107 protein-coding genes and 7 pseudogenes (1 of these 114 only partly in view) are annotated in these 113619 nt (G+C 50.7%); 39 read left to right on the forward strand and 75 right to left on the reverse strand.

The window, feature by feature from the left end; translation table 11 throughout:
* Positions 1-59: 59 nt before the first annotated feature.
* Positions 60-497, reverse strand: coding sequence for a hypothetical protein (locus RAHAQ2_RS24050; protein ID WP_049796170.1), 438 nt, complete (start codon positions 495-497; stop codon positions 60-62).
* An 86-nt stretch (positions 498-583) separates the two neighbouring features.
* A complete protein-coding gene (locus tag RAHAQ2_RS24055; RefSeq protein ID WP_014333816.1) occupies positions 584-1585 on the reverse strand; it encodes a type IV toxin-antitoxin system AbiEi family antitoxin in 1002 nt (333 codons plus the stop codon).
* Between the two features lie 47 nt (positions 1586-1632).
* On the opposite strand from RAHAQ2_RS24055, the gene RAHAQ2_RS25650 reads away from it, so the two are divergent.
* Positions 1633-1845: a hypothetical protein gene (locus RAHAQ2_RS25650; protein ID WP_148267179.1), complete on the forward strand. Its 213-nt coding sequence runs from the start codon at positions 1633-1635 to the stop codon at positions 1843-1845.
* A 618-nt stretch (positions 1846-2463) separates the two neighbouring features.
* Here the strand turns inward: RAHAQ2_RS25650 and RAHAQ2_RS24060 are convergent.
* Together RAHAQ2_RS24060 and RAHAQ2_RS24065 are read right to left on the reverse strand one after the other, a co-directional pair.
* Positions 2464-2739 (reverse strand): ribbon-helix-helix domain-containing protein, encoded by a 276-nt coding sequence (locus RAHAQ2_RS24060; protein ID WP_014333818.1) that lies wholly within the window; start codon positions 2737-2739, stop codon positions 2464-2466.
* Positions 2739-3374: an AAA family ATPase gene (locus RAHAQ2_RS24065; protein WP_014333819.1), complete on the reverse strand. Its 636-nt coding sequence runs from the start codon at positions 3372-3374 to the stop codon at positions 2739-2741. Before RAHAQ2_RS24065 ends, RAHAQ2_RS24060 begins: the two co-directional genes overlap by 1 nt.
* Positions 3375-3594: 220 nt before the next feature.
* Between RAHAQ2_RS24065 and RAHAQ2_RS26285 the strand changes: the two are divergent.
* Positions 3595-3970, forward strand: a pseudogene (locus tag RAHAQ2_RS26285) (hypothetical protein); the annotation flags it as partial.
* Between the two features lie 121 nt (positions 3971-4091).
* Here RAHAQ2_RS26285 and RAHAQ2_RS24075 read toward each other — a convergent pair.
* Entirely contained in the window at positions 4092-4499 is a 408-nt protein-coding gene (locus RAHAQ2_RS24075; protein WP_014333820.1) for a nuclear transport factor 2 family protein, read from the reverse strand.
* Between the two features lie 160 nt (positions 4500-4659).
* On the opposite strand from RAHAQ2_RS24075, the gene RAHAQ2_RS24080 reads away from it, so the two are divergent.
* Entirely contained in the window at positions 4660-5610 is a 951-nt protein-coding gene (locus RAHAQ2_RS24080) for a LysR family transcriptional regulator (protein WP_014333821.1), read from the forward strand.
* A 641-nt stretch (positions 5611-6251) separates the two neighbouring features.
* On the opposite strand, the gene RAHAQ2_RS24085 is transcribed toward RAHAQ2_RS24080, so the two are convergent.
* The 4 genes from RAHAQ2_RS24085 to RAHAQ2_RS24100 form a co-directional block, all read right to left on the reverse strand.
* Positions 6252-7301: a RepB family plasmid replication initiator protein gene (locus RAHAQ2_RS24085; RefSeq protein WP_014333822.1), complete on the reverse strand. Its 1050-nt coding sequence runs from the start codon at positions 7299-7301 to the stop codon at positions 6252-6254.
* A 793-nt stretch (positions 7302-8094) separates the two neighbouring features.
* Complete coding sequence (locus RAHAQ2_RS24090) at positions 8095-8802, reverse strand: GNAT family N-acetyltransferase (RefSeq protein ID WP_014333823.1); 708 nt, start codon at positions 8800-8802, stop codon at positions 8095-8097.
* Positions 8803-8876: 74 nt separating this feature from the next.
* Positions 8877-9251, reverse strand: a complete 375-nt coding sequence (locus tag RAHAQ2_RS24095; protein ID WP_014333824.1) for an MCP four helix bundle domain-containing protein — start codon at positions 9249-9251, stop codon at positions 8877-8879.
* Between the two features lie 1003 nt (positions 9252-10254).
* Positions 10255-11262 (reverse strand): LacI family DNA-binding transcriptional regulator, encoded by a 1008-nt coding sequence (locus RAHAQ2_RS24100; protein ID WP_014333825.1) that lies wholly within the window; start codon positions 11260-11262, stop codon positions 10255-10257.
* A 244-nt stretch (positions 11263-11506) separates the two neighbouring features.
* Between RAHAQ2_RS24100 and RAHAQ2_RS24105 the strand changes: the two genes are divergently transcribed.
* From RAHAQ2_RS24105 to maa, 4 genes are all read left to right on the forward strand, one after another.
* Positions 11507-12748 (forward strand): MFS transporter, encoded by a 1242-nt coding sequence (locus tag RAHAQ2_RS24105; RefSeq protein ID WP_014333826.1) that lies wholly within the window; start codon positions 11507-11509, stop codon positions 12746-12748.
* Between the two features lie 18 nt (positions 12749-12766).
* On the forward strand, positions 12767-14200 hold the full coding sequence (locus RAHAQ2_RS24110) for a glycoside hydrolase family 32 protein (RefSeq protein WP_014333827.1): 1434 nt from the start codon (positions 12767-12769) through the stop codon (positions 14198-14200).
* Positions 14201-14322: 122 nt separating this feature from the next.
* Entirely contained in the window at positions 14323-15675 is a 1353-nt protein-coding gene (locus RAHAQ2_RS24115) for a carbohydrate porin (protein WP_014333828.1), read from the forward strand.
* Positions 15676-15742: 67 nt separating this feature from the next.
* Complete coding sequence (gene maa, locus RAHAQ2_RS24120; RefSeq protein ID WP_014333829.1) at positions 15743-16300, forward strand: maltose O-acetyltransferase; 558 nt, start codon at positions 15743-15745, stop codon at positions 16298-16300.
* 41 nt (positions 16301-16341) lie between these two features.
* On the opposite strand, the gene RAHAQ2_RS24125 is transcribed toward maa, so the two are convergent.
* Positions 16342-16665, reverse strand: coding sequence for a hypothetical protein (locus tag RAHAQ2_RS24125; protein WP_014333830.1), 324 nt, complete (start codon positions 16663-16665; stop codon positions 16342-16344).
* Between the two features lie 314 nt (positions 16666-16979).
* Between RAHAQ2_RS24125 and RAHAQ2_RS24130 the strand changes: the two genes are divergently transcribed.
* The gene (locus RAHAQ2_RS24130) at positions 16980-17867 is read left to right on the forward strand and encodes an ATP-grasp fold amidoligase family protein (RefSeq protein WP_014333831.1); all 888 of its coding nucleotides are present in this window, start codon (positions 16980-16982) and stop codon (positions 17865-17867) included.
* Between the two features lie 264 nt (positions 17868-18131).
* Here RAHAQ2_RS24130 and RAHAQ2_RS24135 read toward each other — a convergent pair whose 3' ends face one another.
* A complete protein-coding gene (locus tag RAHAQ2_RS24135; protein WP_014333832.1) occupies positions 18132-18917 on the reverse strand; it encodes a MipA/OmpV family protein in 786 nt (261 codons plus the stop codon).
* A 319-nt stretch (positions 18918-19236) separates the two neighbouring features.
* Between RAHAQ2_RS24135 and RAHAQ2_RS24140 the strand changes: the two genes are divergently transcribed.
* The gene (locus RAHAQ2_RS24140) at positions 19237-20379 is read left to right on the forward strand and encodes an efflux RND transporter periplasmic adaptor subunit (RefSeq protein WP_014333833.1); all 1143 of its coding nucleotides are present in this window, start codon (positions 19237-19239) and stop codon (positions 20377-20379) included.
* Positions 20380-20438: 59 nt separating this feature from the next.
* Positions 20439-23450: an efflux RND transporter permease subunit gene (locus tag RAHAQ2_RS24145; RefSeq protein ID WP_238532111.1), complete on the forward strand. Its 3012-nt coding sequence runs from the start codon at positions 20439-20441 to the stop codon at positions 23448-23450.
* Between the two features lie 180 nt (positions 23451-23630).
* Here RAHAQ2_RS24145 and RAHAQ2_RS24150 read toward each other — a convergent pair whose 3' ends face one another.
* Entirely contained in the window at positions 23631-23798 is a 168-nt protein-coding gene (locus RAHAQ2_RS24150; RefSeq protein ID WP_014333835.1) for a con-10 family general stress protein, read from the reverse strand.
* 343 nt (positions 23799-24141) lie between these two features.
* Between RAHAQ2_RS24150 and RAHAQ2_RS24155 the strand changes: the two genes are divergently transcribed.
* Both RAHAQ2_RS24155 and RAHAQ2_RS24160 read left to right on the forward strand, forming a co-directional pair.
* Positions 24142-24630 carry a YciE/YciF ferroxidase family protein gene (locus RAHAQ2_RS24155; protein ID WP_014333836.1) on the forward strand — a complete coding sequence of 163 codons (489 nt, stop codon included), beginning with the start codon at positions 24142-24144 and terminating at the stop codon, positions 24628-24630.
* 62 nt (positions 24631-24692) lie between these two features.
* Entirely contained in the window at positions 24693-25208 is a 516-nt protein-coding gene (locus RAHAQ2_RS24160; protein ID WP_014333837.1) for a ferritin-like domain-containing protein, read from the forward strand.
* A 75-nt stretch (positions 25209-25283) separates the two neighbouring features.
* Here the strand turns inward: RAHAQ2_RS24160 and RAHAQ2_RS24165 are convergent, their stop codons facing one another.
* Positions 25284-25793 (reverse strand): CinA family protein, encoded by a 510-nt coding sequence (locus RAHAQ2_RS24165; protein ID WP_014333838.1) that lies wholly within the window; start codon positions 25791-25793, stop codon positions 25284-25286.
* Positions 25786-26034, reverse strand: coding sequence for a DUF1003 domain-containing protein (locus RAHAQ2_RS24170; protein WP_037041232.1), 249 nt, complete (start codon positions 26032-26034; stop codon positions 25786-25788). Before RAHAQ2_RS24170 ends, RAHAQ2_RS24165 begins: the two co-directional genes overlap by 8 nt.
* 303 nt (positions 26035-26337) lie before the next feature.
* On the opposite strand from RAHAQ2_RS24170, the gene RAHAQ2_RS24175 reads away from it, so the two are divergent.
* A complete protein-coding gene (locus RAHAQ2_RS24175) occupies positions 26338-26601 on the forward strand; it encodes a hypothetical protein (RefSeq protein ID WP_014333839.1) in 264 nt (87 codons plus the stop codon).
* A 16-nt stretch (positions 26602-26617) separates the two neighbouring features.
* Complete coding sequence (locus RAHAQ2_RS24180) at positions 26618-28246, forward strand: alpha-amylase family protein (RefSeq protein ID WP_014333840.1); 1629 nt, start codon at positions 26618-26620, stop codon at positions 28244-28246.
* A 22-nt stretch (positions 28247-28268) separates the two neighbouring features.
* On the opposite strand, the pseudogene RAHAQ2_RS24185 reads toward RAHAQ2_RS24180, so the two are convergent.
* From RAHAQ2_RS24185 to RAHAQ2_RS24200, 4 genes and pseudogenes are all read right to left on the reverse strand, one after another.
* A pseudogene (locus tag RAHAQ2_RS24185) lies at positions 28269-29247 on the reverse strand (SDR family oxidoreductase).
* A 72-nt stretch (positions 29248-29319) separates the two neighbouring features.
* Positions 29320-30225, reverse strand: a complete 906-nt coding sequence (locus RAHAQ2_RS24190) for a manganese catalase family protein (RefSeq protein ID WP_014333842.1) — start codon at positions 30223-30225, stop codon at positions 29320-29322.
* Between the two features lie 154 nt (positions 30226-30379).
* Positions 30380-30751: a type II toxin-antitoxin system death-on-curing family toxin gene (locus RAHAQ2_RS24195; RefSeq protein WP_014333843.1), complete on the reverse strand. Its 372-nt coding sequence runs from the start codon at positions 30749-30751 to the stop codon at positions 30380-30382.
* The gene (locus tag RAHAQ2_RS24200; RefSeq protein ID WP_014333844.1) at positions 30748-30969 is read right to left on the reverse strand and encodes a type II toxin-antitoxin system Phd/YefM family antitoxin; all 222 of its coding nucleotides are present in this window, start codon (positions 30967-30969) and stop codon (positions 30748-30750) included. The genes RAHAQ2_RS24195 and RAHAQ2_RS24200 overlap by 4 nt, the downstream gene beginning before the upstream one ends.
* Before the next feature lie 123 nt (positions 30970-31092).
* Here RAHAQ2_RS24200 and RAHAQ2_RS24205 point away from each other — a divergent pair, with 123 nt between their 5' ends.
* Entirely contained in the window at positions 31093-31761 is a 669-nt protein-coding gene (locus RAHAQ2_RS24205; protein ID WP_014333845.1) for a hypothetical protein, read from the forward strand.
* 247 nt (positions 31762-32008) lie between these two features.
* Here RAHAQ2_RS24205 and RAHAQ2_RS24210 read toward each other — a convergent pair whose 3' ends face one another.
* Both RAHAQ2_RS24210 and RAHAQ2_RS24215 read right to left on the reverse strand, forming a co-directional pair.
* Entirely contained in the window at positions 32009-33409 is a 1401-nt protein-coding gene (locus tag RAHAQ2_RS24210; RefSeq protein ID WP_014333846.1) for an APC family permease, read from the reverse strand.
* A 139-nt stretch (positions 33410-33548) separates the two neighbouring features.
* Entirely contained in the window at positions 33549-34364 is an 816-nt protein-coding gene (locus tag RAHAQ2_RS24215) for an AraC family transcriptional regulator (protein ID WP_014333847.1), read from the reverse strand.
* A gap of 178 nt (positions 34365-34542) precedes the next feature.
* On the opposite strand from RAHAQ2_RS24215, the gene RAHAQ2_RS24220 reads away from it, so the two are divergent.
* Genes RAHAQ2_RS24220 through RAHAQ2_RS24230 form a run of 3 tightly spaced genes read left to right on the forward strand, consistent with a single transcriptional unit; the run spans position 34543 to position 37504 of the window.
* Positions 34543-35682 (forward strand): ornithine cyclodeaminase family protein, encoded by a 1140-nt coding sequence (locus RAHAQ2_RS24220; protein WP_014333848.1) that lies wholly within the window; start codon positions 34543-34545, stop codon positions 35680-35682.
* Between the two features lie 53 nt (positions 35683-35735).
* Positions 35736-36158: a RidA family protein gene (locus RAHAQ2_RS24225; RefSeq protein ID WP_014333849.1), complete on the forward strand. Its 423-nt coding sequence runs from the start codon at positions 35736-35738 to the stop codon at positions 36156-36158.
* A 53-nt stretch (positions 36159-36211) separates the two neighbouring features.
* Entirely contained in the window at positions 36212-37504 is a 1293-nt protein-coding gene (locus RAHAQ2_RS24230; RefSeq protein ID WP_014333850.1) for an NAD(P)/FAD-dependent oxidoreductase, read from the forward strand.
* Between the two features lie 65 nt (positions 37505-37569).
* On the opposite strand, the gene RAHAQ2_RS24235 is transcribed toward RAHAQ2_RS24230, so the two are convergent.
* Both RAHAQ2_RS24235 and sacB read right to left on the reverse strand, forming a co-directional pair.
* Complete coding sequence (locus tag RAHAQ2_RS24235) at positions 37570-37860, reverse strand: phage holin, lambda family (protein WP_037041228.1); 291 nt, start codon at positions 37858-37860, stop codon at positions 37570-37572.
* Between the two features lie 133 nt (positions 37861-37993).
* Entirely contained in the window at positions 37994-39241 is a 1248-nt protein-coding gene (gene sacB / locus RAHAQ2_RS24240) for a levansucrase (protein WP_014333851.1), read from the reverse strand.
* A gap of 640 nt (positions 39242-39881) precedes the next feature.
* On the opposite strand from sacB, the gene RAHAQ2_RS25385 reads away from it, so the two are divergent.
* On the forward strand, positions 39882-40094 hold the full coding sequence (locus RAHAQ2_RS25385) for an ogr/Delta-like zinc finger family protein (protein ID WP_014333852.1): 213 nt from the start codon (positions 39882-39884) through the stop codon (positions 40092-40094).
* A gap of 518 nt (positions 40095-40612) precedes the next feature.
* On the opposite strand, the gene RAHAQ2_RS24245 is transcribed toward RAHAQ2_RS25385, so the two are convergent.
* On the reverse strand, positions 40613-41503 hold the full coding sequence (locus RAHAQ2_RS24245; RefSeq protein ID WP_014333853.1) for a LysR family transcriptional regulator: 891 nt from the start codon (positions 41501-41503) through the stop codon (positions 40613-40615).
* 104 nt (positions 41504-41607) lie between these two features.
* Between RAHAQ2_RS24245 and RAHAQ2_RS24250 the strand changes: the two genes are divergently transcribed.
* Complete coding sequence (locus RAHAQ2_RS24250) at positions 41608-42402, forward strand: SDR family NAD(P)-dependent oxidoreductase (protein WP_014333854.1); 795 nt, start codon at positions 41608-41610, stop codon at positions 42400-42402.
* 76 nt (positions 42403-42478) lie between these two features.
* On the opposite strand, the gene RAHAQ2_RS24255 is transcribed toward RAHAQ2_RS24250, so the two are convergent.
* From RAHAQ2_RS24255 to RAHAQ2_RS24270, 4 genes are all read right to left on the reverse strand, one after another.
* Complete coding sequence (locus RAHAQ2_RS24255; protein WP_014333855.1) at positions 42479-43588, reverse strand: epoxide hydrolase family protein; 1110 nt, start codon at positions 43586-43588, stop codon at positions 42479-42481.
* Between the two features lie 51 nt (positions 43589-43639).
* On the reverse strand, positions 43640-45202 hold the full coding sequence (locus RAHAQ2_RS24260; RefSeq protein ID WP_014333856.1) for a sensor domain-containing diguanylate cyclase: 1563 nt from the start codon (positions 45200-45202) through the stop codon (positions 43640-43642).
* Positions 45203-45417: 215 nt separating this feature from the next.
* On the reverse strand, positions 45418-45942 hold the full coding sequence (locus RAHAQ2_RS24265; RefSeq protein WP_014333857.1) for a GNAT family N-acetyltransferase: 525 nt from the start codon (positions 45940-45942) through the stop codon (positions 45418-45420).
* A gap of 3 nt (positions 45943-45945) precedes the next feature.
* Entirely contained in the window at positions 45946-46215 is a 270-nt protein-coding gene (locus RAHAQ2_RS24270) for a type II toxin-antitoxin system TacA family antitoxin (RefSeq protein WP_014333858.1), read from the reverse strand.
* 255 nt (positions 46216-46470) lie between these two features.
* Between RAHAQ2_RS24270 and RAHAQ2_RS24275 the strand changes: the two are divergent.
* Positions 46471-46737: pseudogene (locus tag RAHAQ2_RS24275) on the forward strand (transposase); the annotation flags it as partial.
* A gap of 92 nt (positions 46738-46829) precedes the next feature.
* Here the strand turns inward: RAHAQ2_RS24275 and RAHAQ2_RS24280 are convergent.
* The 3 genes from RAHAQ2_RS24280 to RAHAQ2_RS24285 form a co-directional block, all read right to left on the reverse strand.
* Positions 46830-47363 (reverse strand): thioredoxin fold domain-containing protein, encoded by a 534-nt coding sequence (locus tag RAHAQ2_RS24280; RefSeq protein ID WP_014333860.1) that lies wholly within the window; start codon positions 47361-47363, stop codon positions 46830-46832.
* A gap of 51 nt (positions 47364-47414) precedes the next feature.
* Complete coding sequence (locus tag RAHAQ2_RS25390) at positions 47415-47786, reverse strand: hypothetical protein (RefSeq protein WP_014333861.1); 372 nt, start codon at positions 47784-47786, stop codon at positions 47415-47417.
* A 149-nt stretch (positions 47787-47935) separates the two neighbouring features.
* Entirely contained in the window at positions 47936-48130 is a 195-nt protein-coding gene (locus RAHAQ2_RS24285; protein ID WP_037041254.1) for a hypothetical protein, read from the reverse strand.
* A gap of 82 nt (positions 48131-48212) precedes the next feature.
* On the opposite strand from RAHAQ2_RS24285, the pseudogene RAHAQ2_RS25660 reads away from it, so the two are divergent.
* Positions 48213-48385, forward strand: a pseudogene (locus tag RAHAQ2_RS25660) (transposase); the annotation flags it as partial.
* A gap of 86 nt (positions 48386-48471) precedes the next feature.
* Here RAHAQ2_RS25660 and RAHAQ2_RS24290 read toward each other — a convergent pair.
* The 3 genes from RAHAQ2_RS24290 to RAHAQ2_RS24300 are packed head-to-tail and all read right to left on the reverse strand — an operon-like array spanning position 48472 to position 51676.
* Complete coding sequence (locus RAHAQ2_RS24290; protein ID WP_014333862.1) at positions 48472-50007, reverse strand: DHA2 family efflux MFS transporter permease subunit; 1536 nt, start codon at positions 50005-50007, stop codon at positions 48472-48474.
* 10 nt (positions 50008-50017) lie between these two features.
* Positions 50018-51196, reverse strand: a complete 1179-nt coding sequence (locus RAHAQ2_RS24295) for an HlyD/EmrA/EmrK family protein (protein WP_014333863.1) — start codon at positions 51194-51196, stop codon at positions 50018-50020.
* A 24-nt stretch (positions 51197-51220) separates the two neighbouring features.
* The gene (locus RAHAQ2_RS24300) at positions 51221-51676 is read right to left on the reverse strand and encodes a MarR family transcriptional regulator (RefSeq protein WP_014333864.1); all 456 of its coding nucleotides are present in this window, start codon (positions 51674-51676) and stop codon (positions 51221-51223) included.
* Between the two features lie 927 nt (positions 51677-52603).
* Here RAHAQ2_RS24300 and RAHAQ2_RS24310 point away from each other — a divergent pair.
* Positions 52604-53653 carry a tyrosine-type recombinase/integrase gene (locus RAHAQ2_RS24310; RefSeq protein WP_014333865.1) on the forward strand — a complete coding sequence of 350 codons (1050 nt, stop codon included), beginning with the start codon at positions 52604-52606 and terminating at the stop codon, positions 53651-53653.
* Between the two features lie 89 nt (positions 53654-53742).
* Here the strand turns inward: RAHAQ2_RS24310 and RAHAQ2_RS25395 are convergent, their stop codons facing one another.
* The 12 genes and pseudogenes from RAHAQ2_RS25395 to RAHAQ2_RS24350 form a co-directional block, all read right to left on the reverse strand.
* Positions 53743-54222 (reverse strand): GNAT family N-acetyltransferase, encoded by a 480-nt coding sequence (locus RAHAQ2_RS25395; protein WP_014333866.1) that lies wholly within the window; start codon positions 54220-54222, stop codon positions 53743-53745.
* The gene (locus RAHAQ2_RS24315; protein WP_014333867.1) at positions 54219-54479 is read right to left on the reverse strand and encodes a type II toxin-antitoxin system TacA family antitoxin; all 261 of its coding nucleotides are present in this window, start codon (positions 54477-54479) and stop codon (positions 54219-54221) included. Before RAHAQ2_RS24315 ends, RAHAQ2_RS25395 begins: the two co-directional genes overlap by 4 nt.
* Positions 54480-54695: 216 nt before the next feature.
* Positions 54696-54836: pseudogene (locus RAHAQ2_RS26090) on the reverse strand (type 1 glutamine amidotransferase domain-containing protein); the annotation flags it as partial.
* A gap of 69 nt (positions 54837-54905) precedes the next feature.
* Complete coding sequence (locus tag RAHAQ2_RS24320) at positions 54906-55511, reverse strand: TetR/AcrR family transcriptional regulator (RefSeq protein ID WP_014333868.1); 606 nt, start codon at positions 55509-55511, stop codon at positions 54906-54908.
* 68 nt (positions 55512-55579) lie between these two features.
* Positions 55580-55666, reverse strand: a pseudogene (locus RAHAQ2_RS25405) (YdgH/BhsA/McbA-like domain containing protein); the annotation flags it as partial.
* Complete coding sequence (locus RAHAQ2_RS24325) at positions 55667-56488, reverse strand: alpha/beta fold hydrolase (protein ID WP_014333869.1); 822 nt, start codon at positions 56486-56488, stop codon at positions 55667-55669.
* A gap of 133 nt (positions 56489-56621) precedes the next feature.
* On the reverse strand, positions 56622-57377 hold the full coding sequence (locus RAHAQ2_RS24330) for an alpha/beta hydrolase (protein ID WP_014333870.1): 756 nt from the start codon (positions 57375-57377) through the stop codon (positions 56622-56624).
* A 155-nt stretch (positions 57378-57532) separates the two neighbouring features.
* Positions 57533-58213, reverse strand: coding sequence for a type 1 glutamine amidotransferase domain-containing protein (locus RAHAQ2_RS24335; protein WP_014333871.1), 681 nt, complete (start codon positions 58211-58213; stop codon positions 57533-57535).
* A gap of 328 nt (positions 58214-58541) precedes the next feature.
* Positions 58542-59957 (reverse strand): NAD-dependent succinate-semialdehyde dehydrogenase, encoded by a 1416-nt coding sequence (locus RAHAQ2_RS24340; protein WP_014333872.1) that lies wholly within the window; start codon positions 59955-59957, stop codon positions 58542-58544.
* Positions 59958-60056: 99 nt separating this feature from the next.
* Positions 60057-60869 carry a helix-turn-helix transcriptional regulator gene (locus tag RAHAQ2_RS24345; protein ID WP_014333873.1) on the reverse strand — a complete coding sequence of 271 codons (813 nt, stop codon included), beginning with the start codon at positions 60867-60869 and terminating at the stop codon, positions 60057-60059.
* A gap of 117 nt (positions 60870-60986) precedes the next feature.
* A pseudogene (locus RAHAQ2_RS25665) lies at positions 60987-61103 on the reverse strand (IS30 family transposase); the annotation flags it as partial.
* Between the two features lie 150 nt (positions 61104-61253).
* Positions 61254-62165, reverse strand: coding sequence for a LysR family transcriptional regulator (locus RAHAQ2_RS24350; RefSeq protein ID WP_037041252.1), 912 nt, complete (start codon positions 62163-62165; stop codon positions 61254-61256).
* Positions 62166-62330: 165 nt separating this feature from the next.
* On the opposite strand from RAHAQ2_RS24350, the gene RAHAQ2_RS24355 reads away from it, so the two are divergent.
* The gene (locus tag RAHAQ2_RS24355; protein ID WP_014333875.1) at positions 62331-63029 is read left to right on the forward strand and encodes a glutathione S-transferase family protein; all 699 of its coding nucleotides are present in this window, start codon (positions 62331-62333) and stop codon (positions 63027-63029) included.
* Positions 63030-63295: 266 nt separating this feature from the next.
* Here the strand turns inward: RAHAQ2_RS24355 and RAHAQ2_RS24360 are convergent, their stop codons facing one another.
* Positions 63296-66280, reverse strand: coding sequence for a Tn3 family transposase (locus tag RAHAQ2_RS24360; RefSeq protein ID WP_014333876.1), 2985 nt, complete (start codon positions 66278-66280; stop codon positions 63296-63298).
* 159 nt (positions 66281-66439) lie between these two features.
* Between RAHAQ2_RS24360 and RAHAQ2_RS24365 the strand changes: the two genes are divergently transcribed.
* Positions 66440-67024, forward strand: coding sequence for a recombinase family protein (locus tag RAHAQ2_RS24365; protein WP_014333877.1), 585 nt, complete (start codon positions 66440-66442; stop codon positions 67022-67024).
* A gap of 112 nt (positions 67025-67136) precedes the next feature.
* Here the strand turns inward: RAHAQ2_RS24365 and RAHAQ2_RS24370 are convergent, their stop codons facing one another.
* From RAHAQ2_RS24370 to RAHAQ2_RS24380, 3 genes are all read right to left on the reverse strand, one after another.
* The gene (locus tag RAHAQ2_RS24370; RefSeq protein WP_014333878.1) at positions 67137-67706 is read right to left on the reverse strand and encodes a TetR/AcrR family transcriptional regulator; all 570 of its coding nucleotides are present in this window, start codon (positions 67704-67706) and stop codon (positions 67137-67139) included.
* 105 nt (positions 67707-67811) lie between these two features.
* Positions 67812-68648, reverse strand: coding sequence for an enoyl-CoA hydratase/isomerase family protein (locus RAHAQ2_RS24375; RefSeq protein ID WP_014333879.1), 837 nt, complete (start codon positions 68646-68648; stop codon positions 67812-67814).
* A 751-nt stretch (positions 68649-69399) separates the two neighbouring features.
* On the reverse strand, positions 69400-69726 hold the full coding sequence (locus RAHAQ2_RS24380) for a four-helix bundle copper-binding protein (protein WP_014333880.1): 327 nt from the start codon (positions 69724-69726) through the stop codon (positions 69400-69402).
* Positions 69727-69969: 243 nt separating this feature from the next.
* Here RAHAQ2_RS24380 and RAHAQ2_RS25740 point away from each other — a divergent pair, with 243 nt between their 5' ends.
* From RAHAQ2_RS25740 to RAHAQ2_RS24410, 7 genes are all read left to right on the forward strand, one after another.
* Positions 69970-70122 (forward strand): hypothetical protein, encoded by a 153-nt coding sequence (locus tag RAHAQ2_RS25740; protein ID WP_014333881.1) that lies wholly within the window; start codon positions 69970-69972, stop codon positions 70120-70122.
* Positions 70123-70480: 358 nt separating this feature from the next.
* Complete coding sequence (fdhF, locus tag RAHAQ2_RS24385) at positions 70481-73453, forward strand: formate dehydrogenase subunit alpha (RefSeq protein ID WP_014333882.1); 2973 nt, start codon at positions 70481-70483, stop codon at positions 73451-73453.
* Positions 73453-73944, forward strand: a complete 492-nt coding sequence (locus RAHAQ2_RS24390) for a helical membrane plugin domain-containing protein (RefSeq protein WP_014333883.1) — start codon at positions 73453-73455, stop codon at positions 73942-73944. The genes fdhF and RAHAQ2_RS24390 overlap by 1 nt, the downstream gene beginning before the upstream one ends.
* The gene (locus tag RAHAQ2_RS24395; protein WP_014333884.1) at positions 73937-75304 is read left to right on the forward strand and encodes a cytochrome ubiquinol oxidase subunit I; all 1368 of its coding nucleotides are present in this window, start codon (positions 73937-73939) and stop codon (positions 75302-75304) included. The genes RAHAQ2_RS24390 and RAHAQ2_RS24395 overlap by 8 nt, the downstream gene beginning before the upstream one ends.
* A gap of 10 nt (positions 75305-75314) precedes the next feature.
* Positions 75315-76274, forward strand: a complete 960-nt coding sequence (locus RAHAQ2_RS24400) for a cytochrome d ubiquinol oxidase subunit II (RefSeq protein ID WP_014333885.1) — start codon at positions 75315-75317, stop codon at positions 76272-76274.
* 12 nt (positions 76275-76286) lie between these two features.
* Positions 76287-76592 (forward strand): hypothetical protein, encoded by a 306-nt coding sequence (locus RAHAQ2_RS24405; protein WP_037041246.1) that lies wholly within the window; start codon positions 76287-76289, stop codon positions 76590-76592.
* 277 nt (positions 76593-76869) lie between these two features.
* The gene (locus RAHAQ2_RS24410; RefSeq protein WP_014333887.1) at positions 76870-77037 is read left to right on the forward strand and encodes a con-10 family general stress protein; all 168 of its coding nucleotides are present in this window, start codon (positions 76870-76872) and stop codon (positions 77035-77037) included.
* A 242-nt stretch (positions 77038-77279) separates the two neighbouring features.
* On the opposite strand, the gene RAHAQ2_RS24415 is transcribed toward RAHAQ2_RS24410, so the two are convergent.
* The 4 genes from RAHAQ2_RS24415 to RAHAQ2_RS24430 all read right to left on the reverse strand — a co-directional run bounded on the left by RAHAQ2_RS24415 (position 77280) and on the right by RAHAQ2_RS24430 (position 81787).
* Positions 77280-78638, reverse strand: coding sequence for a NosD domain-containing protein (locus RAHAQ2_RS24415; protein ID WP_014333888.1), 1359 nt, complete (start codon positions 78636-78638; stop codon positions 77280-77282).
* Positions 78639-78721: 83 nt separating this feature from the next.
* Positions 78722-80143, reverse strand: coding sequence for a glycoside-pentoside-hexuronide (GPH):cation symporter (locus RAHAQ2_RS24420; RefSeq protein ID WP_014333889.1), 1422 nt, complete (start codon positions 80141-80143; stop codon positions 78722-78724).
* A gap of 126 nt (positions 80144-80269) precedes the next feature.
* A complete protein-coding gene (locus tag RAHAQ2_RS24425; protein ID WP_014333890.1) occupies positions 80270-81280 on the reverse strand; it encodes a LacI family DNA-binding transcriptional regulator in 1011 nt (336 codons plus the stop codon).
* Between the two features lie 165 nt (positions 81281-81445).
* Positions 81446-81787 carry a winged helix-turn-helix transcriptional regulator gene (locus RAHAQ2_RS24430; protein ID WP_014333891.1) on the reverse strand — a complete coding sequence of 114 codons (342 nt, stop codon included), beginning with the start codon at positions 81785-81787 and terminating at the stop codon, positions 81446-81448.
* Positions 81788-81936: 149 nt separating this feature from the next.
* On the opposite strand from RAHAQ2_RS24430, the gene RAHAQ2_RS24435 reads away from it, so the two are divergent.
* Positions 81937-82920 (forward strand): NADPH:quinone reductase, encoded by a 984-nt coding sequence (locus RAHAQ2_RS24435; protein WP_014333892.1) that lies wholly within the window; start codon positions 81937-81939, stop codon positions 82918-82920.
* Between the two features lie 100 nt (positions 82921-83020).
* Here RAHAQ2_RS24435 and RAHAQ2_RS24440 read toward each other — a convergent pair whose 3' ends face one another.
* On the reverse strand, positions 83021-83296 hold the full coding sequence (locus tag RAHAQ2_RS24440) for a hypothetical protein (protein ID WP_014333893.1): 276 nt from the start codon (positions 83294-83296) through the stop codon (positions 83021-83023).
* Between the two features lie 193 nt (positions 83297-83489).
* Positions 83490-84869 carry a MocR-like pyridoxine biosynthesis transcription factor PdxR gene (pdxR, locus tag RAHAQ2_RS24445; RefSeq protein ID WP_014333894.1) on the reverse strand — a complete coding sequence of 460 codons (1380 nt, stop codon included), beginning with the start codon at positions 84867-84869 and terminating at the stop codon, positions 83490-83492.
* A 145-nt stretch (positions 84870-85014) separates the two neighbouring features.
* Here pdxR and RAHAQ2_RS24450 point away from each other — a divergent pair, with 145 nt between their 5' ends.
* Positions 85015-85494, forward strand: coding sequence for a carboxymuconolactone decarboxylase family protein (locus tag RAHAQ2_RS24450; protein WP_014333895.1), 480 nt, complete (start codon positions 85015-85017; stop codon positions 85492-85494).
* 186 nt (positions 85495-85680) lie between these two features.
* Here RAHAQ2_RS24450 and RAHAQ2_RS24455 read toward each other — a convergent pair whose 3' ends face one another.
* Positions 85681-86772 (reverse strand): LysR family transcriptional regulator, encoded by a 1092-nt coding sequence (locus RAHAQ2_RS24455; protein ID WP_238532108.1) that lies wholly within the window; start codon positions 86770-86772, stop codon positions 85681-85683.
* A 48-nt stretch (positions 86773-86820) separates the two neighbouring features.
* Between RAHAQ2_RS24455 and RAHAQ2_RS24460 the strand changes: the two genes are divergently transcribed.
* Both RAHAQ2_RS24460 and RAHAQ2_RS24465 read left to right on the forward strand, forming a co-directional pair.
* Positions 86821-87561 carry an MBL fold metallo-hydrolase gene (locus RAHAQ2_RS24460; protein ID WP_238532109.1) on the forward strand — a complete coding sequence of 247 codons (741 nt, stop codon included), beginning with the start codon at positions 86821-86823 and terminating at the stop codon, positions 87559-87561.
* Positions 87561-88904, forward strand: coding sequence for an amidase (locus RAHAQ2_RS24465; protein ID WP_014333898.1), 1344 nt, complete (start codon positions 87561-87563; stop codon positions 88902-88904). The genes RAHAQ2_RS24460 and RAHAQ2_RS24465 overlap by 1 nt, the downstream gene beginning before the upstream one ends.
* 292 nt (positions 88905-89196) lie before the next feature.
* On the opposite strand, the gene RAHAQ2_RS24470 is transcribed toward RAHAQ2_RS24465, so the two are convergent.
* Positions 89197-89820, reverse strand: coding sequence for a pyridoxamine 5'-phosphate oxidase family protein (locus RAHAQ2_RS24470; RefSeq protein ID WP_014333899.1), 624 nt, complete (start codon positions 89818-89820; stop codon positions 89197-89199).
* A gap of 270 nt (positions 89821-90090) precedes the next feature.
* Here RAHAQ2_RS24470 and RAHAQ2_RS24475 point away from each other — a divergent pair, with 270 nt between their 5' ends.
* The 3 genes from RAHAQ2_RS24475 to RAHAQ2_RS24485 all read left to right on the forward strand — a co-directional run bounded on the left by RAHAQ2_RS24475 (position 90091) and on the right by RAHAQ2_RS24485 (position 95606).
* Positions 90091-90879: an alpha/beta fold hydrolase gene (locus tag RAHAQ2_RS24475; RefSeq protein WP_014333900.1), complete on the forward strand. Its 789-nt coding sequence runs from the start codon at positions 90091-90093 to the stop codon at positions 90877-90879.
* Positions 90880-91482: 603 nt separating this feature from the next.
* Positions 91483-95007 (forward strand): pyruvate:ferredoxin (flavodoxin) oxidoreductase, encoded by a 3525-nt coding sequence (gene nifJ, locus RAHAQ2_RS24480; RefSeq protein ID WP_014333901.1) that lies wholly within the window; start codon positions 91483-91485, stop codon positions 95005-95007.
* Between the two features lie 65 nt (positions 95008-95072).
* Entirely contained in the window at positions 95073-95606 is a 534-nt protein-coding gene (locus RAHAQ2_RS24485; RefSeq protein WP_014333902.1) for a flavodoxin, read from the forward strand.
* Between the two features lie 136 nt (positions 95607-95742).
* Here the strand turns inward: RAHAQ2_RS24485 and RAHAQ2_RS24490 are convergent, their stop codons facing one another.
* The 18 genes from RAHAQ2_RS24490 to nifD all read right to left on the reverse strand — a co-directional run.
* Positions 95743-96258: a nitrogen fixation protein NifQ gene (locus tag RAHAQ2_RS24490; protein ID WP_014333903.1), complete on the reverse strand. Its 516-nt coding sequence runs from the start codon at positions 96256-96258 to the stop codon at positions 95743-95745.
* On the reverse strand, positions 96258-97652 hold the full coding sequence (nifB, locus tag RAHAQ2_RS24495; RefSeq protein ID WP_014333904.1) for a nitrogenase cofactor biosynthesis protein NifB: 1395 nt from the start codon (positions 97650-97652) through the stop codon (positions 96258-96260). The genes RAHAQ2_RS24490 and nifB overlap by 1 nt, the downstream gene beginning before the upstream one ends.
* A 193-nt stretch (positions 97653-97845) precedes the next feature.
* Positions 97846-99402, reverse strand: a complete 1557-nt coding sequence (gene nifA / locus RAHAQ2_RS24500) for a nif-specific transcriptional activator NifA (RefSeq protein WP_014333905.1) — start codon at positions 99400-99402, stop codon at positions 97846-97848.
* Positions 99399-100886: a nitrogen fixation negative regulator NifL gene (gene nifL / locus RAHAQ2_RS24505; RefSeq protein ID WP_014333906.1), complete on the reverse strand. Its 1488-nt coding sequence runs from the start codon at positions 100884-100886 to the stop codon at positions 99399-99401. Before nifL ends, nifA begins: the two co-directional genes overlap by 4 nt.
* A 302-nt stretch (positions 100887-101188) precedes the next feature.
* Complete coding sequence (gene nifM / locus RAHAQ2_RS24510; RefSeq protein ID WP_014333907.1) at positions 101189-101983, reverse strand: nitrogen fixation protein NifM; 795 nt, start codon at positions 101981-101983, stop codon at positions 101189-101191.
* Positions 101980-102423 carry a nitrogen fixation protein NifZ gene (locus tag RAHAQ2_RS24515; protein ID WP_014333908.1) on the reverse strand — a complete coding sequence of 148 codons (444 nt, stop codon included), beginning with the start codon at positions 102421-102423 and terminating at the stop codon, positions 101980-101982. Before RAHAQ2_RS24515 ends, nifM begins: the two co-directional genes overlap by 4 nt.
* Positions 102420-102758, reverse strand: coding sequence for a nitrogenase-stabilizing/protective protein NifW (gene nifW / locus RAHAQ2_RS24520; RefSeq protein ID WP_014333909.1), 339 nt, complete (start codon positions 102756-102758; stop codon positions 102420-102422). Before nifW ends, RAHAQ2_RS24515 begins: the two co-directional genes overlap by 4 nt.
* A 1-nt stretch (position 102759) precedes the next feature.
* Positions 102760-103962 (reverse strand): homocitrate synthase, encoded by a 1203-nt coding sequence (gene nifV / locus RAHAQ2_RS24525; RefSeq protein WP_014333910.1) that lies wholly within the window; start codon positions 103960-103962, stop codon positions 102760-102762.
* Positions 103963-103977: 15 nt separating this feature from the next.
* Positions 103978-105183, reverse strand: coding sequence for a cysteine desulfurase NifS (gene nifS / locus RAHAQ2_RS24530; RefSeq protein WP_014333911.1), 1206 nt, complete (start codon positions 105181-105183; stop codon positions 103978-103980).
* 45 nt (positions 105184-105228) lie between these two features.
* On the reverse strand, positions 105229-106056 hold the full coding sequence (gene nifU / locus RAHAQ2_RS24535) for a Fe-S cluster assembly protein NifU (protein WP_014333912.1): 828 nt from the start codon (positions 106054-106056) through the stop codon (positions 105229-105231).
* A gap of 17 nt (positions 106057-106073) precedes the next feature.
* Positions 106074-106412 (reverse strand): hypothetical protein, encoded by a 339-nt coding sequence (locus tag RAHAQ2_RS24540; protein WP_014333913.1) that lies wholly within the window; start codon positions 106410-106412, stop codon positions 106074-106076.
* Between the two features lie 154 nt (positions 106413-106566).
* Entirely contained in the window at positions 106567-107031 is a 465-nt protein-coding gene (locus RAHAQ2_RS24545) for a NifB/NifX family molybdenum-iron cluster-binding protein (protein ID WP_014333914.1), read from the reverse strand.
* On the reverse strand, positions 107018-108403 hold the full coding sequence (gene nifN, locus RAHAQ2_RS24550) for a nitrogenase iron-molybdenum cofactor biosynthesis protein NifN (RefSeq protein ID WP_014333915.1): 1386 nt from the start codon (positions 108401-108403) through the stop codon (positions 107018-107020). Before nifN ends, RAHAQ2_RS24545 begins: the two co-directional genes overlap by 14 nt.
* A 49-nt stretch (positions 108404-108452) precedes the next feature.
* Complete coding sequence (gene nifE / locus RAHAQ2_RS24555; RefSeq protein WP_014333916.1) at positions 108453-109826, reverse strand: nitrogenase iron-molybdenum cofactor biosynthesis protein NifE; 1374 nt, start codon at positions 109824-109826, stop codon at positions 108453-108455.
* A gap of 171 nt (positions 109827-109997) precedes the next feature.
* A complete protein-coding gene (locus tag RAHAQ2_RS24560; RefSeq protein WP_014333917.1) occupies positions 109998-110672 on the reverse strand; it encodes a NifB/NifX family molybdenum-iron cluster-binding protein in 675 nt (224 codons plus the stop codon).
* Positions 110673-110686: 14 nt separating this feature from the next.
* Positions 110687-110902: a putative nitrogen fixation protein NifT gene (gene nifT / locus RAHAQ2_RS24565; protein ID WP_014333918.1), complete on the reverse strand. Its 216-nt coding sequence runs from the start codon at positions 110900-110902 to the stop codon at positions 110687-110689.
* A 75-nt stretch (positions 110903-110977) separates the two neighbouring features.
* A complete protein-coding gene (gene nifK, locus RAHAQ2_RS24570; protein ID WP_014333919.1) occupies positions 110978-112546 on the reverse strand; it encodes a nitrogenase molybdenum-iron protein subunit beta in 1569 nt (522 codons plus the stop codon).
* 56 nt (positions 112547-112602) lie between these two features.
* Positions 112603-113619: the 3' portion of a nitrogenase molybdenum-iron protein alpha chain gene (gene nifD / locus RAHAQ2_RS24575; protein ID WP_014333920.1), read on the reverse strand. It continues 432 nt past the right edge of the window; only the last 1017 of its 1449 coding nucleotides appear in the window; its start codon lies beyond the right edge, outside the window; its stop codon occupies positions 112603-112605.

The raw sequence follows: 113619 nt of genomic DNA on the forward strand, positions 1-113619 counted from the left end.
TTCGGTAAGACCCGCCATCGGCACCGGAGGGAACCAGGTGCTATGTCTGTAACGTAGGGTTATTCGCGGTGAAGTCCGGTCCAGAAATCGAAGCAAATTTGCTCTATCACTTCAGCACTTTCAGTGCTGGTCTGGCGTACGATTGCATCGGTGAGTTTATCTGCGTCGATTTTAAAAAGTTCGTCCATAGAATCGCGACTACTCATCATCGCTATATCATTCCCTAGCAGAAATGCCCCCATACGATCAATATCCCAGTCACGCTTGTCACACTCTGCGGGGTTTTCAAAAGCACGTTCATTCTCAATTTGCCCGTACTCGCTCATAATTTTATAAAGATCTGCCGCATCTTTTCCATTTGCCGCTCCACGATCGCGCCAGGCGAAAAGCTTAAGCAGCGCGAGACCAGGCACTGAGAAAAAAGGGATCTCTTCACCAGATTGCATTGTTATCAATACCGTATGCCTGAATGCTTCCTCAAAACCATCAACCGCCATTAAAACTTCCCGGTCTGGTGGCCAGGCAATTTTATTTGCCTCAGCAACGCCGCCAAAAGGAATGATGGATCCGCAGCAGCAAGGTTTCAGTCACTGAAGAGAGCGGAATCTTTAAGGTTAAGATATTGGTCATTGATGATCCTTGCGACTTCACGACTCCTGTCGTCGCCGCCGTCCAGCAAATCTCCAAGGCAAAGCATGGCTTTTGCCCGGGAATTAAGTGTCAGTGAGCCCCAGAAGCTGGCCATAATCTGTAAACCTGGTTCGCGCGCGGGTTTTAATGCCAGTTTATTCCGGCGCTCCAATAAAGAATATGGCGTATAGATTATACCTGTAGCCGGTGCCAGATAGCCGCCGCTGAGTAAGGCAGCTGCGAGTTCACCGCCCGCATATTCCCCTGGTTCCAGAGGCAGATGATCCCAGGATTTCGGGGCTTCCACAGTCAGCAGATCAAGCCGGGGTTTTAGCGAACGGGCGTAATCTTTAATCCACATAGCGCAAAGCCCATCAGTATCCATGAGACGTCTGCCGCTTTTGGCCTTGCGGTAATGCCGCCGTTGCTCTAAAACATCGAACGCTTTACTGACCATTCCTAATGATATACCCGACAGTTCTGCCAGCTGGCGATAGGTTTTATTGAGTGCATCAGGTTCGGAAAGCACAACAAACAGAAGTTTCATGACCCCAGCAGGGAATATCCCTCCTGCTGCAGTAACCTTTTTTTCTTCCTGTTTTCCCTGGATCATGATGCAAAGTCCCGGCACATCAATGCGCGCATTTCCGGCGCTGTCGATAAAGTTAATGCGGTTTTGCGAGCAGTAATCCACCAGCGCCGGGGAAAGCCGATTACAAATCAGCAACACCGGCAAATTATTGACTGGCGTGAGAGTCCGTCTTTCAACGCCAGAAAGGGTCTCCATTCGGTGGACCGTTTTTACTTCCAGAGTAAAATGTGTTTTCTGCCCATACGAGGTGGTCAGTGTGGCGCTTCCATCAGTACCGCCCTCCCCTTCAGTAAGTTCATAATCTAACCTGATGCCGTAGGGCATATTTTCGGCAGCTTTTGTGACAAGTCGTTGAGGCTTCATTTGTTCACGCCTGATGTTTGTTCACGAATCATGAACAAAAAAATATTATGAACAAAAAAGACTTCATGCACCTCTGTAATGGTGGGGTTCAGGCCCTGCTTACTGAAAAATGGAGCAGGATTTCGGGATGGGGTTATCAGGTTAAACAAAAAATTATTACCCATTTTTGTTCCAAAGCCTTACCCGCTGTTTCTGTGGATAAATCTGGGCACAGGTCAGCATTCATATTGGATGATTATGTGTTAAGTATGAATGGTTAAACATGAAGTATGACTTCACAATTAATAAATATTACTTATTATTCTTACTCCTTCCGTTCTACAACGACTGATAGTTCATTCCTGAACTACCCTCTAAATGTTCCTGAAATTTCTGTTAACTTAATTTTCATCAATAACACCTCATAATTAATATTTATGAATGCATAAGTATGAGGTATGAATTGCATTATCATACTTCATACATATTATTTAATAACTGAAATTACTTGAAGATTAAAGGAAACCTGGCTCTCTACAAATAACATACTTAACATTTCATACTTATTATTTATTGGCGTTAAAGCGGGTTACAACTTCAACAACAAACCGCAGTTTCGAAGAACCAAACGTCATAGGGTAATGAGCGATTGGAAACAGATTTTTGCATGGTTATTAAGTAATACTTATTACATCATAAGTAGGTTATTGAATGGCAGACCTTATGAAACAAATTTTAAAATAAAAACAGCGTGTTATCACAACGCTAAAGCTGTGTTGGTCGGTAACTTCAGGTGGGGGAGGGGAGTTGTAGAATGGTGGGAAGTTTTAAAAGAGCTAATTCTACCTGCAAACCTGACAGTGGCAGCATCATACATAACTGCCAATGCCATTAAGATATCAAACCTTTTTTAGGTAGGCTTCCAATGCGTCGCGAATGATTGCGCTGACGCTTTTTGGGGCAACACCGATACGCTTATTATGGAGAGCAAGATCTTCAATCTCGCGCAGCGTATTCTGAGGTATTGAGATGGTTGTCCTGGTCAGGATTTCCTGAGCCGGTTCTACAACTTTTTCGTCACCATAAGGGCGGTCAGCCAGTCTGTTGGCCAGCGCGTCAGCCTCAGCTTCCGTAACAACACGACGATTTGAAAAAGGGGGTTTTTTTAAGGCCATTAAAATACCTCATTCATCAATGCCAGCACTTCTGCCTTGGCTTTTTCATTGGTTGTTTCAAGTACAGATTTACCTTCGGACATCACATCGCGGTAAACCTTTCGGTAACATGCGGTGGCAGTCAAAGGAATGAGCCCTTCAAACTCGCGAACATATTCCAAAAACTCATGTCGTTCATTGCCCTGCAACAGCGGGTTAGTCGTTGCCATACTTTGATAGCAGTACGCCTTAAGCTCTGGATTGAGATCTCGCATACTTTCCAACTGCTGCTGCAATTCAACCATAGTATCAAGGTCTAACTGTGAGCATTGGTGTGGGGCGATAATCTGATGCGCTACCGTGCCTCCGGTGATTAGCTCACGGCTGTTGCGTCCAGCAACATCAACAATGACATGAGCAAACTTTTCATCCAGGCTCCGTAGCGTTTGAGAAATGTTATCTCGTTTTTCAATCAGGGTAATGGATGGGGTAATACCCGCCGCTTCACGTTCTGCATACCACCTTGAAGCCGAACGCTGGACGTCGGCATCGACGAGACAGACATCTTCGCCACGAAGTGCCAAACCTACAGCCAGATTGATAGCAGTAGTTGTTTTGGCTGCCCCACCTTTATTGCATCCAATAATCGTGATCATTTGTCACCTGTGATATCGAAAATAGCATTTCCTAAATAATAACTCACAAAGGCTAAATGTGAAGTAATATCGACTAATTAATATGTATGAAGTAATACTTATTAACCATGAAAATCCTGCCGCCATTATAAGTTACAGTGTAACCTAAAGTTAATTTAAAAATAATCACTTTAAAACAATAAATTATGAATAATTCGGTTGCCAATTATAGCAAGCGCCACACGGTGGCACCGATAAATCGTATGGGACAGCGATTATTGATGACAACACACCCGCACCGGAACACACCCTATTTAAGTGGTCCAGGTTGATGTGGATTGTCATTCCGGGGGGCGGTGCTGTGGATTATCCCAATGGGAACGCTCTATCTGACTCTGGGCTGGGAGCACCCGATGACGGCTATCACTGCAGTTGTTGTGGGTGTCATCCTTAATCTGGCCCTGTTTTTTGGCTATCATGTACTGTGGCCAAAGAGTTTTGACGGGGGAACAGACTGGGTTGCGACAGTAATTGCACTTGCCGCGGCGGTCGCCCTGTTCAGGTTTAAAATATACGTCGTTGCAGGCTGTGCCAGATATAGTCAGACCGGCAACTAAAAATAGCTAAAGTAGAATTCTGCAGTTTGCAAGGCAGACAGCAGGATTGACCGGTTGCAATGCCATTCCTGCGCGCAGTTGAGGCTACGATTCTACTGTCATTGTTAGCGTTTAAACCTGATTATTCCAAAGGAACCAACTGCATCGGCTTGCCTCCCAGTTTCGGAGCAAGTTTTTGCTGCACTGCGACAACTGACGCAAGTGGGCGCCATGCCACAGTCATGCTGTCAATAAAACCCATATCGTCTAAATGCATGTGGTCCATGCCGTCAATAATATGGTCACCAAACTTGATGGTGAACACTGCAACAAAGTCTGCTCCGTCACGAAAAAGGAGCTTCAGCTCAAAGTCATCGATGGTCTCAAGAAGCCGGGAAACTATCTGAAAAACGAGTTCTTTTCCTTCAAAGGGAACAGGAACAATTGGGCTGCTAAGTATGACATTATCCGCCATATAGGCCTCGAGCCCTTCAACGTGACGATTGCCCATAGCGTTGAGATACGCATCGAGATGCTCAGTGGTGACCATGAAAAAATTCTCCTCATTAGTGAATTTAAGCCAGTGTCTGGTCTCTTACCAGGCACCTTTCAGGTTCATCCTAACGCCATTGATCGTGCGTCATTAAGCAGGGTAAAGTTCATTTCAGATATGACAAAAATGTCAGTAATGAAATTTTCGGGAGGAGATTGTGGATAGTTTCAGCGCACTGGGAGGGCTGGAGGTGTTTGTTCAAACAGCGAGGACACGGAGTTTTGCCGAAGCGGGGCGAACCCTTGGCATTTCTGCGTCCGCAGTCAGTAAAAGTATTTCCCGGCTTGAAGAGCGGGTTGGCGTGCGGCTTTTCCAGCGCAGCACACGTAGCGTCCGCCTTACCTCAGAAGGAGAGATGTTCCTCGAAAGGTGCGGACGCATTTTTGGGGAAATCCAGGCAGCGGAAGATGAACTCAGTGCAATGACACAACACCCACGCGGACGACTAAGGGTGGGGCTGGCGCTTTCAGCAGGGTTGCCGCTGCCCGTCCTCTCAGCATTCATGGCGCGCTATCCCGAGATTGAACTCGATCTGGATTTCACCGATCGACTTGTTGATGTGATCGATGAAGGGTTCGATGTGGTAATTAGGGGAAACTCGCTTCGCGATTCACGTCTGGTATCCCGCCCGCTGGGGCCCTATCGAGCCTGCCTTGTAGCCGCACCGTCGTATTTGAAAGAAAAAGGTATGCCCACAAAACCGGACGATCTTTTAAATCATGCATGCCTGCACTATCGTTGGACGCCAACTGGCAAAATATACCAGTGGCCACTGGAACACACAGTCGGTACAACAGCAATATCTTCGCTGCCCTTGTCGATGGTATGCAATAGCCTGGACGCGTTGCTTTATATGGCTCTTGCCGGGCGCGGGATCGCATGTGTGCCCGACTTCTCTGTCAGAACCCCGGTTGCTGAAGGACGCCTGAAAACCTTGCTGGATGCCTACATAACGGATGCTAATACTATTCATATAATGTGGCCAAGCAACCGAAAAATGACGCCAAAGGTGCGCGTCTTCGTAGACTTTATGCACGCCAATTTCTGCGATTATTTGGCCACTCCGATGAATGACCCAAAGCGGAAGAGAGAGCGTTATCCCACCTGAAACCTGACTTTCCCATCTGTACAATCTCCGCGTAAAGGCCGGAATCCTGTTTCTGAAGGGGTGTAGATTCCTGGGGGTAGGGTCATTCCTCAGCTCGTTAAGTGGACATCAGGAAAGTGGTCTTAAAAGTATCCCGGTAAAAGTGACACTGTCTCAAACCTCTTCCAAAACACTTTAAGCAGCTAAAAACTCAGACATTAATAATATCCACTATAGAGAGCATTAACCACTAGAGTGAGTATAAGAACTTACACGGAATTTGAAACCACTGTAGTGAGAAGCAACCACTGCAGAGAGTAATATCCACTAAAGTGAGTAAAACCACTATGGAGAGCATTAACCACTGGAAAGAGTAAATAGAGGTGAAGTGACAAATGTAAGCAAGTACTAACCTAAGTATCATAAGGGGCTTCAGGTTAGTGACTACTAGGGGGGTTAGGGCAGAACACACAAACAACCACTAGAGCGAGTAAAGATTACTAACAGCAGTGGTTGTCGGATTTCATAATCGCTGAGTTTGCTGATTGCAGTGGTTGCGCTTCTCACTACAGTGGTTAATTTGCTTACCACAGGGGTTATGAAAAAAAGCCTGCTGATAACACAACAGGCTTCAGGTCAGAGGGATAACGAAGATGTCGATGCTATTTCTTTGCCTGTCGAAGTTGTTCAAGCAACTCAAGTTCTTCTTTCGTCAGCATGACCATCTCACGCGGCGCGCCAGAATCGACATCTTTCTCGGCAGGGATATCAATAATATGTTCGTCGTCCAGGACATCGTAGACATCATCGCCTATACCCGTCGGGATCTGAGCTGGTCGTAATTTTGGCCGCCTATAGTGGATACAGAAATACACGGCTTTACCGCGTTTGACCTCCGTATAGTCGAGATAGCCAATGGCCTTAAGTTGTTCCATTGCCTTACGAACAGTAGCGTTCTGAGTGATCGCTCGTGATGTCAGATTAAGGCGGGCACGCAGGCGCGACATGGATATGGGAGCGGGATCTGTCGGCAGGCTTTCAATAAAGGTATAGAGAGCCTGCGCCGACTCCTTGCGAGATAGCTCGTTGATTGCCCTGAGCTGAAGAAGAACTTTCTTATCGAACTGATACAACTCAAAAATCTTCGGATCCGCCTGTAACTCGACAACATCCTTTTTCGGGCTATATTTTGCTGACTGAACAAGGTGAGTAACATAATAGTCCCCCTCCTTATTGGAAAACGACAACGTGTTTGTTGCGATACGTTCCAGAGAGGCTTCCAAACGCGCCCTGAGCTTCGCTGAGGAGCGCGCGGAAGGAATGCCACATAATTTAGCGAACTCAACGAAAGGCAGGTATACAGAGTCTCCCAGGACCTTATGCTTGGCAAAGGCATGAATGATCCCGACCCATGTCTTGAAATCATTATCCATATCAAGCCGGGCACCGGTGATCTTGATGTTTTCATATCCTTCAGACTTGACGATCGAAAGCTGCTTGAGCTCCGAAGTGACATCCATGGAATTCATCTGGCCTTTACGACCCCGGGCAGTCGATTTCAACGTGGGTACAAATAAGCCCAACCGCATAAGGGCTACGGGCTGAACCGTGTTATTGCTGTTAGGAACCAGCGTAACAAGTTCACCTGTTCGCTTATCAGTTTCTGCGAAAGCTTTCGCTATCTCAATGTTTTTTGGCTCATTTCCAGACATTATCTGCTCTCACGATGAATGTGCATAAGAGTCTCTCTGTACACGATACAGTGGATACTAACACTCACTATAGCGGTTTTACCACAAAACATAGTGGTTAGTTTGCTCTTTATAGTGGTTGTTTTACTGCCTATAGCGGTTAACGATCTTCATTTTACCCATATAGGACAAGGCCTCCAGAGGCGCGGGGATCTCTTTGGGTCTTTTAGGTTCTATTTGGATCTTATTATTGGATCTAACAAGAGGATAACTTTAAAAACATAAGGTTAAATTTTCCGATAAGGATCCACAATGACCATTGCAGCCCCGTATCTGGCAGGTGCATAAACTGTGGACATCATTAAACGTCTTCGGACAGCCGGAAGACTTGTCATTTATTTTTCAGACAATTATCTCATTCCTTTAGGAAAAACATTATGCACAGTACTGATGATGGTTTACTCACTCTAGTGGTTTTTAGTCACTCACCAGCGAAGTTAACTTGCTGTTCATAGTGGTTACCAGGCTCTCTATAGTGGTCGCTTTACTCATTATAGTGGTTTCTAATGTCGATCAATCCCTTATAGCACAAGGCCTGTAGCGAAGCGGGGATCTCTTTTGATCTATTAGATGATCTCTATAGGATCTTATTATTGGATCTGGACTGTGGAAAAGTGGATAAAAAGGAAAGTGAGTTAAAAATTAACGGGAGGAGGGGAGCCACCCGTCTTCAGATAATCAGGTGCAGACCTTAAGCTATGATGCGCACTGCTATCCAGATCTGCAGTGCGCATTGTGGTCAATGATTTCCCTGCTAGAGGTGGGGCATAAATTCGGCCAACCGGTGTTTTTGTTTTCTCCGTTCGTCAAGATTGGAAGGGCTTAACCAAAGCTCCATGGCCTGTCTGATCCCATCCCATTCTGAGTCAATGATAGAGTACCAGCGGACATCACGGCTATGCCCCTTTGAAACCTGCGTCTGCCTGAGAGTACCTTCATAGGTAAAGCCGAGCCTCTCTGCCGCACTGATCGCTGCCTCATGCAGGCTGTCACATTTCCATCCACAACGACGATACTGTAATGTTTCCAGCGTGTAATAGAGTAAAAGGAATATGGCTTCGGTACTACAGAAGGTCCGTTTCATCAGCGGTGACCAGTTAATCCAGCCTATTTCTACAGAACCGTTATCAGGATCCATTCGTTGTAACGCGAGAAATCCAACCGCCTTACCCGTGGATATATTGATCACTGCATAAAACAACGGATCCTTGCTTGCGGCAAGGGAGGCGATGTAGTAATCGCACTGTTTGATAGTGACGGGGCGTTTAATATGAAAGTACGTCCAGTCACGTTCGTCATCAATACTGTGCCAGGCATCAAATAAGTCCCGGCTATGCTTAACGTCAATCGGCTCAAGATAGCAATATTTACCTCTGAGGATAATTTTTTGGGGGAGTGCACGTGGCTGCCAGTCGGGTAATTCTTTACCCAATGTCTGGCCGTAAGCATTTAATTCAGTCATTATAAACCTTGCCTGCATTGTTGAATTTATTAATATTCCGCCGGAATTTCCCGAACGTCCTTTGTTTTGTCTAGCTAATACTGTGGGGAACCACTGTTACTGAACTTAAAATGAAGTCCAGTCATCATTGAGCGAACCATTCGTGGCCGGAGACAGCGCCGGTCTTCTGATTTTCGCGTCAAAGACTGCATATTGCTGATAGCCTCGCCATTTGCTTTCATCGCCTGTTCATCCCCTGTCTGTTGAAAGAGCAGGCGATTTCGTCTGGCAATGTCCAGTAAGTGGCCAATTTTGTTGACTACATCGGTTTTTTCCGCATTTGCTTGTATGATTTTAAACGAGTAAATACTGTAAACAGACATGCCTGAGATAAGAATAATCAATATGATAAAACCGGAGAATAGCTTTTTTCCTATTGAAAAGTTTCTGAAAGCCAGATTATTGAACATAATAAAAGTCCTTGGTTAACATATGAATATGTTTTTTGTATTATTTTAGTATTCCCAGGTGTTGACGCCTTGTAGCTAAAATACTTATCGGTAAAAAATTAATTTACCTTAGGGTTTAATTTTTAATTATCACGAATAAATTTCAACTACTTGATTTACATGTATTTAAACTGGTTTGACCGTTGTTTTCCCTTATTGTAAAAATGCGGCAGATCACATATTGATAGTGATTGTATGAATAGTGAGCTAATATTAAATGGTGTTGCAATTCCCCTTTATTATCAATGCACATTTACCCACCTATCGGATACCTCTATGTGAGGATTTTTATAAATTGTAAGGGTATCTCTATATTTATAGAGTATAAATACGAACTCAGACGTTATTTTATCTAAATAATCAACTTAATCAGGGTGATGGAAATAAAAGATCCGGTTTATTATAAACTAGACTATACTTATTAAGTTCAGGAACGTCTGGACGCAGTAGTAATATTAAAGAAGTTTTTGGCGCTGGTCACCTGATGAATCAGCGCTTTTTTTTATTTTTCTATTATCGTATTTGTGTCCGTCCTAAATAAAGTCGACACATTTAACTCGTATACTGAGGACAATGTAATGAACCAATATGTTAAACACACGCAACACGATTACTCTCTAGATTGATCGTTATTGAACAGGTCGAGAAAGGTGAGATGACTTCCCGCCTGGCGCAAGACCATTATGATATTCAAGGTAGCTACACCGTAGGACGTGGATACATAAATAGAGTCAACTCGACTGATTCTCCCCCTCTCCTGTAAGAACTGACCACATTATCATAGGCTTCCGAATCTGCACAGCATGTTGGAAGGGACCGCCTGTTTAAGATGATGGTCAGAAAGTCGGTAGAAATCTACAACACCCGGCGTCCCCATCTGTCGTTAAAATACAAAACGCCCGATGAAATGCATCAGGCGTTTTAAGGCTGAAAGTGTCAACATATATCAGGACTAGTCAGATATTCATTTTACTGTATTCATTGACTGACGGAGCAGTAACGGGCTGTCAACTTTGATTATATCGCGATGGGATTTACCTTCGATAATGTGAAGCGCGCTGAGCCTGCCAATTTCATAATGGGGTAATTGTACCGTTGACAACGACGGCAGGAACAAATCACCGATCCCCACCATATTATCGTAACCTATAATTGCCACATCTTCGGGGATCCTCAGACCTTGCGCCAGGAGCGTCTGGTACACCATAAACGCGATGCGATCGTTACCGCAAATCACCGAATCGAACAAGGGCTTTTGCTGATAAATATGTGCCTGCACAACCGCCGGAATATCCCGATAATGTTCATCGCCATATTCCATGTAATAGTGGTCGAGTGTCTCAGGAGCCAGCCCCGCCTCCATACATGCTTGTTCCAGACCTTTGCGGCGTCTGACAGTAGCAAGATGTGTTGCAGGCAAATGTAAGCAGAGCGGACGACGATAGCCTGCAGACAAAAGTGCACGTACCGCTGCATATTGTCCATGTTCGTCATCCGGAATATAACTCGCTACCTGCTGATGCAGACTTTCGCAATTGGCGAGCACACAGGGAAGGTTTAACAACTTCTCGGGTAGCGGCACCTGTCGCAATCCCATTGTTGTATAGATAATGCCATCCGGTCGGTGTGAGAGAAGCAAATCAACGATATTTTCCGGGCTGTCATCCGAAAACATGTTAACCACAAAGCTGTTCCAGCCATGCGCACGCGCGGTTTCTTCGATGGAGAGTGTGATTTCCACTGAAAAGGGGGTGGTGACAGTATCAAGTGCCAGCACACCGATGGTTTTTGCAATCGCGTGAGCGCCGCGTATTTTTTTGGCCGATAAATCGGGCACGTAATTCGTTGCATCGATAGCAGACTGTACGCGTGACAAGGTCTCCGGCTTTAGACGTTCCGGCGAGTTTAGTGCTCTGGAAACCGTCATCAACGACACGTTTGCCAGTTTTGCCACATCTTTCAGGGACGCCATTCTTTTTGCTCCTGCCTGCTCATTACGCCACAGGTTATAAAACTAACTTGCTGATGTAAAAGGATCATACGTGATTTTGGTGTCCGGGTGTGGGTTGCAGTGAATAAGAAAAGTTGATCATGATCTCATACTGCTTATGTTAACGTTAACTTTTGTGATTAACATCTAGAATTACAGCAAAACGGCATGCGCCTTATTTTATGTTAACGTTATCATTTGCGCTCCACCTCAGCATGAGATTGCCATGATGAAAACCCGTCATTCTCAAAGTTATCTGATACTCAGCGCTTTATTGTTCTTTTTCTTTGTAACCTGGTCCTCTACAGGCTCACTGCTCTCGATTTGGCTACATCAGGAAGTCGGTCTGAAAGCAGGGGATACCGGGATAATTTTTTCAGTGGTGTCTTTTTCCACTCTGTTTGTGCAAATTTGTTATGGTTTTATTCAGGATAAGCTGGGGCTGCGTAAGAATTTGCTCTGGTTTATCACGGCATTATTAATTTTTTCCGGTCCGGCCTATCTGCTTTTTGGCCATCTACTGAAAATTAACGTCTTTCTGGGCAGTTTTTTTGGCGGCATCTATATCGGTCTGACGTTCAATGGCGGTATTGGTGTCCTTGAGTCTTACACCGAGCGTGTCGCCCGTCAGAGCCAGTTTGAATTCGGAAAAGCAAGGATGTGGGGGTCGCTGGGTTGGGCTGTGGCAACCTTTTTCGCCGGGTTATTGTTTAATATTAACCCGAAATTAAATTTCGCGGTTGCCAGCTGTTCTGGTCTGGTCTTCTTCATACTTTTGATGCGTTTACGCGTCTCTTCTGCGCCCCATGCCATGCAGGAAGCCGTGGCGGGGGGGAAAGTCACGCTTGAGGATGCATTACGCCTGCTGACCCTGCCGCGTTTCTGGGCGCTGGTATTCTTTGTGGTCGGCACCTGTATTTACGGCGTCTACGATCAACAGTTCCCGGTCTATTTTTCCTCACAGTTCCCGACGCAACATGAAGGGAATGCGATGTACGGCTATCTTAATTCGTTTCAGGTATTCCTGGAGGCCGCAGGCATGTTCTGTGCACCATGGCTGGTCAATCGTCTAGGTGCTAAAAATGGTCTGATTTTCGCCGGCATGGTGATGGCGATGCGCATGGTCGCCTCCGGATTAGTGGAAGGCCCTCTGCTTATCTCTATCACCAAGCTGCTGCATGCGGTTGAACTCCCGATACTGCTTATCTCTATCTTCAAATACAACAGCCTTAACTTCGATAAACGACTCTCATCCACGCTCTATCTGGTGGGTTTTGCCTGTACGGGATCCGTAATTGCCACCGTATTGTCACCCCTCGCTGGCTACAGCTACGAAAAATATGGATTTGCTCAGTCCTATCTGTTCATGGGGTTAATGGTGTTCTGCATCACCTTTATTTCTATTTTCCTGTTGCGTTCCGGTAAACCCTCAATGGATCCGCAGATACCACAACTTTCTACTATCTGAATGAAAAGAGAGAAAACGATGACCTATACAATTGCTAACGCTGAACAGGAACTTCAGGCTAAGCGCGAGATGCTAAACCTGCGCTGGTACCCGCGTTATCACCTTGCCGCAAGGGCTGGCTGGGTTAACGATCCTAATGGCCTGATCTGGTTTGATGGCTGGTATCATGCATTTTATCAGCATCATCCTTATTCTCCTCAGTGGGGGGCGATGCACTGGGGGCACGCGCGGAGTAAAGATTTGCTTCACTGGGAGCACTTACCCGTTGCCCTGGCCCCGGAAGGACCAGAAGACAAAGACGGGTGTTTTTCGGGTTCGGCGGTGGTGGATGGCGATACCCTGGCGCTGATTTACACCGGACATAAATTTCACGGCGACGCCGGTAATGATGAGAACCTTTATCAGGTGCAGTGTCTGGCAACCAGTCGCGATGGTGTTCACTTTAAACGTGAGGGGATCATTATCGATACCCCGGCGGACTTGCATCATTTCCGCGACCCTAAGGTCTGGCGCGAAGGGGATAGCTGGTACATGGTCGTCGGTGCGCGCGTTGGCGATACCGGGCAAATACGATTGTATCGTTCAGCCGATTTGCGTCAGTGGCAGGATGAAGGGATCCTGGATGAGGCGCAAGCCGGTATGGGCTTTATGTGGGAGTGCCCTGATTTCTTTACCCTCAATGGCAAACGCGTCCTGATGTTTTCTCCACAGGGTATAGCCGCGCAGGGTTTTGAGAACCGCAATCTGTTCCAGAGCGGTTATCTGGTGGGCGACTGGCAGCCCGGAGAGCCGTTTGTCCGCGCAGGGGAATTTGCCGAAATGGATCACGGACACGACTTTTATGCCCCGCAGAGTTTCCTGACGCCGGATGGCCGCCGCATCGTGATTGGCTGGCTGAATATGTGGGAGTCGCCGATGCCGGAGCAACAGGACGGCTGGTCCGGGATGTTGTCTCTTCCGCGTGAGCTGACTCTTACTGAGGACAATCGTCTGCAAATGCGCCCCGCAAAAGAGGTGGAAGCCCTGCGTCAGGCCTGGTTCCCGTGGCCTGTCAGTACCTTGAAAAACCAGCAGACATTAATGGCGGACAAAGGGGAAGCCATGGAGGTCGTGCTTCACTGGGATTGCGCAAACAGTGATGCGGAACAGTATGGTCTTAGCCTGGGGCAAGGTCTGCGTGTTTATGTTGATACGCAGATGCAGCGTCTGGTGCTTGAGCGCCGCTATCCGCAGTACGGATTATGTGGCACACGCAGTGTACCGTTGGTGCCCGGCGTTCCTCTGGTTTTACGTATGTTTATTGACAGCTCTTCGGTCGAGGTATTCGTTAATGACGGCGAGGCATGCCTCAGTAGCCGAATATACCCTGATGCCGATCGTCGCGAATTAAGCTTATTTGCCTGGCATGGAACAGCGACATTATCAGATGCCGGAGCCTGGCAGCTGGAATAAGCCCTATCCAGTATCGCAAATAACCCGTCTTTGATGATGGGCGGGTTATTACTGCGTTTATCTTCGGGCTGTATTTATACAAAAATGACACATTAATATAAATAATAAGAAGGTCTTTTCCGATGAATAAAATCTGGGTCGGATGTATTTTGACGTCTGTATGTACCTCGGTAGCCCATGCACAGGGTACGCTTTCCCTCGAACAACGGCTTGAACAAATGGAGCAGCGGCTGAAAGTCACGGAGCAGCGCGCGGCGGGTGCGGAGGCAGAAATCCGCGCCCTCAGGCAGGAAAAACAATTGCCCCCCGTGGTAAACAATACGCCCGCGGCTCCTGCGGCTCCCGCGCTTCAGCTCACCGGGAATGGTAATATTAAATTTTATGGAGATGTTGAATTTAATATGGATGGTGCCAGCCGCACGGGCAGCCTGACGTCGATAAAAACCAGCACAAATAAAAACTGGGCGCCGGGAAATAAAGAGCGCTGGGATATGAATGGCCGTATTCTCCTGGGGTTTGATGGTCTGCGAAATGGGGTTAATGGAAAATATGCCGGATTCAGCGTTCAGCCATTGGCTGATATAAAAGGAAAAATGAACCTCGATGATGCGGCATTTTTCTTTGGTCAGCAGGATGACTGGAAAATTAAAATAGGTCGCTTCGAGGCCTGGGATATGTTCCCGCTGAATCAGGATACGTTCATTGAATATTCCGGTAATACCGCTAACGATCTCTACAGTGACGGTTACGGTTATATCTATATGATGAAAGAGGGTCGCGGGCGCAGCAGCAGCGGTGGCAACTTCCTGCTCAGTAAGACACTCGATAACTGGTATTTTGAACTCAACACGCTTATAGAAGATGGCAGTTCGCTATTTGTCGACAATAACTATCATGGCAATGCGTTAGATAACCGTAAAAATGTGGTTTATGCCCGCCCGGTTATGGCCTGGCAATCCGGCGAGTGGTCAGTCGCCGCCGCGGTCGAAAGCAACCTGGTGAATAATGCCTATGGATATCAGAATACGCAGGGTGTTTGGGTTGACCAGTCGAACCGGACCGGTTACGGCATGACGATGAGCTGGAACACGCTTAAAACTGATGCAGAAAACGGTGCGGTCGTTAACCTGAGCACGGCTTATCTCGACGCTGCTGACGAAAAAGATTTCAGCGCAGGCATCAATGCCTTATGGCATCGCGTGGAAGTGGGTTACATCTACGCGCACAACAATATCGACAAGTTCAATATGGCCGGGGTGGCCGGTGACTGCGACAACGACTGTGCGATTCTGGCGCCGGGTAAGTATGATATTCATACCCTTCATACTTCATGGCACCTGCCTGATATCATGGATATGCCTAACTTCAATATTTACCTGGGGGCATATGCTTCCTGGCTTGAAACACCGTCGGTTAAAACGGGTAATACGGATGACCGTTATGGCGCACGCGTGCGTTTTAAATATCTTTTCTAAACACCGGTTACCGTAAAAACCTGGCGCAGGCCATTGGCGTGAGCGCATCAATAAAGGATATCGCAATATGACATTGAGTATAGAAAAACAAAAAATGATCGCCGGTGAGCTTTATGAGAGCGGTGATGCGCTGCTGATCAGTGAGCGCAGGCGCGCGCGCCAGCTTTTACATGGTTACAACCATTCATCGCCAGATGATGAAGAACTGCGCAAGCAGTGGCTTAGCGAGTTGTTAGGGAGCCATCAGGGTGCGTATATCGAGCCGACTTTCCGCTGTGATTATGGTTATAACATTCATGTGGGCAAAAATTTCTACGCCAATTTTGATTGTGTGATCCTTGACGTATGCGAGGTGCGTATTGGTGATAACTGTATGCTGGCACCTGGAGTGCACATCTATACCGCCACCCATCCGCTTGACGCTCAGATGCGCATAAGCGGGAAAGAGTTCGGCAAACCGGTGACCATTGGTAATAACGTGTGGATCGGGGGGCGTGCGGTGATCAACCCAGGTGTCACCCTGGGAGATAATGTGGTGGTGGCTTCCGGTGCGGTTGTGACAAAAGATGTGCCGTTTAATTGCGTCGTGGGGGGGAATCCGGCCCGTATCATTAAGCGGCTTTAGACACCGGTACCGCAGTCGTTGGAAAAGGGGGGATAAATAATTTAGCCGTTTTGGCGTGTTACACCACGGTCAAAATTTCCGCGATAGATCACGGCCTGCGGGTTGGGGTGCCAGTCAAGGGATGCATGCTTATTTCCCCGTAATTTCTGCCAGCCATCGATATAGGGCTGAGCGCCTTGTGTCACTTTGGTATGCATCCGTTCAAAATCCTTCCGGGTATGCAGAAGCCCCGGATGAATGAATGGCGGAACTGCTTCTGCCCGGGCGCTGGTGATGGGTGCAATAATCAATACCCCGGTTAACATCAGGCATGAAAAATAAGGGAGATGCCTGTCTCGTACTGTATAATTTTTATAAGGCGCCATTGTAAATCATTCCTTTATATTTTAATTAATGTATGGACTTGTATTTAATTATCCGATGAGATTTAGTGGTTGATTTTTATTTCTTTGCAAAGATATCTGTAGCGGGAAGAGGCGTCACTGATTTTATTGTAAATAAATATCATCAAAACAGGCTTTAATATAATTTTTTTCACCGATAAGTTAGGTGTCTAATATGTAGTATGCTTCATATGTTTTTGTGTTGTGTTAACGATACATTGTGTTTTCCTTGACGAAATATTGATGTTCCTGAGTGAGTATTTCATGGCATGTATATTCATCCGGGGAACAATCACATGAAACCTTATAAAATGGTCTTAAAGAAGTTAGAGTACAAACTGAAGCTAGTTCGTACTTTTTTTATCAGCGATTTACGTTATCGCAAACGAAAACACCTCGAGGAGTTTCGCCGGGTGCCTGATTTTGAAAACCCGCAAAGCCTGAATGAAAAGATAAATAACAGGATGATCTTTGAAAGAGACCCTTTCTTTACGATGCTGGCAGATAAAGTCGCCGTCCGCGAGTATGTGAAAACGAAGATTGGAGAGGATTATCTTGTCCCGCTTCTTGGGTGCTACGAAAGGGCTGAATTGATTGATTTATCAGAACTTCCTGAGCAATTTGTGTTGAAGTGTAGTCATGACAGTGGCAGCGCGATTATCTGCAAAAATAAACATCAGTTCGATGAGCGGGCGGCAAAGAAAAAGCTTAACGCCCACCTTAACAAGAATATGTATTATGTCACGCGTGAATGGCACTACAAAAACATAAAACCCTACATAATCTGCGAAAAATTTATCGATGTCTTCGGGGGTGAACCCTTACACCTTATTCCTGAAGTCTATCGTGTTCATTGTTTTTCAGGCAAAGCACACATTACCGAGGCTGATTTTACCGATGCCATGAATAATGAGTATGTCAATGTTTATGATCCGCACTGGAAACTTCTTCCGCTCACCATGGGGTATAATAATGCCCCGCATAAAATCACTGAACCCATTTTTTATCGCCATATGATAACCCTTGCTGAAAAGCTGGCAGAAGGTATTGCCTATTGCCGGGTGGATTTTATTGCCAATAAGCATCAGGTTTTTTTTAGTGAAATAACCCTCACGCCATGTAACGGGAGAATACAGATATCCCCCGTGCACTGGGACTATTTTCTGGGTGAATTGTGGGTGTAATCCTTACCCGGAGTAAACTACTCCTGTGTATGTTTTCAGCTTAAGAGGATATTCATAATATGGCGGCAATGACCGCCGAATCCGGGAGGGGATAACATCAAAAAGACGCAATAGTATGAAAAAATATAAAACAAAATAATCGAAACCAGCATTGTGATATCTCCTTTCATCTGAGCCGCCTTTATTATGCAGGAAAGTAAGTGATTTTGGGCGTATGAAAAGTCGCCGTTCAGGACGACTTTTCATAGGTTCATGTTCAGGCTGTCAGAAGGTATAAAGCACACCAAAATTGTAAGTCGTGCCGCCGCGCTTAACGACAATCGGGCTGTTACCGGCTTTGTCATCCAGCCAGGTGTAATCGGCACTGACAACGCCACCCCAGTGCGACGTGAACTGGTGACTCCAGGTCAGGCTGCTGTCCACGCCATAGAAACCCCCGGCGGACTGATAAGGCGCGAAGTCAGTGCGGTTGCTTTGTTCGCGGCTCACACCATAAAAGGTGTTCATATAGCGCTGGTCGCCAAAGAGCGCCGCCGACTGAAGTGCAACAGTGTCAGTGTCGTTTTGCAGCGGCAGCACCGTGACGGAAGTCTGATAATGCACACCTTGCCCGTCCGTCAGTGGCAGAGTGGCTTTGCCTTCAAAAGACAGCCACGGCGTGGCTGACCAGCCCACCGCGAGCGCGGTATTCATGGTTACATCGATATTCCCCATGCCTTTGAGCTTATTCGAGCCATCCCGCCAGGTGGAGTTTCTGTCTGTCCGCCCGAGGCTGTATCCCAGCGTATGCTCCAGATACAGGCCGTTATCCGCCTGCAGGTCATAACCCACACCTTTCAGCGAATCGAAGAAAAAGGCACCATCGCGTGCCTGAATGACCGGCGCGACCAGCCAGTGGCGCTGATCGGAACCGCTGTAGCGCGGCGCGCTTTGTGCGCCCATGCCGACGGTAAAGGTTGGCGCAGGCGGAGTGTTGTCGGCCATTGCCTGCAGCACTGTGGCGGACAGGCTGAAACAGGTCATCTGCAGCATTAATTTTCTGGATATCATTGTGATTCCTCATCACCCAAACGTTGGTTCGTAGCGGATTGCAGCCGCGTCTGAAACCCGAAGTATGAAGAGGCAGTGTCAATAAACTGTCGGGGAATTATGAAGAAACCGTCAAGACGCCCCCTGTGCAGACCTGGCGGACTCTGATTAGGGAAGATGATGCCGATGTGCTGCATTTAAGCGCTGCACATGCGCTGTCGCTGTGCCGGTCAGCAATCGTGCAAAAAAGTGCTCATCTTGATGGTTTCTTGATGAAATATTACGGGAATCTGGACAGTGATTGGATTGAATAGCGATATCTCAATTCAGGAAGACTGTCATGGCTGTTACCTTCACCGATTATGCGCGTCACGCCGTTCGCCATTTATCCGCCTCCGGTCGTATGCTTCCCTTTATTCCCGCCGCCTGTCTGATCATCGTTGCCATTGTGCTGACAGGTTGTGGTGAAAAAGCCCATAAACAAGCGCCCTCTGTCAGGCCGGTGCGTGCGATCATCGCACCGCCTCCTGTCGCTTTGGGCTCCCTGATTCAAACGGGTGAAATACGCCCCCATGAAGAGGTCACGCTCGGATTCCGGCTGGACGGGCGTATTCTGACGCGGCAGGCTGAGGTGGGGGACCGCGTGATCGCCGGTCAGGTTCTCGCTACGCAAGAAAGCGATACCAGCCGCAACCAGCTCAGCAGTGCGCAGGCCGACCTGAACAGCGCCCGCGCCGCAGAGCAGGTTGCGGCGCTCAATCTCAGGCGTATGCAGTTACTGATGCCTTCAGGGGCTATCGCACGCACGCAGCTCGATAGTGCGCAAGCTGACTGGCAGGCTGCCCGCGCGAAGCGTCAGAGCAGTGAAGATGCGCTCAAAAATGCGCAGGAAAACGTATCCTGGACAAAACTCACGGCTCCGGCTGACGGGGTGATCACCCAGGTCAGCGCGTCGGCAGGACAAGTGGTCAGTGCCGGACAGTCGGTGATCACCCTGGCCAGTGGCAGCATTCGCGATGCCGTATTTGATGTGGCCGATCCCCAGTCTGTCCCTCAGCAAGCTGACAGTCAGTTTAATGTATCGTTACTTTCGGCCCCTTCCGTGGTGGCGCAGGGGCATTTCCGCGACGTCAGCCCGCAGGCCGACCCGCAAACCCGTACCTGGCGCCTTCGCATCACCCTGGATAACCCGCCACCGGCCATGGCACTCGGTGCCAGTGTTCAACTCACACTTAATGCGTCAGGTCCGCGTCTGATTGCATTGCCTGCCTCTGCGCTGACCCGTACCGGGAATAAACCGGCTGTTTTTGTGGTTGATGAGAAAACGCTGACGCTGCATTTACGGCCGGTCGTTGTGGGACGTTACAGTACCTCTGAAATATTTATCTCCGCCGGTGTACAGCCTGGCGAAAGGGTGGTCATTGCCGGTGTGAGTAAACTCCGTGAAGGTGAAAAAGTCATGCCCGGGGAGGAGAGCGAATGAAACCGTCTTCCCCTGTCGGGGCCTTCAACCTTTCAGCCTGGGCGCTGAATCACTAGTCGCTGATCGCCTTTTTTATGCTGCTGTTAATGGCGGCGGGTGTCATCAGCTATGAGAAACTCCCCCGTAATGAAGATCCGGCATTTACTATTAAAACTGCCGTGGTGTCTGCGAGCTGGCCGGGGGCAAGCGTGGAGGATACGGTTAATCTGGTCACCGATACGCTGGAGAAAAAACTGCAGGAAACGCCTTATCTTGATTTTGTCCAAAGCGAAACACACGCCGGGCAATCGGTCATTTTCGTCAATCTTCGCGACGACACGCCGCCTTCAGAAGTCGCGGGTATCTGGTATCAGGTGCGTAAAAAGATGCAGGATATTGCGCCGTCACTGCCAGCGGGTGTGCAGGGCCCGGCGGTGAATGACGAATTTGATGACACATTTGGCACCATTTATGGCTTTACTGCAGAAGGTTTCACGCCGCGTGAGCTTCGTGACAGGGTCGATGATATCAGCCGCAGTCTGATGTCGTTGCCGGATATGGGGAAGATCAATCTGCTGGGTGTGCAGGAGGAGAATATTGTCCTCGCATTCTCACCGGCGCAGCTGGCGGGAATGGGACTGGATTTGCAACAAATCACCGATGCGCTGAAGGCGCAAAATGCGGTTGAACCTTCAGGCGTCTTGCGAAGCGATCGTGAAAACATTGCCTTGCGTGTGAGCGGCGCACTGACGTCAGAGCAAAGTTTACGCGCTGTGACGCTGCACATTGCCGGGCGCTACATTCCGCTGACGGATATCGCGACCATTAGCCGCCAGGATGCCGAGCCTGCGTCACCGGCATTCCGGGTCAACGGTCAGCCCGCGATCGGTCTCGCCATTTCCATGGCTTCTACAGGCAACATGCTTTCTTTTGGCAAGGCGCTTAATGACCGGATGGCCATGATTGCCGGACAGCTCCCGCACGGCATTGAAATGGTCAAAGTCGCGGATCAGTCGGCCGTGGTGTCGCAGGCCGTAAGCGGTTTTATCCGTGTATTAATTGAGGCAGTGGTCATTGTGCTGGCGGTGTCCTTCGTCTCCTTAGGCACCCGTGCCGGGCTGGTGGTGGCTGCGGCGATCCCCATCGTGCTGGCGATGACGTTTATCGGCATGATGCTTGCCGGCATCGGGTTACAACGTATTTCGCTGGGTGCGTTAATCATCGCCCTGGGTCTGCTGGTGGATGATGCCATGATAACCGTCGAGGCGATGGTCTCCCGCATTGAGGCCGGTGATTCTAAATGGCGGGCAGCAACTTACGCGTTCGAAACCACGGCTTTCCCGATGCTGACCGGCACGCTGGTGATGATAGCGGGCTTTATTCCGGTAGGTTTTGCCGCCTCAAGTGCGGGAGAGTATTGCTATTCTCTCTTCGCCGTGGTGCTGATTGCGCTTTTATGTTCCTGGGTAGTGGCCATCCTTTTTTCACCGCTGATCGGAACCTGGCTGTTACCTGAGAAACTGGCATCACACGCTGAAAAACAGGGCAGACTGATGCGTTTCTATCAGCGTCTGCTGAACCAGGTTTTGCAAAGACGCGTGGCGACTCTCAGTATTGCCTGCCTTTTGTTAGGGCTTGCCGCTTATGCGACCACGTTTATGCAGGGCGAGTTTTTCCCGGCGTCGGATCGTCCGGAACTGCTGGTCAGCCTCACGCTTCCCGGCAATGCTTCTCAAAGCGACACGGCGCGCCAGGCGGAGCGGCTGGAGCACGCCTTGAAAAACAATCCGAATATTGACCACTTTTCTACGTATGTGGGGTCAGGCGCGGTGCGTTTTTATCTGCCGATGGACGTGTTACTCAATGATGAGAACACGGCACAGCTGGTCATTGTCGCCAAAAGTCTGGAGGACAGGGATAAGTTACGTGCGCAATTGGAAACGGTTTTGGCCCGGGATTTCAGTGATATCACCACACGCGTTTCGCCGCTGGAGCTGGGTCCGCCGGTCGGCTGGCCGGTAAAATATCGTGTCAGCGGACCGGATTATGCAAAGGTCAGGCAGATAGCGCAGCAACTTGCCAGCGTTCTCGGAAACAGTCCCGAAACCCGTGAAGTTAACCTGACCGCCGGTGAACCCGAGCGGGTCATCACGTTACAGGTGAATCAGACTGCGGCACGGGCGGCGGGCGTTTCCTCCGAAAGTCTCGCCACGTTGCTTAACACAGTCTGGTCAGGCAGCGTTGTCACCACTGTCAGGGATAAAAACCGGCTGATTGATGTTGTTCTGCGGGGGAATAAGCGCGAACGTCAGGATTTGACCACACTGTCCGGGTTGATGATCACCACGGCAAACGGGCAGAAAATCCCTCTCAGCCAGGTGGCGACACCGGTCTGGGGAATCGATGATCCGGTTATCTGGCGTCGGCAACGCTTGCCGTTTATCACGGTACAGACGGATTTAGCCGCAGGTCTGCGGGCAGAGGCTGTTTCTCAGCAACTCTCTCCTCTGGTCTCACGTATCAGGGCAAGCTTACCGCCGGAGTATACGATAGAGGAGGGCGGTGTGGTGGCCGAGTCGGACAAAGGCAACAGCTCGGTGTTCGCGGTGCTGCCGGTCACGCTGTTTGTTATGCTGATTTTGCTGATGGTCCAGTTGCAGCGCTTCTCCCGCATGCTTCTCGCCTTGTTCATGGCACCATTCGGACTGATTGGCATTGTGCTGGCGATGTTGCCGACAGGGACGCCGATGGGGTTTGTTGCATTGCTCGGTATCATCGCATTGGCAGGCATGATTATCCGCAACGCGGTGATCCTGATCAGCGAAGTGGACAATAACGTCAGGGAGGGGCTTGACCGCGATGACGCCATCAAAGCGGCGGCACAACATCGTTCCCGGCCTATATTGCTCACCGCTTGCGCTGCCATACTGGGAATGATCCCGATTGCGGAGCAGGTTTTCTGGGGACCCATGGCCTATGCGATTATCGGCGGACTCATTGTTGCCACTTTTATCACACTGACGGTATTACCCGCTTCGCTGAGCATTATTATGCAGTTTGAAAAGAACAGCGATAATGCGAAGTTACACTAAGCCGATTAAACCGATGAACTTCAGTCAATAAACAGCAGAACTTAACGTTCAGCAGAGAATGCGCCCGGCGATTACTCCGGGTTGCATAAGCAGAAAATACGATATTAAACAAATTAAAAAGGCCTGCGGAATTCACCGCAGGCCCGGGTGGGACAAAATATAGCCCTACATGATTAAGTACTAATCATTATCATGGCTATGCTGTCCACCCTTTTTACCGGCTTCACTTGCACGTTCGCGGTCATTAGCGAAGTTACCCCCGCTTTTTTGCCCGCCTTTTTTACCGGCTTCTGATGCTTTTTCATGGTCTTCTGCGAAATTACCTGATCCACCACGATGTTCGGCCATAATATCCTCCTATCGGATTAGTACAGTTTTTTACAGTAAGAACACCCTTAATACCTTAATAAAAATAACAAACAACAATATATGATGTCTTACCTGAAGAGCATGTGCTCACGACTAATGATAATATAATTTCCGGGTCTGTCAAAAATTTCACCTGTATTTAATGCATCGCAGGCCAGACATGTTTAAATAATTCTTTCTAACTCCTGAAGTTATGATTTTGTTACAGGATAATGAAGTGGCTTGCTATATTTTTCATTTAAAAAAAATCCCAAATAATTATATTAATAAATAAAAGTACTAATATTAGTCATTCATATTGGACAAAAATGACGAGGCAAATATGGCTATAACAACATTGAAAGATCTCTTTATTCACGATTTATCTGACGTTTATAGTGCTGAGCGCCAGATTACCAAGGCGTTACCTAAAATGGCGCGGGCCGCGACCGATCCCAAACTGGCTGAAGCTTTTAAACTTCACCTCGAAGAAACACAGGGCCAAATTGAACGGCTTGATCAGGTTGTGGAGTCTAATGATGATCTGCGTATAAAACGTATGAAATGTCATGCCCTGGAAGGCCTTGTGGCTGAAGCGCAGGAGTTGATCGACTCGGTCGAGAAAGGTGAAGTCCTGGACGCCGGTTTGATTGGTGCAGCTCAGAAAGTGGAGCACTATGAAATTGCTACCTACGGCACTCTGGTCGCGATGGCCAAAAAATTAGGTTATACCGATGCGGCTAAATTACTGCATGAAACGTTGGAAGAAGAAAAAAGCACAGATGAAAAACTGACTGTACTGGCGGAGTCCGGTCAGGCCTCAAAAGGCTAGCGCCGGTTGAGTGGCAACCGTTCGGATAATTGTTTTATTCCTCTGTTTATAAGGAGTTTAATATGGCTACTTCAGAAGCGTATGAAAATTACATTGACTGGGTGAGGGATGCTCACGCCATGGAACAACAAGCCGAAACGATGTTAACAAAAATGGCGGATCGGCTAGAGCACTATCCGGTTCTTCAGCAAAGGATCAAACAGCATATTACCGAAACGCAGGGGCAGCAGCGACTTGTTGAAGGCGTTTTAAAAAGCCTTGATACCTCCCGCTCCGTGTTGAAAGATACAGCCGGTAAAATGTCGGCGATGGGGCAGGCCTTTGGCGGTATGTTTGCCAGCGACGAAGTCATCAAGGGCGGGATCAGCGGTTACGTCTTTGAACATTTTGAAATTGCCTCCTACAGTGCCCTGATTGCGGCGGCTGAACATGTTGGCGATCTCGAAGGTGCCCGCGTGTTCCGGGAAATTAAAATTCAGGAAGAAGAGATGGCTAAGTGGTTAGCGGAACATATGCCTGATCTCACCAAACAATTTTTATCCCGTGAAGAAGACCCGGACGCAGAAGCGAAACGCTGAAGCTGAAGATGACGTTGGTAACATCGAGCCCCGATTTCGGGGCTCGTTGCGTATCATCTGCTATTTATCGCCCGTTCACTTACTGAACTTGTCAGGCAATTCCTCCACCTGAGATGCCAGCCTTTCCAGAGCGAAAATTGAGGCCTGCAGGATCACCGCTTCACAATCCCCGTCGAAGTGTCTGACCTCTTGTTGTTGACTACCCGGCCCTAAATACCAGCCAAACCAGACGGTGCCTGCCGGTGTCCCGTCTTTTCCCCCTTCCGGCCCGGCGTAGCCACTGACAGATACGCCGGTGTCTGTACCCGCCACTTCGCAAGCGCCTTGCGCCATTTCTTTTACAGTCTCGGCGCTGACGGCGGTAAATTTTGTCAGGGTGTCGGCACTGACATGAAGAAGCTGATTCTTGGCCCGGTCATCATAGGTAATAAAGCCGCTTGCATAGGGTACGCCATCGTCTGAGGCGGCGCACAATGCCATACTGATCATGCCTGCCGTGCAGGATTCGGCGCTCGACAGGGTAAGGTTTCTCTTCTTCAGTGACTGAACGGCTCTTTTCGCCGCATTTAAGAGCGTCTCATCCATTGCGGTTCTCCTTTACATGATGAAGGCTTAAAGAGGGTCCTAACGGCTGTTGCCCGTCAATTTCCCTGCGAATGTGATCGTTTTTCTTCTGTCGCTTTTGATTCATCATAATTGTGGGGGCGGTATAAGTTGACTGGAAAGACAGAAAAAGATTAAGCAAAATAAAAAGGCAGGGATCAAAGGCTGATTTCTTAATAAAAAATTTATAACTCGTCAAATCAAAAATAATACCAGTTCGCATGACCGATTATTTGTATGGTTAATCTCTGTATGAATATATTTGTGTATGACACTTCCTTGTATCAGCTTTTTTAAAGCATGGCTCAGTATGTTATATTAATAATATAATGGACATAAAAATCGACTCCTTCGATAAGATTTATCTTATTTAATCCAACTCATTAAATAATATTAATGCATAACTTTAAGTATTTACTAACTTAAGATACAGAGGGGTCAAAATAGAGATTAACCCTATGAAATTTCCCTCGGAGTCTCTATTTTTTTAAATACATAACCTATAGGTCAGCGCGGGAGGCTGGAGATGAATTTTTTGGGCTGGATGACTGCGACTGGCATTCTTCTGCTTATTATGTCGATGCTGACGGGCTGGTTAAACAGAACGCCTGTACCTATGTTCGGTCTTTATTTAGTCGTCGGTATTGCCTGTGGCCAATGGGGACTGGGGCTGGTTAATCCCGATATTTTCTCGCATACCACCATGATCAGCCGGGCGACTGAAATTGCTATGGCGGCATCATTATTTACCGCTAAAGTTATTCAAAGAACGGTTCGGGATATCATTTAAAACAGAGAGTGAAGCGATGAACAGTGACTGGTATAAGAAGGCCATTATTTATCAGGTGGATACCGCTTATTTTTTTGATGCCAACAACGACGGAATTGGTGATATCAGCGGGATACTCAAACACCTTGATTACATTCGTGGCCTGGGGGCCAATGCACTTTGGCTGACACCTTTTTATCTGACCCCTTTCAGAGATGACGGATACGACGTAAAGGATCACCTCACGGTAGATCCGCGTTTTGGTGATATCGCCGATATGGTGATGCTGCTTGAACAGGCAGAAGAAATGGGACTGCGGGTGATCGTTGAATTAGTTTTACAGCACACATCAAGCGAACATCGATGGTTTCAGGAAGCCCGAAAAGATCGTCACTCGCCGTACCGGAATTATTATATCTGGGCAGATGAGCCTCCTGAAAATGACGATCCCCCGATGTTTCCCGGGGTAGAGAAGAGCGTCTGGAGCTGGGATGAGGAGGCGCAGCAGTATTATCGCCATATGTTTTATCACGATGAGCCGGATTTAAACCTGGCTTGTCCCGATCTGATAAATGAAATTGAACGGGTGATCATGTACTGGCTACGGCTGGGGGTTTCGGGGTTCAGGCTTGATGCCGCTTCACACATGATCAAACAAGCCGGAAAAGGGGATGTCAAAAAGGGTCTCAGCTTACTGAATCATTTACGTGATTTTATCGCAGTCCGCCATCCCGAAACTATTTTGTTGGGGGAAGTTGATGTTCCGCCACAACACTATAACGACTATTTTGGCAATAACGATCGCCTGCATATGCTACTGAGCTTTTCTATAAATAAGCATATGTTTCTATCCTTCGCCCATAAAGATGCCCGACCTTTGGTGAAGGCTTTGAAAGAGATCCCCGCGCCACCCTCAAGGGCGTGTCTGACTCACTGGTTACGTAATCATGATGAACTGGACCTTGGGGATTTAAGCCCGGCAGAGCGGCGTGATGTGATAAAAGAATTTGGTCCTGCAGAGAATATGCAAATTTATCAGCGGGGACTGAGGCGGCGGCTGGCTTCGATGTTTGAGAATGATATCGCGAGAATCGCTATGGCATATTCGGTGTTATTTTCATTACCGGGCACACCTGTTATTCGCTATGGTGATGAAATTGGTATGAGTGAAAATCTGTCGCTGAACGAACGCAATGCCATCAGAACGCCGATGCAGTGGGACACCACCCGGAATGCCGGCTTTTCTCAAGCTGACCGCGATAACTTGATCGCGCCAGTGAATGTCAGAGGACCCGGCCGTTATTGGCGGGTGAATGTCAGCAAATCACAAATTGAAGACCATTCACTGCTGCATCTGGTCAGCAAAATGACGCGCACGCGGCTGGGATGCAAAGAAATAGGGTCCGGAACTTACAGGATCATTGACCTGAAAATACCCTCCCTGTTTGCCATTCGTTATGACTACGACGGGGAGGCTTTGCTGATGATGACAAATTTAAGCGATAAAAAAGTGCAGGTTGAACTCAACGAGCCAGAAACTATGATGCTCACCGAGTTGCTGGCCGACAAAGAATATGCCAGGTCAGGCATGTTGAAAGCTTCGGCCCGGTTTCCGGTCAATGGTTATGGCTACCGCTGGTTTTCGGTCAAACACATAGACGGATAAATATCACGCGAGCACGGCTGAATTAATGTTTCCTGAATCTTTTCCGCCATAATATGGCACAGGTAATTGCGCTCAGCATTGTCAGTGCCACTTTCCCCGACCGGGCGGGATCGATGGCAATAACCTTATCCTTCGCTTCACTATTGAAATTTCCCTTGCTTCTGTGATGACCTTCAACGGGAATATAGAGATTATCTGCTGCATTTATCGGCTGAAGTTCAGCCTGCATTTGTCCATCCCATGCCTTTTTGGACATCAGCTTATCCAGCCATCCGGGGACGAAGATATTGCCAATAATGGACTGGACAGTGGATAGCCCGACCCATAATTCCCGTGGGGCTAAAAGAGAAGCTTTATACACGGCCTCTGCTATCGCTTCCGGTTGATAAACAGGTGCCACCGGGCGGGTGGCACGGGGCAGCTTATTACGCGACCATTCAAACTGCGGCGTATTGACGGCAGGAAGATGAACCATCGTCAGCCTGATATTTGACCTGGAATGAATAAGCTCTGAACGCAGTGCGTCAGTAAATCCCCGTATAGCGGCTTTCGCACCACAATAGGCAGATTGCAGGGGAACAGATCGATACGCCAGGGCTGAGCCAATTTGAATAATATGCCCGACGTTTTGAGATGACATAATTTTTAACGCCTCCCGCGTGCCATTAATGACACCGTGATATGTCACATCTGTGACACGTTGATATTCTGATGGGCTCATTTCAGCAAAAGGGGAGATGACCGTACACATGGCGGCGTTGATCCAGACATTCACAGGCCCCAGGGCGTTGACAATCTGAGTCGCAGCCTCTTCCATCTGACGCGTATCGGCAACATCTGCACTCATCCCGAACGCCTGCAGATTCTATTTCTTTGATTGTTGCTGTGAGACCTTTCTGGCTGCGGGCAATGACAGCCACGTCATAACCATGCTGCGCAAAGCATAATGCTGTGGCTCTCCCCACACCCGCAGTCCCTCCGGTAACCACAACTAAAGGCATAAATCCCCTCCTGCTATTTTATTTCTGACGTCGTTTATCAGCGCCTGCGGATCCAGGCGCTGATCATGAAGGTCAGGTTTTAGGCTTGATGATATCTGGCTTAGTGTTTTCAATCGGACCGGTGGAACCCAGCTCAGCGCCCGTGACCGGGTTTATCGACGGATCAGACGTGGTGCGTGCTTTCATGGCATCCAGTTGGGACTGCTGTGCTGCATCCAGACTGACCGAGGCTTCACCCGTTCCGCCATCAACGGCAGGTTGCGGCTGGTCAACGTACTCGAACGTCTTGTCAGAATTCCAGCTGCCGCGGACAGTGCCCCCTTCGGACATGTTGTAATAAACCTGAGAGAATTGTGGCAGCGGCGGTAATTTACCCGGCGGGAAATTATCCTGGATCGCATACAAGGCTTTTTCAAAGGACTGCTGATGCGCAACTTCACGCGTCATCAGAAAACTCAGCGCGTCTTTAATTCCCGGATCGTCTGTCACATTGATTAAGCGTTCATACACGATTTTTGCGCGGGCTTCGGCAGCAATATTTGAACGCAGATCAGCCGTAGGTTCGCCGATGGTGTCAATGTAAGCGGCACTCCATGGAACGCCTGCGGAGTTCACCAGTGCCGGGCCACCGCCATACAGCAGAGACGTAATATGGCTGTCATTCCCTCCGCCGGTGAGAGAGCGATAAAGCTCTGCTTCTTTTTCGGTTCCTTCAGCCAGTTCACCTTTTGCGCCTTTGTTCAGCATACCCACAATGGTACCGATAATTTCCAGATGGCTCAGCTCTTCGGTGGCTATATCGAGTAAAAGATCCTTCCTGCCCGCGTCGTCTTCTCCGATCCCCTGGGTGAAATAGCGGCACGCTGCCGCCAGCTCTCCCTGCGGACCGCCAAATTGCTCGAGTAAAAGATTGGCCAGACCAGGATTCGGCCCGGCAACACGAACCGTATATTGCAGCTGTTTGATATGCTTAAACATAAAGTTTCCTCATTCAAATCGATGAAATATGGGTTGAGCTCACTAAGCCTAGAAAAAGAAAAGGGGATTAACCATAAACAAGGAAAGGAGATGAGCGTCAGATAACACGTTTAGGATTTTTCTGCATAGAGCAGTTAAAGAGGAGAATTGATTTTCAGATCGACTGTTTCAGGGTTTCAGCAATGTGCCACACATCCAGACTCCCCTGCGCTGCAGCGACAGTCAGTTCTTCATGGTCTGGAGAAAACCGAAGAGAGATCCCATTACGGCGCAGGAACAAAACTGTTGATGCAAATGCCGTTCTTTTATTTGCGTCATTGAAACAATGTCCCCGCGCTATGGCCAGCAGGTATGCAGCAGCCAGAACGTATATATCATTCTCGCCTTCATAAATATGGCGGTTCAAAATTCGGGTTGCCATACTGTCTATCCGGCCAGGATCGGCATACCCTGCAAGACCTCCGTAGGCGGCAATCATACGTTCGTGAATACTGATGATGTCTTTACTGGAAAGAAAATAAATCATCGGTTTTTAAGTGCTTCAAGCGTTTGGCCATGTTCAGTAAACAACCAATCAAAATCCGATTCCGCCTGTATTTTTTGCATTTTTTCATACTGCTCAGCATCAATGATAATGACAGGTTTTGCCGACCGGCGTGTGATCATGATAGGTTCACCGCCGGTCACGCCATCAAGGACGGCTGCCAGCTCATTTCGGGCCGTTGTAAAATTTATCGCTTGCATCGTTATCACCTCAATGAAATGTACAACCCGGTTGTACAACTCAATGTACGCTTAAAAATGGTATTTTTCAACGCCGCACTCATGACTATTCACACGTATGATTATGAATAAGTAAGGACCACTATGTTCAGTAAAGCACAGCGGGTTGCCTTTCCTGCCCTGGTTATCGCGGTATTTTTGCTTACCGGCTGTCCTCCCGCAGCTGAATTCACTCAATGGGAACGTCCTTCTACGACGGAAGAGGGGGTAAAAGCCGCGATGACACAATGTGGTGATCCGGTCGGCTATACACTGAATAACTTGCCCAGAAATGAACAGGCACTGCAATTCCTTTGTATGCAGCGTTTGGGTTTTACACGTAAGGACGGGTTTGATTTTTGTGAGGTGATGGGAAAACTTCCCGCCTGCGTTGAAAAAAAACAGGGACATCCGCTCAGTCAGTCCCAGCTCGAAGCGCTGCCGTTTGAAGCTGATGAAGGATTCTATCCGATTAAACCGGATTCCAGCCGGTATGAGGATATGCAAGTCACCTGGCGTAAGGTGGGCGCGCCAGGGGGAGGATTGTCGACGCAAGTTGCCAATGATCGGGAGGCGCTGCCGGTGATGTACGCCTGCGGTTATCCAAAACCGCTCGGGTCGAATCTGGCGGTCGCCAGCATTGGACGCACAGCAAAAGCCCAACGCTGCATGATTGATCATGGCTTTGAACCGAAGAACAAAATGATGCTGGTCTGCCGGCCTTACCCGCAGGTGACGGGATGTGAAAGGGCAGTGAAATCCTCCCCGCTTTAAAGGGTGTGCCCGCACGCGTGAGCGGCTTCACATTATGGGGGGACGAGAGATCCAGATCACAGTATTCGGCGGAAGGGAGGTCAGGGGGGGCCTGTTTATTTTCCCGGGAAATAGACGTCGCTGACGTAACGGGAAGCGCTACGGGTAGAAGTAAAAACGAGGGCAGCGTTATAAAAGAGAAACGAACAATAACGCTGACCGTGAGTATGCCTGATATTTTACAAGCCGGGTGCAATGAAGAGATAAATCATTTTGACTTCACTGCATGCATCTTACGCCTCGCCGATAACAGGTAACCAGCACCGGCACAAACAACAAGAAACCAGGGAATAAATTCCACCAGCTTTGCATCACCGCCACCAGTGAGTAGCTGCAGATTGTTGATCGCCATGATAATGGTAACCGACATGGTAATGAGTGCGCCCATTGGTGCCCATAGCACTTGCCACGCGCTGTGGTTGTGTTTGCCAACACGCCGGAAAAACCGGATAACGGCAGCAGAGACCCCTACCTGAAGTATCAGGATCGACAAGGTCGCAATCGCGGAGCCGAAGGCGAAAATCTGGACTAACGGATCCATATTGGTGCCGCCCATTCCCATCAGCAGCAATAGTAGAATCACACTATGGGCATGGCTGGCCTTGTGCGGCGTTCCGTTGGCCGGGTGAGTTTGGCACAGTTCTTTCCAGATCAGGCCATCACGGCTGATGCTGAAGATATAACGCGAAATATTGTTATGAAATGCCAGTGCAGCAGCAAACAGACTGGTGATCAGCAGCACGGACATGGTTTCAACGGCCCACTGACCGACATATTCGCGGGTAATATCAAAAATGAAGTTTCCAGGGTCTTTACGGGCAATCTCCACAATCTGATCAAAACTATAGGCTTGCACCAGCGACCAACTGGTAAAGCCAAAGAAAACGGTAATCATCAGCAGTGCGCAGAGGGTGGCGCGCGGCACGGTTTTATGCGGATCACGACACTCTTCGGCATAAATCGCCGTTGACTCAAAGCCGATAAATGAAGCGATACAAAAAATAAACGCAATACCGAGATTGCCGTGACTAAACACGGCCGGATCAAATGAACTGAAGTTCAGTGGCCCCGGCTTTTTTATCAGCAAACTGACGTCCGTCAACAGCACAATTGCCACCTCCGCGATCATCAGCACTCCCAACAGTTTCCCCCCGACTTCTACCCGTTTAATACCGAAAATCCAGGCAATAATGGTAAACAGCATACTGAGTGCCCACCAGGGAATATGTAGCGCAAGATGCTGTGCAAGGAACTCCTGGCTAAAGAAGCCGAGCATGGAAATTATGGCTATCTGAATAGAGAGATAGGCAATCAAGGCCAGTACTGACGCAGAGGCACCCCAGTTTTCTCCCAGGCCTTTTGATATATAGGTATAGAAAGCTCCGGCGTCATTTACATAGCGGCTCATCGCTATGTAGCCCACAGAAAAGAGCATCAGAATAATGCAGGCCATAATATAGACGGCCGGAACACCGCCGCCATTCCCCGTAAAAATTGCCACAGGCAACCCACCAATGACCCCAGTCAGGGGGGAGGCAGCGGCAACGACAAAGAAGACCAGAGAAAATAAACCCAGGGAGTTTTTTCTTAACCCATTAATGTTACTCATCGCCAGCGCCCTATTTGTAAGTGGATATAGGACAGCATCATTTCCCAGCGGCGCCAGCGTGGGATAGAACAAATCGGACAGTCATATAGTGCAACATATGCACTTTTTTAGTGCCACCTTCTGTTAACTTGAAAATAACCTAATGGTAACTAATGCGCTCGGCATGGGCAGCAAGAAGCATACGGCGCTGGAAATCAAGCGGGGTGGTACTGATCAGTTTTTTGAATTCACGCAGGAAATGTGACTGATCACTGAAACCCAAATTCAGTGCCAGTTCGGAAAACGAGACGCTGGCACCCTGATGTAAGCTGTTCAGGGCAGACTGGCAGCGCATGATGCGGCCAAATGCCTTCGGTGACATACCGGTATCCTGGCGAAACTGTCTCTGGATGGTACGACAGGTATAGCCAGTTAATGCCTCCAGTTGCCCGACACGGAAATTGCCTTTCTGTTGCAGGATTGTGCGAATAATTGAAGCAGTCACCGTTGACGTTTTGCGTGCCAGTCTCGGCGTAAAATAGTTATTAAACAAGGTGATTTGCTGTGCAAATAGCTCAGTGCGCAGGATTTGCTCGCAGGCCGGACGTGCGTCCGGAACCACGTCCAGAAAATTAAACTCGCGGTCGGTCAGATCTTCTGCCATGACATCGAGAAAATCCGGAATGACACCAGGGGCAAAGCGCACACCGAAATAGCGGTGGTTTGGGATTAACTTTGCGCTGCGTGCTTCAAGGGTGGTTCCGCATACCCGCGCCATGGGATGAATGGTATCGCAGTCAAAGACAATATCTACGCAACCATCCGGTACCGCGAGGGTCAGAGGGGCAGACGGAGATACCTCGAAACTGTAAAAATGGGAAATGGCCGAATTCTCAGCGTTCATCAGCGAATATTGTCTCGCTGCACTGAGCACAAACCACGGCTGTTCCGGATTGATAATGTTTGTACAGGACATAAGCCCCCCGCCATAACAAAGAACACTCCCTGTCTTTGCAATTCGGATGCCATATCCGGCGATCTCTTTTTCACGATGTCGCAAATATTCAATACAACCGTTTTCTCATCCCGTAATTTTCATCGTGTCGCGAAATGATTAACAAAAATGTAACCCACCCATTGACGGAGTAACTGGCATGTCTGACGCCGCTAAAATTGATTTTATCTATCTTTCCGAGCAGGACATGATCCGTGCTGGTGTAACTGATATGACTGCCTGTGTTGACACGATGGAAAAGATGTTTGCTCTGCTATACCAGGGAGATTACCGCATGGCCGGAGCGAACAACGATTCACATGGGGCAATGGTGACTTTTCCGAACGACTCGCCGTTTCCCAATATGCCTAAACCGACAGCTGATCGTCGCTTTATGGCGATGCCCGCCTACCTCGGCGGCGATTTCTGCACTGCAGGTATGAAATGGTATGGCTCTAATATCGCCAACCGGCAGAAGGGGTTACCACGATCCATTCTGATGTTTACGCTAAACGATGCGGATACTGGGGCGCCCCTGGCGTATATGTCGGCAAATTTGTTGTCAGCCTACCGCACGGGGGCTGTACCCGGCGTCGGTGCCCGCCATTTAGCACGTCGCGATGCACAGGTGATCGGGTTGCTGGGGCCCGGCGTTATGGGGAAAACTACTGTGGCGGCGTTTATGGCTGTCTGCCCGCAGATAAACACCATCAAGGTGAAAGGCCGTGGTCAGAAGAATCTCGACAGCTTTATCGTTTGGGCCAGAAATACCTTTCCTCAGATCACCAACATCCAGGCCGTCGATAGCCTTGAACAGGTGGTGCGTGATTCGGATATCGTCACCTATTGCAGCTCAGGGGAAGTCGGCGATCCGGCAACTTATCCGTTGGTAAAACGCGAATGGGTCAAGCCTGGTGCTTTTCTCGCCATGCCAGCGCTGTGTAATCTTGACGAAGGCATGGAGCAACCCGATGTGCGTAAAGTGCTCGACAATACCGGGCTTTATCACGCCTGGTATGAAGAGGTCCCGAAACCTGCCCATCACACCATCCCCGTAATAGGCGTGCGGTTTATGGACATGCTGGCGGCCGGGAAATTGTCCGCTGACCAGTTGGAAGACATCGGCAAGATTGTTGCTGGCGATGCGCCGGGTCGCCAAAGCGATGACGAAATCATCATCATGTCAGTCGGCGGTATGCCGGTTGAGGATGTGGCCTGGGGGACCGTTGTCTATCGCAATGCGCTTGAAAAAGGGATCGGCCTCAAACTCAACCTGTGGGATGCGCCTGTACTCTTCTGAGTGCCGGACAAGTCACGCCTTCACCTCCAATAATCTGATCTTACAGGTACAAAATGACCCAAATTACTAAAGTAAAAACCGGCTCAAAATTTGAAGAACGGGGGAGTTATTCCCGCATTGTTGCTGTCGATAACTGGATTTTTGTCTCCAATACGGCCGGCCGGGATCCGCGTAGCAACGAAATTCCTGACGACGTGACTGAACAGACACTCCAGGTTTTTGCAAATATTGAGATGGCTCTGGCAGCGGTCGATGCCACGCTTTCCGATGTGGTTTTTTCCCGGGTATATATTCAGGATCCGAAGGATGTCGCAAGCGTGATGGAGATTATTGGTGCGAAGTTTCGTGGCATCAATCCGGCGACCACGGTCACCTGTCCGCCGTTGGGATCGACCGTTTATAAGGTTGAGTTAGAAGTCACTGCCTGGCGCGGGGCTGGAAAAGCGGAAGTGGAAGAAATCACCGTCGGGTCTTAGTGCCGGGTTCTTTTACTGAATTTTTGCATATTAAACCACTTAAGAAGGTTGCTATGGCTCCGGCAATAACTCCTGTTCAGACTTCCGCCACTTTCCCTGCCGCAACGACTGTGGTGGTGATCGGGGGAGGCATCGTTGGCCTGACTGCCGCCCTGGCGCTTGCTGAACGTAAAATCCCTGTAGTTTTATTGGAAAAAGGCGCTATTGCAGGAGAGCAATCATCCCGTAATCTCGGATGGGTACGTAAGACCAGCCGTCTTGCCGAAGATATTCCGTTAGCGCTGGCGTCGGATCGGCTCTGGGCGATGATGCCGCATCGGCTGGGAAGTGATGTGGGTTACCGCCAGGCGGGGATAATGTTTGTTGCCCGCACGCAGGCGCAGATGGCTTTGTATGAAGGTTGGCTCAAATCGGTTGCGCACCTGTCACTTGACTCGCGTTTGCTTAGTCGGCACGAAATTGCTGCAATGGTCCCCGGGGGCAGAGGGCAATGGGCAGGGGGGATCTATACGCCTTCCGACGGACGTGCCGAACCGACACTGGCTGCCAGCGCGATAGCAAAAGCTGCGATCGCCAGAGGGGCCTTTATTGTGGAAAATTGCGCAGTGCGCAGCCTGACACTTTCTGCCGGGAAAGTCAGTGGTGTGGTCACCGAACGTGGAGAAATTCGTTGCGATCAGGTGCTGCTCGCCGGCGGGCTCTGGTCGAGGCGTTTTTTGGGCAATCATGGCGTATCCTTGCCGACCTTACCATTAATCTGTTCGGTATTGCGCACACGTCCGATGGCTGGTCCGACAGACATAGCGGTTGGCGCACCGGATTTTTCTTTCCGAAAACATCAGGATGGCGGGTTCATTATTACCCAGCGCGGCGCGCTGGACGCTTCACTGGTACCGGACCATCTATTGCTCGGATTACGCTATTTGCCCCAGCTGCGTGCACAGCGCGACAATTTACGTATTTCGCTGGGTAAGAATTTTTTGCATGACCTGACGCTGGCACGTCATTGGGGGGCAAAAAGTATCACGCCGTTTGAGAAGGTGCGGATGATGGATCCCCCTGCCAACCGGGCACTTAATCAGGAAGCGATGGATAATTTAATGGCAGCCTGGCCCGCATTCGCCAAAGCGGAGATTGCCGATACATGGGCTGGAGCAATTGATGTTACACCAGACTCCAACCCGGTTATCGGACCTGTAACCAGAATACCCGGTCTGACTGTTGCAACGGGTTTCTCCGGTCATGGTTTTGGTACTTCGCCAGCAGCCGGACAATTGGCGGCCGATCTTGTTTCCGGCTGTCAGCCAATTATTGATCCCGCTCCGTATCGATTTGAGCGTTTCTGAGACAGAAATGATTGATTGTCACTTTGTGCTTTGACCGAAAAGGGGATGTTAAGCCGCTCATCAGTTTACTTCCCTAATAATTTTTTCTGAATATAACTGGTTAAATATTCCCATATTTTTCTGACGCCGATAAAACCAATGATACCGCCGATACTTATCATCATATTTTTAGAGGCCCCAAAGTATAATCCTACTGAAATCGCAGTCATAGTGAGAGCTCCACAAAGTAACGCTTCGCATATCATTTCCCGTCGGGAGCCTTTCAAATATATTGTCCTGAGCAGTGCCATTAACATTGACATCATTACACCGCTGGCAGGAGAATCCTGGCGAAAAAAAAGCGTTAAGAACAACATTATTAATGGATGGTCGGGTTTCAAAATAAAGCCTTTTTACCTTTGAGGTCTGATGAGGCATATATCTTTCAGATACTATGACTCCTTTAACCTGCCCCTCCGCAAACAATATGCGGAAGGGCAGATTACCTCATTAATTTAAAATAATGTTTTTCATCGGCGGGATATACCCGTAATCAAACACGCGCTCTACAAAGGAACGGTTTCCCTTAAGGACAATTTTTACGGTAGGAGCTTCTGTCCCACCAATACGATAATTACCGTCGCTTGTCGGAACGTTATCAATAAAGGATGTCACCAGGCCATTGGGCATGACGCAATGTGAGTAGGTCTGGAAGGGCTGAGAAGGCGGATTGCCTAACACCAAACCGGAGCCGTTCATCGGAGAATACGGGCCGGTAAGGTTATCACTCAGGAAGCCGTAAACACCGTCAGGACCTGTCAGACCATCTGCATAAGTAAATTTATGACTGATAGTGAATAAGTAATATTTTCCATCCTGGAAGACAAAATGCGGGCGTTCGGTTTGATCATTCACACCGACAGCCGTGACCAGAGGTGGGAGGATTTCCCATTCGTCTCCTGAAAGATCTTTGGCGACGGCCATACCAATACAACCCGCCTGGTATCTCGCATTGCCCACATCACGATGGCCCGGGGGCAGGGTACCCATTTCCTGTTTGCCAATGACGTGAGAACCCCGTTCACCCGCCACATTTCCTTCAAATACCATGTAAAGCTTGCCATCATGAGGATCGATAAACGGGCTTGGATCCCTGAAGTTCCAGTACGGATTTTGACTTTCAGTTTGGTAGTACACGCCGTCAGCTGAAAATAATGATTTAACCTCGTTGAAACCGGCCAGCGTTACACCTTCTTCTGAGGTCAGCACTTTGCCTCTCACTTTTGCAATAGTCGCTCCCGGCGTGACGCAGGTATAATAAAGATCAATATCACCGTCTTCATTAAGCAAAATGGGAGTCCCTGCCCATTCGCGGGATGTAGGGGAGACACCTTCTGCCATCACACGCCCGCCAAAAATCCAATCTTTACCCGTACGGGAATACCAGTAACAAATTCTTGCGCGCCCGTGGCGATTATTCCAGTCACTGGTGATGTCATAATTTCCTTCTGCGTCGAGATACTCTGAATTATTGTTATTACGCTGAGCGGTAAGCGTGAAAATAACGGACCATCCGTCTACAGAAACCACCGTACCGTCTAATGACCGCAGGGGCATAGTATCCCAAATAAATACTTCATCACTCATAACCGGAAAATCGGCGTCAACAATAGGCTGGGTGGTGGTCGGGTCGTTTTCGTTGACCTTCAGAGCATCAGCACGTGTCCAGATTGTCGGTGTATAATTTAAATTTGTCATGTAAATATCCTTTAATTAAATAAGTGTTAAGACTGTTTGACGTTTGAAGTCGTAAGAATAGTTACATGATTAAATAAGGCATGCACTCAGTTGATGTTGTGCCATTATGTATACATAATTTGTATGAAATACCTTATATATATGTTTTGGCAATGGAGGTTGTGTAGTTGACTACATATTATTTTCTCATCGTCAGGAAAAGAAGCGAATTTTATCCTCTACCGGTTCATCACAAATTCTAGTAAAATTGCTAGCAACCTGGACGGGCTTACTCATTATGAATCTTCAGAGAAAAATAATCGGTTTAACTGCGAGGAATAGCGCGGAATTTTAAATAATTATTAATAAATCCTTAGGAAGAAATATTTTGAATTACTTTTCATTGTCAATTTAATTTGTTGTGTGAGGGTTAAGACAGCTATAAATTATTTAATTTTTATGGAATGTATCAGACAGTAAGTACACAACATCTTTAAGGAAAGCGTTATGTCAGGAATGATTTTATTTTCTCCTCTTTATTTTGTTTGCATCCCACCCATTTCTTCTGCGCTCTCAGTCGAAGTAAGACAATCATTACCCCACGCAATATAATTATTAACATTCAATGAGTTAGCATGATTACATTAACGAGGCTTTACCTATGATGCGTTGCCCGCTTTGCAATCACTCAGCACATATACGAACCAGTCGATACCTGTCACAGCAAACCAAGGAGTCATATTATCAATGCCAAAACATAGAGTGTTCATGCACTTTTAAAACAATTGAAACCGTTTCTAAAATTCTCTGCAGCCCAACCTTTGAAAAAACAGAAGGTGCAGGCTGTAATCAGGAAGAATCCTATTTAAAATAGCTAGCGACCACAGATTAATATTGTTTGTCATATTCTGCGCTTTTATTAAACAAATGAAAAAACTAAGGTCTTTAATTTGTTTGAGGCGCATTCTATTGATCATTTTTAGCGAGAATTAAAAATACCCTTAGTTTGATTGGGGGCGAGGCTTGAATGGAGAGGGCAATCCATCAGTAAATTTCCTGCTACTTCTTAATTAATATACGGATTGTTAATAATAAGACATAGCCTTCATATAAATAGCTGCAGTGGCCAGTGGCAAATTCGGGTATGGATTGATGGGCAATAAACAGGTCGCCAGTACTTAGCTGTAAGAGTTAAGTAAAGAATCTATTAATTGTTTGAGCAAGATTTTAAGACCTTTTAGATTAATGCTGGCTGTCCCATCACCAGGCAATAACGATAAGAAAATCGATGTCGTCCACACCGAATGGGAGGTGGCTCGGAGAACGAGAACGTACGGCGTTTGGCTGTGCGACACAACCTTCGGCAAAACTGGAATGTGAGGTGTTCGGGGGCTAAATACGCTGTGGTATCGCCTCCGCAAAAAAGTCGGTGATCCGTCGCACACGCGCCGGTACAAACCGGCGTCTCGGCCAGACGAGACTTATGTCTCTGGCGTCGCCTGTAAATTCGTCGAGAACAGTAAGGACGTCTGGATGCCGGAGATCATCGGCAAGAGAGACCTTGGCAAACCGGCCGATTCCCACGCCGGCCAGAACACCCGCTCGGATCGTTTCGACGCTGTTGGACGTGAGATTTCCGTGCACGGACACGCTAAATTGGCCCTCTGGTCCTACAAAAGACCATTGCGTTGGCTCCGCCAGGCCTCGATATACAAGGCAATTATGATCAACGAGCTCGGCGGGGGTCTTTGGCATTCCGCGTTGCTCGAAGTAGCGCCGGGATCCAACGCATACGAGGGGCGTGCTGGCCACGCGTCTGACAATCGCGTCAGGATCGTTGACGGGTCCTACACGGATCGCCAGATCGATGCCGTCCTCCACCATATTTCGCACGAAGTCAGAGAGAATGAGATCGACCTGAAGGCCAGGGTTGAGCGATAACAGGTCGGGGATAAGCGGCAAAATATGAAGACGACCGAAAGTACCTGAAGCAGCGATCCTGATCAGACCCGAGACATTGTGCGTGCTGCTGGTCAGTTCGCTGTCGGCGTCATCCATCTCGTCAAGCAGCGGTTTTGCCCGCTCGTAGTATCTCTGCCCTTGATCCGTCAGGGTCACGCTGCGTGTACTTCGGTTAAATAACGCTACACCAAGGCGTCTCTCGAGCGCGCCAATAGCCTTGCTGATGGCGGACTGTGAATCCCCCGTCCGACGCGCGGCGGCGGTAAAACCGCCTGCTTCAACCACGGCTATGAAAGCGTTTAATTCATGGAATCGATCCACCAGTCATTCCTTATAGGAATTAATATTATGCAAAACTAACGTATTATCATTGATTCCGACATCGCTCACAATGCCATTCTCTCCACAGTTGAAGGAATGGTGTCATGAATATCGATCTTACTGGCCGTAAAGCGGTCGTTACCGGGTCCACGGCAGGTATTGGCCGAGCCATTGCAGAAGGGCTGGCGCGTGCGGGCGCTGCCGTCGTCATCAACGGTCGCGGCAAGGAGCGGGTCGATGCAGTGCTTCGCGAGTTGCGCGAGCTTTACCCAAAAGGTGAGTTCACCGGCGTCTCCGCCGATCTTGCGACGCCGGAGGGTGCGGCGGAGTTGTTTGCGCGGGTGCCGGATGCTGACATTCTCGTCAACAATGTCGGCACGGGACGCATGAAGCCCTTCTTCGAAATCGGCGACAGCGAGTGGACCGATCTCTTTGAGTTGAACGTCATGAGTGGTATTCGCGCCTCCCGCCACTATGTGCCGAACATGATGAAGCGCGGCTGGGGCCGTGTCGTCTTCATCAGTAGCGAGTCCGCGCTCGCTATCCCCGTGGACTTGATCGACTACGCGATGACCAAAACCGCTCAGCTCGCCATTTCGAGGGGCCTGGCCGAGGTGGTCGGCGGAACGGGCGTCACAGTCAATGCTGTCCTCCCTGGTCCGACCAATTCGGAGATAATGGGTGGCTGGATGAAAGCGGCTGCGGAGGCGCAGGGCATCACGCAAGAGGAAGCCGAGCAGCAGTTTCTCAACACGACGCGTCCGACAACACTCATCAAGCGCTTCGCGACAACCGAAGAAGTCGCAAACCTGGTCATCTATGTCTGCTCGGAACAGGCTTCGGCGACAACGGGCACTTCCTTGCGTGTCGACGGCGGTGTCGTTCGGACAATTGCGTAAGGCGCACGTTTTTTTCATTTGCTCATCCCGGAGCCCGACGGCCTGTCTCCGGGATTGTGCCGCATCGACAACCCAGTTATTCGCGGGCAGGAAGCACCTTTCTGGCAAATTCACAGATATCATTCACAAAAATGTCAGGGGCTTCCCAGGCAGCAAAGTGCCCACCGTGGGGCGCCTCAGTCCAGTGGATAATGTTAAGCCACCGTTCTCCCCAGACACGCGGAGCCGGGAGATTATCGGCAGGAAACATGATGACGCCAGCCGGAACGTTTCCTCGCTCTGGCGAGGTTTGCATCTCATGATCTCTGGCAACTTCTGAATAGAGACGGACCGACGAGCAGGCGGTTTCTGTAATCCAGTAGAGAGTCAGGTTAGCGCATATTGCATCCAGGCCATAAACCTGTTCAATATCACCATCACTCCACGCCTGGAACTTTTCTATTATCCAGCCGGCAAGACCCGCCGGGCTGTCATTCAGCCCGTAAGCCAGGCTCTGGGGGCGGGTCCTCTGGATCATGGCGTACGCCCCTTCCTCAAACATCCACCGCTGAGCCTGTTCAAGAAAGGCCTGCTCTTCCGGCGAGGCATCGTCGGGACGTGGGTAGTCCGATCGCACATTACTCATATGAATACCGAGCAACCTTTCCGGATGGTTACGGCGCATCATATCCACAATATGTGAGCCCAGGTCGCTGCCGTGCGCGAAAAATTTGTTGTAGCCAAGATTATGCATAAGCGTGGCATAAAGCGACGCAATGCGTGTGCCGTTCATGCCAGGCGCTTCCGGTTTATCTGAAAATCCGTATCCCGGCATCGCTGGCGCAATAACGTCAAAACCTGCTGCTGTCAGCCGTGGGATCACATCGACATATTCAAAGACTGAGCTTGGCCAGCCGTTACAGAGAAGCAGCGGTACCGCATTTTTTCTCTCTGCTCTGGCGTGGATAACGTACAGACCCGTGCCGCTGACTATGGTACGGAACTGAGGAAGCTCATTCAGACGGGCTTCAGCGCTGCGCCAGTCGAATGATTCGGCCCAGTAGGTGCAGAGGCGCTGCAAAAACGTCAGATCTGTTCCCTGCAGCCAGCCTTGTCCCTTTACCTCGCAAGGCCAGCGGGTCTGCTTCAGTCTTGAGCTCAGGTCGATCAGTGTGTCTTCAGGTACGTTTATCCGGAATGTCTGCATCACTAAAACTCCTGTCTTGTCAGTATTGCTGGCTGTCTGCAGCCCGTTTTTTCACACTGAACCTTCGGCACAGACTCTGTTTCGTCCTGTACGTTTCGCCTCATACAACTGCTGATCGGCGCGATTGACAACATCTGCTGACACCAAACCTCTGTGCTGGCCTGGATAAACAGTCGTAACGCCGAAACTTGCACTGACCTGACCCCATGGCGTATCCACATGGGGGATTGTCAATGCGAGTATCCCCTCGCGAATGCGCTCAGCAACCTCGATCGCCCCTTTTATATCGGTGCCAGGCAAAATAACGACGAACTCTTCTCCGCCATAGCGTGCGACCAGGTCGCCGGCTCGGGTCACCTGCTCAGACATTACCCTGCCAATGCTGTGCAGAACGGCGTCGCCGGCTACATGCCCATAGCGGTCGTTGAATTTCTTGAAAAGGTCTACATCCAGTAAGATTAGCGAAAGGCAATCATCGCCGCGTTGCGCACGTTTAAGTTCCTGATCAAGAATTTTATCGAACATCAACCGATTTGCGATGCTGGTAAGCTTGTCCGTGTTTGCCAGTACCTGCAGGCCAATATTGTACTGTTCAAGCCCCTCGGAACGGTCATGCAGTTTTTGAGCGAGCGTGTCCCGGATACCTATTTGCCTGACAAGTTTTGATGCGAGCGATATGAACATCGCGCAGATCACCAATACCGTGCCGCCAAGGAAAAAGCTTGAGCGCTGCCATTGGCTTAATAATTCTGTTTTCGTGCGCCCGACAGCAACAATGAAGGGGTAGCCATCCACGTGCCTGTAGCTGTACAGCCGTTCGATCCGGTCAATCTTTGAGACCAGGGTTGAGGAACCGGCGTAATGCGTGGACAGAGCCTGCAGAACAGGGCCTTTAGAAATATCAGTCCCGATCAGCTTTTCTTCAAAGGGCCGCCTGTACACCAACGTTCCATCGGTAAGCGCGAGCAAGACGGTGCCGGTTTTGCCGATATCAATTTCGTTATAAATGCGTTCAAAAAAATTAATTTTGAGCGTAACGAGGACCACACCACCGAAGCTTCCGTCCGGTAGGTTAATTCTCCGTGATACCGGAATAATCCAGACGCCGGTGGACCGGCTTTTAATTGGCGGTCCGACATGTACTGCAAGGCTTCGATTAGCGCGATGGTACGTAAAGTATTCACGGTCTGCATTATTCCCTTTAACCGGGCGGTTGAGAGACGTAGCCAGCCATGTTCCGTCCGCTCCGTAGGCAAATAATCCGTGTAGTTCGGAGTTGGCCTTGGCTGTTTCAACCAGGTGAGCCTGCAGCCGGTCGAGTTCGTGTGCACCGGTACCGTCGACTTCCAGACGTTCCGAAAGATCGGTCAACGCGACACTTGCGGTTTTGAGGGTGGATTCCATCTGTACAGCGATCATGCGGGCAATATTCGTGTTGGCCACTTCAGCATCGCCCAGTTGCGCTGTGCGGGATGCTGAAATAAATGCGCCGGCGAGGACCAATAACAACAGACAGACAAGCGCTGTAGCCAATATAACCAGAGTCGTAACAGGGCGCTTCATACCGCTCAGGCGGATGAGATAGCGGTCCGAATCGTTGGAGGATGCATTCAATACAGTTCGCTCCTTCATTCAGTGAGCATGAAACCTGGGGGAGAAGTCTAGTATGGCATTAACCCAAATTTTAGATGAGCTGTATCGTCACAAATGGCTTTTTATCATCGGGTTATTATGAGGTGGCGTGAAAAGCTTATGGCTAACGTAAAGTAGTCCTGTTTGTACCGGAATGTTACACCTGTAAAATATTTAAAATCAAGAAGTTGTAATGATCATCCTTCGGGAAATAGTTTCTCAATAGATGTCGTCGGATAAAACAAGGAGTTTTCATTCTCACCTACTAAAGCTGTGAAACCCAAACTAATATAGAAATTCTTAGCCTTATCATTAAGTGCCTCGACAAAGAGCCCATGGACACCAACAGCTAAAGATGCACGATAAACAACCCGCATAGCGTGCGTAACTAGCATAGAACCATAGCCTTGTTTGTGAAGTGATTTATCTATCGCTAAACGGCCCAGAGTGACGCTGGGAACGTTATGGTAAGGCACTTTCTTCTGCTGTGTCTTAGACGGCAGCGTTGCTCTTTCAAAGCAACTGCCCGATAACGTGTAGTAACCTAAAACTTTGGGGACATTATCTTGGGTTTGAAGAACATAGCCACGTAAAATTTTCCCATTATGTTGTCGTCTTAAATGATCACTTAAAAACACATTCAAGGACGTTTCACCGCAGTCGAAGTCAGCCAGATTGTACTCGGCGTCCTCGTTAAGAATATCTATTATCAGGCCGTCCACTATTTACTCCATACTCTGTAGACGTTTTGCTGCTTGTTTCAGCCTTTCATTAGGAATCGCAGGATTGCTAATTGCATTCATCACCAGCTCCCATGATTCCTCGTTGAGGATCAGTCTACGGTGTTGTTCAATAACTTCGGCAGCACGTTCTGAGGCACTGCTCAACATAAATTGCGTGACAGACTGATTTGTCATTGCCGCCGCTTCCTCGATCATCCTTTTATCTTCGTCGTTTAATCTAAGATCGATTCGTTGTTTTTTCAGGGCGGACATACCGCACCTCCTTTGATAGGAACTAAGGCTTAAAAAATTACGAGTAAACTGAATGTGAATCACACGTACGGAAAAAATCCGTACGCTAACTATATCCTCTGGAGGATACTTTTACAACAACCGAGAGTAAATGGACCCGACGCCCATTTACTTTCATCCGGAATATAAGCCTGCCGAAAAACTGTAGTGGCATAGTAAATTTGGCCACCTGAATAGAGGTGATATCATCACCTCACAGTCAAAACAGGTGACATTATGACCGGACGTAACAGACGCAATTTTAGCCCCGAGTTTCGCCTCGAAGCTGCCCAGCTTGTACTCGATCAGCACTACACCGTTGCCGCCGCTGCCACTGCGATGAATGTCGGCAAATCCACGATGGACAAATGGGTTCGACAACTGAAAGATGAGCGAGCGGGAAAATCACCCATAGCTTCACCCATGACACCTGAGCAGATTGAGATACGTGAGCTAAAGAAAAGACTTCAACGCGTTGAAATGGAAAGAGATATCCTGTGGAAATTTACGGAATACATGGTCCTCCCGGACGTGTAATCAGCCGTATGAACTTACTGTCCTCCCCACCCCGGACCCCACAAGATATTCTCCAAAGGCTAATGCTTTAATGCCTTGAGGATTTCAGCGGGCTTTACATTCCCAATAAACACAACTGGCGAAGGCTGCATAACAACCATCACTGGTGTAACCTCAATACCGACACGATTCGCGAGTGCTGATTGCTGCTCTATTGTCCTGATGCAGGCTGGTGAAGTGTCATTATTCGGTAAAAAACCAGCCATTGCATTACGTAGGCTTTCACGTGGGGAGTTGGAGCACCAGACCCTGGCCATATCGCTGATCACTTTATCATGGATAGCCGGAGGAGCAACCGTAAGGAATGACATGGTAAGTCCAGCATCCGTATACTGCTGAACCTTTTTAACCACGTCCGAACAATAACTACATTGGTTATCGATAAAGACAACCATGTGATATTTTTCGGCAGGAGCGGTCCATGTTATGGGATTGAGTTCAACCAAGTTATCAGCGATTTCCTTGACAGATGCCTCAGGTGTTAAGGCCATTGCACTGGTTGCCATTGGCAGAGTCATAATAGTGAACAAAGATGCAAGGAAGTAATGTTTCATTTTTTTCTCTCATATTAATATAATTTTTAGATGCCATTCATTAAACAACCATCAGTTTTTTAGACGCCCGCTGATTTTAGGTAATAATACGTAATAGATGATTTCGACAATTCGGACCAGACCCACAATCATCGCTACACCCGCAATCCAGTTAGCCAGCCAAAGAGGTATTTCCAATATCGAAAAGGTGAAATACACGCCAATGCGACTTAATATGGCGAAGGTTAATAATCCGCAAAAAAATGTGGTTACAAATATAAAAACTGGAGATGATTTTTTCATGCATACCAACGTTAAATAAAATGATGATCCACCAGAACTGCCAGAAACAACGCCACCACCATCCGTCATGCCGGATGATGGACCGTTGCCATTGTAGCCGCCAGAGATATTTTCAACTTCACTCTTAGTTAGCAGACGCATATATATCTCTAATAAATTTTTTTAAGAACATTCATTATATTGGCGTGAGTTGCTCCCTCGTTTGATCTGAACCAACTTAATTAACATAGTTACTTGAAAATTTAAGTGACAAACACCAATGGAACGATGCTGGACGACTTGTGGCGTATTTAGGCAAATAATCCGTGTAGTTCGGCGTTGGCCTTGGCTGTTTCAACCAGGTGAGTCTGCAGTCGGCCGAGTTCGTGTGCACCGGTACCGTCGACTTCCAGACGTTCCGAAAGATCGGTCAACGCGACACTTGCGGTTTTGAGGGTGGATTCCATTTGTACAGCGATCATGCGGGCAATATTCGTGTTGGCCACTTCAGCATCGCCCAGTTTGACCTGCTCCCCGTTGATTAATACACCCCGCTGTGAGTAATGTCTTCATAAGCCACATGAGGACATCCCCACGAAGAAGCGTTTTTTCGACGAACAGATCATCAGTATTCTCCGGGAGGCCGAAGCCGGGGTTTCGGCCCGGGAACTCTGCCTCAGTATGCTATTTCAGACGCCACCTTTTACACCTGGTGCAAGAAGTTTGGCGGCATGGAAGTCCCCGAAGTAAAGCGACTCAAAAAGCAGATGTCAAATTCTTGTATTTGAAAACATTATAATATCAGTCACTTAAGTTCATATAATCATAATTAAGTTTTGTCTTTCATTTAATGCCCTGCCGCCGGAGCACCTGACGGACCAGAACGACTGAAGGGTGGCCGTGTGAACCAGATAACCACAATCAGCGCCATAAAACCCCAGCCTAATATCCAGAAGTAATCAATGGTCGACATCATATAGGCCTGCTGCTCAATGGTTTTATCGACAGACGCCATATTCTGCTGGGTGAGCCCCCCCATCTTCTCAATATAATTCACCGCCGCCGGGTTGTACGCAGAGACGCTCTCCGTCAGATTGGCATGGTGGAATACCTCTCTGCGGGACCAAATCCAGGTCGTCAGCGACGAGGCGAACGACCCGCCCAGTACGCGGAAGAACGTTGCCAGACCGGAACCTTCGGCGATTTCTGCACCGTTAAGATTCGACAAGACGATAGTGGTCACAGGCATAAAGAAAAACGCCACGCCAATCCCCATAAACAGCTGCACTTGCGCAATGGTGCGGAAATCCACGTCGGTGTTGAACTGTGCACGGATGAGACAGGATGCCCCCATCGTAAGGAATGACAGCGATGCCAGAATACGCAGATCAACTTTGTTGGCATAGCGGCCAATAAACGGCGTCATCAATAACGGCAGTACGCCCATGGGTGCGGCGGCGAGCCCTGCCCAAATCGCCGTATAGCCCATCTGAGTTTGCAGCCACTGTGGCAGAATAATGTTGATGGCGAAGAACGCGGCGTAGCCCAGTGTTAGCGAGAGCGTGCCGACGGCAAAGTTGCGTTCTTTGAACAAGCGCAGGTTAACAATCGGATGGCGCTCGCCCAGTTCCCAGATGACAAACGACACCAGAGAAATCGCGGAAATGACCGTCATGATGACAATTTGCAGGGAAGCAAACCAGTCGAGATCGTTGCCCTTATCTAATACAACCTGCAGCAACCCAACCCCCATCACCAGCAGCGCAATGCCAATATAGTCAATTGGCACGTGGCTCGTCGTTTCTTCACGGGCACGCAGCTGGGTCCAGACCACGAGAGTGGCAAAAATGCCGATTGGCACATTGATGTAGAAGATCCATGGCCAGGAATAGTTATCGGTGATCCAGCCTCCGGTGATGGGTCCGACGATGGGTGCGACAACCGTCACCATCGACAGCAGCGCCAGCGCCATGCTTCGCTTGCTGGGGGGGAAGATCACCAGCAGCAACGTCTGACACATCGGGAACATCGGGCCTGCGAAAAACCCCTGCAGGGCGCGAAAGATGATCAGTTCGGTCATGCTGTGCGCTAAGCCGCACAGGAACGAGCTGAGCGTAAACATCACCACCGAACCAAGAAACAACTTCAGTTGCCCGAACCGGCGGGTAAACCAGCCGGTCAGCGGCAGGGCAATGGCGTTACATACCGCAAAGGAGGTGATAACCCACGTCCCCTGGTCCGCACTAACGCCAAGGTTTCCGGCGATAGTCGGCAGCGCAACGTTTGCAATGGTGGAGTCCAATACCTGCATAAATGTCGCCAGCGACAATGCGAGCACCGCCAGCCACATAGTGGGCGGCGTAAATGCGGCCTTATCTTGCATTACGTCTCCCTTAACGGCTGCCTGTGGCAACCGTTTTGCTGTTGTCATGAAGGATTTTAGCCACCAGTTTGTCCGCTTCCGCCAGCGGGTTTTGATACACATCCGTGCTGAAACGTGGGGTGCTAACGGTTTGCTGCGGCAGCAAATGGCCGCCGTCGTCGCGGATATCCACGCGGACGTTCATCGACAGGCCAACGCGCAGCGGGTGCTTCTGCATATCGCGCGGATCAAGCGTGATACGCACCGGCAGGCGCTGAACAATCTTGATCCAGTTGCCGCTGGCATTCTGGGCGGGTAGCAGAGAGAACGCACTGCCGGTCCCGATGCCCAGGCTTTCGATAGTGCCGTGGTATTCAACGTTGTCACCGTAAAGATCCGCATTGAGCGTGACCTTCTGGCCCAGGCGCATGGAGTACATCTGACTTTCTTTGAAGTTTGCATCCACCCACACTTCACTCAGCGGCACGATAGCCAGCAGCGTGGTGCCGGAATCCACGCGCATACCCAGCTGCACAGCGCGTTTGGCTACGTAACCGCTTACGGGTGCAACGATGGTAGTGCGGGCGTTGTCCAGGAAGCGCTGGCGCAGTGTGGCAACCGCACTTTTGATTTCCGGATGACTGTCGATAACGGTGTCGTCGACCATTGCAGTATTGGTGCGTAACGCTTCCTGCGCGGCGGCTAAATCGCTTTGTGCGCTGGTGACCGCATCACGGTAGTGAGAAAGATCTTCCGAAGAAATAGCGCCGGAAGAGAAGATCTTCTGGCGGCGGGTATAGTCATTTTGTGCCGTTTGCAAGGCGACTTTTTTGGCCGCAACCTGGGCACGGTAGTTATCCGCCGTGCTGTACAAACCGCGAACCTGACGAACGGTGTTCGCAAGGTTAGCTTCCGCCTGTTGCAGAGCGATTTCGGTGTCGCTCGGGTCGAGCAGCACCAGCGGCTGGCCTTTCTGTACAAAGTCGCCTTCATCCACCGTCACTTGTGTCACCGTACCGCCAATCTGCGGCGTAAGCGTGACCTGGTTGCCATTTACGTAAGCATCATCGGTAGATTCATAGAAGCGGGCGTAAAGCAGATACCACGCCAGTATTCCCCCGGCGGCAATCACCAGAATAAAAAACAAAATTATAAAATTACGTTTGCGCTTGCTACCGCGCTCAACATCTTGGGCTGGTGTGGTTTCCATCTTGTGATGACCTTTTTGAAAACGTTAGCGATGAGGTGCGGTGATGTCGTCCGGGAGCATTTTTGTAATGAGCTCTACCAGTAAGCGGGATTCCCCGGGAGTAAGGCGTGCGGTGAGATTGCCCATGATTGAGGTCTGCGCATCTTTCTCAAAACGTTCGCACAGGGCCTGACCTTCGTCAGTCAACGTCAGAATCACCTGGCGTTTATCCTGCGGGTTCGGGGTACGTGCAATCAGTTCCCGCTTTACCATACGGTCGACCATGCGACTCATGCCACCGGCGTCCATCACCAAATTTTTGCTGATTTCAACAGGGCTGTAAAAACCTTTATATATACTAATCAATACCTTGAATTGTTGTGCAGTGATATTCGCACCGGCAAAGTACTCGCTGATGATCTGGTCTTTGAACTGGTTCGCGAGGTGGATAAGCAAACCAAGGGGTAATTTATCGCCGCTAATAGCGGAAGTATTGTGCATAATGCTTGCCTAGTCATTAATTTCAAATAAAACTACTGTCCAGGCATCTATCTGTCAAGGTTGTGTCAAATTAATCGCATTTTTTGTCAGGGACTTACGGGGAACACTTTTTAGTTTTAACCCGCATGCACCGGGCCGAACGGGTCTGTGCGGCGCAAGCCCAATGTATCTGGCGATTCATTATCGTCAGGAAACGTTTAACGAAGCAGGTGAGGCTGGATAAAGGACGGGCAATTATTGGGCGCGGGGTTTGCTATCTTATTTAACATAATTAACGTTATGCGATCTGCGGTAAGGTGCGTCTCTATTGTACCCAAGCCAGCTACCTGCTTGAGGTCATCAAGAAAATGCTTATGGGCTATGAAACCCTGAACAAGGGTCGTCAGGTGGGCAAAAACAGCGACTGTTTCACCCTTAGATCGCCTTTTCAGGACCTCAGCGATATGCCACACATCCAGGTTCCCCTGTGCTGCTGAGACAGTCAACTCTTCATGGTCATGAGAAAACCGAAGAAGAACCCCATTACGGCGCAGGAATAATGTACAACTAAATGTCCTCTTCAAAAGTGTTTTTTTCAACATTTTCACTGATGACTGATGACTCCTGATTTATGTTAAATCTCATGCTATGTATCAATAATGAAGATGTTGAATCTCCTTATCTGAGATCTCCTCCCTGGCTATGCCTTTCACCTTTCTTTGCACTGAATGACGTTGGCTTTTTTGACTTAATATAATGGGACTTATATAAAGTTAGCGATATACATAAAGAACAGATAATCTATCCAGTAGTTACAAGGTGCAGGTAATTTTTCACTGCGGATCGTGCAGGTTTCGCTACGTGAAATCTGCAAGGGAAATACCCTGCTTCTTTATCAGAATCCACGTAGCGTCGTCAGTGACCGGGAGTTCGCTTTTTAAGCTATCTATGGGCAAGTTATCACCAATTAACCCGATACTGCCTGTTATCCAGGCGGAAGAAGATGTTCTGGCCAGGCTGAAGGAATTTGTTCAGGACAAGGAGGCTTTTTCACCCAATACCTGGCGACAGTTGATGAGCGTTATGCGGATCTGCCACAGGTGGTCGACAGAAAATAGCCGTTCATTTTTGCCCATGCTTGCGTCAGACCTTCGTGATTACCTGAACTGGCTGCAAGAGAACGGCCGAGCCTCTTCAACAATTGCGACGCATGGCTCATTGATTTCGATGTTACACCGTAACGCCGGTCTTACACCGCCAAACACTTCCCCACTGGTTTTCCGGGCGGTGAAAAAGATAAATCGTGTTGCGGTTGTCGAGGGTGAACGAACTGGCCAGGCTGTGCCCTTTCGTCTTGAGGATCTGCTTAAGCTGGATGCATTATGGTCTGACTCGATTTTGCTTCGCCAAAAACGGGATCTTGCATTCCTGCATGTCGCTTACAGTACCCTGCTGCGTATCAGTGAGCTAGCCCGCCTCCGTGTTCGTGATATCTCCCGGGCGCCGGATGGCAGGATTATCCTTAATGTGAGTTATACCAAGACTATTGTTCAGACAGGTGGACTGATCAAATCTCTCAGTTCGCAGTCCTCCCGCCGGCTGTCGGAATGGTTGTCGGTGTCAGGTATCAGCGCTGAACCCGATGCCTTCCTCTTTTGTCCGGTTCACCGTTCGGGAAGTGCAACTCTTTCAATCGCCCGTCCGCTGAGCACGCCGGCGATGGAATCTATTTTCGCACAGGCCTGGCGTACGATTGGAGCAGGTGAAGCTATCATTCCAAACAAAGGGCGCTATACAGCCTGGACTGGTCACAGTGCCCGCGTAGGCGCTGCACAGGATATGGCGGGACGTGGCTATGCTGTCGCTCAGATTATGCAGGAAGGAACCTGGAAAAAGCCTGAAACATTAATGCGTTATATCCGTAATCTTCAGGCGCATGAAGGGGCGATGATTGATATCATGGAAAAAAGCACTCTCCATCATAACGATAAAAAATAGCATAATTCACACTTCATCATTATGATGTGTGAATTCATGTTTATGTTTTTGCTGTGATCACATGCTGCGCTTCAAGGTCACCGGAAATATTAAATACGCAGCATTAATGTCATCGGATTAATTGGCGATGATGTAAAACCGTAGTGTTCATAAAATTGTTTAGCCGGTTCATGAAGTGCATGTACGAGTAATGCTCTGACACCTGTGTTTTCAGCAATTGAATGAACTCGAAGAACGGCATCCTGTAGCAATGATGCACCTAGCTTTAATCCCTGAGTGCGAAGGTCGACCGCCAATCTTCCCAATACTATGACCGGAACTGGATCAGGCATATTACGCCGAACAGACCCTGTTGCTTCCCTGTGCAACACAGCGCCGGCTGCGAGCGCATAATAACCGACAATACTCTTATCGTGAGTCGCGACAACAAAAGTACGACTTGCACCGTTTAAATGGTTTGTCAGAGCGCGTCGTTTTAACCATTCATCTAACGTTGATTCCCCACAACCAAACGCATCAAGGATATGTTCAGTTGTAAGTGGCTCAGGAGCAGACAGTTTTAGACTCATGCCCAAGGTGCTTTCACTGCCATGAGCCGTTCCAGACCCTGATTTGCCTTTTGAGGTGCGTCAAGCATCGCTGTGAATTCATGGAATTTTTCAGTATCTAACTGGAAGAAAACCTGGTCGAGCAAAATAGCCTGCGCGCGTTCACACGCTACTTCCAGCATAAAATCAGATCGGTTTTTACCCAATAGGCTGGCGGCTTGGTCGATGAGATCACGTTGTTCCGGCAAAGCGCGCAAATTAATCGCAGCGTCACGCATTTTTTATATCTCCTGTGTTGACAATGGATATACATTATAAGGTTGTGTATCTATTGTCAACACGCTGTGCCTTTGGGCAATTCTCAATACATTCACTGGCTGGCCATTTTAAAATGATGGTTCTCTAGGGAGTGATTTACTAATTTGGTCACCTGAACTTGTTAAACATACTTGCATGCCAAGGTCGGTCGCAGGAATATTGATTGTCGTCAACAGTTATGCACCGAACTGCTTAATGAGCTGGGCTGCCGTTGCTGCCGAGGACATTGGGTTTTGCCCGGTGATCAGCAGGCCATCGCTGACCACATAAGAACTCCAGTCCTCACCTTTCGAGTAAATCCCGCCTTTGGCAATTAAGTGGTAAATATTAGACCGGTCGTATATTAAACGGGTACAAAAAACGATTCTATACTGAGTACCCCCTTGCTAGGGGGTAATATGAATAATTTTTCTTGTCGTGATCAGCGCTGAATCAAACGGGCCAGTATTTCGAACAATCTTGACCATGACGCTTGCACCTACCCAAAGCTGGTAGAGGCTTTCTGCCACGGTGCGAGGCGTATCGTCAATAGTGAGAGATCCCTCGGCTACGCCCGTTTCTAACGCTTGTGCCAGACGCGAGATTATCCCGGAAGTGCCTGCCTCTAGCGTTAAGCGCATCGTGTCCGAAAGATCGGCAACTTCAGCACCTAATTTCACGGCAAGACACTTACCCTGACAGTCAGAGAACGACTGAGATTCTCGCCACTGCTGCCAGTAGTTCATCAGCCGCTGAGCCATATTGAGACCAGGCTGACCCAGTGTCCTGTCGATATCGGCCAGATAATCATCAAAATAGTGTGCCAGCATATCTGCGCCAAAAGCTTCTTTCGAACTAAAGTAATGATAGAAAGAGCCTTTAGGCACACCAGCATCTTTAAGTATTTCGTTCAATCCGACCGCAGAAAATCCTTTACCCGCCATAATACGCTGACCTGTCGCCAGAATATGCTCGCGGATTTCATTGTTATGTAGTTGCGTTGTAGTATTCATAGGTTCAATCTACCAAGAACTAGACCAGTCGTCTACAGGCAAGATAAAACTATTCCATTTGCTCACGCTTATTTGTAGATTTCAGCAGTACCGTACAGATGGTTATCGCCACCCGCTGAAATAATACGGTAAGACGTTGCGCCATGTTCAGTCGCTTACTCTTCAATGAATCGCAGCAGGTCTTCATTAATCGTCCCGGCTTGGGTGATTGTCATCCCGTGGCCAAATCCAGCATAGACCTTGAGCTGCGCATCTTTGACAAGTTGCGCGGACAGAATGGCAGAGTCAGCCAGCGGAACGATCTGATCGTCATCACCATGCATGATCAGGGTTGGCACATCGATTTTCTTGAGGTCATCAGTGAAATCAACCTCAGAGAACTGTTTGATACAGTCATATTGACCTTTGATCCCACCCCGCATCCCCTGAAGCCAAAAGCTTTCTCTCACACCCTCAGAAGGCGTCTCTGATGAACGGTTATAGTTGAAAAACGGCGTGGTTAAATCCTTGTAGAACTGAGAACGGTCTTTTTCGACCGCAGCACGGATGCCATCAAACACTTCCATAGGCAGACCGCCAGGATTTTTCTCACTTTGCAGCATAACCGGGGGTACTGCGCCGATAAGTACGGCTTTGCTGACGCGTGCCGAGCCATACGTTCCGATATAGCGTGCGACTTCACCACCGCCAGTCGAGTGTCCAACCAGAACAACGTCTTTGAGATCTAACTGTTCGATGAGTGATGATAAATCTTCAGCATAGGTATCCATATCATTGCCGTCCCACGTCTGACTCGAGTTGCCATGGCTGCGGCGATCGTGAGCGATGACACGGAACCCCTGCTGACCGAAGAACAACATTTGCGCGTCCCATGCATCACTTGATAATGGCCAGCCGTGGGAGAAAATAATGGTTTGTCCCTTGCCAAAGTCTTTGTATGCAATCTTAGAACCGTCTTTCACCTGAATAGTTTTCATCTCTTTATTCTCTTTTCTGTTGGCGACGCCTCATGGGCGGAGCATTTAATTTAGAATTGTTTTTTCGTATGTTTGCTTTTACACCTGGCAATCATTCAAATAATGGCTGGTCAGAACAGCATTTCACTGATGTTTACTGAGATAAACTTAGTGCCGCTTTTTCGATCAGGGTCGCAATTTTTTCCGGTTGTGATGCGTAAATAGCATGGTTGCCTTTCAATTCAGTGACGGTGCTGTGCGCACGTTTAGCCATGAAGCGCTCCAGTTCTGGATTAATAGCACGATCCTGCGTCGCCACCACGGCCCAGCTAGGCTTCGTTTTCCATGCAGGAACGCCTGCCGGGGCAGTGAATGCTGCTACTGCAGGCATGAGTTGAGATTGCGCCAACAGATTTGTTTCTTTGACGGGCAAGTCAGCTGCAAAGTCCGCATGGAAATTTTCCGGTTTGATATAAAGGAAGTGATCTGGCGTTTCAGTAATTGACTGAGCGGCTGGCGGATATTTTTTGGCCAGACTCAGCAATGATTCACCTTGCTCCGGCTGGAACGCTGCGATGTAAACCAGACCGGCAACAGAGGGATCATTTCCCGCGTCACTGATGATCATCCCGGCGTAGCTATGGCCAACCAGCAGTGATTTACCACTTTGTAATGCCAGAACGCGTCGAGTCGCAGCGACATCATCAGCCAGCGAGGTTTGCGGCTCCTGAACAATCGACACGTTGTAGCCTGCTTTATTCAGAATGCGAGCCACCGGATCCCAACCTGAACCATCAACAAAAGCGCCATGTACCAGAACGATGTTTTTTACCGGCGCAGCCATTGAAGACTGAGCATAAACAGACAGAACCAGGCTTAAAGCCAGAGTAGTAAACGATTTCTTAAACATGATGAATTTCCTTCAATTGTCATTTTTTAAGTTAATACCCTGACATCATGGCACCCTGCCTTACAGGCCAGCGGACGGACATTCAGGTGTGTAATGTTGTCCAGATTTGCTCAGTGGGGAGGGCTTAAAGAACTCCCTCCCCACGTGATTAACCGTTATGCACCCAGCTGTTTAATCAGTTCTTCTGCCGCCTCGGTAGAGGAGGTTGGGTTTTGCCCGGTGATCAGCAGGCCGTCAGTAACAACATAAGAACTCCAGTCCGCCCCTTTCGAGTAAATCCCGCCTTTGGCAATCAGCTCGTCTTCTACCAGGAAAGGCACAATCTGCGTCAGGCCCACGGCGTCCTCTTCGCTGTTGGTAAAACCGGTGACCTTACGGCCTGCTACCAGCGGTTTTCCCTCCGGGGTTTTAACGTGGCGCAGCACGCCAGGCGCATGGCAGACCAGAGCGACGTGTTTGTTTGCCGCCAGGAAGGCTTCGATAAGGGCGATGGAGTGTTTATCTTCGGCCAGGTCCCACAAAGGGCCGTGTCCACCGGGATAAAAAACGGCGTCGTAATCAGCGTGTGAAACGCTGTCGAGACGAACCGTTGACGCCAGGTGTGCGGTTGCTTCTGCGTCTGCCTCGAAGCGGTGGGTCTGCTCGGTCTGGAAGTCAGGCTCATTACTTTTTGGGTCTAACGGCGGGTTACCGCCTTTCGGTGAAGCCAGCGTAATTTCTGCGCCTGCGTCTTTAAAGGCGTAGTAAGGTGCAGCCAGTTCTTCCAGCCAGAAGCCGGTTTTGCGGCCGGTGTCACCCAGTTTGTCGTGTGAGGTTAAGACCATCAGAATTTTCATCATTACTCTCCAGTATTTCAAAGTGATAGTTGAATTAGACCAGTCGTCTAATATTTTCTTAAATAAAAATGTTATACCCGTGCCTGCTATTCCGGCCAACTCTGTGCGCTGTTCATTCCAGCGGAACGGCTATCGTGCTATGTCGCTTAGTGCCGTTGCCATGTGAGTAAGCTAACACTGAATAGACCGGTCGTCTACAGATAGTTAATAAAACTTTTTCATCTTTTATGTGCCAGGCACCTTCTCATAGCGGGTGCCTGGCACGATGAGATAATCCACTCATTTTACTGCGTATTCAACTGCGTTTTTTCACGTATCGATAATGCACTTAGTCAACTTGTTTTGCCCAAACTGCCTGAGCATTTGTGAATTCACGCAGGCCAAAGTGCGAGAGTTCGCGACCATACCCACTCTTTTTCACACCACCAACCGGGATGCGGGCATTAGTGGCAGAAAATCCGTTGATGAATACGCCTCCTGTTTCTAAGCGCCTCGCGATTCGCTGGGCACGGGAAACATCGCTGGTCCAAAGGTTGCCCCCTAAGCCGTAATCGCTGGTATTTGCCAGTTCAATGGCATGCTCGACGTCATCTGCGACAGTAATGGCTGCAACAGGGCCGAAAGTTTCCTCATCAAATGCAGCCATTCCCGGGCCTACTTCGCCCAATACGGTAGGCTCATAGAAGTTGCCGGGGCCCGAGATTTTATTCCCCCCAAGAAGAAGTGTCGCGCCGGCTGCGAGAGTTCGTTCTACCTGATGATGTAATTCATCACGCAAATCTTTTCGCGCCATTGGCCCGATTCTATTTTGCGGGTCCAGCGGATCGCCAACTTTCAACAGTCTGACGGCCGCGATGAATTTTTGTGTGAATTCCTCCGCGATGGGTTTTTCCAAAATAAACCGTTTCGCGGCTAAGCACACCTGGCCCGCATTTTGGAATCGCGCTTCAACACCCGCTTTAACAGCCAAATCAATATTAGCGTCAGCCAGCACAATAAATGCGTCTGATCCACCTAGCTCAAGCAAGCTTTTTTTCAATGCTTTGCCTGCAATCGCCGATACGGCAGAACCCGCCCGCATACTCCCCGTCAATGTGACTGCTGCAATGCGATCATCCTCAATCACTTTTGCAACAGTTTCGTTATCAGCAATAAGATTGGCGAATAAACCTTTAGGGAAGCCTGCACTCTCATAAGCATCCTGCAAAGCATAGGCAGAGCCCATCACATTGGGCGCGTGCTTGAGGATAAAACCGTTACCCGACAACATAATCGGGCCCGAAGCGCGAATGACCTGCCATAAAGGGAAGTTCCAGGGCATGACGGCCAAAATTGAGCCAATCGGCAGATAGGAGACATGTACCTGATCGTCATTTTCGACAGAAACAGGCTCATCTGCGAGGATTGCCGGGCCATTGCTGGCAATCCAATCAATAGTCGCTGCACACTTCTCAACTTCTGCGCGGGCTGCAGCGAGGGTTTTTCCCATTTCAGCGGTGATGATCCCTGCCAAATTTTCTGAGCGCTCGCGCAGAATCGCGGATAAACGACGATAAGCTTCTACGCGTTTAGACATGGGAGTAGCACGCCACAGGCGAAAAGCCGCGTTATTACCTGCCAGCATGCCTTCTACTTCGTCTGCAGTTTGGAATGCATAAGTCGCGATCAACTCGTCCGTCGCAGGATTACGTGAAGTCGCGACATCAATAGAAAGCATATTCTGTGTAACATGTTGGGATGACATAGTTTTTGCCTCATAAACGGTTTAAGAGAAGCACGTTGTGTGCTTCGATAAAATCCAGTTTAGGCAGGTCGAATCATCCCTGGAAGGCGTCTTGTTATCCTATGACCGGGAGTCACAGGCAACGTGCCGGGGAATATAGGTCACCAGAGAGAGGTCGGGTCTCCCCTCTGGCGTGAGTGCAACGTAGGTAAATTCAATATGTCCGGAAGTGGGATGCAAAAGCCGCTTGCTCCCCTCTCCCATGCCTTTCACTTCCGTATCCAGCCACCACTCCTTGAATTCCGGGCTTTTTTCAGAGAGTTCTTTAATGAGATGGTCAAAAGGCTTTTTGTCCTGAGCATGGGCACGTGATGCGCGGAAAACGGAGATCATCCCTCGTGCCATCTGCTCCCAATCTAGGATCTGCGTGCGATACGGACGATATAGAAACAGCAGTCGCAACGTATTACGCTCATGAGGTTCCAGCGATCCATAATCAATAAACAAATCAGCAATAGCATCATTCCAGGCGAGAATATCAAGTCGGGCATTTCTCACATATGCCGGAATGGGATCGATAGCGCGCACTAAACTTTTCAGGCCATCACTCACACCATCCGCGAGGGGATGGGGTACCGGCTCTTCGCGCGGTGAAAGGGCAAAAAGATGGGATGATTCAATTCTGTTAAGTTTAAGAACTTTGGCTATACGCTGGAGTGCATCTGCCGAAGGTTTAATCTCTCTCCCCTGCTCAAGCCAGGTATACCAACTCACACTGACTCCAGCCAGGACGGCGACTTCCTCACGACGTAAACCGGGTGTACGGCGAGTACCCTGTTGCATGCCGAAGTCCTGAGGATTAAGGCGTGCGCGCCGGCTTACAAGGAAAGCACCGAGTTCACGACGCTGCTCTGAAGTGGTTTTTTTAACCATAATAGTCTGCCTATAAATGTGCCTGTTGTGCCAACGCTTCATCAAGATGCTGATGAATTTCTTCTTTCTTCATCTGAACCCTATGCTCAACGGTATGATTTATACACAAAATCCTTTATTTAGCTGTCTGGCAACACTGTTAAGTCTTTGCTGGCTGTGAACCGATAAGTCAGTTCCTTTTGGAAAATATTGTCTGAGCAGCCTGTTCGTATTTTCATTTGAGCCACGTTGCCACTACCGGATGCGAGGTAGGGAATGGTAAAGCGACCCCTGAAAACATTATGCTTTCGCATTTTTACACAGCCTGGGCCGCTGGCAGACGCTGAGAGAACGTCTGATCGTGCTAAAAAAGCTGCGACTTCGATATCGAGCGCATCCTATAAGTCAGGATTTCACTGCTGAGCGCAAGAACTCAACAAATGCGCGTACTCGCGCCGATAGATGACGATTCTGGGGGTAGAGAATCGAAAAAGGGCGAGAGCAGCCGCCGTATTTTTGAAGGACCTCTACAAGGTCTCCACGCCTTAAAGCGTCTCCCACTGCAAAGCGATAGGTTTGATAAAGGCCTCCGCCCGCGTTAACCCAAGCGACAGCCCCTAACGCATCATTAAGTACGCGCATCCGGCTCGTTATTTGTTTCTCGATTGAAGTACCTAATTCATCGGTGAACAGCCACTGCAGCGGGCGCCCTGTATTCGGTGATATGTACTGGATGCAATCGTGTTGGTTGAGCTCATCAATACGGTATGGTTCACCTTTTTTTGCAAGATATGTCGGAGTTCCAAATACCCCAAGCGAGGCGTCCTCAAGCTTGAAGGCGACAAGACGCGAATCTTGCGGAACGCCTAGCCTGATTGCCAGGTCGAAGCCTTCTTCAACAAAGTCGATTATTTTGTCCGAGATACTAATCTCGATATCGATCTGCGGATAAAGATCAGTGAACTTGGGCATCAAGGGTAAAAGGCGAAACGTTCCGTAAGCAGCACTGACACTAATGCGTAGCGGTCCGCTAGGGACGGTTTGTGAACCCGTGATCGCTCGCTCAGCCTCGGCGATTTGCTCAAGCGCTAGATGACATTCTTTCCAATAGAGCTCGCCCTCAGTTGTAAGCTTGACGGCGCGGGTGGTCCGCAAAAAAAGACGTACTCCGAGGCGCTGCTCGAGCCGACTGATCGACCGACTGACTGCGGCCGGCGTCAGACCGAGAGTCTCAGCCGCACTGGTGAAGCTGCCGGTCTCCGCTGCTCTGCAGAACTGTTCAATACTGCCAAGCTGAAGTGGGTTACCTGCTGCCATATTGATTACCATTTGTAATAAATGAATTGATTATTACATGGTTTATCAACCAGGAACAACGCATTAAAGTACGTCTACAGCTTCAGCAACACCGTGACAAGGCCGCGCTACTCAAGCAGTGCACGGTTTTGACCTACACCTCAATTTACTTTTAGGAGCGACACAATGACCAGCAAACTGAACGTTTTCACTTCGCCTTCGGCTTTCCCTAATCCACAGCGCCTGCGCCTGTTCATGCATGAAAAGGGAATCGCTGATCAGTTCCAGGAGACTATTTACGACATGACGCCGGTTGGCGAACAGCGTGGATGGCGTCACTTGAAAATGAATGCTTGGGGTGAGACGCCGACCCTCGAGCTCGCTGACGGTAGCTATATCTCCGAAACTGCAGCTGTCGTCCGTTACCTGGACCAGTCCTACCCCGGCCGCAAGATCATGGGGGATACGCCGCTGGAACAGGGCTTGGACAACATGTGGGATAACCGCATCTGGGTTCACATCCTGTATCGAATCGTCACGGCTTTCCACGTTCTGCATACCGGTCTCGGCTTCAAACTCGAATTGACGAAGAACGAAGCTTGGGGCGAACACTGCCGTAAAGAAGCGTTGGCCCATGCTGCACTGGTCAACAAACATCTTTCAGACGGACGCCAATGGCTGCTGGGGGGCGACGAGCCTACTTTCGCCGACATCACGCTGGCAACCGCGATCGCGTTCTCGAAGTTCCCGGTGAATGCTACGCCGCTGGACGAACGTTTCGAGTTCCTGGACGCATACTGGCAGCGCTGGCAGCAGCGTCCAAGTTTCCAGGCTGCATATGCAGACCGTAGCAGCGGTATCCCTGAGCTCGAAAACAAGGCGTGATCTAACTTTAAAGTCGCGCTAAATCCACGGTTGGATTTAACGCGATCGAAGAGGCCTACTTTGGGGCGGTAGCGGGCAGGCTTGGTTTTATAGGTAACACCGATGCTCACCCCTCGCCCTGCCAGACGCTCCCCGCTTCACAGCAATGAAACGTCAAGGTACGCTGTCGGAGTGGTCCTGGCGAAGCCAGGGCGTATCTCCGCGTTAGCGCCTTTGGCGCTTACGGGCGTGTAGGGGTCCGCTTGGAAAACGGAAAATATCCTACGCTAAGCATGTTTTTTGTACAGGCTACTATCCACTGAGCGTAATGCGCGGTATTTACCCTGTCCCAGTTTTAGGTTTGTTCGCCAGACGTAATCCCCGCTCAGGTTGATATGTTCCCATCCCAGTGGAGACAGATGAGAAATCAGTTGCTCATTAATCGCGATCCCTTTCCGTCTCAAAGAATCTATCGCTCTTTCTATATATACCGTATTCCACAGTGAGATCGCCGCAGTCAGCAATGTCAGACCGCTGGCTCGATAGCTCTGATTCTCCAGCCTCCTATCTCTGATTTCACCCAGCCGATGCATAAAGACCGCTCGCGCAAGGGCATTGCGAGCCTCACCTTTATTCAGCCCTGCCTGTACGCGTCGACGCAGTGAAGGATCCCTGAACCAGTCCAGCATAAACAATGACCTTTCGATGCGCCCAAACTCTCTCAGCGCCTTTGCCAGACCATTCTGTTTCGGATAGCTTGCCAGCTTTTTCATCATCAGTGATGCTGTTACCGTTCCCTGCTTTATAGAACTAGCCAGACGCAGCACCTCATGCCAGTGGGTTTCAATTTCCTTTAGATTCAGGCTGGTTGTCGAGATGATTGACTGAAGCCCCTGATACAACTCAGCTTTTCCATGAATAAACAGCCGTTTGTCATGAAGATCCCGGATCCTTGGCGCAAAAGCGAATCCGAGCAGATGCATTAGCGCGAAAACATGCTCAGTGAAACCTGCTGTGTCGGTGTAATGCTCTGTAATTTCCAGATCAGTTTCGTGGTACAGCAGACCATCAAGTACGTGTGTTGAATCCCGCACTCGGCTGATGACTTTGGTGTAAAACGGGCTGTATTGGTCCGAAATATGCGTATAAATCTGCATGCCTGGCTCCTGACCGTATTTAAGATTGACCTGACCAGCATAACGCCCGTGACTCCCCACCCGAAAGTTCTGTCCATCAGACGATGACGTTGTTCCATCGCCCCAGAATGCCGCCAGAGGGCGTTTTTTCTGGGCATTGACCAACTCGGCCAGCGCAGCTGAATAGGTTTCATCCCTGATGTACCAGGCCTGAATGCCCTCGAGCGACGATTTGGTCGTTCCCGGACAGGATTCGGCCATTTTTGTCAGTCCAAGGTTGATACCATCGGCCAGGATGGTGGTCAGTAACAACTTTCTGTCTTTAGGTCTGACGTGATTGTTTTTAAGGTGTGTGAAATGGCGGGTAAAACCAGTCCAGCCGTCCACTTCATCCAGCATTTCAGTAATTTTAGGGTGAGGGAGCATGCCATAAACCAGATCGCCAAAAGGGGATGCTGCTGAAGGGACACTGTTATCCAGCGGGGTAATTTTCACGCCTTTATCCGATATATCAACATCGGGTAAATCACCGGCCAGCGCCATCGCGTTAACTTCTTCCAGACGCGATGCAAGAAGCGTCAAACGGCTCTTGATGTATTCATGGCAATCGGCCGGAACAGCAAGGGGTAACTGGTTATCCCTGAGTGATTTTTCAAAATCGCCTGACGGGATCAGATAATCATCGAAATTCCTGTAGCGGCGTGACCCCTTTACCCAGATGTCACCTGAACGTAAGGCTCCCTTCAGTTCATTCAGCACGCAAAATTCGTAATATTTTCGGTCAATGCCGGTGGGGGTGATCACAACCTTTCTCCAGCTTTCCGGGATGAACCCGATTGGCGCGGAAGGCGGTACTTTTCGGAGTTGTTTTCTATACATATCTCTGACGGTATCCAATGCGTCACTGAGCTGCATTGCGGCGGGTGCAGCCCTGAACTGCAACACGGACAGCATCCGGGGGGCGTATTTACGCAGCGTACTGTATTTTTCTGTGATCAGATGCAACGGGTCGAAGTTGTCCTTACGTGACAGGAACCGCGTCTCTTCCACGCTGTTGATGAATTCCTGCCAGGGAAGGACGTCTTCTATTGCGGCCCAGGGATCTTCCCCGGATTCTCTGGCGTTAAGTAATGCCTGCCCGACGGTAGCGTATTGCTTCAGTTTACTCTGAATCAGCTTTCCCGTTTGCTGGAGTCGCTCGGCCTGAGTACGTTTTGCCCTGCTGAACAGACTACTCAGAATACGCTCGTGCAGATCAATAACTTCGTCAGTCAGGGTGGATCTGGCCTCCGATATGATACAAACCAGCGAGGCATAACGGCGAACATCCGTGAATCTTGCCAGATCCCGGCTATTCATTTTCCTGCCTTCGCGTGCGAGTTTCAGGAGTCGGTTCTGGTGAACGGAAAGTGCAATGCCGTCAGGGAGTACCAGCGACTCAATCGCATTTAACCGGTCGATATGTTGCAGGACATTTTTACCATTAATTTTTCCCGGAGGCTGGAGCAGCCAGGCCAGCCGTGAAGGTTGCTCACCCTCAGATACCAACAGACGGTCCAGTGCCGCTTTATGCCCTGGTTCAAGCTGCGCGGTAAGCGCAGAAAAAACCGCCCTGTCGGCAAGTGTTGTTGCTTCGGCCAGGGTTCGTTCGATCACTTCAACAGAGGGGAAAATAACCTTATTATTGTGGAGCCAGGAGAGCATTTCCTCCGCAAGTAAAAAACCTCTGTCTGTCCGCATGGCGTGGGGATAAAGGTGGCGAATACAGGTTTTTTGCAGCGCCCGGTTAAAAGGGGATAATTCCAGGTAGCGGTAGAGTTCAGCCAGATGTTCCCAGCGGGTGACCTCTCTTGATGCATACTCGGCCCACAAATCAGACTGGACTTTCAAATGAGCCGCCAGCCTGAAGACAACACCGTCGTGAGGTGAAATACTTTTGTCGGGAGGAAACCCTGGTCCTCGCAAATAACAGAGTAAAACTGCAAAGCCCAGACGGTTAGCTGGCCTGCGGTGTTTATTAATGAGCGCGAGGTCATGTTCACTCAGAAAGCACATGCGCGTCAGAAATACGTCATCATCCGGCACAATCAACAAGCGTTCTTTTTCTTCACTACTGAGTATTTGTCTCCGTGGCATAAATGCTTCCTCTGCATATAGTTTATATGAGTTATCGCTTTAAACTGACCGAAACCGGTCGGTTTCGTACATCAATTCTTATATATGTCCGAAAGTAAGAGAAATTCATTTCGTACAGGCGTTATAATTCGGACACCCTTTACGTACGGAAAGTTTCTAATGTCACGAGTTTTTGCCTACTGCCGGGTCTCCACTCTGGAGCAGACCACAGAAAACCAGCGCCGGGAAATTGAAGCTGCGGGTTTTATTGTCAGGCCCCAGCGACTGATTGAGGAAAAAATCAGCGGCTCGGTGGCGGCCAGTGAACGGCCGGGCTTTGCCCGGCTGCTTGACCGTATGGAAAACGGCGATGTTCTGATAGTCACCAAGCTTGACCGCCTGGGCCGAAATGCGATGGATATCAGAAAAACAGTAGAACAACTGGCAGATTCAGATATTCGTGTTCACTGCTTAGCTTTGGGCGGAGTAGACCTCACCAGTCCCGCGGGGAAAATGACCATGCAGGTTATTTCTGCTGTCGCTGAGTTCGAACGAGACTTACTTCTTGAGCGCACCCATGTAGGTATTGCTCGAGCTAAAGCTTCAGGTAAACGTTTTGGTCGCCCACCAGTCCTGAGCGAGGAACAAAAAAGAGTAGTGACAGAACGTCTTAATACCGGGATAAGTACCAGCGCCATTGCGCGAGAATTTAATACAACCCGGCAAACCATACTCAGAGTAAAAGTAGGGAAGCGGCAATCCTGAATATAGAAACTGCCTCAGACACTACCGGTTTTGATCGGCCGCTTTGTGCTGTGGCTTCCAGAGGTCAATGCAAGTGCTTTACTCACCGCACAAGTACACGCTATGCGGGCTGCTAAAATTCTTTCAGTGCCGTTGCGGTCTCGAAGAGAATTTCATCGGACAGGCTACCTTCGCCGATTGCTCGTGCCATGACAAGGGCGCCAACCAGTGCGCTGAGTACCAGGCAAGAGCGACGTCGATCATCAGCGGCGTCCGTACTCGGCGTCAACTCAGCCAGAAGCTCGAGGTATTGCTTGACCTGACGTCGATAGGCAGAGCGGGTTCGGTCGTCCGCGCGCGAAACATCCTCGGCCAACCCGGCCACTGCGCATCCGGCCTCAGGGTGGGAGCGGTGGGCTGGGCTGAGGTAGTCGTCGATGATCGCTTCGAGCGCTCGTCTGCCACCCTGGCCGGACGTCGCCACAGTCCGCGCACTTCCCTGAGCCAACGCGCGTTCTACTGCAGCACCGACCAGCTCATCTCGGGATGCGAAATGACGGTAGAACCCGCCGTGTGTCAGTCCGGCTTCCCGCATCAGCTCCGCGACTCCAACACCGTTTATGCCACTGCTGCGCATTCGAGCCGCAGCGATTTCCACGATTCGATCGTGGCTTGCCGCTTTGTCTGCTTTTGAACTACCCATGAATAAACCTATGGCCGCGATGCGACATCTGACAAATTTGATAACGATCCACTTAAGGTAAACGGACGTCAGGGCGTCGGCCCCTTCAGGGGGCCGACGTTGGTATCATTGGGTATCGGTGCTGAGATTGCCGAGGTGATAACCCATGCGTGCCTCGAAGTCTGACCCCACTTCGTCGCGCTTTTGCGCTATCCGAGCTCCCCGCTCAGAGACCGTCGGCCAAGAGAACGCGTTAAGGAATGCGCCCTGTGTCTCCATCAAGTCATCAGCAGACGGCAGGGTTCTACGGTTGATTAGCCGCTTAGCCTCGGCAAGCGCAGGCTTGTCGAACGACGCGATGCGCCGAGCGAGGTTGTCGACATGAGCGTCGAGCTGGTCATCCGGAAGTGCGCGGTTCACCCACCCGTAATTCGCTGCCGTTGCAGCGTCGAAATCGTCACTTCCGAGAACGATTTCGAGTGCCCTGGCCCGTCCGACGAGTAGTGGCAGGCGCTCAGTTCCGCCGCCCCCCGGGAAGACGCCTGCCCCGACTTCGATCTGAGCGAAGATCGCTCGCTCCAGGCTGGCAAAGCGCATGTCACATGCAAGAGCAATCTCAGAACCGCCGCCCCGGGTTCGCCCCCGAATCAACGCGATAGTCACTACCGGGGAGTCGGTCAATCGTGTGGTGGTATCGATGAACGTCGGCAGCCCAGTCGGCCCCGGCGTCAGGGGAAAATCGGAGAACCGGGAAACGTCGTAGTGGTTGACGAAGAAGTCCGGGTCAGCACTATCGAACACGACTACCCGCAACGTGTCATCGGACTCGATGAGACCGACGATCTGCTGCAGCTCGATAAGGGTTTCTGGATCGCAAAAGTTCAGCGGCGGATTGTTGAAGGTTATACGCCAGTATCCAGGCACCGCCTCGGTAATAGTAAACTGGGTCAGTGGAGCACTCATATGAAAGATTCCTTCGTTCGAGGACAGTTGACACCAGAAGTATCGGGTGCGCAGACCATCTGGTTGAAAATATTTTGGATGACAGTCATCATCCAAAATGAGGATGATGTATGTCATCCTCATTGTCAACAATATAATCTAATTGAGGCTACCGGATAATTAGCTGCCGTAAGGAGGCATCTAAACAGATGCTCTTTCCAGCCTTGTAAGACAGTAATGTCTACTTCACAGCTCAAAGCAGCCCCTGATAAAAGAACAGGCTTAACGTAGGATATTTTCCGTTTTCCAAGCGGACCCCGTGTACTTCAAAATTAAAGCCACATCTCTTAAAGCGACACATTTTTAATAGTTACAACATTCACTTTTAAAGCCCCTTTGTTCCGGGCCTTTGGCCCGGGGCGGCACGGCTTTTCAGGGCGCTCAGGTATTACCGCTGTGCACGGTGCTTTGTTCAGGGGTCGCTCAGCAGTCTCAGATTTGCACGGAATAGTAGAAGATAATCATTTGTATGTTGTAACTAATGATTTGCTAAATGGATAGTGAAATGAAGGGTAGAACTCATCTTTGCTCTGAGCCAGATTACGATGCCAGTGATGGTTGTGCACGGCGTCACCACCTTTGATGCTCTAGCTGTATGCTGATTATTTATTAATAAGTATGGATTATTATCTTTCATGCAATACGTCGCGCGAAAGGACTTGAAAGCCTGATTGCTAAAAGCCTGCATTGCAGGCCTTTTACGGAAGGAAATTTACGCGGCGACCTTACTGCACATATCGGCGCACTGCCGGCAGCGCTGCGCGCAGTTCTGACAGTGGTCATGCTGATGTTGTGAGCATTCTTCAGCGCAGGCGGTGCAGATATCTGCACAGAGATAACATATTTGTTGCGCGTAGCCGCTTTGGATCGCCAGAAATTGTGCTGCCAGACGACACATCGCGGCGCATTGGATATCAAGCCTGATACAAGCTTTCATCATGCCTATATCTTCTTCATTAAGACAGGATGCAGCACAGTGATCGCATGCTTCAGCGCACTGATAACATTCATCAATGATCTCTTGGTTGCTTATATTCATAATACCCTCCTGATGACTTTCAACACCTTTTAAAGTCTGGATAATATTTTATGATATGCAAGCTTATAAGTTCGTAATAACCATTTATTATAAATGTCCCTGGGTAGATAATTATTTAATACAAACATGAATTTGCTATTAAGTTCAGTTTTAAGACAACTCCTGTACTCTGTTTTAATAAAGATACAATGAAATGCATTCGCTATAATTTATGCTCATTCAAGACAACAGGAGGTGATTGTGATGTCAGTTATCAGCGCGCAAGATAAAAGTAAACCCGGGCATGATCATGAACGTGACAAGGATATTCATAAGCGGGAAAGAGATAACCCTCAACCGGATTATCAAAAAGACCACCCTTCAGACGCACCGGAATCAGGCGACAAAAAGTTGTGATACGGTCGTGTACAGGTAGCATGATGTCATGAAAAGGCGTGTCAGCAGGCAGTCAGATACAGCCAGAGACCGGTAATTCCACCCTGGTTCATATGCCGCCTGCTCTGCCTATTATCGACAGGGCAAATCACGCCATATATTGTTTTACGTATTCATGATTTTGTCGTTAAATATATCAATAAGATAACCCATCCTGATTATAACCCCCCTCTCTCAACGCCAGAATTATCTGAAGAATAGATGATTCTGAGTCTGTTAATGGAAGAAAAAAGCATTTTGGCTAAGCTCATATACATAACCTTACAAACCAGCGGGGTGGGAAAATGCCTTTTTCATTAACGGGGAAAGCGGGGGCGAAATGAATCAACAGACTTGTACGATTATGTATAACGGCGAGCCTTTAACCGGGAGCATTAATCAACCGTTAATTGATTTTCTTGATGAACATGGGAAAAAACTGCCGCATGTTTGTTATCACCCTGCGCTGCCACCGCTGGAAACCTGCGATGTGTGCTGGGTAGAAGCGGATGGTGAAAAAGTGCGCGGTTGCACCCTCACTACCTATGATGGTCTTGCGGTAAACAGTCAGAGTGAAGCCATGCGCGCAGCGCAGGAAGAAGGAATGGATCGCATACTTAACCGCCATGAGCTGTATTGTACGGTTTGCGAACACAATACCGGTGACTGCACCCTGCACAATACGGTCGCTGACATGCATATCCCGATTCAGTATTACCCTTTCGAGCGAAAACCCTACGGGAAAGACCATTCTAACCCTTTTTATACTTACGACCCGGATCAGTGCATTCTCTGTGGTCGCTGCGTTGAAGCCTGCCAGAATGTTGAGGTGAATGAAACGCTGACTATCGATTATACCGAAGCCCACCCGCGCGTACGCTGGGATGGCGGGACACAAATCGCCGGTTCAAGCTGCGTCAGTTGTGGTCATTGTGTCACGGTATGTCCGTGCAACGCGCTGATGGAAAAAACTATGCAACCGGACGCCGGTCCGTTTACTGCCATGCCTGAACCAGTAAAGCGCCCGTTGATCGATTTCGTTAAAGCGCTGGAGAACAGTATTGGCGCGGAGCCGGTCACGGCAATTTCCCTGATCGATAATGCACTGCGGCAGGCGGAGATCAAACGAACTAAAACGGTATGTACGTATTGCGGCGTAGGGTGCAGTTTCGAAATGTGGACGCGTGACCGCCATATACTGAAAGTGCAGCCAGTGGCGCAGGCACCGGCAAACGGTATCTCGACCTGCGTAAAAGGAAAATTTGGCTGGGATTTTGTCAACAGTCCGCAACGTCTGACCACACCACTGATCCGCGAAAATGGACGCTTCCGCCCTGCCAGCTGGGACGAAGCGCTGGAGACCGTTGCCCGCCGGTTGCGTGAAATCGCACAACGTCATGGCGGAGACGCCATCGGTTTTATCGGCTCAAGCAAGGCCAGCAACGAAGAAGCGTATCTGACGCAAAAAATAGCCCGTCTGATTTTTGGCACCAATAATGTAGATAATTCCTCACGGTACTGCCAGAACCCGGCCACACAGGGGTTGTTCCGCACGGTCGGCTATGGTGGCGATGCGGGGACCATCAAAGATATGCAGCAGGCTGATCTGATCATTACGATCGGCAGTAATCTGGCGGAAAACCATCCGGTGATTGCTTCACATATCAAGCAGTCGCATAAACACCGGTCGCAAAAACTGCTGGTGGTCGATCCCCGGCGGCATGAAATGGCCGACCGTGCAGATCTGTTCCTGCAAATCACGCCGGGGACCGATCTGGTCTGGGCTTCGGCCATGTCACGTTACATGTTTGACCACGGTTACGCTGATGAGGAGTTCCTGAATCGCCGGGTGAATCAGGTCGATGAATATTATGCTTCTCTTGCGCCGTTCACGCTGGAATATGCCAGTGAGATCACCGACCTGAGTGTCGAAGCGCTGGTCGCAGCCGCGGAGATGATCGGTCAGGCGAAAAGCGTCTGTCTGCTGTGGGCGATGGGGATCACCCAGCACAGCCACGGAGCCGATACCAGCACGGCGCTGTCGAATTTACTGCTGGTGACCGGCAATTATGGCCGTCCGGGCACCGGGGGTTATCCGATGCGCGGCCACAACAATGTTCAGGGAGCCAGTGATTTCGGTTGCCTGAGTAATGTCTATCCCGGCTATGAAAAAGTCACCGATCCGGCGATGCGCGAAAAATGGGCAAAAGCCTGGGGTGTCGACCCTGCCGCGCTCTCCGACAAGGCGGGCGCCGATAATTATAAAATGGTGCAACAGGCCGACGAAGGCACACTGAAGGCGATGTACATCATCGGGGAAGAGACCGCGTTTTCTGACGCTGATTCGACGAAAGTTCATGAAGCCTTCAGCAAACTGGAATTTATGGTGGTGCAGGACATCTTTATGAGCCGCACGGCTGAATTTGCGGATGTGGTGCTGCCCGGCTGCCCGTCCGTAGAGAAAGAAGGCACCTTCGTGAATACCGAACGACGTATCCAGCGTTTTTATGAGGTGATGAAACCGCTGGGTGAAAGCCTCCCGGACTGGAAAATCCTGACGATGCTGGCTTCAAAACTCGGTCATCCCTGGTATTACCAGCACCCTGGCCAGATTATGCAGGAAGCGGCAGGCATCGCCGGGATTTTTGCCGGGGTCAGTTATGAACGCCTGGCCGGATGGCAGTCGCAGCTTTGGCCGGTCAGCGCCGACGGTAAAAGTACGCCGTTGCTGTATACCGACAAATTCAAATTTCCTGACGGCAAAGCGCGGCTGTATCCGCTTGAGTGGCATCCGCCCATGGAGCAGGCCGACAGCGAATACGATTTGCTGCTCGATAACGGACGCATGCTTGAACACTTCCAGTCAACCAACCAGACAGGCAAAGGAGGAAGGATCACTTCCCTTTCGCCAAACTGGTATGTGGAAGTGGGCTCTCAGCTGGCGGCAGAGCGTCAGTTACGGGAAGGCGACTGGGTGCGCCTGACCTCCCGTCGCGGCTCACTGGAGGTGCCGGTGGTTATTACGGATCGCGTGGCCGGTAACGTGCTGTTTATCCCCATCCATCATGGAAAACCCGGCGTGAACGGCCTGACCGGCGAGCATCACGATCCGGTTGTGAATACCCCGGCTTACAAAGAAATCGCGGTCAGGATGACAAAACTGGACCGGGCGCCGCAATCTGATCCCCTGCCGCGGGAAAACTTCCGCCATGGTCAGCGCAACCCGATCAACCATGTACCGGCAGAAGACAAATGGCGTCAGGACGGTTATCGCCTGCCGCCTGAACATGTTGAACATCCGGAGAAATTCTAATGGCTGAACGACAGGAATATCAGGTGCCGCCTGCCCGCACCGAGACAACCGCACAGGACATGCTGCATACCTTAACGGAGAGCCTGCATGAGCATGGTTTTTTACGTTTGCTGAACGATGTCGTGCGGGCCAATACGGATATCGCCAGCATTCTGGTATCCGGGCTGAATCAGCCCGGCGGCCAGAATGCCATGCAAAACCTTTCCCTGCTGTTTATGACGCTGAGCAAAATCCCGCCGGAACATTTTAATCATCTCTTACAGGCACTGAAATCAGGTGTGATGGCGGTGCGCCAGGACAATAGCCATGACGAACCGAAAAAGGAAGAGACGGCGCCCGGGGTGCTCGGCATGATGAAACTGCTCAATGATGAGGATTTATGGCGTGGGTTGATGCCGATCGTTAACGGCCTGAAAGCCTTTGGGGAAGAGATACAGAAAGAAGAGCAGAAACCTGTGACCCGAAATACCGGTAAAGAGACGCATGAGTGAAACTGACTGGGTGCTGCTGCTGTCACGCGGACAATTTGCGCTCACGATGGCGATGCATATCACGCTGGCCGCGCTGACCTTAGGTCTGGCACCATTTCTGGTATGGTTCGAGGCCCGCTGGCTGTGGGGTAAGCAGGAAGCCGCGCGTACTGCCCTGCACTTCTGGTTAAAAATTTTTGCCATCACCGTCGCCGTTGGCGCCGTGTCCGGCGTAGTGATGGAATTCCAGTTCGGCACTAACTGGTCGGTATTTTCGCAAAAAGCGGGGGGTATTATCGGGCCACTGCTGTTTTATGAAGTGCTGATCGCTTTTTTTCTGGAATCAGGGCTGACGGGTGTCATGCTATTCGGGATGGGGAAGATCCGGCCGAAGTGGCATTTTGTTATCACCTGTCTGGTTGCGGCCGGGGCGTTATTTAGCGCCTTCTGGATCCTTGCCGCCAATTCCTGGATGCAGACGCCTGCCGGATTTGTACGCGATGCGAACGGTATTTTTCATCCCACAAGCTGGCTGGCGTTGCTTTCTGCCCCCTCATTCCCTTTGCGCTTTTTCCATATGGTGCTGGCTTCGCTGATCGCCGTCGCGTTTATGATTGCCGGCATCAGCGCGTGGCGTCTGCTTCATCATCCGGCAGAAACCGCCTCACGGATCATGATTAAAGCAGCCCTCTGGTTCGCGCTGATTGCAACACCGGTACAAATTGTAGTCGGGGATCAGCATGGGGAAAACACGCTTCACTACCAGCCACAAAAAGTGGCCGCCATGGAAGGAAGCTGGCATCAGCCGGTTACCGGCGAAGGGGAACCCCTGCGGCTGTTTGCCTGGCCGGATCAGCAGTCGCAACACAATCGGCTGGAAGTGGCGATACCCACGATCGGTTCTCTTTATCTGCGTCACAACCTGACCGGGCATATCAAAAGTTTGAGTGAATTTCCTGCGCAGGAACGCCCGCCCGTCGCGGCAGTGTTTTTCTCGTTCCGCATCATGGTGGGATTAGGATTACTGATGGTGATAACCAGCGGGATTGCCGCATACCGGCTCCAACGTAGCAGGTTATTTTACGCCAGACCGCTGCTCTGGTGGCTGGTGTGGATGTCCCCTTCAGGTTTTATTGCCCTGCTGGCGGGCTGGCTGGTCACCGAACTGGGTCGTCAGCCCTGGACAATTTATGGCATGCTGCGCACCGCTGAAAGTGTGTCTTTAATACCGCTGTCATGGGTCATCACCTCATGTTGCGGTGTGATATTGGTTTATGGTCTGGTCTTCGGTTTCGGTTTGCGGCATTTTCTGCGCTACGCGTCCGCTCCTTTACCTCAGGGACCGGACGTTGTCGTGACTGCGATACCGACCTCAACCTGAGGAGCGCGTCATGGAGTGGTTAGCCGATCTTTCAGCGGCGGTACTGTTGTTTTCGCTGCTGATGTATCTGATGCTCGACGGCACCGATTTAGGTGCCGGAATGCTGCTCTTTTTCTTTGAAGATGAGGAGCAAAAGCGGTCCATTGTTAAGTCAATGCTGCCCATCTGGGACGCCAATGAGACATGGCTGGTGTTGCTGGCAGGCGGACTGTTCGCGCTCTTTCCTGCCGCTTATGCCCTGCTTTTCAGCGCCCTGTATATTCCGGTATTTGTGATGTTGTTTTGTCTGATTTTACGTGCGGTAGCACTGGAATATCGGGAAACCGTCTCGGTGGAGACCCGTCGCTGGCTTGATAAGCTCCTGCCTGTTTCTTCTGCTCTCGCAGCATATTGCCAGGGAGCCTGCGCAGGTTTGATCGTCAGCGGCAGGTTTTCCGCTGACGCATTTTCCTGGCTGGGCTTATATCCTGTGCTCAGTGGTCTGGGGCTGATCTTTGTGTATCTGTTACTGGGCTGCGGCTGGATCCGCTGGCGTGTCGGTGACGGTAAGGTAAAAGGTACCCTCAGATTTTCCCGTTATTTTTTACTGCTGAATCTGGGGCTGTTTTTGGTCGTACAATGTATCAACCCCGCACCGTGGCAGCATGTATGGCAACTGGCCTGGGGTAAAGGGCTGATCATACTGATTATTCTGTTATGGCTGTTTTTACTTTCTGCCTTACAGAAATTGAGTCCGTTCATACAGTTAGCCCTTTCCCTTATTTTGCTGGCAGCCATCGTTATACAGACCGCGGCAGGCATATATCCCGAGCTCATTCCGGGGCGAATGAATTTACATCAGGCGGCGTCAGGCGACATAACACAAATGTTCATTCTCACCGGTATCGCTTTTGTTATTCCGGTCACGCTTATTTATCATAGCTGGGCATTTTGGGTATTTCGCGGCAAGATAAAAAGTGAAGGAAAATAATAATCTATAATCATGAAGGCGGACGAAATAACTTTATCAGGTAATGATTTAATATATCAATCAGTAAATTTTATAAAGCAAAACATAAACACTTCGTTGATCAGAGTAATCCTATTCTCGATCATTTCAGAGCAAGAATTTATTATCCATAACTATACTTATGATTTCTTAGTAAGGCTCATCGGAGGCGGTATGCTTAAAAATAGTGATCCTGACAACACTCAGTCTGACCATAAAAGAGATAAGGAAAACCCCCAGCCAGACTATAAAAAAGATGACCCGCACAATGCCCCGGAATCAGGAGATAAAAGGATATAAATTCGACGCATTGATATTAACACATCCATTGAATACTGTTTATAAAATTTTATAAAACAGTCGGTTACATAATTACCACAGAAGCAAAAATAAGGTAATTCCTATAAGTGATAGATTTATTTTTATTAAATTTTCAGTGAGAGATTCTTGACAGATTTTTAATTTTAGCTAGTATTTAAAGTGAGCTTTGGCTCTTAAGGAATATCATCTTTATAAGAATATTTGTTAAGGGTAATCTTACCAATAAATAACTGTTAAAATCCGATAGGAGGACATTATGGCCGAACATCGTGGTGGTTCCGGTAATTTTGCAGAAGATCCAGAAAGAGCATCAGAAGCCGGTAAAAAAGGCGGACAAAAAAGCGGGGGTAACTTCGCTAATGACCGTGAACGCGCAAGCGAAGCCGGTAAAAAAGGGGGTAAACATAGCCATGACAATGATTAGTGACTTTAATCGCATGATTGTTATGTAGTTATGTCTTAGCCTCAAAGGCCCGTGGATTATTCTGCGGGCCTTACGTTTGTATTAACTCATCACTCCCGCTTTGGTTAAGCAAAAAGACGTCAGAACTGAATAACGCCTTTGATAAGCTGGCGGTTATTGATGATTTTTTCTTTCTGGTACATCAGACGGGAGCGCCCGTCTGATGCAGGAATAGCGATAATAACGAGGTATTACTGCCGCTATTACACCGGCAGGTCCGGAACAGGAGTAGGCCTGAAGGCGTTGACTGTCTTGTCCGCCACAACCTGAGCATCATGACCGGAATCGAGGATGATATTCTGAAGCGACTCTTTTTCAATCTGTACAGTGGTCACGTCAAGCGCTTGCAACCCCTGAGTCGCCAGTAGCGCGCTCACTTGCGTAGAGAAACAGGAGCCGGTAGCGGCCTGCACTTGCGATGCTTCGGTTGTAGCAACAACATGGTTATCAGAAATATAATTCCCCTGACCTGATACCACTCGTATTATCACCGGTTTCGCTCCTGGCGGTGTAATGTACTGAGTATCTATCGTTTCCGAAATATGATTGGCAATGATCGAATTATGATCGCCGCTGATATACAGCAGGCCATACAAATCATCTAAACCATTATTGTAAGGCTGCATCGGGCCCCAGGGTTCACGCTCACGGAAGAAATGATTTGCAGATACCAGGTTTTCTGAACAACTGCCCTCAAAGACCAGCATTCCCGGATAAAATGAATGGAACCGGTTACTGCTGACGGACGAGCGTACTACGCCCGAAAAATGGATACTGCTTTTGCCGCGCGGGAAAATATTATTTGCAGTAATCAGAAGACCGCCAAAGTTCTGCGCATAAATTGAATAACCTCTGTAACCCGCCCCTATCAGGTTATCGGTGACTTTTGAGGCCTGACCCGACCCACGTAATTCTATACAGTTACCACACTCAGCAATGAAATTATTATGTATCGCCAGAGCATCTGCATTATAGACCGTCACGCCATGCTCTAAATACACCAGGCCCATGCCGCTGATGCGGAATGAGTCCTGCGCACTGGCAATATAAATCCCCGTTTTACCGTTGAGATAGGTGTTTTCAGGATCATCATTTCCTGAACCGTCATCGACAAAATGCAAACCATCGATGCAAAAATCAGCGAACTCGACCGAACTTATCCGCGGATCCCCGCTGCGCGCGATGTAAAAAGCGGCACCGTCGGATTCTTCAGTACCCACGCCCGCAGGCAGTTCAACAAGGATACGGCTTCCACCTGGCCACACTTCGTGCCAGTTAACCCATTCACTCTCAGGTGTATTAAACCGGATACTTGAAGAGGTAAACCCATGCCCGGAACCCATGATTTTCAGATAGCTGATATCTATCACAACTTGCGTGAGGAGAGGATAATCACCGGGTGGAATATAAATAACCGCCCCCGGCTTTCCGCCTTGATTAACATTCGTATCCGTTTGCCGGCTTTTAATATCCGCGATAATACTGTTAATGACCTCGCCAATATCCTCATACGGATTACCTTGATTCCAGTCAGTGACATCATAATAGTTTTGACTCGACATTTTTAACATCCTTCTTTGACATTAATAAGAGATAAATTTGTGATGCAACGTATCAGGTACAGTCGTAAGCACCCCCGCGGACATTAATGCACAGGAATATCTTTCAATCCCTGCGACTGATCCGGACCGTTTTCCAGTTCGCGTTTTGCGAGATCAACCTTTATTCTTTCGAGAAGAGTATTATTCAATTTGAAATAACGCACTATGAACGCGCTGATAAAATAACTTATCATCGGCAGTAACGAGAACATGATAACGATGCCCTGTATTGTCTGCGCATTTTGTTCAGGTTTATTGGCAACGTAACCGGTGAAGGATAATATCCAGGCGACGATGGCCCCGGCGACCGCCAGCCCCATTTTGAGCATAAAAAGATTACCTGCAAAGGATATACCGGTCAGGCGTTTGCCGAATTTCCAGTCGCCATAGTCATCAACGTCGGACATCATGGCCCACAGGATGGGTCCGGACTGAATTAAATGGAGAATATTAATGATGATAAACAGGGTTAACAGCGGCGTCAGTGATGACGGGTCCACGAACCATAATGCGAAAGAAAGGATACCCAGGATGATATTAATAATCCGGAATAGCTTTATTTTATCAAAGCGGTCAGTAAGTGGCTTCGCTATCACACTGCCCAACATATTGCAGGCAACGCCGAGCGCCATGAACAACGTAATGAATCCCACAGAGGCATGCATAACATAGGTTGCGTAATAAATGGTCACTGCACCACGAATAAATGCAGGAAAAACGTTCAGAAAGGTAATCGAAATCATCAATAACCACTGGTCGTTCCTGGCAATGTCTTTTAAATCTTTCAGCAGGGAATCGTTGGGCTTAAGTGAAACAACACGCTCTTTAATACTGGAAAAACAGAACAAAAACATCAACGTCGCGGCTCCGCCCATGATCGTCATCGTCAGCTGAAAACCGGAGGCACGGCTGCCGTTACCCAGCCAGTCGGTCAACGGTAAAATCGTTGAGGAGACAATAAGTGTCGCCAGACCATTGAGAAAGAAACGCCATGACAGACAACCCAGTCGTTCTTTTTGGTTCAGTGTAATCACGCCTGCGACCGAGCAATAGGGAATATTAATGGCAGTATAAATCAAGGACATAATCAGATAAGTCACCCACGCATAAATGATTTTTCCGTTCATGCTTAAATCAGGCGTGGTGAACATCAATATGGCACCCAGGCCAAAGGGCACAGCCATCCACAATAACCAGGGGCGGAATTTACCCCATTTGCTGTGTGTCCGGTCGCAAATTGCCCCCATGATGGGATCGCTGAAGGCATCAAAAATACGTATTACCAGGAATAATGTCCCTACAATGCCTGGCGCTAAACCATAGACATCGGTATAAAACCATGTCAGATAAAGTGCCAGCACGCTCCAGATCATACAGGAGCCGGCATCCCCCATTCCGTAGCCGATCTTTTCTTTTAGACTCAACTTTGCGTAAGCACTTTGTTTTTCCATTACAGTGGCAGACATAATATTACCTCGATAATGCGCAGTCATAAATTTGAAGCACGGGTTGTGATGACCCATGCCCGTACTGATAACAGAAAGGGAATAGGTTTTATCTTTCCGGCAACGTTAAATAATGGAATATAGAAATTAAAAAGTCGTGATGTCCATATTGACGCTGCTCTCACGTATAATTAACCGGGAGACAATTTCATACATTTCGATCCCTTCTTGTTTGCTTTGATTTTTAACCATCTGGAATGCCAGGTGTGCAATTTCATGTATCGGCTGTGCAACGCTGGTAATACCCTTTGTTTGCGCCAGTAATGTATTATCAAAACTGGCGATCGCAATATCCTGAGGAACAGAAATCCCCTGCTTCTTTAAGCCGTCGATAATATAGCTGGCAGCGACATCGTTATATACCCAAAGGCATGAGCATTCGTTTCGCCGGAGTGCTAATTTCTCGATAATCTTGTCAAGGATACTGATATGGCCCGATGTTCTTTCCCCTTCTCCTTTCGCTATCCAGAATTGGTTCTCTTTATTGAAAGTCAGCCCCTGACTGGTAATTTTTTTACTCCAGGCGGAGACTTTACGATTATCAACGCCCTCCTGGGCAACAAACCCAAAGGTGGTATGCCCGGTTTGTATAAAATGTTCCGCAATACTTTCCGCACCTTTACTCTGGTTGATAGAGACAGAATTAAAAAAACGTGAAACCTGCGTGACTACCGCAACCGGAATATGGGTGGCGGTTAACCATTCAGAAAGTTCGGCCTCTGCTTCTGTTGGCACCCAGAGCAAACTGTCAATCCCCATACCAATTAAGGTGTGGATAATCTGCTTATCCTGTTGCGCTTGGTTCTGGTGTGTCTTAACGATCACCGATTTTCCAATGTACCTTGCCTCTTCTTCAAAAGTCGCCAGCAACTCGCAAAAGTGAGGATTGACGAGGTTTGGCACGACGACGGCAATCAGCCCGGAACATTTACCACTCAGCTGAAAAGCGCTCTTACTGGGCACATAACACAGGTAATCCATGGCATCACGTACCGCTTTGCGGGTTTCAGGTATCACGCTGGGGTGATTATTCAGCACCCGCGATACGGTAGCCGTTGATACTCCCGCTTTTTTAGCTACGTCTTTAATGGATGCCATGATGATGAGATGCGTGATTTAACAATTCTGTCACTATAAATTGTGATGCAGGTCAAAAATGTAAGCCAGTTCACATGTTGTTGCGTTACATGAAACCCTGTCTGCCCGCACAATTCGGCCTGAGTCGCTAAAACGCAAAGACAACACCCAAAGACAGAATCTTGATTATTTATCATTCCTTTGTTGCCAGGATATATAGGTATCCCCCCAACTCTTCATCGTGTCGAGTACAGGCGCAAGCGTAAAACCCAGCTCAGTCAGTGAATATTCGACGCGTGGAGGCACTTCAGCAAATATTTCCCGGGAAATAATGCCATGGGCTTCCAGTTCCCTGAGCTGTAACGTCAATGAGCGCTGTGTGACTCCGCCGATAAGCTTACGGAGCTCGCCAAACCGCTTGGTTCCCGTGAGCAGATAGTAAATGATCAGCGGTTTCCACTTGCCACCCGCTACTGCAATTGTTGCTTCGACGGTACACCGGTAATTCCGTTCTTGCTGAGTCGTCATCCTCAAACACTCCATTAGTATACTTTTTATCCCTATATATCAAAAGTGTGCCTACTTTCCAACAGCGCTTATAACCACTAGAGTATCTCCGCAGAGGTGGCTGATATGGCCATGATTTTTTTACTCGTATAATGAATGGGTTATAAATTATGAAAGCTGCGTTTTATGAAACCCAGGGCCCTGCTCATGAGGTGCTGAAAATTGGCGAAGTATCCAAACCGACACCAGGTCCTGATGAAGTGCTCGTGCGTATTTCTGTCTCCGGAATCAATCCGACGGACATTAAGGCCAGAACAGGTTTCTCTGCGAAAATGCCGTATCCACGTATCATTCCCCATCAGGATGGGGCAGGAGTGATTGAGGCAGTGGGCGGGAACGTATCATCTGAACGACTCGGTGAACGTGTCTGGCTTTATGAGGCGCAATATGGCCGGGCGACAGGCACTGCGGCTGAGTTTGTTGCTGTTCCGGCACATCAGGCCGTCAGGCTTCCTGACAACGTTTCATTTGAAACAGGTGCGTCACTCGGCATCCCCGCACTCACCGCCCACCGTTGTCTGTTTTCCGATGGTGATCTGAAAGGCTGTCGGGTCCTTATTCATGGCGGGGCCGGCGCAGTAGGAACAGCAGCAATATCATTAGCAAAATGGGCGGGGGCATGGGTCGCTACCACGGTGAGCAATGCAAAACAGGCAGAAATAGCGAGAACTCGTGGTGCAGATTTGGTGCTAAACCGTTCAACTGACGATGTGGCACGTACTATTTTGGCAAATACTGAGAATCTCGGTGTTGATCATATTGTCGATGTGGCTTTGAAAGAGAATTTTGATACCAATCTGGCTTGTTTGTCTCAGGGAGGTGTCATCAGCGCTTATGCAACAAATAGCGCAACGGAAGAAATTTCCGTCCCACTTCTTAAGGCCATGACGCACGGTTGTGTACTCCGCTTTGTGTATATATACAACGTGCCTCGTGAACTGAAACAAGCCAGTGCAGCAGATATTAATGCCTGCCTTGAAACGGGGAACTATTCACCCGTAATAGGCTTAAATCTGCCGCTTGAGCAAATAGCGGATGCTCACTACGCTGTAGAATATTCTGAAGTCATCGGCAAGGTCCTCGTACACCTCTGACCGGCTCAACGCGGGGTTATTCAGTAACAGATAAGCCTGAAGGATTACGGTGAGCTAAACCGCCCTGTAATCCCTCAATCATCTGCCGCAGAAAAGTTTTTTATGGCTGCTTTTTCCGGAAAAGGAAACCAGCAATTGCCGTATAAACACCGATGAGAGGCATGGCTATAGCGCCTGCTAAGAAGTTATGTTGATCTATGCGCTTTTCCCGGCGGATATCAGAAAAGCGGTTAAGCGCATGTTTTTCATCGATGGCACTGACCTCTTCAAATTGCTTTTCAAAGCCCTGTTGGGTCAGCTGAAAAGCTCCGTCAGCATCTGACCTTTCCAGCACCACCGTTTGCTTCCCTTTTTTGAAAAAACAGTAATCTGGCATGGCGTACTCCCTATTACGTGGATGATTTAAACGATATACCTGACATAACTTTGCTCTTTATACCTTGGTATGTAAATCGTTCCCGTAATATCCGTTTCAGACAAAAACAGCCCGAAACAGTACGCCCGGACAGCGAAGTGGCCATAAACCCGCTCAGTTCATGACCGCGCATCACATCTGTAAAAGAGCCCCCTTACGACTGCATCAACGCACGGGTCTCGGCCGCCACACGCTGTAAGATTTGCTGCGCCTGTTCAAACGATCGGATATTGGTATAGCCAATCACCAGCCCGTAACGCTTCTGAGTCTGCGCATACCAGTTGGAGAGAGGTCTCACGTAGAGCTCGTGCTGCCTCCATAGCGCGGCCAGCGCATTGTCCTGAATGCCACGCCGCAGAAAAGCAACAATGTGCATGCCGCCATCGGTCAGCTCAAATTCGAACAGCCCCGGAAAGCTCGTCTCAATAGCCTCAAACATTATGCGACGACGTTGCTGATAGAGAATGCGCATCTTTTTAAGATGGCGGTAGAAGTGCCCTTCGCTGAGAAACTGCGCAAGGATCTTTTGCGGCAACAGCGGCAGGCCGGTTTCAAGGATTTCCCCCAACTCGCTGAAGCGCACCACTGTCTCCTGCGGCATCACCAGATAGCCGATACGCATCGCAGGCATCATGGTTTTGCTGAACGTCCCGGTATAGATCACCCGATCGTGCATATCGAGGCTTTTCAGAGCCGGGATCACTTTCCGCGTATAGTGAAATTCACCGTCGTAATCATCCTCAATAATCCAGCTACTGTTTTGCTGCGCCCACGCCAGCAGCTGATGCTTGCGTGGTAAAGAGAGGCTGACCGCCAGCGGGCTTTGATGGGTAGGTGTTACAATAGCGAAGCGCGCGTCGGCGTGATAGCGCTGAAGATAATCAACATCCACACCCTGCCGATCCACCGGCACATAGTGCAGGTTGGGCGCGATTCGCCTCAGCAACTGCTGACCGAAGAAGTAGCCGGGATCTTCAAAAAGCACTTTATCGTTCGGCTGTGCCAGTACTGACAGGATCAGCCGCAGATTCGCGCGATAGCCGCTGGTAATGAAGATCTGCTCCGGCTGGCAGTTCAGGCCGCGCGAGATGTTGAGGTAGCTGGCAATGGCTTCACGCAGCGGCTGATAACCCATTACCGGCGGGATGATCATCTCTTCCGGACGCAGACTGCGCACTGTTTTTCCCGAGATCAGTAACCATTTTTTATGCGGGAACTCATCCAGTGCCGGAATGCCGAGGCGCAGTTCGCCTTTGCTTTCGATTACAGGCTGGCCGAGTAACCGGGAGGGTGCAGCGGTGTGCATACTGGCTGCTGAGGCCACTCTGAGTGAGGGATTGACGCGCGTACCCTTTGCCCCCTGGCTGACAAAATAGCCTTCGCCAATGAGGATCTCATAAGCCGTTTCCACCGTTTTGCGCGCTACCTGCAGTTCGCTCGCCAGCACGCGGATCGCCGGTACGCGATCGCCCGGTTTTAAACGCCCGTCCAGAATTTGCTGGCGATAGCGCGCGTAGATCTCTTTGTATCCCATGCCCTGCACCCTGTTATGTCCTACCTTTTCTCTTTGATTTTGACCCTTTTTACTTAGACATGCCAGTTTAAGATACCGTCAATAACCACTCAATCCTGCATGCGCTGCAAATCATTGACCGTTTATTTTAAAAGAGGAACACATCATGTCGTCACGCGTTAACCATTTCAAAACTATCCCGGCACTGGCCAAAACCCTGGGCGAAGCTTCTATGACGTTAGGTAAAGCCTCGCTGGATAAAAAAATCAAATATCTGGTAGATATCCGTGCTTCACAGCTGAATCACTGTGCGTTCTGTCTGGATATGCATGTTAAAGAGGCGAAATTACACGGTGAACGGGAATTGCGCCTTTACCATGTGGCGATTTGGCGCGAATCGCCATTATTTAGTGCTAAAGAGAAAGCTGCACTGGCGCTGACAGAAGCCCTGACCCGCATCGGCGAGCAGGGTGTGAGCGAAGCGCTGTACAGCGAGCTGCGTGAGCACTTCTCTGAAGTAGAGATTTCAGAGCTGACCTTCAGCATTGCGTTGATCAACGCCTGGAATCGTCTGCAGATATTATCCCAGATGGTTCCGGGCGCACTGGATAGCGCTTACGGTCTGGATCGCGCTGAGTTACATTAATTTGAACCGCCAGCGGCGCGTGCTGCTGGCGGTTTTACCTACCCCCATGGCCTCAAATTGAATAACCACGCTCAACTACAAGGGCATTCCCGTTTTTGCATGCACTCTTGACCTGCTCCTTATTCAAGACGACTTACCAACACCCGCTGGCACCCACCGGTCCAGTAAGCTGAACTCTGACAACTATCAGCGGATAGCAGATAATTTTTTCGCAATTAACTGACGAATTTTATTTAGCATCCACAGGGTTGCAGCATCACTGTCACGATTGCGATGCCACAACAGGGCGAGTTCAAAGGGTGGCATATGTACCGGCACAGAGTCTGACTGGAAACCATACTGCCGGCACCAGTCATCTACCAGCATCATGGGGACCGTGGCGAACAAGGGCATCTGACTGAGCATGAGCGGCAATGTGGAAAAGTGGCTGGAAACATAGCGTACCCGCCGTGATACCCCTGCTTTTTCCAGGCTACTGTCCATCGCACTCTGACTGGCCCCCCGGTAGGAAATCAGCAAGTGTTCATGATGAACGAATTGCGCAACCGTCAGCGGTTTGGTTATGTCGATTTGTCCGGGGTCCCAGAGCGTTTTAAATCCGGCACTAGTGAGCTTTTCCCGCCGCAAATCACGTGATGTTTCCTGCCCAACAGTGATGGATAAATCGACCTTATTTTGCTCAAGCGCACTCACCACCTTCCACGGATCAGTGGCCACTGCATTGATCGAAACCTGTGGGGCTTCGCGCATAATCCCGGCCAGCAGATCCGGCATCAGCCAGTGCTCAATCCAGTCGCTCATACCGATATGGAAGGTTAACTTATCCTTTTCCGGATTAAAGCGGGGTGGATTGAGAACCACGGCCTGTAATTGTGCCATCAGGGGCGTCAGCGCTTGTATCAGCTCGCAGGTCCTTGGCGTAGGCATCATGCCCTGAGTCGTTCTCACAAATAACGCTTCGTTAAACATGCTGCGCAACCGCTTGAGGGCCGCACTCACTGCGGGTTGTCCAAGGTGCAGCCTTTGTGCAGCCTGGGTGACGTTGCGCTCTTCATACATCACGATGAGCACCACGAGTAAATTAAGATCTATGCGACTAAAATCATTTGGATTAATGAGGGTCATTATTTTAATCAATTTAATTAATGCATAAAGCGTGAGTATAGTTCTCTCATTCTGAGCGGACAAGCCGCCAGGCATTCGCGGCGATGTAATGAAGTGGAGGAATAAATGAGAATAACCGTAGGGCAATGTCAGGTTGAGAAAATAACGGAACAAACAACTTCCTTTCCCCTGAGGCAGCTATTTCCCGACCATATCGATGAGATGATAAATTATCCTGAAGATGCTGCGGTCGGGCTTTCCATTCATAGCTGGCTGGTGAAAACCCCGAAAGATATCATCCTGATAGATACGGCGACGGGAAATGGCAGGAACAGAGGGGGTATCCCTTTATTTGACCATCTTAACAGCGATTATCTTGAACGTCTGAAACAGACCGGGATCGCTGCGGAACAGGTCTCGTTAGTGTTAATGACGCATATCCATACCGATCACGTTGGCTGGAATACGCATTGGAATGAAGGCGAGTGGCAGCCCCTTTTTCCACATGCACGTTATGTTTGTTCGGCCCGGGAGCTCGCGAAGTGTCAGGCCGATCCTGGCAGGCAGGAGCTGTATCGCGACAGCATTCTGCCGCTGATAAAAAGCGGCCAGCTGGATGCTATCGACATTGAACAGTCGCCGTTATTTTCCGGCGTCTTGCGCTATATGCCAACGCCCGGTCACAGTGATGACCATGGCTCTTTACTCCTGGTCTCAGACCAACAGCACGCCATATTTACCGGGGATCTGATGCACCATGAAGTGCAGTTTGAACATCCGCATTGGAATTCGGTTTTCTGCGAAAACAAACCGCAGGCATCCCTTTCACGTCGTAAAGCAATCGACTGGGCATTAGAGCATCAGGCAATCTGGTTCAGTTCGCACTTTGCAGGTGCTTCTTTCGGCAGGGTCAGGTATGACGGCAATCAGCGTTATCAGTGGCAAACGCCGGAGGAAGAATAATGTTCCAACAAGAGGATTATGCAAAAGCATCCGTCACTGAATTACTGCAAAAATTGCAGAATGGTGAGACCCGTGCAGCGGCATTGACGGAGTTTGCACTGGCGATTATTGCTGAGCGCGAGCCCGCCCTGAATGCCATTACCTGGCTCTATGCTGATGAGGCAAAACAGGCTGCCATCGCGAGCGATGAAAAACGGCGGCGCGGCCATCCCTGCGGCAGGCTGGAAGGTATCCCTCTGCTGGTTAAAGACAATATTGATGTTGCAGGATGGCCGACAACGGCGGGATCAAAAGCGCTGCTGGGGATTATTGCAGACCATGATGCGCCGCTGGTGAAACGTCTGCGTGAAGAAGGGGCAATCCTGTTGGGTAAAACGGCCATGCATGAACTGGCGGCTGGCATTACGGGCGCCTCATCACTGAGCGGTTATACCCATAACGCATACCGACCGGGCTATAACCCTGGCGGCTCAAGCAGTGGTTCCGCGGTCGCAGTCGCAGCTGGTTATGTTCCCTTTGCTGTCGGTACGGATACAGCAGGGTCGGTGCGAATTCCTGCCGCTTTTAATCTGCTTTATGGCCTGCGGCCGACCCGGGGCAGCGTTCCGATGGCAGGCATTGTGCCGTTGTCTCCAACACAGGATATTGCAGGCCCGCTGGTACGCCATGCTAAAGATTTGCGGTGGGTGACTGAAATCATGACGGGTAAAAGTTTCCCATCCCGGGGGGAAACATTACGTATTGGCTGGCTTGACAGTGCTTTTAACGATATCAGCGACACGAGCAGAAATAAAATGCGGGCCGCGGTGCAGAATATCGGTGCCGAAGTCGTAACGGTCGGTGTTACCTCTTTAGATTCGCTCGCTGAGGCGGCCAATATTATCGCTTTCGAGTTTGCGGAGTCATTAAACGCATTTTTGAGTGCCAGACCGCAGGCCAGTTTTACATCGCTTCAGGAAATCGTGGCCGCCAATATTCACCATCCGCAACTTGACGCCGTATTCAGGGCGCGTGCAGAGCACGCCGGGACAAATAGCCCTGAATATCGTGGTGTACAGCAGCGGCAACGTGATTTCTATAATTTACTGAAAGCCTTGTTTGCCGGCCACGATATCAATCTTCTCGCCTATCCGGTCATGCGTCATCCGCCGGTCAAACACGGAGAAATTCAAACGGGCAGCAACGCCTTGCTTGCAGCGACCAGCGGGACACCTGCGCTGACTTTTCCGGTGGGGTTTGACGACCAAGGCTTTCCGCTTGGACTGGAGCTTCTCGCCTTACGCGACAGAGAGGATTTGCTGCTAAATGTCTGCCTGAAGTCGCTAAACGGCCCGGCCGGTTAGCTCAGTGAGCCGGACTGTACAATTTCTGATACACCCCCCACTTTGGCGCGGGAAAAGTGCAAAGTAGCGATGAAACACTTATGAGCGGCTGAGCCGTTTTATTCGGTTTGGCTGCCTGCTCCGTGCCAAAAGCGGAAGTCGCAACCATTATAGTTAATGCGACTGGCTGACAGGCACGGTTGAGGATCCTCATTGGAGGTAAAAAATTTGGATATGGAACCGTGGCGTGACTTTCATCTGCCAGCAGCTCCCCCTCCCCCCTGACCTTGCCGGGCCCTACTTTACGAAATCATCAGTAAAGTGTGGTTTTTAATCGCCCGGGCAAGGCCTCGTCGTAAGCCAAACCATCAATTTCTGACTGCGAAATCATACTCAGGATACTGCCTGTGCTGGGAAGAGTCTGGCGCTCAATTTGTGTGGCAGGATCCCAAAGTTTTGAACGAATAATTGCCCTGCTGCACTGAAAGAAAACGCTGTTCACTGAAATGCGCAACACCGTTTTAGGGGGATGATTATTGATTGAGAATTTAGCAAGCAAAGCCGGGTCTTTACGGATTTCAGCTGTCCCGGTTATACGCAATGTTTCGCCAATGCCGGGGATTAAAAAGAGAAGCGCAACCCGGTTGTCATTTAAAATATTGCGCAGACTATCGATACGGTTATTCCCCCGGCGGTCGGGCAAAAGTATCGTTTTAGCGTCCTCAATGTGAATGAAGCCTGCTGGATCGCCTCTTGGCGATACGTCCAGCCCCTCCGGTCCCGATGTTGCAAGCGCCACAAATGGCGAGGCCTCAATAAAAGGCCGGTAAGCAGGATGAATATGGTCAGTCACCTTCGTTAAAGAAGGTTTAGCTATCGCGCCGTAAAGTTGCTCAAGCTCATCACTGTCAGTAATCAGCATGTTTTCGTCAGCCATCTTATTACCCTCTATTGATTTCAAAACAGTATGCACGCTGAGATGTTATCGCTGATGCTTTTTAGATGTCTATTTTCATAGCCTGAATACGTAGTGACGTTCCAAAAATCTTGGAAGATATTGCAGATGAATGGCTGCGTAAGCATTAACCCGCGCAGGCAATTCCGGTCATTTATCGCTAAACACCCCAATTAAACAAGTAAATACTTGTTTAATTGGCAATGGATCGGATAGGTTAGTTATCCACTCACTTCACTACAGGGCGAAAACATGCCTATTTTGCATACAGAGCATGGCGATATCGATTATCAGGATATCGGTACGGGGGACACAACGCTCTTCCTGATGCCGGGCTGGTGCCAGCCAAAAACCGTCTTCAATGACTTCTCTGAGCTGGCCGCCGTTTTCTTCCGTGTTGTCATTATTGACTGGCGTGGTCATGGAAAATCATCGACCGATGGTCAGGATTTTGACGGTGCGGCGTTATTAACAGACGCGTTGACCCTCATTGAACATCTCGGCCTGTCCCGCGTAGTACCGGTCTCCGTTGCCCATGCCAGTTGGATAGCTGTAGATTTGGTGGAAAGTTTAAAAGAACGTGTGCCTGCAGTGATATTCCTTGATTGGATCATGAATCAGCCTGCGGCGGCGTTTTTCACTTCAATCAAAGAAATGCAGCATGAAGATCGCTGGCAATATGCGCGGGATCATCTTTACGAATTTTGGCTGGCAGGAAGCGACTCCCCCATCATGAACCACCATCTGAAAACCGAAATGGCTGGCTCAAGCTACCAGCTTTGGCGACTTGCAGGTCAGGTGATCGCCGATGCCTACCATAAATACGGTTCACCGCTGCAACGCCTCGAAAAACTCAAAAACCCACCGAAGGCTACCCATATCTATTCCCTCGACAGAAACGACGAATACCTTGCTTTACAGCAGCGTTTCGCTACAACGCATGATTTCTTTAAGGTGAAACGTTTGGAGAATGCCAGAACTCATCTGGCCGTGCTTGAAAGGCCGGGGGATGTATTGGCGGGAATTATGGCATCGATATAAATCATTAATCGTTTTTCACAACACATTGATGCTTCGGCGCCGACCGAAGCATCAGGCTTCTGTCGGCAATAAACTGACTGGAAATTAACGACGGAGCAGACTAATGATTGCAGTGCTTTTTGAGGCAAAGTGCAATGTATCGCCTGTTCGGTTTGAACTTAACCTGATCTCACATCCTTTCTCTGCAAGCGCGCTCTGCATCAACCATCGCTTTCCATTGCTGAACGGATGATCTGGCCTGCATTCTGGTATACCACTCACGCAATGCATGGCACTCTACCGGTACGGGAAGTTTCACTAATGCGGCAAAAATCATCCCTCCGATCACTGCGATATCGGTCCCTCTATTGGCAACCGCGTTGTCATAATGAGTCGGGGTGCGATTATTGACGCAGGCAGCACGCCTGCGGGTAATGTCAGTGTAACGACAAGTTGCTCACAAATGTGTGCTGAAACATTCAATGGCGACAACCCCCTATTGAGAGCCCACCCTAACTATTCCTTTTAATTCAATATATTAATACAACCCTTCTGTCTGGCATGTCCCATGCTTGTTCCTTTCTCAAACCTTGTATTGAGCAACATTGAGCGGGAGAGTGAATCATGCCGGGAAAAATGAAAACCATGGACGGGAATACGGCGGCAGCCTATGTGTCTTATGCCTTCACGGATGTTACCGCGATTTATCCGATTACACCGTCGACACCGATGGCAGAAAGTGTTGATGAATGGGCCGCACAGGGTAAAAAAAACCTGTTCGGTCAGACGGTGAAAATCATGGAGATGCAGTCTGAATCTGGCGCCGCCGGGGCGATACACGGTGCCTTGCAGGCTGGTGCGCTGGCGACCACTTATACCGCTTCGCAAGGGTTGTTGTTAATGACACCCAACATGTACAAAATTGCCGGTGAACTCCTGCCCGCAGTTTTTCATGTCAGTGCCCGAGCTCTGGCAACCAACTCGTTAAATATCTTCGGGGATCATCAGGATGTTATGGCTGTTCGCCAGACCGGTTGTGCCATGCTGGCAGAAAGCAGCGTTCAGCAAGTGATGGATCTTGCGGCGGTGGCACATCTGACCGCCATTAAAGGGCGCATCCCGTTTATCAACTTCTTTGATGGTTTTCGTACCTCTCACGAAATTCAGAAAATCGAAGTTCTCGATTATGAAGATTTGGGCGCATTGCTGGACCGGGATGCCGTGGCGCGTTTTCGCCAGAATGCGTTACATCCGGACCATCCCGTTGTACGCGGTACGGCGCAAAACCCGGATATTTATTTCCAGGAGCGTGAAGCGTCGAATAAATTCTATATGGCTCTGCCGGAAATGGTGGAGTCATACATGGCCAAAATCAGCGCACTCACCGGTCGCGAGTACCACCTGTTCAACTATTACGGTGCGCCGGATGCTGGCCGGATGATTATCGCGATGGGGTCGGTGTGCGAAACCATTCAGGAAACGGTGGATTATCTCAATGCCCGCGGTGAGAAAGTCGGCGTGCTGACCGTGCACCTTTACCGGCCTTTTTCCCTGAAGCATTTCTTCAAATACATTCCGAAGAGTGTCAGTAATATTGCCGTTCTCGACCGGACGAAAGAGCCCGGTTCACTGGCGGAACCCCTGTACCTCGACGTGAAAAGTGCGTTTTATAACAGCGACTGGCGCCCGGTGATTGTCGGTGGCCGCTACGCGCTGGGCGGAAAAGATATTCTGCCTTCCCATATTATTTCGATCTTCGATAATCTGGCTGCTGAACGCCCGCGCGATGGCTTTACGGTGGGGATAAACGACGATGTCACCTTTACCTCATTGCCCCTCTCAGACCGTGATATTGATACCTCATCCAGCGGAACGACCGCCTGTAAATTCTGGGGACTGGGTTCAGACGGGACCGTCGGAGCCAATAAAAGTGCCATCAAAATTATCGGCGACAAAACCGATATGTATGCGCAGGCCTATTTTGCTTATGACTCTAAAAAGTCCGGCGGCGTCACGATGTCGCATCTGCGCTTTGGTCATAACCCGATCAGGTCCCCGTATTTAATCGATAAAGCTGATTTTATTTCGTGCTCACAACAATCCTACGTTAACAAATATCACCTGCTGGCAGGGCTGAAACCGGGCGGAACCTTCCTGCTCAACTGTAGCTGGGATGTCGCGGAGCTGGACGAGAAACTGCCCGTCGCCATGAAGCGCTATATCGCAGCAAACGATATTCAATTTTATATCGTCAATGCCGTCGGAATAGCCCAAAAACTGGGGCTGGGCGGGCGCTTTAACATGATCATGCAATCGGCTTTCTTCAAACTGGCAGACATCATTCCCCTGACGCGCGCCGTGGAATACCTGAAACACAGTATTGAGCATGCTTACGGAAATAAAGGCCAAAAGATTGTTGATATGAACAATCTTGCGGTGGACAGCGGCATTGAATCAGTGGTGAAAATCAGCGTACCGCAGGCGTGGAAGCATCTTGAGGACAAAGTCGTGTCCCCCAAAAAGCTGCCTGCATTTATTAAAGATATTCTGATCCCGATGAATCGCCAGGAAGGGGATTCGTTGCCGGTCAGCATTTTTGACGGCATCGAGGATGGCACCTTCCCGTCCGGCACCTCAGCATATGAAAAACGCGGGGTGGCGATTAACGTGCCTGTGTGGCAGACGGACAAATGTACCCAATGTAACCAATGTGCCTTTATCTGCCCGCACGCCGCTATCCGCCCTGTCCTGATTTCTGAAGAAGAGAGGCAAAATGCACCGGCAGGGTTCAGCGCCAAACGGGCCAGCGGAACAGAAGATGCCTGGTACCGCCTCGCCGTTTCTCCGCTCGATTGCTCCGGTTGCGGTAACTGTGCAGATGTCTGCCCGGTCAAAGGCAAGGCGCTGTCGATGCAACCGCTGGAATCGCAGGAACACGAAATTGAGCTGTGGGAACATGCGCTCAGCCTGACACCCAAAGCCAATCCGCAAAATAAATTCACCGTGAAAGGCAGCCAGTTTGAACAGCCCCTGCTGGAGTTCTCCGGCGCCTGCGGGGGTTGCGGTGAAACACCTTACGCCAAACTGGTGACTCAGTTATTTGGCGACAGAATGATGATTGCCAATGCGACCGGATGTTCATCGATCTGGGGCGCGAGCGCACCTTCTATTCCTTATACCACTAACCACAAAGGGCAAGGGCCGACCTGGGCCAACTCACTTTTTGAAGATAACGCCGAGTTTGGCCTTGGCATGCTGCTGGGTGTGGATGCGATTCGCGATACCCTCGCCACACAGGTTAAAGCGGCGCTCGACAACGCGCCGGATGTGCCACTGGATGCAGAACTGTCAGCCTGTCTGAGTGACTGGCTGGCAAATAAAGATCAGGGCGAAGGCACCCGTGAGCGGGCGGAAAAAGTGGTGACACTTCTGGCTTCGCAGACGCCAGGGAAAAACCCGCACACCGACAGTATCTATGCCCACCGCGATTATCTGGCGAAGCGTTCTCACTGGATATTTGGCGGTGACGGCTGGGCCTACGATATCGGCTTCGGAGGGTTGGATCATGTGCTGGCATCGGGTAAGGACGTCAACGTTCTGGTGTTTGATACCGAGGTCTATTCCAACACGGGCGGTCAGTCGTCTAAATCGACGCCAGCGGCAGCCATTGCGCAATTTGCTGCAAGCGGCAAGAAAACCCGAAAGAAAGATCTGGGCATGATGGCGATGAGTTACGGCTATGTGTATGTCGCTCAAATCGCAATGGGGGCCGACAAAAATCAGACATTGCGGGCGATTGCCGAAGCCGAGGCGTATCCGGGACCTTCACTCATTATCGCTTACGCCGCCTGTATCAACCACGGTTTGCGTATCGGTATGGGATGCAGTCAGCGTGAAGCCAGGCGCGCTGTCGAGGCAGGATATTGGGCTAATTACCGTTATCACCCGGAACTGAAAGAGGCCGGTAAAAATCCGTTCATTCTCGATTCAGAGGAACCTGAAGAGGATTTCCAGGCGTTTCTGGCAGGCGAAGTGCGCTACTCGTCATTGAAAAAGCTGTATCCGGAATTTGCCGAGTTTCTGTTTAAAAAGACCGAAGACGATGCACGCGAAAGACTTGAAGGCTATAAAAAACTCGCGTCATCCTGAGAGAAAACGGCGAGTCGTCATGGCACTAATCTTTTAATAAACATGTGATATATCAGGAGATGATTATGGCTACCATCGGTATTTTTTTTGGGTCTGATACCGGACAAACAAGAAAAGTTGCGAAGCTTATCCACCAGAAACTGGACGGGATTGCCGACGCGCCCCTGGATATCCGGCGCGCAACCCGCGAACAGTTTTTATCCTACCCGGTCCTGCTGTTAGGTACGCCAACGCTGGGCGATGGTGAGCTACCTGGTGTGGAGGCAGGCAGTCAGTACGACTCCTGGCAGGAGTTCACCAACACGCTGTCTGAAGCTGATCTGACCGGTAAGACGGTGGCATTATTTGGGCTAGGCGATCAGCTTAACTATTCCAAAAATTTTGTTAGCGCAATGCGGATCCTCTATGACCTCGTCATTGCGCGTGGCGCCTGTGTTGTCGGTAACTGGCCGCGTGAAGGCTATAAATTCTCGTTTTCCGCTGCACTGCTGGAAAACAATGAGTTTGTCGGCCTGCCACTGGATCAGGAAAATCAATACGACCTGACAGAAGAGCGTATTGACAGCTGGCTGGAGAAGCTTAAACCAGCAGTGCTTTGACCCTCAGGTGATGGCACCTCTGCAAAAAATATAAAACCAGCCGTCTGGCTGGTTTTGTTCTGTCGGTGGGTATCCGGTTTTCGCATACTATCTCTGGTCATTGCAGGTGAAATACGCAGAACCTGAGGCGTTGCGCCTAATCTTCCGGCGCAAAACAGGTGTGCCATTCGCAGCATTCATTACAGCTTGGTGAACGGCAGACGATTTCTCCCAGCGACTGCAGGCATTGCTGGCGGTAGAAGAACTTTTTCCAGCGCATGTTCTGGTGATTCATCCTGACCAGTTCGGGAAAGCAATCGGTCATCAGGTCGCGCAGTTCAGCGCGGGAATCCAGCCCCAGATCCTGCCACAGATGGTCAAACCCCATTGATGCTGTGGCGATCAGTTCATGCATCGGCGCGGCCTCCGGCACCTGTGACTGTGCGAGCCACTGCGCCAGTTGTTCCCGCTCACAGGTGCGTGCCTGCTGCAACAACCCGAGCAGTTTTTGCTGCTCGAATTGTAACGTTGAAAGCACCGGTGCAGCACGTCCGGTATGTTGCAGTAAAGCCTGCCAGGCGACGTCTCCCAGCCCCATCTGCGGCGGAAAACGTGAGCGCCCGGTCAGGTGCAATGACAGCAACCGGCTTAACCACCCCTGCGCGCCGTTCATTACGCCACCCCGCGAATGCTGATTTCACCCCCGGCCAGCTTTCGTTGCTGCCACCATTGCGCCAGCGCGGTTTCTACCGGCTGCCAGGCACCGTCCACCTGCGGCTCAATGCCCGCCGCTTCCAGACGTTTCCACGGCGTCAGGCCAATGCGGGCACAGAATACCGCTTTGACATCTGCCAGCAGTTCCAGCAATGCATCCATGTTCTGCGCCGCATCTTCCGGCTCGCAGTCATCCGGCGAGCGGCAATAGCGTGGCGTAAAACGCTGCCCGACCTGCATCACACCTGCCGCCGACAGGCTGTACAGCGTAAAACGATCGGCGTGACCGAAATGCTGATCAACAGCCTGCCCCTGTGACGTTGCGACAGCCACCAGACAGGCGTCCGCTTCTTCGGATCCGCCCTGCGATACAATGCTTGCGTGAAGCTGCGCGCGCTGATGCAGCACCGGTAAGTAAGGCGGCGGATTAACCGGCACGGATGCCAGCGGGAAAGCCGCATTGCGGTCTTCACCCAGCATGCCGATGGCGTCTGCGCGGCACTGATGGCAGTGCGTCATCTGCGGCATCGACATACCGCAGGATTTTCGCACCGAGGCCACCATATCAGCATCCGGTTCCGCCTGTCCGTTCAGCCCGAAAACGGTGCCGTGTTCCGGACGTGAAATCAGCGGCATGATGTTATGCAAAAACGCGCCCCATTCGCCCGCCTGCTGGCTGACCGCCTGCATATGCTGGTCGTTAATCCCCGGGATCAGCACCGAATTGATTTTCACCAGTACACCTTTTTCAATCAGCTTTCTGATGCCTTCAGCCTGCCGTTCGATCAACAAGTCTGCCGCCATCCGCCCGGTATAACGCTCACCTTCATACCACAGCCAGGCATAGATTTTTTCGGCGACCGCCGGATCGAGCGCATTCATCGTCACCGTCACGTGATCCACACCGATATCCACCAGCCGGTCCACCACATCCGGCAACATCAGGCCATTGGTGGAAAGACACAGTTTGAGATCCGGCAGTTGCTGGCGCAGCAGTTCGAGGGTCTGAAACGTGCGACCGATATTGGCCAGCGGATCGCCTGGCCCGGCAATACCGACCACGGAGAGTTGCGGGATCGCCGCCGCCACCTGACGGGCTTTGGCGACAGCCTGCTCGGGAAGCAACAATTCCGACACGACACCCGGACGTGATTCGTTACTGCAATCATATTTGCGGTTGCAGTAATGGCATTGCAGGTTACAGGCCGGGGCGACGGCCAGGTGCATGCGGGCAAAGCGGTGATGCCCGCTGACGGAATAACACGGATGCTGCGCCGCTTTACGGGCCAGTTGTTCATTTACACGGGACGGGCTTTGGCCGGAGCAACCCGCAGAGGAAGGACAGGATGTCATAGCGGTAAACCTTAATCAGCAGAAGGTTCTGAATATCTGCAAAGGTTATACCGCCTGAAAAAATGATATAAATTGTTATTTATCAGAAGATTAAAACTAATACATGCGCGTTTTTTTTGTCAGGTTCACGGCGTTGTGCCGACATTGTTTCAAAAGCAACAAGGCCGGCACGCCACCGTGTGAGGATGTCAGATCAGATACGGTGCATGTTGATGTCCATAATCTGGATACGGTAGGCAATCTGGCGCGGTGTCATGCCCAGCAGTCGGGCCGCTTTGGCCTGCACCCAGCCGGTTTTCTCCAGTGCGGCAATCACCCGCTGGCGTTCGTCGAGTTCCTGATCCAGCCAGCTTTCATCTGTCGCGAGCGGCAGGCCGGGTTTGACGGACAGCGCCGGGGATTCATGGTGATTGAACAGGATCACGTCGCGGTCGATCAGCCCTTCATCGGTCATTACCGACGCCCGTTCGAGACAGTTTTCCAGTTCACGCACGTTGCCTGGCCAGCTGTAGGTCATCAGCAGACGCACCGCACCATCACTGATGCGCAGTTCCCGCCCCTGACGCAGCGCAATCTTTTTGACCAGAAACGGCGCCAGATCGGCGATATCATCCAGCCTTTCACGCAGTGCAGGCAGCGAAACCGGCATCACGTTCAGGCGATAATACAGGTCTTCGCGAAAATTCCCGGCACGCACTTCCTCTTCAAGATTACGGTTGGTGGCAGCAATAATGCGCACATCAACTTTCAGCGTGGTATCGCCGCCGACCCGTTCCATTTCACCTTCCTGCAAAATGCGCAGCAATTTGGCCTGAAACGACGCGCTCGATTCACCAATTTCATCGAGAAATAATGTGCCGCCGTCCGCCAGTTCAAAGCGCCCTTTTCGGGTGCGTATAGCGCCGGTGAAGGCCCCTTTTTCATGTCCGAACAGTTCGCTTTCCAGCAGGTTATCCGGCAGCGCGGCGCAGTTGAATTTCACAAATGGCGCGGCCGCACGGGGTGAGTTGTAATGAATGGCATTGGCGATAAGTTCCTTGCCGGTGCCGCTTTCACCACGCACCAGAACCGTGGTATCCCATTTGGAAACCTGCCGTAAAATGTCCATCGTCTGGCGCATCGCCTGACTTTTCCCGACCATCTGCTCAAAACCAAACTGGCGCGGAACACTGCACCGGACCGGCGTTTGAGCAGGCAATGATTCCGGGGGCGTGGCAGAACGCAGTGGCTGGCTGATGAGATTGGCGACCATTTCTAAAAACCGCGTACTGGCAGCCAGCCGGTCTTCGTGCAACGCCATCGGCTGTGCCACCAGCACACCCGCAGGCTGATTATCCGCACCGGGGATCGGCACACCAATCAGCGGCAGGCTGTAATCGTAAATATTCAGGCGGTCGAGAAAACGCTGATCGTCTGAAATGCGCGGTAACACCAGCGCCTGACGCTGGCTCATCACCGCGCCGATCACGCCTTCCCCCATGCGGTAACGGACATGGCGGGTCTCTTTTTTCCTTTCGCCGTCGATGCCATGCAGGGATTCCACAAACAGTGCATTGCGTTCTTTATCAAACAGACACACCATGCCGTATTGCATAAATGCATGATCGTGAAGCACTTCGAGGATCGCCGCCAGTGCGCGCGCGGTATTGCTTTCCTGACTCAGCGCCACGCTGATGCGATAAAGCGCCGTAAACTGGGCAGACATATCAAAGCGCCGGATAACCGGGCCCGCGGTAGGTAACTGGGTCATTTTAAGCCTCCGGTGATAACCTGCTGTACCGGCAGGCGTAACGTCAGCAAGGTGCCGCCATCAGGGCGGACCGAGAGATCTAAAGAACCGCGATGATGGGCGATCAGCGTCTGGATAAGGCGCAGCTCCATGCCATTCCCCGGACGGGAAAACGCCGCTTCCGGGCGGGCATAACGCACCCGTTCACGCGGCACATTATCGGTAATGTCAAAACACAACCAGCTCGCATCCTGCTTCGCAACAATGTTCACCGAGAGCTTCAGAGACGGCATGGCCTGCGCCTGTGACAGCGTGTGATCAATCCATAAGCTCAGCGCGGTAAGGATTTGCGTTCGTTGCCCGACAGCGTGCAGATCAGATGGCATGACCACGTAACGCAATTCACCGTCACTGAGAAAATGGCTGTCGTACAGCGCGCTCAGATCGTCGAAGAATTCACTGACCGGCCATTCTGCCTGCGGCTCAAAATCCAGCGACGGACGGCAGGCCTGTAAGCGACTCACCGCCTGCTCGCCTTCGCGCCAGGCGAATTCCAGCGCCATGTTGTTGCCTTCTTCGCCGTTAAGACGACGCGCAGCCGCCAGCATATTAATTGGCCCGTTGAGCTGAATCAGCGCGGCATCAAGCGACTCGCGGATGGCTGCCAGCAATTTGCCGTTGGTAAGTTTTTGCTTGAGCCGGTCAAGATAACCCTGCTGCTGCCGGTGATGCTGATCGGTGCAGTCGGTGAGAACAATCAGTTTTCCCGGCGCGGTAATGCCGGTAAAAAAGCGGCTGGCCTCTTCATTAACGCCCTGCAATGACCACTGACCGAAAGAAAACCAGCGTACGTTGCCGCGCATGGAAACCGGCACCGGTTCGCCACTGTTGAGCATCTCTTTGAGTTGCGGATAGCCCATTTCAGCCAGCAGCTCTTTGCCGCCGCAGTCCGCGCACAGGGTTTTGTAGGCCAGATTGTCCATCACCACATTGTCCTGCTCATCCACCACCACCACGGCGGCGGGAATATTGTTCAGCACCTCCGTGAACAAGGTGATGTGGTTGCGCAACCGCTGCTCCAGCGCGTATTTCTCGCTGATATCTTTGTGCATGCCGAGGTAATGCTCCACCTGCCCGTCCGCGCCTAAAACAGGCGTGATAGTGACATCCGCCAGATAAAGCGAACGGTTATTACGCCGGTTGATCAGTTGGCCGTTCCAGGATTTGCCCTGCAACAAAGTGCGCCACATTTCGTCATAGATATGTTTCGGCGTCTGCTGGCTGGCCAGCAGACGGTGGTTCTCGCCCAAAAGTGTCTCAAGTGCAAAACCCGTCTGGCGGCAGAATGCCGGATTGGCATAACAAATGCGCGCCTGCGGATCGGTCAGCGAAATCGCCACCGATGATTGTTCAACCACGGTATAAAACAGTGAAGGATGTTGCAGCGACAAGCGGCTGGCGATATTCCCCTCAGGAAATGATGCTGATAACGCCGTAATACTCATGTCTTTCTCCCCTTTATTGCGCAATGCCGGAACCCAAATCACACCTGAACCAACCGTAATAACCCTGCAATTTGCAGGCCTTTCGCGGACTTATCTGCCCAAAGGTTGATCTGAACGGGGTGTTTTAAACATCAGGATGCAAAGCGGGCCAGTTTTTACCACAAACCAGGCAAAGCGCGGTGTGGCACAAGGCCGGAGGCAGGATTTCCATGCGCTGTTATAAGGCAACGAAGGCAGTTTATGTGCATTTTTCGTGCAAAACGGGCATTAACCCGTCTGCACCAACAAGAAGGAGAACAGGCTCAGGCGTTGATCAGTTGTTGCAGCCACTGGCGCTGATAATGATTCTGTTGCCGGGCAATCAGTTGCTGACGCACCCGCGTTAAGGCCTCGGCTTTCGGCAAGGGTTGCGGCAGGCGAATTTGTTCGCACAACAACAGATGCCAGCCCAGTTCGGTTTCAACGGGGCTGCTCAGTTGCCCGGCCTCGAGACGAAATAATGTGTCTTCCAGTTGCGGATAAAGAATGCCGCGCCCGACCCAGCCCAGTACGCCGCCGCCCATCGCACTCGGGCAGTGGGAATAGCGCAGTGCCTGGCGGGCAAACAGCGCATGCCCGTCACGCAAACGGCGCGCAATGGCATCAATCTGTTCACGAACCGCCGGAGAATTGCCCTCCACGGTCAGCAGCAGATGGCGGGTGTAACGCTGTTCGGGGCGAACAAAATGCTGCGCATGCCCGCGATACCACGCCTCAACCTGCGCATCATCCGGCAGCGGTGCCTGTTGCTGCACCCAGTTTAACTGTTCGCGCAACAGCGTCTGATGTAATAGCAGTTCTTCGGTCTCGGTCGCCGTCAGTTCCAGCTCTGGCAGCTCGGCGGCCAGCGCCTGCCGCGTGACTTCCACCGACTGCGGTTCAATATTCAACGCGTGTTCCAGGGCCGCCTGCGCCACAGCTTCTTCTATCACCTGCTGACGCTGCCAGGCTTCGATAAACTGCTGATACTGCGCTGGCGTCGGGTTGAGTTCTTCACTCAGTTTCATCTGTTTTGCCAGTTTCCAGCGGCTGTAACGGTGCCACACAGGTATACTCATGCCAGTTCCTCTTCGAGCTTCAGCGCATGTTCAGGCACCTGAAATATCCGCTGCGCAAACAAAACCTGATAATGAAAAATGCTGTCCAGCGGTTCACAGCTCATCACGCGGCCCATACCGCCCTGCGGCACCACCACTTCACCACGGATAACCAGACTGCGACGCGAACTGACCCGGTCACCGTATTGAAAAGCGCCTGCCAGCCAGGGGGCATCACCGGCTATCAGCTCCTGTTCGCGGCAGCCAATAATCAGGTCGTCGTCGAGAAAATGCACCTGATACACGATGGTGTCCTGCAAAAACACTCCCCATTCACGCACGTATCCCAGACTGCCGCGGCGGATCAGTAAGTCGCCGCACGTTTTACCCGCGAACGTACCGTCATCGCGTACGATGCGTGTCACTCTCACCTGCTGGTCGACCTCAAATACCGGTTTCATGGCCTTACCTCCAGCAAATCGTTCCAGTCGATAAAGCTGCCGTTATTGCGCTGATACACCGCCAGCCCGGACTGCGTATTCAGCGGCCCGGCCACGGTGTGCTGATAGCTTTCGGCCAGCAGACGCCGGGCCAGCCGCCAGTCAGCGCGGTCTGATTCTTCCTCATCGACAAAGTGTACCGGCACGGCTGCCGTCAGCCGCTGGTTAAACTGCGCCATGATGTGCAGATGGCGGCTGCGTAACAGGACCGGGTCCACCTCCAGTTCGAAGAAATCGAAAAACGACTGCGCCGATTCCAGCTCATCAACACCTTCAATACGGGTAAACCAGTCCATGTCAGCCTCCCTGAGCCTGAAGTTGTCCTTCGAACGGGATCTGATCGTCCATCCGCATCTGGCACATGGCGATCACTTCATCCTCGCCCGGATTACGTTTGAAATGTTCGGCAAAGCGTTTCACCTCCTGCAACATCAACAGGGTTTGTGTCTCGCTGAGGATATACCCCAGACGCGCGCAGATGCCGCTCACCGCCTGCCTGCCTGAGTGTTTGCCAAGCACCAGATTAAATTCCCGCCCGACCAGAGAGGGATCGATGCCCTGATAACTGCGCGGGTCGCGCAGCAGTGCCGCCACATGCAAGCCGGATTCGTGGGTGAAAACCTGCCCGCCGACCAGCGGATGCTGCACGTCAATGGTTCTCCCCGCCGCAGCAGCTACAAGGCGGCACAACGCCGGCAGTTCGGTGAAATCGATACCACAGTCGAGATGCAGGCAACGATCGAGTGACAAGGTCACGCTTTCGAGCGCCGCATTCCCCGCCCGTTCGCCAAGCCCGAGCACCGTAGTGTTCACATGCGTCGCACCCGCCCTGACCGCCGCCAGCGTGTTGGCAGTTGCCATACCCAGATCGTTATGCGCATGTATTTCCAACCCGCCGTGCCAGTGCTGGCGTAATGCCGAAATACGGGTAAAGGTACTGAAGGGATCGAGAATGCCCAGCGTATCGGCAAACCGCATCCGTTCTATGCCCAGATCCGCCGCCACTTCCGCCAGCATGTGCAAAGTTTCATCGGCGGAGCGCGAGGCATCCTCACAGCCCATACACACCCGCATACCGAGACGGTGTGCAAGCTGCACCAGCGGTTTAAGTGAGGCAATCACCGCAGGCCATGGCCGATGTAGTTTCTGCTCGCGCAGTAAATCTGACGCCGGTACCGAGATATCTACCCAGTCCATGCCCACCCGCGCAGAATCGTGAATTTCTGCTGAATTCATCCGGCACCACGACATCATCACCGTGTCCGGCAGTTGTCTGCGCAAAATCGCCAGCCGCACGCACTCTTCCTCGCCGAGCGCCGGTGTCCCCGCTTCCAGCTCACGGACACCGGCATTCACCAGCGCCTGGGCAATTTCCATTTTTTCACTGGCGCGAAATGCCACGCCGGGGCTTTGTTCGCCATCACGCAAAGTGGTGTCGTTGATTGTGACCGCCACGGGCCTGTTACCACCGCCAGTCCGTTCCGCTTCTGAAGCCGCCATCACCCGTCTCCTGTCTCAGCCGTAGGTCGGCGCAAACAGGCCGCCCTGTGCAATTTGCACTTTATCCTGCTGCCAGTAAGGTGACAGCGTGCGCAGGCGTGCCACGATGTCCGGCATCTGTTCAATCGCCCATTCTATTTCCCGCTCACGGGTGAACCGTGACAGGGAGAAACGGATACTGCCGTGCGCGGCGGTATAAGGAATATTCATGGCACGCATTACGTGCGAAGACTCGAGCGAACCCGATGTGCAGGCACTGCCGCTGGATGCCGCTATACCGCAATGATTAAGCAACAGCAAAATGGCCTCACCTTCGATATATTCAAACGCAATGTTGACAGTATTCGGCGTGCGCGGCTGGTTAGCGCCCATCAGCAAGGTGTGCGGAATGGTGGTCAGCAGGCCGGTTTCCAGTCGGTCCCGCATTTCCTGCACCGACGCCATCATGGGCATATGCACGTCCGCCAGTTCACAGGCCGCGCCCATACCGACAATCCCGGCGATATTCTCGGTCCCGGCACGGCGTCCGCGCTCCTGATGGCCGCCGCGCACCAGCGGGCGGAAGCGGGTGTTGCGCCGCAGATACAGGCAGCCACAACCTTTCGGCCCGTGAATTTTATGCGCCGAGCAGGACAGCATGTCGATATCGGTGGCACGCAGCGAAATCGGAATTTTTCCCACCGCCTGCACGGCGTCGCAGTGGAACAGAATGCCGCGTTCATGGGCGGCAGTGGCCATTTCGCTGACCGGGAATAGCACGCCGGTTTCGTTGTTCGCCCACATCATGGTGACCAGCGCGACGTTTTCACTCAGCGCATCGTAATAATGGGCGGTATCCAGCGCGCCTTCTTCAGAGACGCCGATACGGTGGATCATGTAACCCTGACGCTCAAGGTGTTCGCACACTGCCAGCGTGGCCGGATGTTCAACGGCGGTGGTGATAATTTCACGGCGTTCCGGTGCCAGCGCAATGGCCGAGTAAATGGCCGTCGACGTGGCTTCGGTGGCGCAGGAGGTGAAAATAATTTCGCTGGTATACGCCGCGCCCAGCAGGCTCGCCACCTGTTCGCGGGCGCATTCCAGCCCGGCCCGGCACGGTCCACCGAAATCATGAATCGAGGACGGATTACCGTAATAATCGCGCAGATACGGCATCATCGCTTCCAGCACCATCGGATCAATACGGGTGGTGGCGTTGTTATCCAGATACACATTTTTCATTGTCTGTTCCTCATTACCGGGCGGATGTGTTTGTTCTTTTCCCAGTCAGGCGGCGGAGACCACGCGTATATAACGGCCCATACGCTCAACCAGTTTCTGTTGCAGCCAGGCCAGCGTCATGTCAGTCATCATGCAGCCGCTGCAACTGCCGGAAAGCTCCACCGTCACTTCCTGCCCGTCGACGCGCACCAGCGACATGTCGCCGCCGTCAGCCCTGATGTGCGGGCGCAAAGACGCCACGACTTCTTCCACCGCCAGCCAGTTTTCATCCCTGACTTTTGCCGCCACCGGGTTTTTCACCGGATGTTCTTTTAGGATTTCTTCCAGACACAGCTCGATTTTTTCGTGGCAGGAGGTGCAGCCGCCCCCGGCTTTGGTGTAGTTGATCACATCTTCGAGCGTGGTCAGGCCGTTGGCGAGCACCGCACGGCGGATCTGCGCTTCATCGACCGCAAAACATTTGCAGATAAGCGCGCCTTCTTCATGATCTTCATCCGGCGCTTCACCCCGGAAATTATTGATGGCAGCCCGCAGCGCTTCCTGCCCCATCACCGAACAGTGCATTTTTTCCGGTGGCAGACCGTCGAGATAGTCGGCGATTTGCTGGTTGCTCACCTGCTGCGCCTGCGTCAGGCTGCGGCCGATAATCAGTTCGGTAAGCGCCGACGAGGACGCAATGGCGCTGCCGCAGCCGAAGGTCTGGAATCCGGCATCAAGAATAATTTCCGTCTCAGGATCCACTTTCAGCATCAGGCGCAACGCGTCGCCGCAACTCAGTGAACCGACGTCACCGATGGCATTCGCGTCGTCCACGACTTTGGCGTTACGCGGATTAAAAAAATGTTCTTTCACTTTCTCAGAATAATTCCACATGTCTTTAACCCCTTTGATTAGTCCGGTTCGGGTGATGTCGTACAACTGCCGCTTTCGCAGTGACAAGCGGATGCCGCTGGCAAAACCACCCGTATTCCGGCGCAGCTGTTCTGTTCACCGGCAGACAGCGTGGCATGTTGTAATAGCGTCCAGTGCAGCGGATCCGCCAGCAGGCGTAGCCCGTTAATCATTTCTACGTGGTCACGCGGCCGAAAGGCCGCGCTCCAGTGCAGCCCCACTTTCCAGCCGCCGCACGGGTCGCCGCCTAATGTCATCCGCAGGCCGCCCCCCTGGGGCGACAGTTGCCGCTGTAACGCCAGCAAGCGGTCAAAAACCGCCGGTTCAATTACCATCATCGGGTCACCTCCTGTACGGGTTTATGACTACTGAGCAATTGTGATGCCAGTCACATTATCAGCGTTATTTCAACCACATAGCCCCTGATGCCTGCATCAAATCCCACACGGATGTCGCGCTATTTGTCAGGTTTGTCATACAGATGACACAAGGTTACGGGCGGTCTTCCTCCTGCCATTCGTCCCCCGCCAGCAGTTTGTCGAAACGGCCAGGGTCGCGGCCACGGCGCGTCACCTGACGCTCTGCAGCCGACCAGTGTTGCTGCATCTGTTTGAGCAAATGCGCGATGTCGGTGTCTTGCGGCACTTTGATCGCCCGTACGCCAATTTCCAGCAACTGGCGGAAAACTGAATCGCCAATCGCCAGGCAATAGAGCGTCACGCAGTCTTCCAGCGCCGCCATCCGGCAGGCGATTTTTTCCTGCTGATGGCCAGATTCGGCGCTGAATTCCGCCACCCGCAGCAGTTGCACCTGATCCTGTTTTACGCCGTACACCACCAGCCGGGTGCTGGCACCGAAATGCTGGTCGACGTGGTGATAATCGGAACTTGCGAATGCCACCTGCATCGGCCACTGCGTGACGCTGACGGTATCGAGATAACGGTTAGCGCGCCTCATGACTGGCCTCCGGTACCGGGCTCAGGCCGAACACCTGCTTGAGCGGTGAGTGATACGCCGTCAGCATGTGATGGCGCGCCTGCATCAGGTTCGCGAGTTCGAACAAGGTGTCGCGAATACCCGCATAGCCCTGCCGCACGCGGCGAAATTCCCCGAGACGGTCGTAAAGCGGGAAACCGGCACGTACCAGCGCGATACCGTTTTTTTCCGCCAGTGGTGCAGCGTGGGAGTTCGCCACCAGCAGTGAAACCGGGTAGCTGTCGAGCCGGGTTTGTAAATCTTCCAGATCGCCGATCACCACCTGTTCGACCGGCAGCCCGGCCAGTGACTGCTGATTAACCGGCGCAATCACCGGCCCGACGCGCATTCCCTGGCTCTGAGCGAAATCGCACCACGCCACCAGCAAATCCGCTTCTGCCGCCAGCGCAATACGCTGTGACTGCAGCCAGGTATGGCAGTCGATCATGGCGTCCAGCAGTTGCCCGCGCTGGCGCTCAATCCATGCCGGTACCTCGCGGCCTGACACCTGATGCAGATGGCGGATCAGACTGTCCATGTTTTCCAGCGTCATCAGGTGCGGCAGGTTCAGCGCCATGCCACGGCTGCGCATCGCCATCAGACTGGCGGCGCAGTTGAGCGAACTGCCAATGGTGATGGTGGTCAGGCTCTGCCCCATTTGTTCAATCTGGCGTTGCGACGTGCCGCCCTGCGTGACCGGATTGAAATCGCCATTCGCCAGATGTCCGTCCAGCGACTGTGATAAATCCGGCAGGATCACCGGTTGCAGGCCAAAGGCTTCGACATAGCTGCGCAGTAATTCCAGATCCCCCGGCGTCAGCAGATGGCTCACCAGCAGGTTCACGCGCTTGTTACGCATGCCGGTCGGCGGCTTTTCCGGCACCCACTGAGTGATCACGCTTTCCATCAGCGCGCTGTAGCCGTTTTCCAGCGAGCCGTAAAAATCCGGCGTGTTAACGGTCAGAATAGCGATGGCATTAAAGCGCGGTTCTTTGTCGCGAAACTCACGCAGCGCCATCGACAAATCACTGCCCTGCGCTTCTGACAGTCCGGTGCTCAAAATCACAATGGCTTTTGGATTACTGCGCTGACACAACGTGGTCAACGCAGTACTGACGTTGCCATCCGAGCCCATGATAGTCGTGGTCGATTCCATCGCCGTGGACTGCAACGGGATCGGATCGTGAAAATGCTGGATGAAGAAAACTTTGGCGAACGCGCTACAACCTTGCGCGCCGTGAACCAGCGGGATGCAATTTTCCAGCCCCTGACTGGCCAGGATCGCCCCGAGCGGTTGCCCGCTTTTGACAGGCGTGGTGGCAAGCGGCTTGGCATTACGCAGAATTTGAGCCATACACAGTCTCCAAAACAATGAGTCGAAACATCGCTCACAATGTGTCTGTTTAGCGCCACGGCGCCAGACGGTTGACCTGCGCCCAGACCGGGCTTTCCAGGGTGATACACAACTGTTCGGCCAGATTTACCAGCCCGTGATATCCGGCAAACGCATGCTCGCGCTCCTGATTGATATCCAGGAACGGCAGGCGGGCTTTGTACGCGGTATACATGTTGCGGCCCCCGGCGATCATGATGTCGCCGCCGAAACGATAGAGGGTATCGAGCAAGGTTCTGGCATTGCCTTCGTCGAGCATCAGCACGTCTTCACCCATCAGTTCGCGAATACGCTGCTTGTCTTCTTCGGTTGATTTTCGGGTGCCGGTCGCCACCACCGTGATGCCTAAATCCTGTAACGCCGAGACCACCGACCAGGATTTCACGCCACCGGTATACAGCAGCGCCTTGCGCCCGCTGAGCCGCGCACGGTAAGGCGCGAGCGCAAGATGTGTCGCCGCCTCCTCGCGCTCAATCAGACGTTCTGTGCGCGCCTGTAAATCCGGGTCTTTGAGTAGCACGGCGATCGTGCGCAGGGAATCAGCCATGGAACGCAGGCCATAAAAACTGCCTTCAAACCATGGGATCTGGTAACGCTCTTCCATTTTGCGGGCGACGTTGATCAGCGCCCGCGAGCACACCAGCATGTTGGCTTCGCCACGGTGCATAGTCTGGATTTCAGCAAAACGGGAATCCCCGGAAAGGCTGCACAGCACGCGGATCCCGAGCTCATCGAGCAGCGGCAGAACGTGCCAGAACTCGCCGGCAATATTGAATTCGCCAATCAGGCTGATGCTGTGGCGGTGTCCGGCGGGGATCGGTGAGTTTTCCGGCCACGGCGCGGGTTCGCGCTGGCCGATCACCTTTTTGACCATCACGTCCCCGGCAATGCGGTTACCGAGATTTTTGCTGCCGTAGAAACCGGCGGCATCGACTGAAATAACTGGCACACCGGCGGCGGCCGATGCGGCGCGACACACGGCTTCAACGTCATCCCCTTCCATCGCGGGTACGCAGGTGTTGTAAATAAAGACCGCCACCGGATGGTAATGGCTGACGATGTGCTGCACGGCGTGAAATAAGCGTCGCTCGCCGCGCCCCATAATCACATCCTGCTCGCTCATGTCGGTGGTGAAGCCCATGCGGTTGATGGAAGGCCCGGAACTGCGGCTGCCACGGTTGTCCCATGAACTGCCGGTACAGCCAATCGGGCCGTGCACCAGATGCGCGACGTCCGCGACCGGCAGCAGCGCAATCTGCGCGCCATCAAACGCACAACCACCTGCCGTCGCGCCCGGTTTCGGCAGGCTGCAACCCGACTTCTGCTTGTGGTTATGCTCACAGGCTGGCTCATCAATCAGCGCCAGAATCTCTTTTGCCTTCATCGCAACCTCGTCATGACAGATAAGTATCAGGGTGAAGGTTGCAAGGAGCAGGCCAGCGGATTACCTGCTGATTTTAAACAGGATCTCATTGTCGTGTTTATGACAAACGACACAAAGAAAACAAAGGAAACAACGGATGTCGGGGCGCAGACCGCGCCCCGCAGAGGGACGTTAACTGAACAGACGGTTTTCCAGCGGATTACTTTTGCCTAACCGGCGCGCCAGCCACGGCGGCATGTTTTCGGTCAGCATGCGTTGCAGCGCAGCAAGTTGTGACGCAATGCTCACGCCGGGCAGCACTTTGATCGGATGAATATTATGGCGGATGACCCGCGCCGCTGCCGGGCCGCCAATGGCTTCACAGAACAGCAAATGGCAATCGCTGATCAGCCGCGCACGGGTTTCATTGGACTCTTCACCTTCGGGCGATACCGGCGTACGGCGCAGCGCCATCAGATACGGCCCGTCACTGTCGAACGCATAAATGAAAAACAGATGCGACTGCCCAAAATGACCATTCACCGTGATGCCGTCCAAAGACGAAAATGCCACCCTTAACTGCTGTGGCTGGCGGCGATTTTCATTCAGGGTCAGATGTGGTGGCAGTTGCCCCTGCAGGCAGCTCATTAGCGACTGCCAGCGGCTGACAGTCACCTTTCCGGCATCTCCCGGAAACGTCGCCTCCAGCTCTTCCAGACTCATGGCCTGTAAATGCGCCAGCCCGATATTGCCGTCACCTTCGCGACTGCCCTGTGTCAGCCAGGCCAGCACCTCCGGCGGCGGGATTTCCGGGAATAATTGCACCACGGCGAATAAACGCCAGAACAGCAGATCGTCTTTTGACATCGGATTCACTCCTCTCACAGTTCTGATCGTGTTGCCCGCAGGCTGACGGGAAACGACGGAATGCCCGGCTGAGGTTCCACGTAATAGGCTTTTCCTCCTTCCAGACAAACACGTCCGCCCCACTGTTGCGGATGGTTATGCTCCAGTTGCACCACTTTGGCTTCCATATCCTGTTTCGCGATATAGCAATAAAGACTGTTATTACGCAGTCGGAAAATAACCATCGGCATAAGCCCCTCCCGGCGACACGCGCCCCGGCGGTAAAGAGAAAAGCCCCGGCACAGTTCAGTGACAGGGCGAGGGTTTTAGCGGATCAGGTCGAAGTTGTAGTCGGTTTTGCCAAGCTTCATGGTTTCGCGATCCAGTTGTTCAAGTACCGCATTCACCAGTTGCGTCAGGATGCTCATCGCCCCTTCGTATCCCCAGGTGGTCTGACGGTGCAAATGATGCCGGTCAAAAATCGGAAAACCGATGCGGATCAGCGGCACTTCGAACTGTTCGCCTTTGGCCAGCGTGTCACGCTGAATGAATTTTCCGTAAGAGTTGCCGATCATAAAGTCCGGTTTACGGGTAAACATCAGCGAGCGGAAATGCCACAGATCGCAGTTCACATACACTTCGCTGTCCTGTCCGTAAGGCGAATCAGCCAGCATTTTCTTCATGGCTTTCTGCCAGCGCTTGTTGCCGTTATGGCTGAGAATGGTGGTCGGTTCACAGCCCAGTTCCAGCAGGAATGCGGTCATGCCCATCACAAAATCCGGGTCACCGTAGAGACCGAAACGCTTGCCATGCAGCCAGGTGTGGGAATCGAGCATCATGTCCACCAGACGGCCACGTTCAGTCGCCAGCGCGTCAGCTATCGGTTTGCCGGTCAGTTCGCTTACCGTCATCAGCAAGGCATCGGTCGCCGCCAGGCCAATCGGTACACTGACTTCGGTGCCCGGCTGATTCCAGTCGCCCTGCACCACCTTTTTGGTTTTCTGTAATTGCCACGGTTGCAGCAGCAAGGTGTCGATGGCATCCGGTGCATCACGCATTTCGGTTTGCGTGGTGCCGCCGGCATACATGCGGTATTGGCCGTCAGCCGGGGTGTCGAGCACTTCAGACGGATCGGACAAGACGCTGCATTCGACCCCCATCTGGCTCATCATGCGGTGAATAACCCGGTAGTTGCCGAGATAAGTTTCAAAACCGGTCACCACGTTCAGTTTGGCAAGTTTGCCCGGCTGATATTCCCGCGTGGCGTCGGTGGTAAAGGTACGGGCGAAACCTTCAAACATGTTGTCCCAGCCGGTGACATGACTGCCCAGAAAACTCGGTGTATGGGCATACGGGATTGGCATACCGGCATCCACAAATCCGTCTTTTTTGGCGTTGGCGATAAAAGCCTGCAGGTCATCACCGATCACTTCCGCCATACAGGTGGTGGAGACAGCAATAATTTCCGGCTTGTACAGCGCGCTGGCGTTTTCCAGACCGACATTCATGTTGTTATTTCCGCCAAAAACGGCGGCATCTTCGGTCATTGAGTCGGAAACACAGGCCACCGGCTCTTTGAAATGACGATTAAAATAGGTACGGAAATACGCCACACAGCCTTGTGAACCATGGACATACGGCAACGTGTTGGTAAAACCCAGCGCGCAAAGTACCGCGCCTAACGGCTGGCAGGCTTTCGCCGGGTCGACGGTCAGCGCTTCACGCGAGAAGTTCAGATCCTGATATTCCTGCGTGGTGGTCCATTCAAACACTTCCCGCACTTTCGCCTCGCCGTGTGCTTCTTCCAGCGCGCGTTTGTGGGTAAACATATTCTGGTATTCATCCTGCTCGAACAGCGGGAAACAGGATTTTGGGGTGCCAAGATCTTGACTCATGTTTCTCTCCTTCCGCGCCACAAATCTGTGAACTGACGGAATGTTTGTCGTCTCTGTCAGGCCGTTTTCAACCAGGGGGCGGTCAGCTGACTCCAGCCCGGATTGTTCAGCGTCATGTCCATGTCACGGGCAAAAATGCCGAAACCGTCGTAGCCGTGATAAGGGCCGGAATAATCCCAGGAGTGCATCTGGCGGAACGGCACGCCCATTTTCTGGAAAATGTATTTTTCTTTGATACCTGACCCGACAAGATCCGGTTTCAGCGCTTTAACGAACGCTTCCAGCTCATAACTGCTCAGGTCATCGAACAGCAACGTGCCTTCTTTGAGCATCGGTAAGGTGCGGTCGTAATCATCGTTATGACCGAATTCATAGCCGGTACCGATGATTTCCATTCCCAGATCTTCATACGCCCCGATGATGTGGCGCGGACGTAAACCGCCGAGATACAACAGCACCTTTTTGCCTTCCAGACGCGGACGGTATTTGTCGATCACCGCCTGCGTTTGCGCCTGATATTTTTCAATCACCGCTTCGGCGTTTTTCCGGATGGTATCGTCAAAACGCGCCGCGATTTCGCGCAGAGATTCCGCAATTTTGGTCGGGCCAAAGAAGTTGTATTCCATCCACGGAATGCCGTGTTTTTCTTCCATATGACGGGAGATGTAGTTCATCGAGCGGTAGCAGTGCACCAGATTGAGCGCGACTTTCGGGGTGTTTTCCATCTCCACCAGCGTGCCGTCGCCGGACCACTGCGCCACCACACGCAGCCCCATTTCTTCGAGCAGAATACGTGAGGCCCAGGCGTCACCGCCGATGTTGTAGTCGCCGATAATCGCCACGTCGTAAGGCGTGGTTTCAAATTCATTGCCTTCGCGGTTATCCAGCACCCAGTCGCGGATGACATCGTTAGCAATGTGATGGCCGAGCGATTGCGACACACCGCGGAACCCCTCGCAGCGTACCGGCACGACCGGCTTACCGATTTTGGCGCTGCTGGCTTTGGCGACGGCAGAAATGTCATCGCCGATCAGACCGACCGGACATTCCGACTGCACCGAAATGCCTTTGGT

It is taken from the genome of Rahnella aquatilis CIP 78.65 = ATCC 33071 (assembly GCF_000241955.1).
Lineage (GTDB): Bacteria > Pseudomonadota > Gammaproteobacteria > Enterobacterales > Enterobacteriaceae > Rahnella > Rahnella aquatilis.

Coding starts and splice junctions, on each gene's coding strand:
- RAHAQ2_RS24460 (WP_238532109.1), top strand. CDS start 86,821: ATGATAAATTATCCTGAAGATGCTGCGGTCGGGCTTTCCATTCATAGC.
- sacB (WP_014333851.1), bottom strand. CDS start 39,241: ATGACAAATTTAAATTATACACCGACAATCTGGACACGTGCTGATGCT.
- RAHAQ2_RS24280 (WP_014333860.1), bottom strand. CDS start 47,363: ATGAAACATTACTTCCTTGCATCTTTGTTCACTATTATGACTCTGCCA.
- RAHAQ2_RS24545 (WP_014333914.1), bottom strand. CDS start 107,031: ATGAGGCGCGCTAACCGTTATCTCGATACCGTCAGCGTCACGCAGTGG.
- RAHAQ2_RS24220 (WP_014333848.1), top strand. CDS start 34,543: ATGTCTGACGCCGCTAAAATTGATTTTATCTATCTTTCCGAGCAGGAC.
- nifE (WP_014333916.1), bottom strand. CDS start 109,826: ATGAAGGCAAAAGAGATTCTGGCGCTGATTGATGAGCCAGCCTGTGAG.
- RAHAQ2_RS24400 (WP_014333885.1), top strand. CDS start 75,315: ATGGAGTGGTTAGCCGATCTTTCAGCGGCGGTACTGTTGTTTTCGCTG.
- pdxR (WP_014333894.1), bottom strand. CDS start 84,869: ATGGGATACAAAGAGATCTACGCGCGCTATCGCCAGCAAATTCTGGAC.
- RAHAQ2_RS24315 (WP_014333867.1), bottom strand. CDS start 54,479: ATGCGTGACGCTGCGATTAATTTGCGCGCTTTGCCGGAACAACGTGAT.
- RAHAQ2_RS24130 (WP_014333831.1), top strand. CDS start 16,980: ATGAAACCTTATAAAATGGTCTTAAAGAAGTTAGAGTACAAACTGAAG.
- RAHAQ2_RS24160 (WP_014333837.1), top strand. CDS start 24,693: ATGGCTACTTCAGAAGCGTATGAAAATTACATTGACTGGGTGAGGGAT.
- RAHAQ2_RS24135 (WP_014333832.1), bottom strand. CDS start 18,917: ATGATATCCAGAAAATTAATGCTGCAGATGACCTGTTTCAGCCTGTCC.
- RAHAQ2_RS24065 (WP_014333819.1), bottom strand. CDS start 3,374: ATGATCACGATTATTGGATGCAATAAAGGTGGGGCAGCCAAAACAACT.
- nifV (WP_014333910.1), bottom strand. CDS start 103,962: ATGGCGGCTTCAGAAGCGGAACGGACTGGCGGTGGTAACAGGCCCGTG.
- RAHAQ2_RS24435 (WP_014333892.1), top strand. CDS start 81,937: ATGAAAGCTGCGTTTTATGAAACCCAGGGCCCTGCTCATGAGGTGCTG.
- RAHAQ2_RS24310 (WP_014333865.1), top strand. CDS start 52,604: ATGGGCAAGTTATCACCAATTAACCCGATACTGCCTGTTATCCAGGCG.
- RAHAQ2_RS24450 (WP_014333895.1), top strand. CDS start 85,015: ATGTCGTCACGCGTTAACCATTTCAAAACTATCCCGGCACTGGCCAAA.
- nifJ (WP_014333901.1), top strand. CDS start 91,483: ATGCCGGGAAAAATGAAAACCATGGACGGGAATACGGCGGCAGCCTAT.
- RAHAQ2_RS24195 (WP_014333843.1), bottom strand. CDS start 30,751: ATGATTTATTTTCTTTCCAGTAAAGACATCATCAGTATTCACGAACGT.
- RAHAQ2_RS24205 (WP_014333845.1), top strand. CDS start 31,093: ATGTTCAGTAAAGCACAGCGGGTTGCCTTTCCTGCCCTGGTTATCGCG.
- RAHAQ2_RS24230 (WP_014333850.1), top strand. CDS start 36,212: ATGGCTCCGGCAATAACTCCTGTTCAGACTTCCGCCACTTTCCCTGCC.
- RAHAQ2_RS24055 (WP_014333816.1), bottom strand. CDS start 1,585: ATGAAGCCTCAACGACTTGTCACAAAAGCTGCCGAAAATATGCCCTAC.
- RAHAQ2_RS24270 (WP_014333858.1), bottom strand. CDS start 46,215: ATGTCCGCCCTGAAAAAACAACGAATCGATCTTAGATTAAACGACGAA.
- nifT (WP_014333918.1), bottom strand. CDS start 110,902: ATGCCGATGGTTATTTTCCGACTGCGTAATAACAGTCTTTATTGCTAT.
- RAHAQ2_RS24235 (WP_037041228.1), bottom strand. CDS start 37,860: ATGTTGTTCTTAACGCTTTTTTTTCGCCAGGATTCTCCTGCCAGCGGT.
- RAHAQ2_RS24300 (WP_014333864.1), bottom strand. CDS start 51,676: ATGCACAATACTTCCGCTATTAGCGGCGATAAATTACCCCTTGGTTTG.
- RAHAQ2_RS24170 (WP_037041232.1), bottom strand. CDS start 26,034: ATGCGAACTGGTATTATTTTTGATTTGACGAGTTATAAATTTTTTATT.
- RAHAQ2_RS24335 (WP_014333871.1), bottom strand. CDS start 58,213: ATGAAAATTCTGATGGTCTTAACCTCACACGACAAACTGGGTGACACC.
- RAHAQ2_RS24475 (WP_014333900.1), top strand. CDS start 90,091: ATGCCTATTTTGCATACAGAGCATGGCGATATCGATTATCAGGATATC.
- RAHAQ2_RS24490 (WP_014333903.1), bottom strand. CDS start 96,258: ATGAACGGCGCGCAGGGGTGGTTAAGCCGGTTGCTGTCATTGCACCTG.
- RAHAQ2_RS24125 (WP_014333830.1), bottom strand. CDS start 16,665: ATGGCGCCTTATAAAAATTATACAGTACGAGACAGGCATCTCCCTTAT.
- RAHAQ2_RS24430 (WP_014333891.1), bottom strand. CDS start 81,787: ATGACGACTCAGCAAGAACGGAATTACCGGTGTACCGTCGAAGCAACA.
- RAHAQ2_RS25390 (WP_014333861.1), bottom strand. CDS start 47,786: ATGCGTCTGCTAACTAAGAGTGAAGTTGAAAATATCTCTGGCGGCTAC.
- RAHAQ2_RS24560 (WP_014333917.1), bottom strand. CDS start 110,672: ATGTCAAAAGACGATCTGCTGTTCTGGCGTTTATTCGCCGTGGTGCAA.
- RAHAQ2_RS24150 (WP_014333835.1), bottom strand. CDS start 23,798: ATGGCCGAACATCGTGGTGGATCAGGTAATTTCGCAGAAGACCATGAA.
- RAHAQ2_RS24345 (WP_014333873.1), bottom strand. CDS start 60,869: ATGGTTAAAAAAACCACTTCAGAGCAGCGTCGTGAACTCGGTGCTTTC.
- RAHAQ2_RS24365 (WP_014333877.1), top strand. CDS start 66,440: ATGTCACGAGTTTTTGCCTACTGCCGGGTCTCCACTCTGGAGCAGACC.
- fdhF (WP_014333882.1), top strand. CDS start 70,481: ATGAATCAACAGACTTGTACGATTATGTATAACGGCGAGCCTTTAACC.
- RAHAQ2_RS24200 (WP_014333844.1), bottom strand. CDS start 30,969: ATGCAAGCGATAAATTTTACAACGGCCCGAAATGAGCTGGCAGCCGTC.
- RAHAQ2_RS24465 (WP_014333898.1), top strand. CDS start 87,561: ATGTTCCAACAAGAGGATTATGCAAAAGCATCCGTCACTGAATTACTG.
- RAHAQ2_RS24155 (WP_014333836.1), top strand. CDS start 24,142: ATGGCTATAACAACATTGAAAGATCTCTTTATTCACGATTTATCTGAC.
- RAHAQ2_RS24255 (WP_014333855.1), bottom strand. CDS start 43,588: ATGCAGACATTCCGGATAAACGTACCTGAAGACACACTGATCGACCTG.
- RAHAQ2_RS24060 (WP_014333818.1), bottom strand. CDS start 2,739: ATGGCCTTAAAAAAACCCCCTTTTTCAAATCGTCGTGTTGTTACGGAA.
- RAHAQ2_RS24075 (WP_014333820.1), bottom strand. CDS start 4,499: ATGGTCACCACTGAGCATCTCGATGCGTATCTCAACGCTATGGGCAAT.
- RAHAQ2_RS24290 (WP_014333862.1), bottom strand. CDS start 50,007: ATGCAAGATAAGGCCGCATTTACGCCGCCCACTATGTGGCTGGCGGTG.
- RAHAQ2_RS25385 (WP_014333852.1), top strand. CDS start 39,882: ATGATGCGTTGCCCGCTTTGCAATCACTCAGCACATATACGAACCAGT.
- RAHAQ2_RS24405 (WP_037041246.1), top strand. CDS start 76,287: ATGAAGGCGGACGAAATAACTTTATCAGGTAATGATTTAATATATCAA.
- RAHAQ2_RS24100 (WP_014333825.1), bottom strand. CDS start 11,262: ATGGCGTCCCTGAAAGATGTGGCAAAACTGGCAAACGTGTCGTTGATG.
- RAHAQ2_RS24090 (WP_014333823.1), bottom strand. CDS start 8,802: ATGACTGAATTAAATGCTTACGGCCAGACATTGGGTAAAGAATTACCC.
- RAHAQ2_RS24440 (WP_014333893.1), bottom strand. CDS start 83,296: ATGCCAGATTACTGTTTTTTCAAAAAAGGGAAGCAAACGGTGGTGCTG.
- RAHAQ2_RS25740 (WP_014333881.1), top strand. CDS start 69,970: ATGTCAGTTATCAGCGCGCAAGATAAAAGTAAACCCGGGCATGATCAT.
- RAHAQ2_RS24375 (WP_014333879.1), bottom strand. CDS start 68,648: ATGAGTGCTCCACTGACCCAGTTTACTATTACCGAGGCGGTGCCTGGA.
- RAHAQ2_RS24295 (WP_014333863.1), bottom strand. CDS start 51,196: ATGGAAACCACACCAGCCCAAGATGTTGAGCGCGGTAGCAAGCGCAAA.
- RAHAQ2_RS25650 (WP_148267179.1), top strand. CDS start 1,633: ATGAACAAAAAAGACTTCATGCACCTCTGTAATGGTGGGGTTCAGGCC.
- RAHAQ2_RS24370 (WP_014333878.1), bottom strand. CDS start 67,706: ATGGGTAGTTCAAAAGCAGACAAAGCGGCAAGCCACGATCGAATCGTG.
- RAHAQ2_RS24050 (WP_049796170.1), bottom strand. CDS start 497: ATGGCGGTTGATGGTTTTGAGGAAGCATTCAGGCATACGGTATTGATA.
- RAHAQ2_RS24250 (WP_014333854.1), top strand. CDS start 41,608: ATGAATATCGATCTTACTGGCCGTAAAGCGGTCGTTACCGGGTCCACG.
- RAHAQ2_RS24390 (WP_014333883.1), top strand. CDS start 73,453: ATGGCTGAACGACAGGAATATCAGGTGCCGCCTGCCCGCACCGAGACA.
- nifW (WP_014333909.1), bottom strand. CDS start 102,758: ATGGACTGGTTTACCCGTATTGAAGGTGTTGATGAGCTGGAATCGGCG.
- RAHAQ2_RS24340 (WP_014333872.1), bottom strand. CDS start 59,957: ATGTCATCCCAACATGTTACACAGAATATGCTTTCTATTGATGTCGCG.
- nifM (WP_014333907.1), bottom strand. CDS start 101,983: ATGAGTATACCTGTGTGGCACCGTTACAGCCGCTGGAAACTGGCAAAA.
- RAHAQ2_RS24190 (WP_014333842.1), bottom strand. CDS start 30,225: ATGTTTAAGCATATCAAACAGCTGCAATATACGGTTCGTGTTGCCGGG.
- RAHAQ2_RS24105 (WP_014333826.1), top strand. CDS start 11,507: ATGATGAAAACCCGTCATTCTCAAAGTTATCTGATACTCAGCGCTTTA.
- RAHAQ2_RS24180 (WP_014333840.1), top strand. CDS start 26,618: ATGAACAGTGACTGGTATAAGAAGGCCATTATTTATCAGGTGGATACC.
- RAHAQ2_RS24175 (WP_014333839.1), top strand. CDS start 26,338: ATGAATTTTTTGGGCTGGATGACTGCGACTGGCATTCTTCTGCTTATT.
- RAHAQ2_RS24380 (WP_014333880.1), bottom strand. CDS start 69,726: ATGAATATAAGCAACCAAGAGATCATTGATGAATGTTATCAGTGCGCT.
- RAHAQ2_RS24215 (WP_014333847.1), bottom strand. CDS start 34,364: ATGTCCTGTACAAACATTATCAATCCGGAACAGCCGTGGTTTGTGCTC.
- RAHAQ2_RS24410 (WP_014333887.1), top strand. CDS start 76,870: ATGGCCGAACATCGTGGTGGTTCCGGTAATTTTGCAGAAGATCCAGAA.
- nifA (WP_014333905.1), bottom strand. CDS start 99,402: ATGACCCAGTTACCTACCGCGGGCCCGGTTATCCGGCGCTTTGATATG.
- RAHAQ2_RS24225 (WP_014333849.1), top strand. CDS start 35,736: ATGACCCAAATTACTAAAGTAAAAACCGGCTCAAAATTTGAAGAACGG.
- nifB (WP_014333904.1), bottom strand. CDS start 97,652: ATGACATCCTGTCCTTCCTCTGCGGGTTGCTCCGGCCAAAGCCCGTCC.
- nifS (WP_014333911.1), bottom strand. CDS start 105,183: ATGAAAAATGTGTATCTGGATAACAACGCCACCACCCGTATTGATCCG.
- RAHAQ2_RS24470 (WP_014333899.1), bottom strand. CDS start 89,820: ATGGCTGACGAAAACATGCTGATTACTGACAGTGATGAGCTTGAGCAA.
- nifN (WP_014333915.1), bottom strand. CDS start 108,403: ATGGCTCAAATTCTGCGTAATGCCAAGCCGCTTGCCACCACGCCTGTC.
- RAHAQ2_RS24425 (WP_014333890.1), bottom strand. CDS start 81,280: ATGGCATCCATTAAAGACGTAGCTAAAAAAGCGGGAGTATCAACGGCT.
- RAHAQ2_RS24110 (WP_014333827.1), top strand. CDS start 12,767: ATGACCTATACAATTGCTAACGCTGAACAGGAACTTCAGGCTAAGCGC.
- RAHAQ2_RS24115 (WP_014333828.1), top strand. CDS start 14,323: ATGAATAAAATCTGGGTCGGATGTATTTTGACGTCTGTATGTACCTCG.
- RAHAQ2_RS24360 (WP_014333876.1), bottom strand. CDS start 66,280: ATGCCACGGAGACAAATACTCAGTAGTGAAGAAAAAGAACGCTTGTTG.
- RAHAQ2_RS24350 (WP_037041252.1), bottom strand. CDS start 62,165: ATGGCAGCAGGTAACCCACTTCAGCTTGGCAGTATTGAACAGTTCTGC.
- RAHAQ2_RS24095 (WP_014333824.1), bottom strand. CDS start 9,251: ATGTTCAATAATCTGGCTTTCAGAAACTTTTCAATAGGAAAAAAGCTA.
- RAHAQ2_RS24140 (WP_014333833.1), top strand. CDS start 19,237: ATGGCTGTTACCTTCACCGATTATGCGCGTCACGCCGTTCGCCATTTA.
- RAHAQ2_RS24325 (WP_014333869.1), bottom strand. CDS start 56,488: ATGAAAACTATTCAGGTGAAAGACGGTTCTAAGATTGCATACAAAGAC.
- RAHAQ2_RS24420 (WP_014333889.1), bottom strand. CDS start 80,143: ATGTCTGCCACTGTAATGGAAAAACAAAGTGCTTACGCAAAGTTGAGT.
- RAHAQ2_RS24540 (WP_014333913.1), bottom strand. CDS start 106,412: ATGATGGTAATTGAACCGGCGGTTTTTGACCGCTTGCTGGCGTTACAG.
- RAHAQ2_RS24330 (WP_014333870.1), bottom strand. CDS start 57,377: ATGTTTAAGAAATCGTTTACTACTCTGGCTTTAAGCCTGGTTCTGTCT.
- nifL (WP_014333906.1), bottom strand. CDS start 100,886: ATGAGTATTACGGCGTTATCAGCATCATTTCCTGAGGGGAATATCGCC.
- RAHAQ2_RS24210 (WP_014333846.1), bottom strand. CDS start 33,409: ATGAGTAACATTAATGGGTTAAGAAAAAACTCCCTGGGTTTATTTTCT.
- nifU (WP_014333912.1), bottom strand. CDS start 106,056: ATGTGGAATTATTCTGAGAAAGTGAAAGAACATTTTTTTAATCCGCGT.
- RAHAQ2_RS24395 (WP_014333884.1), top strand. CDS start 73,937: ATGAGTGAAACTGACTGGGTGCTGCTGCTGTCACGCGGACAATTTGCG.
- RAHAQ2_RS24320 (WP_014333868.1), bottom strand. CDS start 55,511: ATGAATACTACAACGCAACTACATAACAATGAAATCCGCGAGCATATT.
- nifK (WP_014333919.1), bottom strand. CDS start 112,546: ATGAGTCAAGATCTTGGCACCCCAAAATCCTGTTTCCCGCTGTTCGAG.
- RAHAQ2_RS25395 (WP_014333866.1), bottom strand. CDS start 54,222: ATGAGTCTAAAACTGTCTGCTCCTGAGCCACTTACAACTGAACATATC.
- maa (WP_014333829.1), top strand. CDS start 15,743: ATGACATTGAGTATAGAAAAACAAAAAATGATCGCCGGTGAGCTTTAT.
- RAHAQ2_RS24515 (WP_014333908.1), bottom strand. CDS start 102,423: ATGAAACCGGTATTTGAGGTCGACCAGCAGGTGAGAGTGACACGCATC.
- RAHAQ2_RS24085 (WP_014333822.1), bottom strand. CDS start 7,301: ATGTCTGGAAATGAGCCAAAAAACATTGAGATAGCGAAAGCTTTCGCA.
- RAHAQ2_RS24165 (WP_014333838.1), bottom strand. CDS start 25,793: ATGGATGAGACGCTCTTAAATGCGGCGAAAAGAGCCGTTCAGTCACTG.
- RAHAQ2_RS24355 (WP_014333875.1), top strand. CDS start 62,331: ATGACCAGCAAACTGAACGTTTTCACTTCGCCTTCGGCTTTCCCTAAT.
- RAHAQ2_RS24485 (WP_014333902.1), top strand. CDS start 95,073: ATGGCTACCATCGGTATTTTTTTTGGGTCTGATACCGGACAAACAAGA.
- RAHAQ2_RS24415 (WP_014333888.1), bottom strand. CDS start 78,638: ATGTCGAGTCAAAACTATTATGATGTCACTGACTGGAATCAAGGTAAT.